Consider the following 115,343-nt stretch of genomic DNA (forward strand, 5'->3'; position numbering starts at 1 on the left):
CAAAAAATAGCTTGTGGCGTGACGAAGGAACTCCTTATTGCAGCTTATGGGCAAAGCATTTTTGATGCGCCCATAATAACTTGCCGACCGAAGGAAGTCACTTGGCTATTTACCTATGAAAACAAAAAGCCCGAACGTATCGGTTCGGGATTGTTAATGATCTGTATGTATTTTTTTAGCTTTTTAATTTTTTTGAAGCTATTAAAATTTATTAAAAGCTTTTAAAGCATGAGTGCGCTCTATCTTTTTAGTTTTTAAGTTATTTGATTATTTTTTATAGCCAATTTTCTTTCTCTCATCCAATTCAGGTGTATCTAATTTTTTGTTGAGTTCATCAAGATAATCAAAGACCAGTTCTATGTTTTTACTATGATTGGTAAGCTTCTTTTTGATTTCTTCGATTTCTAGTTTTACACTTAGGTTATCGGTTAGCATTTCTCTTATCTTGGTAAACACCCTAATAATCTGGATATTGACTTTTATAGCAGTAGGGCTATTGAGTACGCTGGATAACATTGCAACACCTTGTTCTGTAAATGCCATCGGCATATATCTTGTTCCTCCCCAATTTGAGGTGCCAAATTGGCTCCTCAAGTTTTCGAACTCCTCTTTGGTCAGTTCAAACATAAAATCTTCTGGAAAACGCTCAATATTCCTTCTTACTTGTCTTTTTAATTGTTTAGTCTCTACTTGATAAAGTTCTGATAGATCACTGTCTAAGATTACTTTTTGATCTCTAATTAGGTATATTTTACTAGTGATTATCTCGTTTGGAATAATAATATCGTTACTCATTCTTTATATTTTCTTTTACTGATAAATCGTTATTGTAGCTTCGTTATTTCTGCTTTACTTAATCCTGTAAAGCGCATAATGGTTTCTATATCAACATTTTCTTTTCTCATTACTTTTGCCATTTCTTTAGCTTTTTCTTGTTGTCCTTGTTCTTTAATCTTATAAGCAGGAACATACTCAAGGCTCTTTTCTAATTCTTCGAGTAAACCACTTTGTGCAAAGCTGTAAAAGGATTCTTCGGTAATGATGATGTGATCTAAAACTTCTATATGTAATATTCTCCCTGCTTGTATCAGTCTATTGGTAATGTCTTTATCTGATTTGGATGGTTTTAATGTGCCAGCAGGATGGTTGTGTACTAAAATAATCCGTGTAGCCCTTTTTTGTAAAGGTATGCTGTAGACTTCCATCGGTTCTATGATCGTAGTGTTTACACTACCCATACTGACGAGTTCTATATTAAGTACGGTGTTGGCATTGTTTAGGCTGATTGTCCAGAAGTGTTCCCGATCACGGTCTGTTTTTTGCTCCCGTTTTAGGATGCGTTGCATAATTTCGTACAGTTCTTCGGGACTTTCTATTTTGGTATTTGGTTTCACTCGGATGTTCATTGTGTAAGGGTATAAAGTTATGGTTTTATATGGTTTCTGGTTTACTCTATTGGATGATAATTATTTACAATTTCATGTAGGTTTTCAAGATCGTCTTGCAAGTATCTTTCTGTAGAACTGATGTAGCGGTGTCCTGCCAGATATTGAGTTTTTCTAAGATTGTACTGACTTAACCAATTGGTGATTACACTTGCTCTGATCTGTTTGGCGTTCTGTACTTTTTGGTTATACTTTCTGATCTTTTTTATAATAGCATTGACAATGATAAACCGATCTCCAGAAGGGAAGAGTTGATCTGTATCAGTTTGTAACCGTTCTAATAGTTTACTTCTAATTTCACCTATATATTCCATAAAATCCATCATCTGCCAAGGTTTGAGTTCGATTTCTCTGGCATTACTCTTTTTCGTTCCTGGGATATAGATTTTACCTTTGTTTAATTGTACATGTTCTGTTTTTAGATTTTTCAGGTCTTTGGTGTCTAATCCTTGGTACACCAGTAATCCAACAATAATTTTATTACGTTTTGAGGTGTATTTGTGATATTCTTCTTGGTACGTATCGGTTTGGTAACTATAATATAAATCTTCTAATTCTTCGGGTTCGAGCAAGTTATGGTTGAGCGTCCTTCTTACTCCTTTTATATTAGTATCTTCTATTGGGTTGTCTAGTCGGTAGGATTCACTTATCAGATATTTGAAGTAGTTTTTTAAGCTTCCCAGTTTATGATTGATCGTTCTTTTACTATTGCCTTTTCGGGTTAAATGTTTGATGTATTTTAAACAGGTTTTATAATCTATTTCAATAGGTGTAGTATGATTTCGTTTGCACCATTTTGTAAAATCTGCAACTTGCCTTTCATTACTTTTGATGGTAGTTGTTGCATATCCTTCTTTCTTTAAATGCGTAGTATAATCATTCATTTTCTATGGTTTTTACGATGTGAGTATAAATCTGTGTGGATTCTAAGCTGCTATGCCCTAAAAAGTGTTTGATACTTTCGAGTGGTACTTCTTTTTGTAGTAAATGAGTGGCTATGGAGTGTCGTAACGTATGCAGAGTGATATCTTTTTCTATGATCTTTGTATTTTCTGTAGCTGTTACTATAGCTTTTAGACGATTGGCAAAAGACATGCCTTGCAGTCGTGTACCGAACTGACTTATAAATAAAGCTTCGCTTTTTATATGATTAGTAAACTCTGGTCTGGCTTCGTAGATATAATCTTCTAATATTTGTAGGTTGTATTTGTTGATCGGCACAAAGCGTTCTTTGTAATTCTTGCCTTTGCGTACATAGATTCGTTCTTTATCAAAAAGGATATCTTTAATATCAAGGTGTACAGCTTCATTTCTACGTAATCCACAACTGTAGAATATCGTTAGGATAGCTTTGTCACGTATTCTGATACATTTACGTTTATTACTATAGCTGCAAGCGGTAAAGAGTTCTTTGATTTCAGGTTGGATTAGTATATTTAATTTTTCTTCTGTAGGGTTATTTTCTGCTTTTAGATGTACTCGCAAAGGTGTTTTGGCATCATGTTGTATCAGATAATCCCTAAACTTCTTTAATGCCTGTTGGTGTTTATTGAGATAGGATTTACTAAGCCCACCATACCTAGTTTCATTGGCTCTTTGTGTAAGCTGCTGGTAATATTCTTTTACCAATTGGGTAGTGATGGTATCTACATCAGTATGTCCGTGACACTCTAGCCAGTAGAAGAACTCTTTTAGATGACTGGGTAAGTAATACACCGTTGTTTCTGCGTACCCTAAGATATCTAACCATTCGGTAAATGAAGGCAATAGTATTCTATAGCTAGGACTTTCTAACTTTAATTTTTTCATCGGTATGTGTTTTTTAGAGTTTGGTGAACTACTTGTGTAATCCTCTGTTTGCCAGTAATGCTTATGGTTCATTTGACCTTGTGAACCACTATGAACTACTTTGAACTTCTAATTGTTTTATGGTGTTAGTAAATAGTTGTTCTATCTGTGTATGGGTAGTATTGTAATCCTCGTAAGTAGTAACTTCGTATTGATATCCGTTCCTTTTATCTCCTTTAGCTTTTTGTATTAATCCTGCTTCTTGTAATTGTAACATATAACGTTTTTGATTACTCGGATTGATCCGTAGGATATGACGGATTTCTTTATTGGTAAAAATAGTTTGAGTATGGGTTTTTAGGTAAGTTTTGAGCATTTCAAAAAAGTTACGACACGCACCGCTTAATACATCACTCTTGCGTAATAATACTTCATGTAGCAGGATATTAGCTGCTTGTATATCTTCGATCGTGGTTTCTATATATTCCTCTCCTGTCTGCTTATCATATTTTTTTGGACGTTGATACTGACAGTAAAAGGTAACGACTTCTATAAGTTGCAAATAATGTGAGTTGGTTCTTCTTGGTTTAAATACTGACTGTGGTAATTCTAAGTATTCTGCATAGGGATTGATAATTTTAATAGGTTGTAACAACATTTGTACGCTCTGTAAGATGTTTTTTGCTTTGAGTTCTGCATCGATATTTACTTTTCCTGCGCTAATCAATCGTTGATACTGCATGATCTTTTGATCTTGTTCTTTTGATTCATCAATATATAACAGGAAGCTCCTGTTGCTGTTATCTTCGTAAATAGATTCTTGTGTGGTACACCCTGCTACAGATACAGGACCTTCTACCGTTAGGTGTATGGTTTTAGTAGTTCCTTTTCTATCTTTATGTACTACGGTTTTTGTAATTCTTCGTTTGGATTGTAATTCTCGTAATGGATAAAGTACACTTTCTGCTCCGTCTAAGTCTTCTATCAAGATTAATTTGTTCCGTAATTCTGTACGATTGAAGTAGTAAAAAGCATTTTCTGATAATACGGTAATTTCTACTTTTTCATGATCAGGTATGAGTTCGGCTACTTTGGATTGTAAATGTGTTTTACCTGATCCAGAAGTTCCTAAACTGATACAATGTAAAGGGTTATGGCTTTTACGACTGGTAAAGATTAGGTACATTAATAATCTGTTGGTTTCTTCTCCTATGACTCCACTTTGTTCTATCAGCTCATTGGTTTTCTCTAACAAGTTTTTAGATTTTAAAAATGCCTCTGCGGCTCGCAGTTCTGTACTTGATAGTTCTTTGATGGGGATTTCGTTTTCATCAATATCCAATTGGCTTAATCGGTATTGCTCTAGTTCATTGGTTAATTCTTGGAGGCATTGCCTCACTATTGATGTACCTATTTCTATACGTTCTGCTACTTTTCTAACAAGTTTCTCTACTTGGTTATCATTGTATAAATCTACATTGTGACGTAGTTTGGTTTCAGATTTTACTTTATTAATTCCTAATGTAACCCGTAACGCTTCTAAATGATTGAGTTTGATACCGCCTAAGATTGATATTTCTAAGTACTTTGTTGTGTATTCGTAATTATTCGGGTTAGTAGTATTTAACATTGTTGATAAGTTTAAATTCTGACATATATATCACAAAACTAAAACATTTATCAGATTTAAACAAGGTTTATATATCTTTGTTATGATATTTATATCGCTTATTTTCGCTAAAACCTTATTATATATAGCATTTTAACTACTTTTAAGTATGAATTTAGGGCAACAAATAACTAAGTTACGTAAGCAAAAAAAACTTTCTCAAAATGATTTGGGTAAAAAAGTAGGTACTTCAGGAGATATTATCGGTCGGTATGAACGTGATGAAGTAAAACCATCTATAGAGGTAGCTGCTAAAATAGCTGATATACTAGAAGTATCTTTAGATTTCTTAATAGGTAAGGTAACTGTAGAAGTAGATAATAAACTCCTTAAACGTGTTATTGAAGTACAACAGATGAATGATAATGATAAAGAACATATACTATATACTCTTGATGCTCTTATCAAAAATGTAAAACTTAAATCTATTACATAAACAATATCAACATTTCTACTTACTGTAATTTATACTATATATAATCATCATGCATTTTTAACCTTAAAAATGTAGTCATATCACACAACTAACTATAAAACAGTTTATTACAGCAATTTTTTAATGCTTTTTTGAACCCTTTTTCTGATCAAATTACATTTTTGCACCTAAAAATGTAGTACTTTTAAGACTATGTTTAATTATAAAGCAAAGATTGTTAGGTGGATTGATGGTGATACCTTGCAAGTAGAGATCGATTTAGGGTTCTATGTACAGACCACACAAAAAATAAGATTGGCTCGTATTGATGCCCCAGAGATGAGTAATACTGTAGCGTATAGAGAAAGACAAGCAAAACATGCCAGAGCAGTAGCCAGAAAATTTTGCCCAGAAGGGGCTACCGTTACCATTACTACAACCAAACAAAACAAAGACCAATATGCACGATATATTGCAGAAGTGATCTATAACGACACTAATATATCTGATTACCTGATTGATAAAAATGTAGCTAAATTATACAAAGAATAAATCTGACCGATTTCTAAAACATAAAAAAACAGCTACAAACTTAATGCCTGTAACTGCTTCTTATATTTATTACTTACCGTACCACTACGAAGTCAGGAGACATTCGAAGAATAGGGTATTACCAGTCGTGATTACTTTCATTCACTTGTAAATCATCTTTATATACGCTACTTAATTTTTTCCCACAGAAAGGACAATATTCTATAAAAAGCAACTTAGATTCATCAGATGATAATTTATTAGAGTAACCATCACTAAAAACATATCTATATTTATTTGATGGAGTAGGAATACCTCTTTTTATTCCTTTTTCAATAAAACTTTCAGAAATTTTAATGACTCTAAAATTTATTCCTAATTGAGAATCTACATCGTATAAACCTTTCATTTTTACACAACAGGTTTGTTCTTTTTTTTTCTTAAACATTTTACTTAGCTAATTGATTTATTGCGTTTACAAGTTCTTTTCCTATGAATTGATATTCAGTACTTATCTGTCCTGTTCTATTATGAATACCTTTTAATAAATTCAAAGTTCCTGATTGTTCTAATTGTTTTATAGCAAATTGACTGATTCTATATGAAGCTACTTGTCCTCCATTTTTAATGTATGTTGCAGCTACAGCAGCATTATCCGTTAAAAATATTGATGCAGAACTTGCTTCTGATCCTGTAGTACCTCTGAAAAGAGTAACTGCTTCATCAAACTCATCAAGAGGTTTAAGTAATTTTAAAAAATTAGATGATGATTTAGCAGTAACAGTAGTAGTTCCTCTTGCAGCCCAAGCTGCCCAAGCTCCTTTAATCCCTCTAAGAGTCCAAGCAAATACCGCTTCACTTGAAAGAATTAAAATAGAATTATCAACAGCTCCCATGCCTACACCTTCTATATCTCTAATAGAATATCCTTCAGATTCTAAACGTGATCTTGTTTTTCCATTAGGAGAATAACTTATTTCACCATCTGTCTCTATAGTATCATAATCATTATCATCTGCAAAAACTTCTGCTTTTTTAGTTTTAGTATTGATTTTTATATGATCATTTGGACCGCTAACACTTGCTAAAGCTGTTTCAAAAGAAACCTCATTACCTTGGTCATCTTCATATCTTTTAGTGTCCCAATTATAATGTTCTCCATCCGCTCCAGAAGGATCTGCCCAAACAACAGGATTATTATCAAAAGCAGTATATGTAGATTGAGAAAAGTGAGTCACTGGATCAATACCTGTCCATCTAGCAATGGCAGGGTCGTACTTTCGTAAATCCATCTCATAAAGGTCTAATCCTAAACTTTCATTATGCTCAACACCGTTAAACCCATAGTTATGTTTTCTACCATTTACAGCAAAGTTGTAACCTCTATGTTGCAGCCCAAAAGGATAATAATTCTTCTCTTCCTGTACGATGATCCCTTCTTCGGTTTCTTGTACCACACTAATATCATCAAGGTAAATCTCTTCTTCTGCAGCTATACTACTGGTTAATCCCAGTTTGATATTTAGCTTAGAAGCATCTTGTTTGATCTGATAAGTAGCTTCAAAATTACCTTCGCCAGCATCTCCTGCAGAATACCATCCTGTACTCTTGTTGGTAGCATCAATCTCATTGACCAGTACACGCATCTTATACCCTTTGCCATTGGCATCCAGTTTCAGTCGTATCTTCACAGTTTCACCAGCACTAAAAGATTGTGTAATCTTTTTATTCGTACCACTGTACATATATCTTACTTTAACACCTAAACGACCATTGGTTGCAGATACGCCTCCGCCACCCCAGCCATCGGTACTACTATCAAAAGTATCATTTAAAAAAGTCTTGTTACCGCCTTTATTATAGCTTAAACGTATATTGCCTAAATGATCTTTATATTGATAGATGTACTTAAAGCCATCTGAGTGTTGTTCTACATACCCTTCTGAGGTATTAAAAAACTCCAGATTACCATTCTTATACACATAATTACCGGCATACTCAGTCTCTATTAAAGAACTTCCCTCTGTTGCAATCTTTTTTAATTTTGCTCCAGTGGCGTCGTAAATATAATTAATATTTCCATTATGATCTGTATTATTTACAGTAACTGTTTGGGGTAGGTTTAAATGATTATAGGTAATCCCTGTAATCCCCTTGTTTTGATCCTCAGTCATATTACCATTAGTGTCGTAGACATAATCATTAGAAGTATCAGCAGTAGTATTCACCGCATCATCTTTAAAGCCAAACTGATCTATAGGGGCAGCATCACTAACTTTCATGAGCTTATTGCCGCTGTCATACGTATAAGAGAGTATATCCATATCCCCAAAATCTGTGGCTGCTGCATTAATATGTCCTTTTCTATTTAAAGAAAGAATGTTCCCAACCTTATCATACGTGATATTACTTATCGAATAGTTACCAGTATTATCTGTTGCACTTACAATTCTATTAAGGGCATCATAACTATACACATATGAAGTGCTTACCGGATTGTTCGGAGGGTTAGGGTTTACACTTTGAGTTTTCCAATGGGTCTCTGCTATATTACCATTAAACAGCGGTGTAGCTCCAAGTTGTGGGGTATTGTAATTGATGCCAAAAGCAAACAGATCATTCCCCAAGTTGTTTACATCATTGATCCCTTTTAACCAGCCTCTTACATTGTATTTGTAGTGAATATCCTGTAATCCATTACCCACTTTTTTAGACACTAACTGCCCTAAAGCATCATAGGTATTGGCTGCGATAACTTCTGGATCCTGAGTATTGATCTTTTGGGTTTGGTTGAGTACTCTACCCATATGGTCATACATAAAACTATCTATCGTTACAATCGCTGCATGACTATCTTTGATATGCGTGGTTGTGGTTTCTTCTACCTTACCCACAAAATCCAGCTTGGTTTCTATAATATCTGTAGTGTTTAGATACTCATTCTTACTGGCTACATAGATCGGTCTTGATTTGGTATCATAATAAGTAACCGTAGTGATCCAATCCAGAGTTTCTAACACCCGTACTTTACTAACTACCGGTAAGGATTTGGTTTGCGCTCTAGGGGTTACACCATATATGGTGGCTGGTGCATTAAAAAAGGTATCTTCACTGCCTAAAACAGTATAGTCCCCATAATAATTGATGGTGAGTAGTGTAGCATTGGTCACTTTGGGATAGCCCCCATCATTATAGTACAATTGTACCCCATCTACTAGTACAGGAGCAATACGGTCTACCCACAATGCATCACTATAGGCGGTAGCCTCGGTTTGTAGGGCTGCGCGATCCTTGGGATCGGTGATTTTACCGGTGTAGGCTACCCGACCAAAGGCATCGTATTTGGTATAGAGCCATGCATTGGTTGCTTTTAAGTTGGTATCCTGGGTCATAATCGGCTGATCGAGTTTGTTATACACAATATACTCCTTGCCTTTGCCAGGGATCTTCTTCTCGATCAATCGGTTTCTATAATCATATTTATATTGGTAGCACAATTCGGTAAGCTCAATAGCAGAGATACTTGTAGTACTCGTATCTACTTTAGGTGGTATTACATAGGTTAAATTCCCAAATCTATCATATACATAATGGGTATCATGCGCTGATCCTGCATTAAAGGTTCGTTTTAAAACAATTCTACCTTGTTTATCCTTGTACTCTTTAGTAGTATGATTATTACCAGCTGCCGGAGTCCAGTTTTCATCTTGAGTAATGGTTATGTACAATTGATTTGCACCATAAAAACCATCCTTTACCAAGCTAGGAGCTTCAGTATCGTTTGGATTGGCAAAGTCTACTTTAAAATAGATTACTTCATTAACTTTATTAGTATACCAATCTGTCTTAATAGCGTGATCTGCATCACTATTAGGGTTAGCTTTCCAAGCTGTACCAGGCGCACCTATTTTTATTACTCGATTAAGAGGAGATTTATCAAAAATACTCTCTGAGTAGGCATTAACCTCTCCCAGATTAGTATTAGTAATCCCGGGAAAATCATCTGTATAGTTGTCTTTGTAATATTGGTTAATATCTTGATTTACATTAATATCTTTATAACTCCCCACCGTATTACTTGCCTCAAAAGGCAGGTATTGTTTGTCTTGTCTGCCATACACATCATACTCGATATGGGTTACAATATCCTTACCATCTTTAGAGGCTTTGATTGCTCGTTGTTGTATCGGTCTACCCAGTCCATCAAAATAGGTAACACTCTCTATCGTCTTATCAACATCATTGATATTAGTACAATTTACAGCCTCTATCTGCGCAATAGTCATGGCTGTTTGAGGAACTGTCGAATGTATATAATTCTTATCCGATAACACCACCTGGGCCTGAAGCTTCAACCCCATTAGTAGTATCGCGATGCTATATATTATTTGTTTTTTCATCTTACTATATTGTTTATGAGATTAATGTTGCTCTCCTGTACCATTACCACCTCCTCCGGAGGATTTACTAACAATCACTGGCATGGTTTTTAGTACCGATTGGTTTGTCCTGGTATCTGTCACGGTAGCTTGAATCTCATACTCGCCGTTGTCTGTGGTCCCATAAGAGAATGAAGTCCCTGTCCTATTCGAGGTATAAGTAGACGAAGGACTTGATAATCGCCATACTTTCCAGGTAACAGTACTGTAATGCCCTGATCCTGCACTTTTTGTTAAATTAAAAGTTACACTAGGATTAGCATTGGTAAGAGTGGCATTATCAGGGGTTACATTGATCACCATAGGGTTATACGAATATATCGTAACACTCTTTTCTTTAAAATGTCCTGAAACCGTGTTATCTATAACACGAAACTTAACAGTATATTCACCTGCAGTTGGGAAATTATTAGAGTAACTGGTGCCTGTAGCACTTTGTTTTACGTTATTAACATACCACTCATAGCCACGAGAGCCTGATCCTCCGCCAATTCCATGAGCACTAAAAGATATGTTTGTACCTTTTACAATGTATGTTTTACTAGCAATTACAGAAGGAACATTTAGTGGATTATACACGTGCAATGATCGAACTTCGCTATCAGTAGATTTACCACTTCTGTTATCGATCACTTTAAAATATACCGTATAGGTTGCTGCTGTATTGGTGGTATAGGTAAAAGTAGTTGCAGTGCTGGCTTGTTTTATAGTATTTACATACCACTCATAACGAAAGTCACCGGTTCCTCCCCCAATACCCGAAGCACTAAAATTAACATTAGTACCTGTGATTACATGCGAATAATTTGCACTTACTACGGGGATAGTAATAGGAGGATACGCTACCACTACATTCAATGTTTTACTGACCCTATGTTTGGTTTGCGTATTATAGATCAGTACTGATACTGTATACGTGCCTTCACTAGCAAAGGTTTTGGTAAAACTGGTGGTGCTATCACATTGCTCTTGTGTACCATTTACAGACCAGGTATAAAGGTTTGCACCCCCGTTTCCTGAGGTATTGGCAGTAAACGTAACTGCTTGATTGGGTTGAACAGATCCAGAAACCGAGAGCTGGATAGTCACATCTCCTAAAACATCGGATTGCTGACCCTGGTAATTATAGCGTAGCTGCTGAGCTATATACTGTTCCTGATCCAGGGTATACTGTAAGCGGTTCATCTCATCATACTGGTAATACATAGTATATCCCTCTGGATCTGTCATACTAGTCACCCCAACAAGAGGGTCATAGGTATAGCCGCTTATTTCTGCATTTTTAAAATAGGTATGCTCTCGTAAATCCTTAAACAGGTTACGCATAGTAAGTTCTTCGCCAGCAGTATTCTCTGTATTAGAAGCTGTTTGCAATTGTGTAATTAGTGTTATTGCGGTAGCTGGGATACCGATATAACTGGCATTATCGATCTTAGCAATAGGCAGGGTATTGTTATATCCCCAGACATACATAATATGACGCCCATCGACTTGTGAAACTTCTAGAGGGTTTCCCTGGGTATCGTATTGAAGATAAGTAAGGCGAGCTTCTGGAGTATCACTGCCTTTGGCAATCTTAGTAATCTCTGGTAATACTATGCCATTACCCCAATTTTTAAATTCCAGAATTTGGGTGGTCATTAGAGTAGTGCCTTCAGTATTTTTTGTCTCTATAGGAGTCGTAATCCTGTTTTGAGCCACCAGAGCATCATTAACAACACTACTCTTATCATAGGGATACGTGTACTCTGTAATCATGTTTTTATCATCACTATCTGTATGGGTTTGTGTTTTTAGTTGCCCATATGGATTGTCATACGTATAGGTAATATCCCGAGTAATGGTTTTTCCTGCATGAACCTCTATTTGTTTAGACGATGTTACCGGAAATATCTCTGAGTAGTTGACATATTCTTTTACTCCAAAATAATTAGGGACATCTGTGTAATTATATTCTGTTACAGATTCTGGGTCATAAAAAAAGACGATTTGACCTACTTTTAAATTATACGAGTTTAAATGCTGTAAAGCTCCAAAATTCATATCTATGATACTATCTTTATTGATAATACTAGCAATTGAAGAATATACGTTGCCATTCTTTTTCAATAGGTCTTGTTTGAGTACTTTCCCTCTTCTCCAGTTGTTTTTTTCGGTTGGAGCAAAAGGAAAAATTTCTTCTTTATCGGGACCTCCAGAAAAGAAACGTTGTGTTCGTTGGTCTTCTCCATTATCTCCTAATTTAATTTCTTGAACAGATTTGTATAAGACCGGACTCCCAATATAGCTACTTAACGGGATAGTACTTGATGATCTGTTTTTTATTACGGCACACTCGTTTTGAGCAACATATCCATGTATTTCACCAGTTTTGTATATAGGTTTAGAAAGATTGATCCCTGTAGATTTTCCTGCTTCATCGTCATAAGAATACGCTTTAGTAATACAATTTCCTTCTCCATCACAAGATTTTACCTGTGCTACCCGAATACCTCCAAAAGGGATATTAGCATATGTTGGTGTAGGGGTATTATCATTGGGCTTATAATATTTTATGTTTACGCTGGCTTTAGCATAAGAAGGATTGATAGGCTCTATGGGCCTATTGATATATACTTCTAGTTCATATTCTCCCGGATCCAACTTAAATATGGTTGTATTCATATATTTTGGATCTTTTGGATCAGGGTCAATTACAAGCTGATCATATAGGTAATTACATATGCTACCTGGGGTAACACAACTAACTGTTGATGCTACATTTTTCTTTTTAAGTTTAACCAAGGCTTCTGCCCCTCCACCTGTGGCTTGTAAATCATATGAGATTGAAATATAAGTTCCTTGCCCGGGGATTTCCCCTGGAGTGAAAGTGATTGATTTGGTTTCGGTAACAAATTGACTATCTGGATAATCAGTTGATTTTAAAAGTAATTCATCCGGAGTATTTAATCTATCTTCTATACCAATTTCTCCTGTATCTAATGCCCCATATACTTGATTTTGAGCATAGGTAATTTCAGAATATCCTTTGGTGGGGTAATATATCCTTTTCAACGCTCCTAATCTGGTGCTATTAAAATCAGGAGATCGATTTGAGTTTGAAGAAATCAGACTTCCAGAAGTATTTGTGTTCCCATTGTAATATCCCCAATAATCTTGCTTATAGTACGGAATCTCTAAATGTGAACTGCCAAAATACTCGAATGTGTAATAATTTCTTTGGGTATCAGGCGTGTGTTTACCTCTGTGAATTGCTGTAAGTAATTTTCGTTTTACGGTCTTATCATCATAAGTAAACGCATATTGCATAATATCCTGCCCTACTGTATTCTTGATCTTAATACCCTCAAGTGTTACCGGGTTTTGTCCTTCGAGAGCAGGGTTTAGTATCGTATAATCAAAAGTTACGGTTTCTGATGGGGTAGTAATCGTACTAATACTTAATCCCTGGGTATTCGAAAGTGTTTCACTTTTAAACAGCCCTATTAGATTTGGTTTAGCCTGGCAATAGTTTGTCTCATATGTAGGAGCCGCAGTTACCCAGGTGTCTGAATGTACTTTTTGAAGTGTATGTTGATTTACATAGGTAAATGTAATTTCTTTGGTATTAGGTAATACAATTTTGTTAATCACCCAGGCCGATGTATATGGCTGGATATGATCTCCGTTCTCTGTGGTGGTCTCTTCTATATCATTAAAATAATATTTGATCCCAGAATCATCGATAAGTTCGAAACCACCATTATTGGGTAAACGTGTAAGCTTGTAATTCTTATATGGTGCAAAAACAGCTTCGTCATTATGGTTTAGATAAAAGGTAGCCGATAAAGATCCTACATTAATCATATATTTATCAGATTCGGTATCCCATTTTCCGGACACAGACCCTCTAACAAGTGCATTTTTATCTGCATTTGACATCCCGTCTTTATTGGTATGAAATTGATATACTTTTTGACCAATAGTATTGGGACCAACATACCCAAGTGGTGATTCATCAGGAAGACCTCGAATCTGACGAGTAATCATACCTTTTCCTATAAAATCCCAGCCTAACCCAACGGCTCCGGGGATAGCTTCTACTTGCAGACCCGCATAGTTATAGGATAATGAAATCGGTAAACTAAAGCCTGATTCATTAATAGTATGCAATGGGATGCTGTGATTGATCCTTCCTGTAGAAAGATTAACAGGAATTTCTCCATATTTTCCCAGACTAGCAGCCTCGGGAGAGGTTGGAAAAATCTGCGGTGGTTGTGCGGGTAATGGCTCTGCCTGACCAAGAACTGTAAGTCCCAGAAGCAAGAATGCCACCGTAGTAATAAGATGTTTCATATAAAAGTAATTAGTGACTAATTTTGTTTTTTTAATCGTATTCTCAATACAATATTAAATCATCCCAGTTTCATTTTTCGGGACTGAGAAAAAAAAATGAAAGTTTTTTTAGAAATGAGTTGGAAGAGTTTCAGGCTTCTGGGTAACTGCTCTTTTAACTACCCTATAAAAGGATTAATAATATTCGTTTTTCGATCTTTTGTATAGAATCCAAAAGTAAAATCCACCGGTTCGGCATACACAAAACTTTGTACGGTGATGTCATACTCAACAGGAGCATCTAAACTTTTCATCGTATTAATGATGCGATATAGTTTTGTTTTTGAGATTCCTAATTTAGAGATCAGTTCTTCTGGTGATCCTGTAGCTTGCAATCGAATAAGCTGATCAATACGTTCTATAAGTTTGATCTGTTTGATAATACTATTCATAATGAGTTGCAGATTAAACCTTAATAATGTAGTAGAGCATTATCTAAGGTAAAATAATGAGAATATTAATCATTGTTTAATGCAATTATGGGGTAGTTTACATCTGGTATTTAATGGAGCAAAAAAAGGTATTTTTGTTTTATAACATCTGCTATGAATTTGTTTCTTCTGGTATCCCTGTGATAGTTCATCTTACTATTTTTTTGTTTCCTCAAATGTAAGGTTGCAGTGTAGTCAAAAACAAGAAAAGTAAGTCGGTATTTATCAAATACGACCTGTTTTTCAATAATCAAATTATTGATTTTCAAACAATTAAATACATGCCGTGTTTAAAAACTGATATTTCAAAAAAAAGTATAAGCTCGAGAGATTTTCGCAATGAAATAAAAAAATTTATGTTAGTCAGAGTGATTTTCGGTAGAAAATTGTATCGAAGACAAGTAAATTTTCAAACAAAAGCCTTGTCATCCTGAGCTTCGTCGAAGGGTCAATACAATTTTTCTCCACGTCATCTCGAGCGCAGTTGAGAGGTCACTATGAAAAATCACTCAATTTGACGGCTTTTTTAAACGAAATCCTTACATCGAATTCACGTTAAGTAGAAAGAATATCAGAAATTCGGAGTAATTCTTTATTAATTTCGTGACCTTCTCTTAGGCCAACATCAAAACTTGTTGCTGTAATCTCATTATTAATAATGCCCACCATTACGTTTTTCTTTCCATCAAGAAGTAATTCTACTGCTTTAACACATAATCGACTAGCCAGTGTTCTATCAAAACATGATGGGGACCCACCACGTTGCATATGTCCCAAAACAGTTACTCTCACCTCATAATCTGGTAGATTTTCTGTTACATAGTCTGCCAGTTCATATACATTTTTTCCTGTTTTGTCACCTTCACTTACCACAACTATACTCGAAGATTTACCTGATCGCTTACTGCGTTTTAGTGATTCTAACAATCGATCAAGGCCTAAATCTTCTTCTGGAATTAAAATTTCTTCTGCTCCTGCACCTACTCCACTATTAAGAGCAATAAATCCTGCATCACGCCCCATTACCTCAACAAAAAATAATCGGTTATGTGAGCTGGCCGTATCTCGTATTTTATCTATTGCATTGATCACTGTATTTAATGCAGTATCATAGCCTATTGTATAATTCGTACCCGCTATATCATTATCTATGGTACCAGGAACACCGATTACAGGAATATCATATTCTTCACTAAAAATCTGTCCTCCTCTAAACGTCCCATCACCACCAATAAGGATCATAGCGTCTATTCCTATTTTTTTAAGGTGATCTGCCGCTTTTTTTCTACCCTCGGGAGTTTTAAAATCCACAGATCGGGCAGATTTAAGTATCGTTCCTCCTCTACTAATAATATTACGAACACTTCTGGCATTCATTACCGTATAATCTCCTTCTATCATCCCCTGATATCCTCGATAAAACCCTATACATTTCACATTATAGTAAGCGCATGCTCTTGCTACAGCACGTATTGCAGCATTCATTCCCGGAGCATCTCCTCCCGAAGTCATAACACCAATGGTTCTTATCTCTTTTGCCATAATTAAATATTTAACAGGATGATAAAAATAACCAGAATTAGTTATTTTTCTCGGTAAAGTTAATAAAATTCGGAGTTTCTATTTTGGTAGTATCCTTGGGTTTTGCAATAGAGTCTTTTACTTTTTTACTTTTAAAGATCTTAGTCCACAACTCATTAAAATTATCAAAATCGACCGAATATGAAAGTCCTATCCCTTGTTCATACCCCTGATTTCCTGAACCGACAAATTGAATTGTATTTTGTCGATTAAAAATCTTTCCTCTCAGTGATCCTTCTTCATTAAAAAGGTATTCTACTTCGACATCCCCAACTACATTAGATTCGTTAACTCCCCCAATAGGGACTCCTACTCGTCCGTTAATCAGAATTCTGTTACTAATCTGAGTAGAAAGCGTTAACCCAAATTGATCTGCATCTTCCTGATCCAAGCTTTTAACACCTTGAACATAATTTAATCCTACCTGAAATTTATCATCTTCGTCAGAAAATATTCCATTAAAAAGGCTAGATGCTCGTTCTGCAACCAAACCACCAGTAAGTGCATTGGCATCAAGAGTTCCGTTATAAAACTGTCCAGAAGACACCAAAGAGAGTGCTTGTAATTCTTTATTAGACTGATCGCTTAGTTTATAATCCAACTCACTTTTTATCACAGAGCTTAAGTTTGGAAATTCTATATTAAAATTAACATTAGGTTGAATTAATTCTCCCTGAAGGTCTATAACTACTTCTACTGGGATTTTACGATTTATCGAAGAGTTCTCTAACAATATTGCAGGATTTGCTTCTGTTTTATATACTGCACTAAGATCCAAAACTGCTCGTGTAGGACTCCCATCCCAGTTAATTGTTCCTCCTTCTCTAACGGTAAACAGCTTTTCTACAAAGGCTCCATATCTAAAATTATATGTTCCTTCATAAGCTACAAAATCGCCCCACATATTAAATTTACCATTGGTATTAATCTCAATAAGTAATGTTCCGGCTCCGCGTCCTTTTAATGAACTTCCTGTACTTTTATCCACGACCACCTCTACTTCGGCATTATCATTTACATCAAGTTCAAAATTAAGTTCTAGTCCCTTTATATCATCTAATATAATTTCTTTTCCTTCTAACCGAGCTCGTTTCTCCTCAGGGCTTAAAAAGTGTATATATGAATTATCTCCTATAGATTCTGTTTCGTTTAACGGGATTTTGAAAATAGTCCCTCTTTCGGTCGTTGCATTAACATCAATAACCAGTTCATCGGTTGGCCCTTTGATAGTTGCTTCGCCGCTTATAAAACCGGTACCATAGTATAGGGACTCTTCATCTTCTTCGGTATCCAAAACAAGGAGTCTTTCATTTGCTAATATTTCTAATCCAAGTTCCCATTTAGAAAACCTACGATGTGCAATATATCCACCAAGAATACCTCTGGTTTTATATTTTGTATCTGTAATATCAACATCATCAAAATTAAAACGTTGTTGTTTTAAACTTACCTTTGAGTTATCATCAAAATCGAGGTCAATATTAAGATAGGGTACAGTAAGTCCAACTCCATCTAATGTCAATACCCCATCCATAGAAGGATTTTTATAGCTACCAGATATTTTTGCTTCTCCCGAAACGAATCCTCGTATATTGGTAATCACTATTCCTCCAAGTGCACTAAACTCTGAAATATCGAAATTATCTAATTCCAGATCCACATCTATTGCTGGATTCTTTTTTGAAACATTGATCCCTCCTATTGCTGATAATGTTTTTTGCTTTTCGCTATTAATCAACCGTGTATTTATGTTATATTGAGTAAGGTCCTCGTTTCCGGAAACATTAAACCTCAATTCCCCCAGTAGTGTCTTATTAACCTCTAAATCCCGAATCACTACAGTAGAGGTCGGAAGGTAATTCCCATTTTCCTGAAGAACAGATAATTCTCCATCTACTCTTCCCTTAAAATTTAAACTATCAATCCTGGGTGTAATTTTATTAAGATCTACATTTTCAAAGGTTGCTTTTAGGTCTTTATAATCTTTACCCCTGGTAATACCATTAAGTTTGATCTCTTCATCCAGATAACTAAAGATTACCGATCGTATATCTATATTTTTAAAATCATTATCAAAGATGATCTTATTGTTTGTTCTACTCTTTTCTCTATTGGCATACCAGGTATGGCCTTTGTATGTGAAATCAGATTTTTTTATCCCTACTACAGAATTATTTTCTTCGTTTATAGTATGATAGAACTCCAGGTTAAAGTTGTCTTTATTATTCTCTCCTCCCTTAAATTCTGAGTGCATAAATAAGGTATCCTTTAAGGTTACATTAATCAGACTAAACTCGGAAACATCATAATATTTTGAGTCTATACTATCAATAGCGATGTAGGTATTAAATAATGGGTTTTTATTATCAATCTGGATATCTACATCCTCCATAAAATTATCAAAGGCTTGAATCGAAGGTGATTTAAACGTAAGTTTAAACTCTGATTCATTACTCTCTACTTTTCCTTTAATACTAGTATTAGGTGCAAATTGAACTTCTGGGAAGAATACATCAACTATTTTATTATAAATATTGAAATCAAACTCCATAAACTCATCATCTGTAATTTCGGTAGCTTCAAAATTGGTATACAAGCTTCCTATAGAATTTCTAAACAGGTCGTATACATTTTCAAACCTAAACACTCCTTTTACATTACCCTCTACAATATCCGGACTATTGATTGTAATGGTACGTATGTTCTTATCATCAAAGCTTGATGTGATCTCAAAATCTTCAAAATAAAATCCAGCATCCTGGTTGGTGTACAATGTTTTTTCAAAAGCAATAGTTCCGAAAGCATCATTGATACCTGTTCCTTTCATGTTCATGTATACATCACCATTAAAAACAGAAATACTATCTCTGGTAAATAAGTTTAGTTTATTAAGATCCATATGATCTACATAGGCCTTAAAATTATAGTTATGTATTTCTTGTGATAAATCAGCTACCCCATTAAAACTAAACCTCACATTAGGATCTTTAGAATTAAGATTACCATCAAATACACGGTCTTTAAGGTTCCCTTGTGCTTTTAAATCTGTATACGTATATCCATTAAAATCAAGCTTGCTAATATCACCTTCTATCTTGGTATCTAAACTTTTTAAAGTAAAACCTGTTCCGTCTACATGAATATCAAAAACAGAATTCCCTATTGATTTTCTACCTAATAGTTGACCAACATTAAAATTATTAGAAATAATATTTCCGTTATACGATGCGCGTTCTATGTCATTAAGGTTCTCAAGTAAAACAAAGGCATTGATCTTTCCTAATTGCGAAAACAGGTCCATATCAATATCTACAGTTTTTGTAGTTACAATAGCATTACCTACTGCACGTACACTACCAAATTGATATAATTGTCTTGGTAAAGAGTTCCCTAGTACTCTTGGCAACAAATTCACCAAATCGTAATAGTTACTTGTTAAATTTGTAAAATCTCCTTCGAGCTCAAATTTTGAGGCATCACTTACTGCATTTTTAATTCTTATATCTCCTTGTATTGTAGATCTATCTAATCCCGAAATGTTCGCATTAACTATTTTAAAATCATTAAGTACTCCTCTAACCGATGTATTTTGCATTCTCAGCATTTGATTTTTTCCAAATTCTCTATAAAAAGGAATCAAATCATTGGTAGAAATAGTTGCTTTATCAAAATCTGCAGTGATATTTACTTTATTTTCAAAGTCGTCTAATCCTCCAACATCATAAGAAAATAGGATTTCACCCTTGATCTTAGAATCCTTGGTTTCTATAACTAGTTCCTGAAACCTCATATCTGTCGCAGTTATCGTAAAACAGGTTTGAAGTTTGGAGACATCTAATCCTCTAAAATCTTTAAATGATAACGCATCTATAGTAATATACACATCATCGCCATCTACTATCAGGCTCTCTGCATCAAGAACAATATCGGTGTATTCTACGGCTTTTGGGTTTCTTAAATTCTCATTAGTAAAACTATATTTTCCTCGTTGCAGATTAATATTTTTTGTTGAAAGGATAAATTTTTCTCCAGAAGGTGGTTTTTTCCCTGTATTAAATTTTCTAACAAACGTCATCAGGTTATCACTACTTTCATCTTTATATATTTTCATATCAAAGATCAGGTCTTCTATAGAAACTTGCCCTAATTCGGGTCTGCCTTGAGTAACTTGTGTTATACTTCCTATAGAAGTTTTGATACTACTGGCATATATCAATGTATCCTGATGATGGTCTCTAACTAAGATTTCTTCAAGATATACATTACCAGCATAGGTTAATCCAATTCGGTCAATATGAATATCAACACCATAGGTTTCATTAAGGTAATTGGTAACTTTTTCTGCAAAATATGTTTGGACCGCAGGAATAGAAAATAGCACTACCAAAAATGCAAATAGCGATAAAAGGACAAGAAATGTCCTTAACAATATTTTCCTAAATTTCCTGATACGTTTTATTGTTTTAACTTTGTTGACAATATTAACAATTTCTATGCCCTTTTCCTCATAATGAATCCACAAAAAATATACATCCTCGGTATTGAGTCTTCATGCGATGATACTTCTGCTGCTGTATTATGTAATGGACAGGTTTTATCCAATGTTGTTGCATCGCAAAAAATACATGAGTTATATGGTGGTGTTGTACCCGAATTAGCTTCTAGAGCACATCAGCAAAATATTGTTCCTGTAATCGATCAGGCAATTAAACAAGCAAATATAAAGAAAGAAGATTTACATGCTATTGCCTTTACCCGAGGCCCTGGATTAATGGGATCTTTATTAGTAGGAACTTCTTTTGCTAAGTCATTAGCTTTGGCTCTGGATATTCCATTAATAGATGTTAATCATATGCAAGCGCATATTTTGGCTCATTTTATTGAAGAGGATGAGTTTGAGACCCCAGAATTTCCTTTTTTGGCAATGACAATAAGTGGTGGACATACCCAGATTGTTAAGGTTAATACACATTTTGATATGGAAATTATTGGTGAAACTATCGATGATGCTGTTGGAGAAGCTTTTGACAAAAGTGCAAAGATATTTGGTTTACCCTATCCGGGTGGGCCATTAATTGATAAACATGCGCAGATGGGTAATCCAAAAGCATTTCCTTTTCCTAAGCCAAAAGTTGGCGAACTCAATTTCAGTTTTAGTGGACTTAAGACTTCTGTCCTCTATTTTGTTCAGAAAAAAGTAAAAGAGAACCCTAATTTTGTAGCCGAAAATCTTAATGATATATGTGCTTCTTTACAGTATACAATCATTAATATTCTGATAGATAAACTAAAAAAAGCTTCGAAACAAACCGGTATTAAAAGTATTGCAATTGGTGGCGGTGTTTCTGCAAATTCGGGAATTAGAAAAGCATTAAAAGAAGGAGAACAAAAGTATGGATGGAAAACTTATATTCCCAAGTTTGAATACACCACAGATAATGCTGCAATGATTGGGATTGTAGGGTATTTAAAATATCTGGAAAAAGATTTTACTGATATGAGTGTTGTAGCCAAAGCCCGAATGAAATTCTAGTCCCGGGAATTATATAAATGTATAACCTGACTTTTGACAATAAAAATGTAAAATGCAATTATTCTATAACCATACCTTAACAGCATCCAGTAGCGAAATAAAATTTTCGAGAGAAGAAAGTAAGCACATTGCCAAAGTATTAAGAAAAAAAGAGGGTGATCAATTGCATATTACCAATGGTTATGGAGTTTTATTTATTGCGCGTATCACGTTTTCTAACCCATCCCAATGTATTGCAAAAATTGAAAACCATGAGCAACAATATCATAAAAAATATAGACTGCATCTGGCTGTTGCTCCTACCAAGATGAATGATCGATATGAATGGTTCTTAGAAAAAGCTACTGAAATTGGTATCGATGAAATTACTCCTGTTATTTGTGATCATAGTGAGAGAAAAATCATTAAAGCAGAACGATTCGAGCGTATCCTGCAAAGTGCGATGAAACAATCGCTGCAATGTTATTTACCTAAACTAAACCCTGCTATTACATTTTCGGAGTTTATAAAACAAGAAAATAAAGACCATTTATTAATCGCTCATTGCGAAGAAACCAAAAAGCAATCTTTAAAAAGTGTTCTTCTGCAAGAAGTAAACACTACTATTCTTATTGGTCCCGAAGGAGATTTTTCGACAAAAGAAATTGATACAGCACTACGTTCGGGATATACCCCTGTTACATTAGGAGAAACCCGATTGCGAACTGAGACTGCAGCAATTGTTGCTGCGCATAGTGTAGCTTTTATAAATACATAAAAATGAGCTACCTCAAAATAACTGAAGCAGCTCAATTTTAATTATCTAGTTACAATACTAAATATTTTTATTTCTTAAGGAATTTCATCATACGAGTTTCTCCATTTTGAGTCCTTAGTTTAACTATGTACATTCCTGGCTGTAAGTTTTCTGTAGATAGCACTATTTTTTCTTTTTGGCCTATCTCTGCATTTTTAATAACCATCTTACCATGCACATCAAAAACCTCAACCTTTGTGATTGCAGATGTTTTTTCGATATTTATAGTAAGTAAATTATTTACCGGGTTAGGATATAGTAATCCATCTTTTTCTAATGTTTTATTTTCTTCTGTCTTAGAACCAACAACATTTTCACACCTACCTTCCTTATACTCTACTCTAATTACTTTAGGTTGTATTCTTTCATAGTCTTTTACAAAAATCTGTTGCGCACTTCTGGTAACGCATGGTTCATGCTTTATTACTTTCAAATCTATCTCTTTCTCGCAATCTGTACCCGTTTTTCCTGTTCCAGTTGTTTCTACAAGATAGATATCTCTCGAACCCGTTACTCCTATAGAGTCGGTAAATCCAACAAAAGCAAAACCTTTATTAAAAACATCAATTACAAGTTCATCTGAGCTCTCTCGGCCTGTTTTTCCGTAATTACGTACCCACTGAAGGTTACCTCCAGTATCCGTTTGAAATAACATTGCTTGATATGTTGAAAATATGGTATTACTACCTACTACTGTATATTGCTGATTTCCAGTAGTATCAAAGGTTTCTTCAAGACCATGACCATATTCATCTCTTCGGGTTCCATAGGTTTTCATTCCCTGAAAATTTCCGGTGCTACTCATGTATAATAAAAAGGCATCATTAGAATTGTTAATTCCAAAACTATTGGTGTATCCAGTAAGTACAAAGTCTCCTTGTCTATTTTGTTTTACACAAGTTGCCAGATTGGTATAATTTATTGCTCCGTCCAATTCTTTAGGATAACCTAATATTCTATTCCATTCTATCGTAAGATCAGGCTTTAACTTGATGACAAATATATCTTCGGGTGGATTCGTTAGGGTAGCACTCCCGCATCTATAATTCGTACTATATCCCGAGATAATATAACCCCCATCTTTGGTTTGTTCTATCCAGGTACCTATCTGATCTCCTCTGCCTCCAATCACAGTAGCATTTGTAATATTACCCATAAGATCTGTTCGTACTACATAAACATTAGACCCAGGAAAAGCATTACTATAACTAAATGTATTACCTACCATGATATATCCGGGTTTACCATTTTCATCTTTTATGTTTTGTGCACATCGAAATGTATCAAACTCCTTACCCCCATAAACTGCTGAAAAAACTGGAGAACCATTACTATCCACTCCCATAAGAAATGCATCGCCTGATCCAAAACCAAAACTTTTGGTATGTCCTGCAGCAATATAAGCAACTTTGTTGTTTGGGCTAAAATATTCTGATTGTCGTACCGAACTAAAATATTCTTGTCTGGTACCACCATACACACGAGACCAAATTTGGTTTCCGTCTAGATCGGTTTTCATCAAAGTAGCTTCTATATCTCCTATAAAGCTTTTTGAAGTATACCCACCGATTAAATACCCTTTTTCTACTTTCTGAAGTTGATCAAGGGCCCAACCTAACTCCGATTTTTCTGTTCCATAAGAACGTTGAAATTGTGAAAAGCCCATACTTGTAATAAAGCAAAGGGCTACACTACATAAAATTGTTTTCATGATGATTTATATTTAAATTGGTTAAAAATATATTCCTCTATAATGAACAGCATAGCAAAGGTTCAAACAATCAGCCTCCTTTCGCTATTGATTTTTATGAGTACCTGATGAGGAGAAATCAAAGATCTGTTCTAACGTTTTCCCACTCAGACTCTCTTGTACTAATTTACAAAACAACACAATGACTATCAAGTGGTTACACCCCATAAATACAGGGGTAAAAGCCTGTTTTATTTTAAATATTTACTAGTAGATTACAAGACAGTATTTGTGAATTTATAGAGAGTATCTTTCGTTACAAATTGATATCTTTATCCCTTAATGCAATTCATTATGATACAGGCAGCGAAGAAAGTTTTTTTGATCGTTTTGGTATGTTGGTGTTGTTCTTCAAATACGAGTGATACAGAAACAGTGACAGATGATGAACCTACACCAATACTCCCTGTAAATGAGCAAAATACAATTAGTGCTCTTGAGTATATTGATGAATCTGTACTTGCAGACCAGGAAATTGATGGTGTCCCTATAGGGGGCTTTTCGGGAATTGATTATCAAAATGGTAAGTGGTATATCATCTGCGATACTTCTACACCACCTATACGATACTATGAAGCAGATATAACATATACCAAAGATGGATTTACTTCTGTTGGGATTACCACTATGGTAGAAATTAAAGATGAGGCAGATGCTCCTTTAGCACAAGGAGTTGTTGATCCAGAAGCTATACGCTTTGATTCTGGTACAGGTACCATTGTATATACCAGTGAAGGTTCTATTACTAATGGTGTGGATCCGGCTTTGATCGAAATAGCTCCCGAAGGAAATCAAATTAAACGTTTTACACTACCTGATAATTTTAAGGCCAACATAGTGAATAACTCTTCTGGGCCAAGGCACAACGGAGTCTTAGAAGGTCTTTCATTAGATTTTGAGAATAAAGGATATTGGATCTCTTTTGAGTTACCTCTTATCGAAGACGGTCCAGAACCTATCACTACAGATACACAATCTCCTGTGAGAGTCACTTATATAAACAAGACATCAGGTATTGCAGAACGACAATTTGCTTATGAGCTGGACCCTGTAGCACGTGAGGCAATGCTAGGCACCACTTTTGAAGTGAATGGTTTGGTAGAAATCCTAGAATACGACACCAATAAATTTCTGGCGTTAGAACGTTCTTTCTCTTCTGGGTATATAGATGGAGGAAATACAGTAAAGATTTATAAGGTAGATGCTACAAATGCTACAAATACGCTGTCTATAGAAACATTGGTTTCTACATCCTATACTGCGGCAACAAAAACTTTGCTCTTTACTTTTGACAGTATTCGAAGTCAACTCACTAATAACACTGTAGACAATCTTGAAGGTTTTTCGTTTGGACCAAAATTAAAAGATGGTAGTCGAACGATCGTCGTGATTTCTGATAATAATTTTAATTCCTTTTTTCCGCAACTTAATCAATTCGTTGTTTTAAAAGTAGTGCCGTAATGGTGTTCTGTTTTTACTATGTTAAGTACTTAGTTTTATCAAAAACCTTTCGATTTGTCTTCTGTGTCTTAAAATATGTACAATAGCATGTTCTAACAACTGCTCAATATTATACCGCTGCCCCCACGCTACTACTATTTTTTTATCGGGATCTTTTTCTTCTAGATGTAAATCAGGGTAATCTTCAAACAATTGTTCATTATAAATAAACATTTCTTGTAATCCAGTTTGATATTCTTTTACACTATTCAATGTTTTACGTTCTACAAAATCGATTTGTTCTCCTAATGATTTTCTTATTTCAATACCATAACAATATCCAGCTCTTATCACATGGGTTAAAATTGTCTGTATTGACCTACAATCCGGATCTTTGGTTTTATCATCTACAATAGCAATCAATTCCTGGTTACTAACACCTGACAAAACAGTAACAACTTCTGTCAATGCTTTTTCATATTCATCTAACAAAGCACCTACTGCTCCTTGATCTCGATATTGCTGCATTTTTTTTATTTGTTTGGGTAAATTGTATGTTATCCAAATTTTGGATTGTATTCTTTTTGTTGATTTTCGATACTACTTCTTAGTAATTAGAATAGTGCCGTTTCTATATAAATCTAATGCCTGATTCAAAATTAAATTGATTGTAGATATGGGTAGATCTTTGTTTGGATCTATTTTGAAAATTTTCATTCTTGCCCGATCACCTGTTTCTAATTGCGGGTGATCAAGATGTTTTCCTTCTACCATAAGGAAATAAGGCTCATGAGTCTTTTTATCTACCCATAGGTAACAGAACATTTTTCCCTTATAACAAAAACACGGCATCCCATATTTACGTGTTTCGGTAATATCTTCATCTTGATTAAGAATAATACTACGCATGGTCAACAAACAGCTTTTGTTGGGTTCATGCTTATCAAAATAAAATTGATCGTTAGTACTCATTATTTTCTTATTGATTATTTCAGAAAGAACCATCCATGACTACCTGCCACTGCTCCTGCAGTGGTAAGTAAGCTTAATAAAAGTAAAATCCAATGCATACGGTGCATAAATCTAAATGTTTTTGCAGGATTTTCCTCTGCATATTTTTTAAACAATTTATGCAATACAAGTGGTTCTAAAACATACAGAATTAGTGAGAATAATATCCAAACCAGTGTCATTGCATGAATCCACCAAAATCTATAATCAAAATATCTATCCCACGCATCAAGTACATACAGCATATAAAATCCTGTTATACCTGTTATTAGTGTTGTAATTTTGGCTTGCAAGGCAAATTTACCTTCTATCTGTTCGAAGGTTTTTATCTGGTCTTCCTTCGATTTTAGTTTTTTAACAGCAGGAATGATTACAGTTGTTACCATAGCCACTCCGCCTATCCACAAAATCACAGCTAGAACATGTAGTACCCTGGCCAATGTGAAGTATTCCATTTTCTTTTATTTATTGTGTGATTTTGCAATTTGATCTAAATGATGTTCCATATGATCTACATAGTCTTCAATTAAAAATTTAAAGTCAGATTTTTCTCCTTCACTAATTTCAATTTGATATGCTAAAGTATATTCATCCTGCAATTCGATTACTTTAATAATTCGCTCATTAATAGCTAACCAAAAACTTAATATTTCATCTGTATTAGCTTCGTTATAATGATTGGTATTAACGAGTTCATTTTGATTATATTTTCGAATTTTATAAGGTTTCTTTTCAAATTGGATTTCTGTAAATCTTTGCAGGTTATTTATTCCAGAATCTATCAGGTGACCTAAAATTTCTTTTTTCGACCATTTATTTGGTGAAGGTTTGGATTTAAGTTCGTTTTCACTGCTATCACGTATTAGCTTTGCTCCCTTTTCTAATAGATGACTAAGTTTCTGTGCTATTTCGGATATTTGCATTTTTGACTATTGTATATGATCAGACTGTTGTATAAAGTTACAAAAGGCAATTGTACTTATATACATTTACAAATGTATATATTGTAATCATTTTTGAATTAAATAATAGTAGTCACTTTACTTGACAACATTCCTTAAAAACTCGCTTAAATGGAAATAATAACTGTTGGAGGTAGTTTTTCTGTTTCGGGTATAAAATATGGTTTTCTATGACCCCTACATCGTCTACTTCTCCTATACGATTATAATACGTTCCAAAAACCAAATCCCAAAACGGTATGATATTCCCGTAATTTTTAGCTTCGTGTAGTAGTTTACTATGGTGAAAATGGTGTATTTGCGGAGTTACGATCAAATAATCCAAAAAACCTGTTTTCGTTTTGATATTGGCATGTGAAATATATGCTATCACCACATGTGTTACTCCTACCAAAAAGATAACTTCTTCATGAAATCCTAAAAGTAAAAGAGGCACCATTTTAAACACTGTATTTAAGAAGATATTAATTGGATGTATCCAATTTGTTTTAAACCAGTTTAGTGAAGTTGGTAAATGATGAATAGAATGTATTTTCCACAGCAATAAACTTAGTATCGAATTACGATTTCCAACATGACTAATCCTATGGTAGAAATAAGGCAAAAATTCGCCTATTATATTTGCAATCACAAATGTAAATATAAGCGGAAAACCGCCCCATACCTCTAACGGTTTAAAGAAAAGCTGTTGTAGGTATAGTACAAATGTTAATGAAATCGTTTTTCCTAACGCATCAAAAAGTGCAGCCGAAAATAAAAAATGCTTTACGTCTGACCAAAGGTTACTTTTTTTGGTTTTCCATTTGGTTTTTAATGGGATTATTTGCTCTAGTACCAAAATATAAATTGCTGTAAAGAGAAAGATTATATATGATGATATTTCAAAACTCCAACTCTTACTTATCGTTAAGGATGCAATTACACCAGTTATTAATAGTAAAACGGGAACGACTAAAAGGGGTAAAACTTTATTTTGCTTCATTATTCTATTTTAACTTGTAGTCGTGCAAATAGAACAAAAAGATGCAAGTTTATAGAATTAAGTTTATTTTTTCTATCTCGGTGATCAGCTCTGGTGGTAATTCACAATCATTTTTGAGTAGAAACCCTGTTATCTGCCCTTTTTTATTGTATGATATATCTACACAATCTGTCACTAATTCTTTTAGTTTTTTTCGTCCTCTTTGTATTCTTGACTTAGTAGCAGTTAAACTCAGGTCTAAAATTTTGGAAATCTCTTTTTGAGGTTTTTGTTCTATATCACTTAGATAGAGTGCTTCTCCATATTGTTGTGGAACGTAATTTTGAATAACAAAACCCGATAAATCACACACACAAACATTAGGTATTGATGTTTCAGGGATCTCTGGTTGGTATTCTATAATTGTGGTTGGTATTTTATTTTTCCTATAATAATCTGCAATCGTATTTCTTGTTACTTGAAAAAGCCAGGATTTATGATTATTAATTTTCTCACTTTTGCGTAATGCAGTATATAGCTTTATACCTACATCTTGTAATATATCTTCGCCTATATCTTTATCGCCAATTTTTGTCTTAATGAAATTTAACAACGGCTTTTTATATTCTTCCCAGATACTCTCGAATTGCATAAGGTTATTTTTTTCTTCTAGTTTACAGTATCAGAAATAGATAGTTGTCATAATACCTGTTATTCTTTATCATCACTTGATCCTTTTAATTCAAAATCAGGATTCAATTGCGCCTCATTGGCATTCATAGATTTTTGAAGATCACGTAGTTTTTCTTTTAAAGATATAACTTTATCCGGGTATTTTAATGAGAGATCTCTTGTCTCAGAAATATCATCTGACAAATTATATAATTCATAGGAGTCAAATTCATAAAACCTTATTAATTTCCAATCTCCTTGGCGAATAGCTGCTCCGGGAGTCCATGCACTACCATGATAGTGTGGATAATGCCAATATAACTCTTTTCTGGATAAATGCTCTCCTCCTTTTAACAATGGTGTTAAGTCAACACCATCAATATCTTGTTTTTTACTTGGTATTACACCAGCTTGAGAAAGTACTGTGGGGTAAAAGTCATGTCCGATTACAGGTTCAGAACTTACTCTTTTTTTACCCGTGTAGTTTGCTGGTTTGATTAGTAAAGGTACCCGAATTCCTCCTTCGTACAACCAGCCTTTGCCTGCTCTCAAAGGTATAACAGATGTAGGAGCAACACTATTATATTCTTTTTTTAGTGTTGAAAGACCTCCGTTATCCGATGTAAAAATAAGAGTTGTATTCTCATAAAGCCCTTCTTTTTTTAGCTTTGCAATCAAACGGCCTATATTTTCATCCAGCGTATATACCATAGAAGCATATTCTGGATTTCGTTGATCTAATCTAGTTAACCCTTCTCCTTCAATTCTTTGAGAAACTTCTTTAGTTTTAAGATTATATAGCTTTTGATTAAATTTATCAATATGACGTTTACTAGGTTGAATAGGCGTATGAACAGAGTAATATGTCAGGAATAGAAAAAATGGTTCTTTATCTACTTTATCCAAGAAATGTATAGATTCATCAGTAAGTCTATCTGTAAGGTATTCTCCTTCGGGGCCGTCGGTAAGCTTGGGGTTTTTATATGGCGAATAATATCCTCCTGGTGGTTGGCCTTTTTCATGTCCTCCTATATTGGTTTCAAACCCTTGATCTTCTGGAAAAAAACCTTCATCACCCAAATGCCATTTTCCGGCAAAAAAAGTTTTATATCCATTATCTTTTAAAACCTCGGCAAGTGTGATTTCTTGAAGTGGCAATTCATTTAGATCTACAGGACCTATTAGTTTTTTATTTTTGGGATTAGATCCTGGTATCCAATCTGTAATATTTACTCTGGCAGGGTGTTTTCCAGTTAGTATAGAAGCTCGAGAAGGAGAACATACAGATCCCGAAGAGTAAGCATTGGTAAATTGAATACTTACATTACTTAATGAGTCAATATTTGGCGTTTCATAAAAAGTACTTCCTGTATAACCTAAATCTGTCCACCCCAAATCATCCACGAGTATGACTACAAAGTTTTGTTTTTTTTCAGAACAAGAAATACAAACTAAAATTATGAATAGAAAATAAAATTTTTTTTGCATAGAACTTTTGTCTTTTAATTTACTGTTCTTTTTTCTTTTTTTGATTTGCCTTCGTTTTAATCGGTATATCAATTAGCAAGTTTTTGACAGAAGCTTCATTTTTATTTAAATACTCTAGTCCATATTCAATTGATTTATAATCTTTTCTTGTCTTATATGTCCCAAAGATCCTATCCCAAATTGAAAATATATTACTATAATTACTATCGGTTTCTGGTTGATAATTAGAATGATGTACTTTATGCATATTTGGGGTAACATAAAAGTATTGTAAAAACCGATCAAGCTTTATAGAGATATGAATATTAGCATGTTCAATTTGCGCATTAAAAGCTGATATACTTAAATATGTGAGTAATACTATTAGAGGAATACCCAAAATAATCATACCTGATAAATGAAACGCAATCCTTAAAGCAGTTTCTAATGGATGTTGTCTAAAAGCGGTTGTTACATCTACCATAGTATCAGAATGATGTACAGAATGAAACCTCCAAAGTAAAGGTATTTTATGCATTAACCTATGCGGAAGGTATGCTGCCCAAAAGTCCAAAAAGATCACCCCAATACTAAGTTTTAAATACATATTAGAAATATCTGTTTGATATAATAGTCCGATTTGGTTTATCTCTACCCAATCAGAAATAAGTAATGTGATTGAGGCAAAGATAAAATTGGTCACTACCAGCAGAATTGTCATGATAACATTAGGTACTGTTTTAAATATAGATGAACGATATGTTTTGACTAAAGGAATTATAAACTCGATCGCACACATTATAAATAACCACCCAAAAATAAGAGCTAATCTTACTTTTTTGTCTAGTAAGTATTCCATATCACGAAGTTACTACAATGAATCTTAATTTATATAAAAGCTGTACATCTTAATAGTATACCTTAAAGCTCTTGTGAAGTTTTTATATTTTACTTTTTTGTATCACTTCTTCTGAGGTTAATCCAAATATAGGTGGAGTCTTTATATCCAATAGTGCCAGATACGTGTATAGCACTCCCCTGTGATGAATTTCATGTTCTACCATAGCTCTTAGTAATTTCCATATTGTTATTTTATGGCCTCCTGGTGTTTCACATTTTTCATGCAAATCTTCTGGTTTAAGTTGTGAAAGAATTTCTGTTGATTCAAGATGTAGTTCATTATACAAGTTAATTGTATTTTGATATCCTTTAGCATAACTTTCTCCACAGCCAGTATATAAACTAGGTCTTAGTTGAACATTTTCGACATACATAAACCTTTCTGTAAGTGCCAGATGTCGTATAATATCACCAATAGTAAATTTTCCTTTGCTAGTGGTCCATTCTATTTTTTCTGTTGGAATACATTCAAATAATCTCCTGGTACGATCTTTTATCCTAGAGTAATACGTAAGAAAACTATGTATATCGTTTATTTCCATAACTTCATTGATCTATGTATAATCCTCACTTAAAGCTAAGATTAAAACGCATTCATTCAAAGTTACTATAATGATTTTGAATAGTACAGGATCTGTCCTATAAAACTATAAGGGATTCAAGAATATGCTATGTCCCAGAAATCATTTAGGAAGGGCCAACTTTGTAGCTCCTGTAGTTTTTAAAATTTTATCTTGTGTATATGCGATTACAGATAGTTCATCATTTTCTGAAACCCAATCAGGAATAGTCAGCGATACACTACCGGATTCTTCTTTTTTAACTATACGATTCGCTACGATATTCGTATTTTTTAATGTCCTATTTCGATTTTCGCCTTTGGATATATTAGTAATACGCTCAGAAACTACCAAAGCTAATGTTATCGTATTGAATGACTCCCCATTTACTCTATAATTAAAAACAATATGAGAAGACTCTTGTCGTATCTCTTTTATCAAAATAGTAGAGTTGGCACTAGCTTTTGAATATTTTTTTAAAGCCATATCCGCCTTATAACGATCCGACCCCGTAAAATGCTCACTCCCATTCACTACCAATTGCGGAGTATATATTGATCTGCTTCTAAATTGTTGTGCATAACTTCTTTGATAATCACTAAACATTGATGTGCTAAATGGATCTTTCCACCCCAATCTATTCCAATAATCTACATGATATGATAGCACAACTACATTTTGATCTTTATGTTTTTTCTTAATATCCTCTAGTAATTCATCTGCCGGCGGACAGCTACTACAGCCTTGAGAGGTAAACAATTCTAATACTATTGCTGATTTATCACTTTCCTGAGCATTAACAGGTATCAGAACAATAAGCGTTAATAGCATCATAAGCTTCTGTAACATGTGCATAATTTTAGTACTTTTAGGCTTTATTTTAGACGAGTATGATGATAAAACTTACTGGATATATCTTCTTTTTTTTGACTACCATATCAATTTATGGGCAAGATATTGCCATTTTACAATATAAAGGAGGTGGTGATTGGTATAGTAATCCTACTGCTCTTCCTAATCTTATTACATTTTGCAATCAAAATATTAATACTGCAATATCTGCCAAACCAAAAACAGTAAAACCAGAGAGTGTTGATATATTTCAGTATCCATATATTCATATGACAGGACATGGTAACGTCTTTTTTACAGATGTAGATGCCGAAAATCTAAGGAATTACCTATTAAGCGGTGGTTTTTTACATATTGATGATAATTATGGTATGGAACCTTATATCCGAAAAGAACTCATTAAAGTTTTTCCTGATAAGGAACTAGTAGAATTACCTGTGACACACCCTCTCTTTTCTTCAAAATATAATTTTCCGGAAGGATTACCCAAAATCCATGAGCATGATGGAAAACAACCACAAGCACTTGGGATTATCCATGAGAATCGCTTAGTACTGCTCTTTTCTTTCGAAAGTGACCTTGGCGATGGTTGGGAAAATCCAGAAGTACATAACGATCCAGAAGAAGTAAGATCCAAAGCACTAAAAATGGGAGCTAATATTATTAAATACGCTTTTGAGAATTAATGTCAGAGCAATTACATCATCATAATAATCAGTTTATAAAAAATCAATTTCCGATAACTCTTGTATGTGATCGGGTGAATTCGCCAGCGAATATTGGAAGTATATTTAGAATTGCAGATAGTTTTGGTATCGAACAAATCTATTTTTGCGGAGAAGGTATTACCGTGGTTAGTAAGCGTATGCAACGTACAGCAAGAGCTACACACGAGAGTATACCTCATCATCAAGCAGAAGATATTATACATACCATACAACAATTTAAATCCGATGGGTATACGATCCTGGCATTAGAAATTACCGATACAAGTATACCTGTTTCTGATTATATCCCATCACCGCAGGAAAAAATAGTGCTCGTGATCGGTGAAGAAAATTTTGGAGTATCTAATGAAGTTTTGGCATTAGTAAAACACAGTGTACATATTAATATGTATGGTAATAATAGTAGTATGAATGTTGCAACAGCAACAGGAATTGCTCTATATGAAATTACAAAACAAGTAATGAATAGTGAAAAATAATACTCTAGAGTTTATATAAAAAAGCACAAATCAAAACTTTGTAACTTTGAACCTTTGATGCCTTGAAATTTTAAAATATGAATTCAAAAACAATTGCATACGGAATCTTAAGAGCAGTAGTTATTATTATTGGTGTTCTGGGATTACTGTGGTTTCTCTATAAAATACAATCTGTCCTTATATACATTGCCTTTGCTTCTGTAATTTCTTTAATGGGTAGGCCATTAGTGTTGTTTCTTAAAAAGAAACTGAAATTTAAAAACTCATTGGCCGTAATCACCACACTACTAATTGTTATAGGATTATTTATGAGTATTTTTATGTTGTTTGTTCCTATCGTTAGTGAACAAGGGCAACTAATTGGCGAAATTGATATCAATAAATTGGGTGATGATATAAATAGACTTAATCAGGAGGTTAGTACTTATTTCAAAATAGAAAAACTAAATTTTGTAGAACTGATCAAACAAACTGATCTGATGCAATTTTTTGATTTAAAAGTTATCCCTAATGCTATAAACTCGTTTTTAAGCGGTTTCGGAGCTGTTCTAATTGGGTTATTCTCGGTCTTATTTATTTCTTTCTTTTTGTTGAAAGATAGTCTTCTTCTTGAAAATAGCTTATTAGTACTTGCAAAAAAAGAAGATGAAAACAGATTTATGAGAGCATTTACCAAAATTAAAGATTTACTCTCGCGTTACTTTGTTGGTCTACTGTTACAGGTAATCATTCTCTTTATTTTATATACTATCCTCTTATTGATATTTGGAGTTCATAATGCAATTGCAGTCGCTTTAATTGCTGCTATTTGTAATCTAATCCCATACGTAGGCCCTCTATTTGGCGGGATATTTATGATTATACTGGCGATTACCAGTAATTTAGGATTTGATTTCCAAACTGTGATTTTGCCTAAACTAACTTACATTTTGATTGGTTATCTGGCAATTCAACTAATTGATAATTTCTTGAATCAGCCCTTGATTTTTGGGAACAGTGTAAAATCCCATCCGTTAGAAATCTTTTTGGCCATCCTTATTTTTGGATTGCTTTTTGGTATCGGAGGACTTATCGTTGCAGTACCTTTTTATACTGCGATCAAAGTAATTTCTAAAGAATTTCTTTCGGAATATAAAATTGTAAAAACACTTACCAAAGATCTCTAATTGAATCCTTTACTACTACATAAAGAGGTCCAGGAATTTATTACTGAAAAATCTAATAGTACACTCGATATAAGTACTCTGATTTTAAGCGGAAGCCCTTTTGAAGGAATCTCTGGTAAAGAACTAGCTCAACAAATCCAGGGAAAACGTAAGGCAAAAAGAAAACTACCCTCCTGGTATGCTAAAAATAGAATCTATTACCCACCAACACTTAACCTAGAGCAAACTTCTTCTGAAATAACTGCTTTGTATAAAAGCAAGCTTGTTTCGGGAGCTTCTTTAATCGACTTAACTGGTGGTTTTGGGATTGATGATTATTTTTTTGCCAAACGGATCACATCAGTAATTCATTGTGAACTAAATGCAACGCTAAGCAAAATTGCTGCGCATAACTTTGAAATACTCGGTCAGAAAAACATCCAAACCAGTATTGGAGATGGATTAGATATTATGAAAAATCACAATACCCTGGATTGGATTTACATCGACCCTTCCAGAAGACATGATAGTAAAGGAAAAGTATTCTTTCTAGAAGACTGTTTACCCGATGTACCTTCGAATTTAGATATTCTCTTTAGCAAAAGTAAAAACATTCTGGTCAAAACTTCTCCTCTACTGGATATTCAAATTGGAAGTAAAGCATTACAAAACATAAAAGAAATTCATGTCGTTGCTGTAGAAAATGAAGTTAAAGAATTGATATGGGTTCTTGATAAAACCTATGTTGGAGATATTAAAATCATAACTGCCAATATTCAAAAAACAACACTTCAGGAATTTTCTTTTTTATTAAAAGATGAAGCTAGACAATCTGCCAATTTGGGGTTACCTATGACTTATCTTTATGAACCTAATGCTGCCATTCTAAAAAGCGGAAGTTTCCAAAGTATTGCCACTGCTTTTGAGTTAAAAAAGCTTCATGTTAATTCGCATTTATATACTTCTGATCATAAAACTGATTTCCCTGGGAGAAGATTTGAAATTATAGCAGTGTATCCATATCAAAAAAAGGTATTGTCTAAAACAGGAATTACCAAAGCAAACATTACAATACGTAACTTTCCGGAATCTGTTGCTACCCTTCGAAAAAAGTTTAAAATCAAGGACGGAGGTGATGATTATCTCTTTTTCACAACAGATTACAACAACAAAAAGAAGGTAATTCATTGTAAAAAAATTACTTCTTAAAACAATGACCTCGTTTAATTAGCTACTCAGAAAAAATCGAAGAATGTGCTATAAAATTTTCTATATATAATTTTAACTCCTTATCATCCTCTTTATCTATATTATTAAATATATAATCTTTATCTTCTTCTAAATTTTTATAATAACCAGCAATTTTAGGGGCATTGTTTTGAATACTTAGTCTAACCATTCTCACTTCTATATTATCTGGTTCAGACAATATAGCTGCATCTATCATCTTCTTTGCCTTGTTGAAATACGATATTTTGCTAAAAAGATTCCAGGAAAACGATGCTTTTAATGCAAGTGCTGCACCATGATAAGCTTGATAAATTGCTCCATCATTTTGCAATCCTTTTTGTGTAAGTTCATAGAACTGCTCAGTCTTTTCTTTAGATTCACTACATGTTTTATAAGCATCTCGTATATCTTCAATACGAACAGTATCACCTATGGAAAAGATAAAAAATACTATGATCAATAAAATCTTCATTACTTTTTTATCGTAAAAAAAGCCGATTTATTATTTGGCCAGTGATATTTTAAGTAATAGATTACTCTTTTTACCATCATAAGCTTCCATAATCATGCTTTTATTGGGTAGCATTGCAGCTTTAGTAAGTTCTATCACATCTAATCGGGAATTTCTGATATCACTTCCGGTAAGAATTGCCTCTTTAGTAACCTCTCCTGTAGCATCATCAATGACATAGGATGTAAGGTAAATAAATTCTTTTTTACCATCAAAATATCGTGTAGGCGTTTCATCGAATGATCGTTTTAGGTTAGTAAAGTCATCAACATAAAACAAATATAGTTTACCATCATTTTTAAAATTTAAAAAAGACATACTACGCTTACTATTTGTTCCCATCTGATACTTTGGTAGTTTATGCATCCATATCATTCTATTATCTGACCCTAGTTTTAGAACAAAAATATCTCTGTAATAATATCTATATGTTGTTCTGGAACCCGAGGAACTGGATGTTGTAAATGATTCTACAAAACGTTGTTCTCCCAGAAAGGTTGTACTACCATCACTATTAAATACGATATCATTTATTCTAAGTTTTTCAAGATCTTTTAGATCATTTTCTTTTTGCGTTCCTTCATTAACCCGCTCTTCTCTCTTTAAAGCAAATCCTTCTAACGTTTCTAAAGGAATATCACTTTTTATTACAGAACCTACTGTACCGCTTTCAGACAAAGTAGCAGAAAAAACTCCAGAAACCTCTTCTTTATTATTTGAATTAGCATAAAAGCCAGATACTTTTACTTTTCCCGCTCCGTCAACTTCAATAACAGCATCGGTAATTGATCTGCCAGCTACATCGATCTTACTTTTTATGATTTCACTACCACTTTCTTGGGTAATCCTAAAAACTTCAGTATAGTATGCGTTTTCTAATTTATTTTTATCCTTTGATTCTGAATTAAAAATAGAAGCAGTCATATAAAAATGTCCATCATTGCCAATAGCAAAATCTTCATTTTGAATTCTATCAGAAGAATACGGTAATGTTACTTTTCTTTTCCACAGGAGACTTAGATCATCATTATAGACAGCCATTCCTATTTTATCTCCTTTTCCTGCACTTGTTTCTATACGATATAAAATCAATAATTTTTTTTCATCCGCAGATTTTTTAAAAACAAATTTGTTAATTCTTCCGCCAGCATCAAATCCATAGGTGCTCTTAAAACCAAAATCTCTATTGACATTTTCTCTGTCATTAACAAGTTGAATAGGTTTCTCTACCACTATACCTGTAAGAGATACTTTTTGTGCATATGCTTTATCATTTATAGAATAAAACACTACAGCTTTTCCTCCTAGCTTCATAACAGTTTCAAAATTTCCTTTATCATCTACAACTTGTCGTTTCTTTACATCTTCTTTAAGGTTATCCAGAGAATATCGCTGTATGGTCATAGTGTTACGGCCTTTCTTAATAGAAACGAATCGATTTCCTGAAGCTACGTGATAGGTGTTTACACTTCTTATTCGTTTATATTTTTCTCCAATTTTAAAAGAAAAATCTTCTAGTAGAATAGGTTTTTGTGCAAATGTATAGCTAGAGATAAGTAAGGCAAAAACTAAAAGGTATTTACTTTTCATTTTTATATTGTTTTTATAACTCTTCATAACATAATATATAGGTCAATAGTATACAAATATATAAAAGAAGTATTTAAGGTTTCTGTAGCTTGTTATTCAAAATTCAAGCCATTTTTTTTTTGAAGAAAAAACTGATTTTCAAGTTTTTAAAAAGAAGGTTGAGCTAAATAAAAAATAATGGCAAAAAAATGTTGCATCATAGACTCATAAAACCTACATTTGCATCCGCATTTGAAATATTAAATGCGACGTTCATAACAAAAAATTTATAGGAGAGGTGCCAGAGTGGTAATGGAGCAGATTGCTAATCTGTCAACGCGCAAGTGTTGCCTGGGTTCGAATCCCAGTCTCTCCGCTTTATTTTTTATGATTCGGGGTGTAGCGTAGCCCGGTTATCGCGCCGCGTTTGGGACGCGGAGGTCGCAGGTTCGAATCCTGCCACCCCGACTTTTTAGAGTTACGGGCTCGTAGCTCAGCTGGATAGAGCACCTCCCTTCTAAGGAGGCGGTCATAGGTTCGAATCCTATCGGGCTCACAAAAAGCCATACTTTTATTAGTATGGCTTTTTTGTTTTTATAAACTTCTAGATATCTTAGAATATGTTTTTCTACAAATATTTAGAAAGTAATCATCAATATATTCTTATCATAATTCACTTCTCCTTTTTCTAAATGGATCTATCTTCTATCTAAGACTCCAGTACATCACAAAAAGATGACACTTCGTACCAATTCCCTTTCTATAAGCGGTGTATAAAGATTTCAAAAATACTTTTGCTGTCATTAGAAATTTAAAAAACAAGAATCATTATGAAAAAAATCATTCAGAACTCTATAGGTTTTCTGTGTTTAATCATTGGCATATTGGGCCTAAACAGTTGTGAGAAAGAAAACCTTTCTTCAATAAAAAACAATCACCCTTTTTCTATTACATCAAAGTACACAAATACAACATACAGTATACATGTTTTGTATCCCCAGGCTTATGCCCCTTCAAATAGCTATCATACAATCTATATGCTAGATGGTGATGATTATTTTAAAGAAGCTGCAGATATCGTTGTAGAATCAAGTAGAGACGATATCATTCTTATAGGAATAGGATATGCCAATAAAAATCGAAGGGGAACAGATTACTCGTATCCCGAAGACAGTAATTTTTCGGGAGCTTCTGGAGGTGCAAAAGAATTTATCAATTTTATAAATAACGAACTTATTATTCATATTGAAAATGAGCTTGAGATTGAAAGTATCGATAAGACACTATTTGGCCATTCTTTAGGTGGATATCTTGCTTTGTATACATTATTTCAACAAGATCAACCCAACCCTTTTGATAATATTATTGCAGCAAGCTCAAATCTTATGTGGTATAATGCATATTTACTCCATTTAGAACAGCACTACTTTGACACCCATGATTCACTAAATAAAAATCTTTATATAACTGTTGGAGATTTAGAAGGAGCTTCGATCAATCTTTTTTTTAACGCCTTTAAGGAAAAAATAAGTAAACGGTATTATACTGGTTTAATGCTACATCATGAGAAATTAAAAAATATTTCTCATAGAAACAGTCCTATGGTCACTTTCAAAAAAGGATTATCCATCATTTTATAAATACAACATCATGAAAAACTATTTAGTATTCCTTTCGTTTATTCTTTCCTTACCAGTTTTAGCTCAGGGACAAAAAGAAAACATAGAATCAAATCAAAAACGATGGAAATTAGAACTTTTATATACTCAAGATATATTAAATACCAGTTATGGAAAAAACTATGGTTATATATTTAAAGGAAAATTAATGTGCTTGGATAGCAAACATTTTACGTTATCATATGGTGCAGCTCATCAAAATAGTTACATAAATGAAACAGACAATTCATTTACTGATTACGTAGATGGATATACAAGAGATATAGGGTTGTATTCTATTTTTGACATCACTTATTACCCTTTTAATAAGAAAAAGCTATTCCTATCACTAGAACCTTTTATAGGAGTAACACATTTGAAGTCTAAAGGAACTTTAAAAATACCGCAGTATTCGGTATATGAAAAATACAAAAATGAATATGTATATTTTAATTATGGATTTTCTCAATCTCTTGGCTATAACATTAATAAGTTTAGTGTTAGTGCATTTGCATGGGCCTCTTTAAAAGGAATTTTGGATAAAGGAAGAAACAGGCCCGCGGACTTCGATTCTCGATTTTTTGTAGGGTTAGGTATCGGATACGCCTTGTAGGTAATATATTAAATAATCACAATTTTTAAAAGTGTAATCTCATCAAAGGTTACACTTTTTTAATAGTAAAGGCATCTTTGAAAGTTTGAAATTTATTTCTTGACACAGGAACTTCATGAAGAACTCCTTCAAAACTAATACGATAATTCCTGGCGTTGCCCGAAGTAGTACTAATGTTTCTTATATTAATAACGTAGGATCTATGAGTACTAATAATAAATGGGTAATTAATAAGTACTTCTTCAAGTTTTTGAATCGTAAGCCGGTATGGTTTACATTTTACTTCACTAGATGTTTTTGTAAAAACATCTACATAATTACCTTCTGATTTAGCGAATAAAAAGGCATTAATATCAAGCTCAATGATTTCATTTTTATTACTGGTTTGTATATTAACAATATCGGATACTCCATTCTCTGTATGTATAATTCTAGATTCGAGTTGTTCATTGTATAAGGAGACTTTTTTTAAGTTTTCTTTTAAAAGAATGGTATAATTAAGCCAGACAAGAAGAAAAGCCGGTACAATACCTAGGAGAATAACATATAGCGATGAGTTTAAAAAATGTAGTATTATACTGTTAGAAGGCTCCTTACTGATCATAAGAGACAGTATATTATTAAATATAGCAATTACAAAAAGAAGTGAAACGATTAAAAGACATTCTTTTCCTACTGTCCAGTTTTCCTTTAAATCAGGCTTAAAAAATATCCGAGGTATAATTTCGAGTACTAAGAGAATACTAAAAAAGGTCACTAATCCTGCTAGTGTACAAAGCAGAGGTTTTGAGAGCACAAAGTTTATGTCTACATAACTTTTGTCTACTGCTAGTACATTAATAATATAAATCAATATCCCAAGTACAAAAGCAATTATCAAATTTCTTTTGAGATGAAATAGGTAAGGATAAGGCTTATGTATGATTTTAGAAATATAATATCGGGACATTAAGAACTATATTTTTTTAATCAAAAGTAATATTTTTAAAGGGTATGAAGCGTTTTTTTAGTCCATATAATCTTTCCTTTTCTTAATTTCTTCCAGAAATTTTTCTTTATCCTGTTTATTAAATTTCTTTACAATTTTCTTGATAAAGAAAGGCCAAATAAAATATTTATCAGATGACTGGTTCATATAGCAAATCTGGAAATTAGTATGTTTTGATATCTGTTTATGTAGTTTCTTTAACTCGACAAGAATTTGGTCAGCTTATTTTTTATTTCTCAATGCAAGTACGTTTCCAAAAATAATAAGCACAATCCCTACAAAAGCATACACATCCGGTTTATATCCTTCAAAAATGGTAGAAATAGTCAAAGCAATTACTGGTATCACTACAATAACGTAAGCTGCTTTACTTGCTCCAATTTTGCCTATTAAGGTAAGGTAAGAGGTAAACGCAATGATAGATCCAAAAATTGTCAAATATGCTAGTGACGAAATATAAGAAAATGAAGTATCAAAACTTATCGATTTCCCACTAAACAAGGCAATTAATAACATAGCTATTGCACCATATAACATTCCAAAACCATTGGTTTGAATAACAGGGAGTTTAAATTTGCGTTGATTATTTGAAGAAGTAATATTTCCTAAAGAAGCAAAAATGATTGAGCAAATACAAAATATCAATCCCCTGATTTGATCATTAGTTAAATCCACCTTTCTAAACTCGGTCTGGTATATCAAAACTGTTCCTAAAAGCCCGAAGACAGCCCCTATTATTATTTGTTTTTTTATTTTATCTCCTAAAAATAGTGCACCAAAAACTATGTTCATAAAAATTAATGTAGAAAATGCTACAGCCACTAATCCACTACTTAGATATTGTTCTGATAAGTATACTAACCAATAATTTGTTCCAAATAGTAGAATCCCTTGTAAAGCAATAAAAAAATGTTGCTGCTTTGTAAATGATAATGGAAGTTTTCTAATCTTAGAATACCCCAATAATATAATACCACCTAATCCAAATCGATAGGCAACAGAAACTATAGGATCTACAGTTCCTAATTGATATTTAATGATATACCAAGTAGATCCCCATATTAATGCCGGAATTATAAATAATAAGTAATTAGATTTTAGCATATTAAATAAATTTATTCTTTAAAATTAGATTATGACCTTCTCTAAGAAATCTCTTTTGTTAATTTATATGTATTGGTATACCGCCTGGCACATATTATAAATAATAGTAATGAAAAAAGAATGAATCCTATTAAAGTAAAAATAAAATTAGACCACCCCCATTTTGATACTATATACCCAGTTGAACTTCCTATACCGCCTGCTCCCATGTACTGGCATATTAAGTATAAGCAATTTGCAGTGCTTTTTCCTTCAACTGCATATTGAGATATTATCTTGTTTACCACAGTCTGAATCCCTAATAAACTAAAAGTAAGCAAACTTAAACCTAATACTAATAACCACAATTCTTCTACTAATAAACCTAATGTTCCTATTAGAAATAACACTAATAAGATTTTAAGCATACGAAAAGAGTGAATTCGATGTGTCAATGCTCCAATTGTTATTGTTCCTCCTACTCCTGTAATATAGATTAGAAATAATAAAGAAATAACATAATGAGGAAGTGAAAAAGGAGGCATTTCCAGTCTAAAACTCAAATAATTATAGATACTTACAAAAGTGCCCATCATTAGGATCATTAAAATAAAAACTCCCAAAAACAATGGATTCTTAAGAAAGCTCTTCATATACATCAGCTTCTGAAATGTTTGAACTTTTTGTAGATTAAAGTTTAGGGATTGTGGTAAAAGTCTCATGAAAAAGATACTTAATATCACTCCTATACCTCCTATAAACAATGTCGCTATTCTCCAATCATACCAACTAGAAATTAAACCAGCTACTACGCGACCCCACATGCCACCTAATACATTTCCGGCTAAATATATCCCAATGATAATCCCTACATCTCTTACCTCAACTTCTTCAGAAATATAAACAATAGCAACCGCTATTACTCCCGACAATAAAAACCCTTTTATAAAACCAAAAACAACCAGCACATTAAAATTCCATGAGACTGCCGAGAGTATCGTAATTAATGAAGATAGAAATAAAGCAATTAGCATTAGTTTTTTACGATGTAATATATCTGCATAAAAAGCAAACATAAAAAGCCCTAAAGCAATACCTATCATAGAAGACGAGACAACCAAGCTACTGATAGCCGGAGACACCAAAAAACTTTCGCTTAATGACGGTAATAATGGCTGAAACATATAAAACTGTGAAAAAGCAGCCAAACCAGGAATAAAGATCGCTTTTCGAATCTCTTTATAACGTCTTGTATTTCTTCCTGCTTTTGTTTTCATTTCCTTATTTATCTCCTCTTTCTTATAAGTTATAAAAGATTTGAAGTACAAAGTTCAAAATTATTTTTACATTAGTAAAACGTTATTTTCTTATCATATACATTAGTAAAACTTATTAATAATGGAATTACGCCAGTTAAACTATTTTGTTAAAGCGGCAGAGTGTTTAAATTTTACAGAAGCCTCTCATAAAGTATTCATTACACAAAGTGCACTTTCGCAGCAAATAAAGCTTTTAGAACAGGAATTAGGAGTTCCTCTTTTTGATAGAATAGGAAAAAGAATACAACTTACTGAAGCTGGTTCATTATTTTTAACCCGTGCCCGACATACTCTTAAAAACGCTGAAAATGCCAAACAATTAATAGAAGATTTACAAAACCTACAATCAGGAACTTTACATATCGGGGTAACCTATGGTTTAACTAATTTGTTTACAGAAACACTGATATCCTTTTCTACAAAATTCCCTTTAATACAGGTTAAGGCTTTTTTTGGCACATCAGATGAATTAATGGAAAAGCTCAAATCGGGCATGTTGGATTTTATTTTATCCTTTAATAAAGCAACAGATGATCAGATGATTACTACTATTCCATTATTTCAATCCTATTTAATGTTGGTAGTACACGAATCACATCGGTTAGCTAATAAGAAACAAATCAGTATCGAAGAGCTTAACACTATGGAACTAGCTGTGCCTGCAGAGGGGTTTACGACCAGAAAAGTCCTGGATAAGGCATTTAGAACAAACGAATTTCCATATCAATATCAAATAGAATTAAACCATATCCCTACTTTAATTCGACTTATTGAAACCGGAAAATGGGCAACTGTTCTTACAAAATCGACTACACAATATTTACCTACCCTCAAAAGTATCCCTATAAACAAAAAGAAACTTAAATTACGATCTGCAATACGGTATCTTAAGGGCAACTATCAAAAAAAAGCTTCTAAAATTTTCTTCCAAATGATTTTGGAACACTATGAACAGAATACAGATTTAAATTAGCACATTGTGAAAATAACAGATCTAAAAAAATAAATTATAACCAAAATTATAATGGAAAAACCTGAAATACATATTCGACCTGCAAATAAAAAAGATCTAGAAAGAATTTGGAGCCTGTGGAAAGTAGTTGTAAATCAAAAAATCTATTTTCCATATGATGATAGTTTTTCCCGAGAACACATTGAAAACAGTTGGATAAATCTAAATAATAATTGTTTTATTGCAGAAGTAGAAAAAGAAATCATAGGTGCATATATTTTAAAATCTAATCAACCTGGTTATGGAGATCATATTGCAAACGCTTCATATATGGTTGACAATCAAAAAAGAGGAATGGGTCTTGGTCATAAGCTTTGTGCTCACTCTATTGATTCAGCAAAAAAACTAGGGTATTATGCTATGCAGTTTAATCTGGTAGTTAGCACCAATAAACCTGCAATAAAAGTATGGTTAGCCAATGGGTTTGAGATTATAGGAACAATCCCTGATGGGTTTAGGCATTTTGAAAAAGGATATGTAGATGCTCATATTTTTTATAGAAAATTGTGATCTGCATACATTTTAGCAAAAATGGCATATCGGTTTCATATAGTAAAATAATTACAAACCTACACAAGTTCCTTCCTATACCTTGTGGGGCTAATCCCTTTATTCTTCTTAAAAAATTTATTAAGATGGCTAACATCTGTAAAGCCTAGTTCATCAGTAATTTCAGTTATGCGCATATCACTATATTGAAGTCTGTTTTCTATTAATCGAACCCGGTAATTAGTAATATATTGCTGTAGCGTTTCCTTAGTATGTTTTTTAAAATAACGGCCAAGATATGTTTTAGAAATACCAAACTGATGACAAATTTCTTCTGTTCTCAATTTGGTAGGATCATATATATTCTCTTGTATATATTGTAATATATTCATTGCTTTTTCTTCTGTTCCTGCATCTATCACATCAGGAAGATATTTTGCAATATTTCTCGCAACAATGACAATTAATGTGTTCACTAACTGCTGTATGATTTCTTTGTTATATAAGTCCCTGTTAACATATTCTCGTATCATAGCCTCGACCATAGGTTTAACCAGTGTTTTGTCTGTAAGGTTTCTTAAAATACAACCTGGTTGATGATTTGCATTTTTTAAAATAAACTCTAATCGTTGAATATTATCAGCACTTATCTTTCCCGATTTAATATAAATATCATTAAATCTCAAAAAGAAAAATTGTGTAGTTGTATTGATTTCTATAGAAGATATGTCCGTTGGAGTTAATAAAAGCATATGCCCCGGATGATATAGAAATTCGTTCTTATTTACGCGTTGAGTTCCTGTACCAGATAAAATATAAACCAATTCAAAAAAACTGTTTTTGTGCTCGTGCACTGGAGATTGATCTAATGTCTCAAAAGCTATCGAAAAAGGTTCATATAAATTATTTTTATCCATAATCATGCATTTTTACATTTAAAACGAAAAAATATACTACTAAACAATCTATACAAAGGTATAAATTTGCTATAAATTATTAAAACATACATAACATGAATGCAATAGGAATCAAAAAATCATTACCAATAAGCGAGGAAAATAGCCTAATTCAGTTCGAAACAGAACGACCTGTACCAAAAGGCCAAGATCTATTAATAAAAATTAAAGTAATAGGAATGAATCCTGTGGATTATAAAGTTCGTCAAAGAAGTGTACAAAATCAAGAATTAGACTCTCCAAAAATATTAGGCTGGGATGCTGTAGGTATTGTTGAAGCGGTGGGTGATAAAGTAACCTTATTCAAAACTGGTGATGAAGTGTTTTATGCAGGAGATATTACACGTCCTGGATCTAATGCCGAATATCAATTAGTAGATGAGCGTATAGTAGGCAAAAAACCGAATACTATTTCTGATGCTGAAGCCGCAGTCATGCCTTTAACTTCATTAACTGCCTGGGAGGTATTGTTCGACAGACTAAAATTAACTCCAGGAGAAGGAAAAGGAAAAACTATACTAATCATTAGCGGTGCAGGTGGTGTTGGCTCTATTGCAACTCAATTAGCCAAAAAATTAACCAATTTAACCGTTATAGCTACCGCCTCTCGCCCTGAGAGTCGTTTATGGTGCCAAAACATGGGAGCCGATCATGTTGTTAATCATCATAACCTCATTGAAGAAGTACATGCATTAGGAATCAATACCGTAAACTACATCTTAAATTTTTCGGGAACTTCTGACCACTGGAAAAACATAATCGAATTAATTGACCCACAAGGACACATATGTACTATTGCAGAATCTCCTGACAATCATATCAACATAGGGTCTTTTAAATCTAAGAGTATAACCTTATCATATGAGTTAATGTATACACGATCCATGTATCAAACAAAAGATATGATTGAACAACATCATATCTTAAACAAAATAGCTACAATGCTTGAAAACAATGAAATTAAATCAACACTCAATAGCACCCTTACTGGTTTTACAACTGCAAACCTCAAAGAAGCTCATCAAAAATTAGAATCAGGAAAAACTATTGGGAAAATTGCAATTACATTTTAGCACCACTGTTTAATCTTAATGAAATAATGAGTTGATAATCATCAAATAAAACCAAAACTCTTAATTACTTAAGGATTGATTGAACTTGTAGTTTTAATCGAGGTATAACCTCTTTTTTATACCATTCATTTTTTGCCTGCCAAATATTATTTCTTGGTGAAGGATGTGGTAATACAAAATAATATGGCAAATATTCTTTGTAATTCTTTACCGTATCTGTTAGTGTTCTTTTTAATCGATCACCCAGATAATATTCTTGAGCATATTTGCCAATGAGTAGTACAAGCTCTACATTTTCTATTTTGGTCAAGAGTTGTTGATGCCACAGGGGAGCACATTTTTTTGTAGGGGGGAGATCTCCGGATTTCCCTTTTCCCGGGTAACAAAACCCCATAGGTACAAGTGCAATTTTTTGTGGATTATAGAACGTCTCATCATCAATTCCCATCCAGGCTCTTAAATTTTCCCCGCTTTTATCATCCCATGGAATTCCCGATTTATGAACAATACTCCCGGGAGCTTGCCCTATGATTACTATTTTACTCTGAGTATGTGCTGAAACTATTGGTCTTGGCCCTAATTCTAATTGCGCTGCACATTCATTACATTTTGAAATTAAAGACAATAATTTTTGCATAATTGATATTACGTTTTATAAATTGATTAGTAAATTATAAAATAATATGGTTTCACTTAACTTATTTAAGATTTGTTTGATGTTTTATCTCATTTATAAAAGAACACCCTAACGAATTAGCCAAGGTGTTCTCCAAAAGAAAAACTAATCACACCGGTTAGAACTTTTCTACTAGACTAAAGAAAAGTATCAAAACCTCTAATTATATGTATTACGAAGCTTCTCCCAATTACCATTAGCTTTTGTAACTAATTTTTTATGATTGTTTTCTGCAAGCCATAATTGTTGTGCGTCTAGCTCTATGTTGTACAAAAACAAAAAGTATTTTCCATCTTTTACCACAAACTTATTTGGGTCTGGCCTAAACTTAGCACCAGCATATATTCCAAATGCACAGAATCCCCCATACTCTGGCAAGTAGTGTTTAGGGTTTTTATCAAATTTGGACTTTTGTTCTTTAGATGTAAAATAATACACAACCTTCTCATGTTCAGATTTATATTCTTTGTTTCCTCGTTGTGCAATACCGAGATCCAGATATGATACAGGACTATACCCTTGCAAAGCTATATTACTGTTATCAATATTATTTCCTTTCTTATCCTGCGCAGTAGTAGTCATGGTCGCTATTATCATTACTACTATTGCTATTCTTATATTTTTTAAAGTTTTCATATATATATAATTTTAAAATTGTTATTCGATTTCACTTAAAGAGACTACCAGAAAAATTACTGCAGCATTTACCCAATAGTAATACCCATCTATTCCATTTAGATCAAACAAAAAGGGAAGTATCATAAATGTGATCGCTACCAAAAGATCTATTGCCAGATGTCCTTGATATGGAATTGTTCTTGCAATCCCTAATCTGTAATTTGTAAGTATACTAACCACAATTACCGCAAGCCCAGTTATAATCGAAAACCAAAATGCTATTCCTGAAGAATTTCCTAGATTTAATAACATTGGCAATATTATAAGGCCTACTGCTGCCGAATAATCGGCTACACCATGTAACGTAGGTGTAATAATTCTTAGTTTCATATTTTCATCTTAAGCATTAAAATATTCTTCTTGTACAACTTGTCCGTCATTGTTCCATATTCGTCTAATGATTTCATGCCAATAAATTGTACTATTATCGGTCATCTCGAAATCAAATGTGAATTCTGAAGCTGAAACATTACCGTCTACTATCGTATGGTGATGAGTAATACCATTTACTTTTTTAATAGAATTGGCAAAACCTTCCATTTTTTCTACCATTTGTGCTTTGTTTTTGGTGGTAAGATTATTGTAATCAGAGGTTGTAGCATCCTCAGCAAAAAATTGTTTTACTGCATCTACTATTGCTCCTTGTGCAACAATACTATCCATTTCTGTAGCTAATGCTTTAATATCCATTGTTTTTATTTTTAAATGATTAAACAAATATTGTTTTGTAATTACACTACAAATTTCTGGATATATCAAGGAAAGAGGGCTACAAAAAAAGGACTAGTTCTTGTACTTTTTATTCTTGAAATGTGATGGAGATTCTCCTGTATAATGCTTAAAGAAGTTAGAGAAATGATTAGGCTCTTCAAAACCTAACTCCAGTGAAATTTCCTTAATAGTAAGGCTTTTGGATAAAAGAGACTTTGATGTATTAATCATCTCACACCTAATAAGTTTTCCCAGAGAAGTTTGCATTTTATCTTTCACTTTCCTGGAAAGTACTTTTGGAGAAAGATTCATTTTTGAAGCATAAAAGTTGAGGGTTCTCTCTTTGGTATGATATTGCTGAAGAAGTTCGATTATACTCTGAGAGAAAAGATCTCTATTTTGATAATCAAAATTCTCCCTAAATTCTTGAGGGTTCCTACCAACATTATTTTTAAAAACTCTGGTAAAATATGCCGGATCATTGTACCCTAAATCATAAGATATTTCTTTAATACTTTTATCAGTAAAAGCAATCTCTTTTTTACTTTCTAATAGTTTTTTACCCGATAAGAGAGATTTTAAAGAAATTCCTATTTTATTTTTTATCAAAGACTGAATATTATATCCGTTTTCATCAATCAAAGCCGTGAGTTCTCTATTATTAATATTACTAGAATATTGCGTATCAATAACATCCTTTGTATCAAAAATAACACGGTACTCCTCTTTATTTGCCTGAAATGGATTTTGATAATACCATTGTTCTGCAGAAACATCTATGATACGATCTACTGCTCTATCATAGTCAATTTGATTTGTAATTTTTTGGAAATCATTGGATTCATCAAAATTTATGTACCCTAAAGAAATAAGATGTTTAAATAACACTCTAAACTCTTTATTTCTAAAAACCGTTTCATCAGGAAATTCAATTTTTTGAATCAAGAAGTCGTCTGAGAGAAATTTTATGTATTGTCCTTTTTCGAGATAAATGGCTTTATTTTGCCAATCGAAGTAATTCTTAAAATCAACTTGAATACCACCACTACCAGATAAAATCTGGAAAAAAGTATATTGATTTATAAAGTATACTTTATTTATTTCTGGTGTAAATTCTATAAACACGATAATCGTTTGATTGGTGTATTATAAGTCGAGATTTTTATCGAAAAATAACATCTTAACAGTCTAATTAATTACCAAAACCAATAGGAGTTTTTCTTAAAGAGTTTAAAAACGTGTTTTTTAGAATATATTAAGCAAAGTGGTGGTGTGCGGTATACTTTCTAAAGTATAGAAAGTATACTGGGCATAATACCAAATTACACCCAGTTGTTATTTACTTTTTAATACGGTTTTATTTTCTTTACTTCTTTTTATTATTATAGAATCTCTATAGATTTTTTTTACGGAAATATCTTCTAGCATCTCCCCTTCTCTAATCTTATAAAATTTATTATTCATTCTAATTAAGATTAATTCTGAAGTACTTTTGACTCCTTTAACAAAACCATGATAGCTTAATTTAGGCCATGGTTTTTTGATATTATTTTTAGGAGCACTATTTGTTTTCTTAGGTCTAGGCACTAATTTCGTGTTTGTCTTACGTTTTTTTGCTCTAGAAGTCATATACTTTCCTAAGAAAGGATCTCTTTCAATTTTTCTAAGATTAAAAGTATCTTTTGAAAAATTCATTCTAGGATCTACAATGGTAATTGGATTGACCGACATGCTATCTTCTTCTATATTGTTTCCAAAAAAGTTGAAAATTTTATTAAAAACAATTGCCCAGATGATAAGCATAAAAAAAATCAAAACGCTATTTAAAATCTTCTTATTCACTAGCCTAAAAATTATAATTAATACCATCTTAACTTTGAAATAGCACTAATAAATTGTTTCTTTTTCTTTTATTCTTCGTTAAAAAATAAATTCAATTTCTATACTCACGATTTCAAAGTTAAAATGATATAAGTAGATTCTATTTACTCAACCGTTATTTTTCTAACTTCACTATACGTACTTTTATTACCTGCTTGATCCACTATTCTCACTCTCCAATAGTAATCTCCTAAATTAGAAAATGTTATTCCCTGAGAGTTCGAACTCGTCGGTACGGTTTCAATTATGGTTGCAAAACCACTATCTGTTGCTACTTCTATAACGCTGGATAATGTAGATTGTATTTCTCCAGTATCACTAGGTATATTCCAGGTAAAAGTAATAGGAGATGACCCTTTTGCATCGTTATTAGGTGATGCCAATGTAGGTTGATTAGGTGCCTGGGTATCTAAAAAAATCTTTCTCGTTGAAAATTCGGTTTCACTATTATCATTTATGGCTTTTACTTTCCAGGTATAAATTGCATCTTCGCTTAAAACTGTAGAATTAAGTGTAAAATTATTATTGGTTAAATCAGGAGTTTGGATTTCGGTAGCCGTATTTCCCTGAATTGTTTTATCTACTATTACAGTATATGAAGTTGCTGCCTGAATTCTATCCCAAGTTAATATTAAAGCATCTTTATTCGTGTAAAAATTCTCTGATGGTGACGTTAAAAATACAGTTTGGTTTGTTAAATCGTCTGATACAGAAAGTGTAAAAGAAATAGGGAAACTATAGGCTGTGCTATACGCAAAATTTTCTCCTCGTATCCTCCAGCTATATTCGCCGGGATTAAGCCCATATGTAAAGTTATTACCCTTAACTAATGAGTCTAACACATTTCTTTGTGTGGCTTCTTCTACTACTTGTATTCTATAATCATCTGCATCTCCTAATTCATCCCATCTAAACTGAACCGAATTACCATCCAGATTACTTTTATCCTTTGGTGCTACGGTTGTTACCAAATCATCTGTAATATCTTCTTCGAGAACATCATCGCACGCTATCAACAGAAACAAACTGCTAAAAACTATGCCTATACTAACTATTTTTTTCATAATTCTGAAATATTATCTTTACTCTTAATTTATTTTTCCGTGTTTGGAATTCTTTTTCTTTTGTAAATGAAATGCTAACAATATTTGAAAACTTAAATTCTTTTTCAAATGCATACACAATTTCTAACAGCGCATTAAAATCTCCTTCTAGTGTTAACTGGTTACTAATTACACTAAAACCATTACTTTCTGCTATATGAATTTCATCTAAGTTAAAAACATATACATTATCATAAGATGATGTAAAATCAAGTATTTGTTGTTGTATTTCTTCGGGTTCTATACCCTGTTTACCTATTATTTTATCATAAAATTTTAATTCTACCTGTGTTTGAGTAACATCGGTCGTTGAAGAATTTACATACTCTAATTTGTCTTCTAATTGTTGAACCTGATCATAAGCCTGTCGAGTAATTTTAAAAGATCTTTTATTCGCTGCCATGAATAGCAATATTCCTATTGCTATAAGTCCAATTAATTTTTGTTTATATGTTAGGTTTGCAAACACTATTTCATCTGTTTATTTTATTGTTTTTTACAGGTCATATGGAATTCACCAATAACCATTTAGATCGGCATTAACTAAGTTATTATGGCTCATTTCACAACGATTTTTAAAGTAAACTCACTTTTTTTATTTCTACTCTTACTAAAATCCAAAATCTCTATTTTGGAAATCCATTTTTCTTTCTTTAATTCTTTTACCCAAGAATTAATTGGCATACTCGAACTAGAATTACCATTAATAATAATGGTATTTGTTTCAAATACTATTTTTTCAAAATTCTTAATCTTTTTCTGTGTAGGGTTTACCTTTAGACTATTAAGTCCCACATTATTAGGAATAGAATTCACAATACGATACATATAAAAAGAGAGAAAATTCTGGCTTAAAATACCTGATTCCTGAAGTATTTTTGTTTTGTTTTGCTTTTCGTTTTCTAGCTTTTTAACCTGATTATAAGTATCATTAAGGTTGTATAACTGAGATTCGTAACTTACATATTTATCGTTATAGTAATTCAATAACAAGTAACTAATCAATAAGGCTGATAGGAAAAAAATCCCCAGTACCGTAGCTACGGTATTAAATGTCTTTTTAAGTAGATTTTCCTTTTTATTCTGTTTTAAAAACTCTGCTTCATAGCTAAAATCATCTGAAGGATACAAATAATGAAGTAGTGTAGAAAACAAAGGAACCTGAGTATTGCTAATCCTCTCTTCTCCCAAGACATATTCCTTGGTAATAGCATCTAGTTTCTGAGTTCCAATCAAATAATTTTCATCAAAACTCAATTCGTAATCGGCAGAAATAATCGATGACTCATTAGACAACCCTTTAAATAGTACTCCAACAAAAGGGCCAATACTATAATCTACAACCAAATACTTATTTTCTAAAAACAGTGCAAAGAATTTTTCTAAGACATCTTTTCTTACAATTGAAATAAAATTTTGTTGACTTTGATGTAGCTCATAAATATAGAAATCATCAATAGAAGCATTAAACAATACCTCTTTTAAATAGTTTCCTTTTGCAGAAACTTGTTTGTTTATAATACCTTTTCCATAAAAATTAAGAAGTAAGGGAACCGATGTATTCACTTTATCTTTAACAACATTAAAGTCCTCAGTAGAAAACGAAGTTTCTATCGATAAGGCATCAGATTTCTTATCTATAATAAGCACATTGTACATAGGGATATCCCCCAATACTACACCTACAATAGCATATTGTTTTTCCTGAAAAGGCTTAAGAATAATATTTTTTATCTGCTCTAACATTAGTAAACAACAGTCGGTTTTATAAATACATGTAGTTTTGACTTCTTCTTTTTCTTGGTTTTACTACTAAAAAACCATTTTATTATTGGTATTCTAGATAATAATGGTGTTCCTGTTCCAGAGTTTTCTTTTTCTAATTCATCTAATCCTCCAAGAAGTATCATTTCACCATTTCGTACTCGAACCAGAGACTCAAACTGCTGGGTCGATTTTCCTGGTGGAGCGTTCTCTCCTGCTCTTCCTAAAAAAGCACTCTTTTCTACAACAATAGTTAGTGTTATTTGTTCATCTTTAGAAACAAAAGGTTTTATATTAACACTTAAATTAGCATCTGTAGCTTTCCATTGACCTGACTGCAAAATATCACTACCTACTCCATTATTAATTAACCTATTATTTTGTTCGAAGTAATAATTAGTTTCTCCGATAGAAATTTTTGCTTCATGACCGCTTAGTGTAGAAATCTTGGGAGTCGATTGTAATCGGATTATAGAATTATTTTCTAGCGCTCTTAAATTAAGATAAAAGTCTTTTGCTACTTTACCAAGGTTAAAAATACCAAACCCATTAAAGGCATCAATCAATTTATTTACAGAAGATGAATTTAAATTAACTTCAGCTTGTGGAAATAAAACTCCAGAAGTAACTCTCTCTTTTTTATCAATTCCTGCTTTAATCCCGGTTTGAATATCATACCCTTTTTGATATTGTACTATGAGTACCTCTATAAGGATCATGGGTACCACTTTATCAATTTGTTTTATATACTCTTTTAACTCCAATATTCTTGGTCTCGAGCCAGAAACTACGAATCCATTAAGTTCTATAAACTCCTTAAGTTCTACATTTTCTATTAAGTCCTTGGGCAATGTTTCTAAAACAGTTTCTATTGTTCTATTCTCTAGTTGTATAAGCTCAGTACTTCTGAGACCTTCTCCATTTTGATCTCCAATAAGGTAAAAATCATCTGTTTTTTTGTACGTACTGTTTTTACCCATAAAAACATGATCCAAAAGCTCATCAAAAGTAATTTCGTTTACCACCAATGTTGTTGTAGCTCCTGCAGGTTTATCATACATAAAATAGTTTACATTGAGTTTTTCTGCTGCTTCTAATATTAACGAAGTAATATCGGCATCAAATGCCTGAACACTCAAAAATCCACTTGGTAGAACCGTTATTTCTGCAGATGACTCTGGAGTTCTGGTTTTTTTACCTTTCCTAGATGATCCAGTAGTGGTACCTGCCGGTAGTACTTGATCTTTTTCTATATAGTAAAACCCATTATCATCTTTAGTGATTATTAATCTATTAGATTTAGCCATCATCTCCATTACCTGATCAAATGGTCTATTTAAGATATAAGCAGAAATTTTTTCGTTTTTCACATTAGGGCCTAAGATTACATTTTTGCCTGATACATCAGTAATCTTTTGAGCTACGCGAGGTAAAGAATCATTTTTAAGTTTTATAGCTAAAAAATCATTTTGGCTATTGTAAGTGACGTCAATTTCTTTAAGCACTTTTGGTTTAGGAAGTTCTTTTGGTTTTATAGTTTTCTTAAAAACAATGATCTTGTTTATAAACTCTATACTTAGATTATATTTTTTAATCACAAAAAGAAACACATCCTTAACAGGAACATTAAAAAAACTACTGGAAACAATCTGATTAAGATCTGGATCTGCACTTATATTTAGCTTGTGCTCTATAGCAACAGATGTTAGAAAATCATATAGTGTAAGCCCCGAAACATCAATCTGTATAGTTTCATTAAGTTCGGGAGTATCTTCTGCATATGCATTAATTTGTTCCTCAATCTTTTGCATGTCCTGTTGTCCATACGAAAGTGGGATTATACAAATTAATACTATATAATATAAAAGTTTCTTCATAATTAAGCTTTGATTAGCAGCGAATAAATTTCTTCGAGAGAAGTTTCCCCTTCTTCTAATAAATTAAAAGCTTTATCCGCGAGGCTTTGGTATTTATAACTTATATTTTGTTCTAGATTATGGCTATTATTTTTAATAGCATTAACTACATCATCTGTGATCGATACAATTTCATAGATTGCTCTTCTGCCTTTATATCCTGTATAATAACATTCTGTACACCCTACTGGCATATGATGTGTTGATATGGCCCTAGGAAGTTTATAATTTCTAGGGAGTTCCTCTTCATTAAAAGGAGTTTCTTTTTTGCAATGTGAACAGAGTTTTCTAACTAATCGCTGAGCAACAGATAGATTTAAGGTTTCTGCAATATAAAATGCAGGAACTCCCATATCGACTAATCTGGATATTGTTCCCAGTGCAGAATTAGTATGTATTGTAGATAATACTAAATGCCCTGTTAATGATGCTCTAATGGCCATTTTAGCTGTCTCGGCATCCCTGATTTCTCCAAGCATAATTATATCCGGATCTTGTCGTAAAAATGATCGTAATGCCGAAGAAAAAGTAAGTCCGATGTCTTCTTTAAGTTGAACTTGGTTAATTCCTTTTAACGTATATTCGATCGGATCTTCTACGGTTACAATATTTCTTTTTACATCATTGAGAAGTTTTAGCGTAGCATATAGTGTTGTTGTTTTACCAGATCCAGTGGGTCCGCTAATCAATACAATACCGTTATTCTTTTTTACAGCTTCAAGATATTTTTCTTTTTCATCAGACTCCAATCCCAGGTCTTCTAATCTAATATTAGAAGCATCTTTTCCTAACAGACGCATCACCACTTTTTCACCATGTAATGTGGGTAATATAGAAACTCTAATATCAAAATCTTTATAATCTATCCTTCCGTCTTGTGGTAATCTTTTTTCTGTGATATCAAGATTAGATTCTATTTTGATCTTATTTACCAATTCTAAATAACTCTCTTTAGGAATTTTATATTTTTCAACTAGAACACCATCAATACGTAATCTTGCTCTTGCTTCTTCTTCATATACTTCGAAATGAATATCACTACTACCAATAGATTTGGCTTCAAAAATCAAATTATCCAAAAAACTACTTTCTACAGTAGAGATACTTTGCGTTACTTCCTGATCCCTGTTATTCTTCCTGTAATAAACAAAGAGTGCCTTATTTAACCGTTCTGATGAAATCTCATCAAACTTCAATGGTTTCCCCAAATACAGTTCTAGCTCTTCCTTGATCTGAGAATTTACTTTGTCTTCATCAATATAGAGTTCCATCACATCTTCGGTATTGTTCTTTGGAATAATACTATAATGATGTGCTAAATCAGCATTAATAAGCTGTTTTAGTTCTACAGATATTTGTATGTTGGTATCAGTGCTCAAATGAAAAAGTCGTAAAAAATATTAGTTGATAAAAATAGATTTGGAATCATTACTATAATGATATAAAGTGACAAGTATCCTGCCAGTGGTATTGTGTTTTGCTCGCTTTTATTCTGAAATATAGCATACAATATTAAAGACAATATCATCCCCGAAATAAAGAACAACATATAATTTCTAAATGAAAAGAGAGGAATTACAGCAATTAAAAACACTAAGTCTCCTATACCAATATATTGTTTAAATGGGTTTTGAATTTTTGATTGTTTAATGGAAAAATATGCCGCAATAGAAATAAAATTAATGCCAATAAACAGTAATGATTTCAGGCTATCAAAAAGAACTATTACATCCTTATTCATATACATACTCACCGCGAACACCAAAATAGGTAGCCCGATGTGTATATGCCTATATTTGACATCCTGATATAGCATTATCCCAAAAGAGATAAATAAAATAGATACTAATATGTATATCATTAGTCCTTTACCGTTTCTTTTAATAACTTATTATGATCGATCTCCCAGGTATTAAAACTCCCATCGCCATCAAAATCTGATAAAGAAACTGCTCTGGCTCTAAACGAATTAGTAGATGCCTCTGTTATTTCAATTCTATACACAGCCTGTCCTCCTTCACTAATAGATAATGCTGGCTCAAAACCCAAGGCTTCAAAATCGGTTGTATATTTAGAATTTCTATAAAAATAGCTTTTCTCTAATCCATACAAATGGTTTAGCATACTCTGAGCTTCAATAGCTTTTGCTTGTGATACTACTGCAGTTTGATTCGGTAATACTAATAGTATCAAAATTCCAATAATACACAATACAATTACCAATTCTGACATCGAATATGCCTTTACATACCTCTTTTTACAGGTGTTCATTTTTATTTTCATTTTCCTTTTTTAAGAAGGTTGAATAATTTTACTTAAATCAAACATCGGTGAATACATTGCAATTAATACTGTACCCACAACCAAACCTATAATTACAATTATTAATGGTTCCATAATAACACCAATCATCTTAGTTTGATGTTGCACTTCTTCATCATATTGCTTAGCCAATCGCTCAAACATATCATCTAATTTATTTACTTGCTCAGCTACACTAACAAGTGAAACCAATTTAAAATCATATATAGAATGTTTGGCTAATGCTTTTGAAAAAAGAGTTCCTTTTGTCACCTCTTTTTTGATCATATCTAAACTTGATTCTAATGGATAAAAAGATATCATACGCTGCACTAAATCCAAAGAAGTTACTAATGGAGTTTTTGCAGATAACAATAAGCTTAGTGATTGACAAAAACGAGTGATGTATATTTTTCTTACCAGTTTACCAAAAAACGGAAGGCGTATAATTACATTAGATATTGCTTTTCTGTAAAAAGTATGGTTTTTAAAGTAAAAATGAAAAGCAATTATCGAGACTAATACAATACCAAAAACTATACTTATGGTCGAAAAATGCTCTGAAACGTAAATAATCTTTTTAGTCAAATCTGGTAAATCTTTTCCAAACTGTTTAAATACAGTAGCGAACATAGGCACGACATACTTCATCATAAAATACAGCACTCCAAAAGTTAGCAGCAATACAAACGAAGGGTATGTAAAAACAGATAACAACTGCCTTCTCATTTTTACTTTTCTATCAAAGTATTGATATAACTCTAATAATACTTCGTCCAATTTTCTGGTTTCTTCTCCAATTTTAACACTGAAGTATTCATACGGAGAGAATTTTCCAGAATCTCGTAACGCCTCGAATAAGGCTTTACCTTGTACTACTTCTTTTGTTATCGCTTGTATCAGATCTTTATGTTTCTCTTTCTTTTGCTGGTCTTTTAATATTTCGAGTGCCTTTCTAAAATCTACACCAGAGTTTAATAAAACAGAAAGTTCTTTATACAAATCCATTTTATCTTTATCAGAAAAACGATTACCAAAGCTCACTTCCTTAGAGAAAAAGCTATTGCTTTTCTTCTTTGTCTTAGTGACATTTTTTGTTTTATATGTTGAAATATTAATACTCATCCAGCAAATAATTATTCATTCTCGATGCAAGAGAAATTTCTTTTGATTCAAAAAAATCAAAACTTTTTCCTAGTATCTCAATCTTAAGTTTTATGAGTTGATATTTTTCTTCAATTTTTTCATTTTGGTTAAGTTTAACCTCCAGAACTTTTATATTAAAAGTATCTACAGCTTCTGCTTTTCTGATTATGTTTTCTGTTTTGAAAAAATAATGAACCTCTTTATTAGATACCTCTAGTACAATATGTTTATCATCATCTATATCTATAGACTTACTAAGTTGAACATCTTTTGAAAAAAGGTTTTGAAACTGGTTATACGCCATCAAATCATCTTGCTGATCTGCATAAACCACTACTTGCCTTGATAAATTATCATAAATAACATATACCATTGTAATTACCAATGACGATATCACCATGCCAATGACTAGTTCCAGCATCGTAAATGCTTGTAATCGTATATGTTTTTTACTCTTTAACAATGTATTGATACGTTTCTTTTTTTGACTGTACTTTTATTGTAAACACAACCTTATATCCTGTATTATTTTCTAATTCCTCTACTTTCTTTACTATGGTAAAAGATTCAAAATCATAATCTTCATCTATAAATTGTTTTTCGGTTTTTGTTTCCCAAAACAATTCTTTTACCTTTTGCCGAGCCTGGTAATGAGCAATACTATGATCAGAACCTAATACTCTACTATAAATTATAAGCGCCATAGACAAACAAATCGCAATGATGGTCATGGCAATTACTGATTCTATAACAGACCCTGCTTTTACATTATATTTGTTTAATAATTGCATAGGGTTTAAAGTATTCACTTTTATTTTTAAAGAGTGGTATCCTTACAAATTCATCAGGAAGGCTTTTCCTATCAATTGTTCCGTTCAAAATATAATTATCATAAGCAGAAGCTTCTGTTCTAAGGTAAAAGTTACTGGTATAAACCGTACCTATTACATTTCCTTTAAGCTGTAACTTACCACTACAGTAGATATCACCTATTACTTCTGCATCCTCTTCTACGGTAACTATCTTATCTAATCCTCTATTTATATCATTTATCACAATTCCTCCCAGAATCTTACTTTTCTTTCCTACAATAACCTCTCTTTTATCCACATTACCTGTATTCATCAAAATACCTGATGGGTATTTTAAAACTACATTTTCTTCAAGTCCCACCACCTTTTCTGCTAACACCTGAACATTACCAATGAAACCAGATTCAAAAGCTACCTTCGGAGCATCTATAATAATATCTTCTAATACATTGTTTTTCTTGATATAAACAGAATCTTTGGATTTTATAACAATATTTCCCGAAAGCCTTTTGTTATTTATAATTATAGTATCACTTTCTATAACTAGTGTCTGCTTACTAAAACTATTATATAAAAGAACATCATCTTTTATATCATTTAGCCTAACCTGGCGTATAGTATTAACATCATAAGCAAAATCTATATGATCAATCTTTGGTAAACTTGTTTTTGAGTTACGCTTTGTGCCTAACAAAAATTTTGTGTCTCGGTATGCATTAGAAGTTATATATCCAGCTTTTATACCAGATTTTGGCAAAAACACATTACCTGTTATTTTAGCTTTCTCTACCATAAACAAAGGTTTCGAAGCATCTGAGAGATACAATGCCAAATTATCTTCTTTCTGCCATTGCCCTATCAGAGCAGCTCTTTTTATAGTATCTTTCTTAAAAACCGAAGTGGTTAGCAATACTTTATAAAATCCCCATGGTTTTATACTACCCGATGAAACCATGCCATTATCAAAAACATCTATGGTAATTCCCTTCTCTTCGATATCCTCTATTTTTGCAAGAAAATACTCTTGTGCTGATTCATTGTTAGACAATAGTTCGGCATGGGCATCAAGCATCCCCTGATGTATTTTAGAGTATCCACTCATCAATAACAGCGAATAACAAAATATCCCTACTACAATACAAATTAGTATCGCATATGCTATAGAACCAGCTTTTATCACGTATTATCTTTTTCTTTTTTACCAAATAATCGTTGAAAGAAATTTGGTTTATCGTTAGGTGTCTTTTTTTGTTTTGTTTTTTTAGCTCCCTTTTTAGTATTCCCTTTTACCTTTGTTTTATTATTTTTTGTCTTTTTGGAAGTTGCTCTATTTTTATCTTTTTTAGAAAAAAGTCTTTTAAAGAAACCTGATTTTTTCTGCTGAGGAGCTACTGAATCTTTAGCTTTCTTTTTAAACAGTCTAGCAAAGAATCCAGATTGTAGTGTATCTTTTTCTTTTCGTACTTTTTTACTATAATCTATAGTATCACCTTTTTGCACAAAAACCCATTTCCCCGATCGTTTACCACTAGTATATTTCCCCTTTGATATAACATTACCAATACTATCATAGAATACACATTTTCCATTTAGTATCCCGCTATTCCAATTTTCTGTCGTTGCTAATTGGCCATTTTTATACCACGATTTCCAGATACCAATCTTTTTTCCTTTATTAAAATTACCTTTCTCAGCTAATTCATTAGAGTAATAATATTTGGTATATAACCCATCCAATAACTCTCCTGCATAATCACTTTGTGTAGCCTGTATTTTTCTGGATTTAAACCAATAATACTTTACTCCAGCTTTTGGTTTTGGTTCATCATCTGTAATATGAAAACTTTCTTTATACTCGGTAGTACTAATATTTTTCTTATTAAACAGTTCCTGTGAAGTTTTACAGCTCAACAGGCAGATGAATACGATACTTATATATATTATTTTTTGCATTCCTTTATAATACTTTCGAACCATTGTGGTTCTTAAAACGTTATTTATTCTATACTGCACCAGACTTAGTAGGTTACATCAACGACTACTATAAAAAACCTAAAAACTCATGTTGTATACACATTTTCAACATACTAATATCAGTATTTCAAATTCATTTTAATAAAACATATACAGATACTACACCTTGTATACTTGTAAAAAATGAAGTCGCAAATATATTCATTTTTAAGTTGTTAAAAAGTTAAGATTTAACTTACTTTAAGAGATTTGTTTTTCCTAAAAAAAAGCTAGCTCTTTATACATTTTTCATACCTTTTATTAGGTTAATTATACACATCAAATCACTCTACATCAGGCTTTTACATTAATCTAAACCTCATGAAAATCACACTTAATCTTACATTACATCATTTTTCACAGTACAAGAATACGAGCCCTGAGTTTCATTTTTCGGAACTGAGGAATATATTTTTTTATTTTTTTTTAAGATGGTCTTAATTAAAACATAAAAACCGTAGTATACAGTGAGTTTTACAGCGCAGTTCTTCTTAAAATTATTTTTAATAATCGTAAAAAACATGTAGCTCTATCTTTTAAGAAAACCACAAGATGATTATCAAAATATCATAGAAATGAATTTTGGAGATTTTAGAAATAAAGATTATAATTATTTTTCTGTAGAAATTATTTTTTTAGTTTTCTTATAGTGCACCTTGTTTCTCCAATATGAAACAGCTCCAAAGACAGCTAAGAAAGCAACAGAATAGTAGACGGCATTAGGGGTAATCACCTTATCCCCACTAGCATACGAATGTAATCCTTTTAGGTAAAAATTAACTCCAAAATATGTCATTAGAATACTATAGACAGCAATAACAGAAGCCAGATTAAACCACCATCTTCCTCGTAATCCTGGAACTAATCTCATATGAATTATAAAAGCATATACCATAATACTTATCAAAGCCCAAGTTTCTTTTGGGTCCCAACCCCAGTAACGTCCCCAACTCTCATTGGCCCACATTCCGCCCAGGAAATTACCTATAGTAAGCATCACTAATCCAATAGTAAGAGCCATCTCATTGATAATAGTTATCTCTTTAATATTAAGATCCATTCGTTTCTTATTCGATTCTGTTGTCAATATCATTAATAACAACGATAGAATTCCTAAAATTGCTCCTACAAAGAATGGACCATAGCTACCTACGATAATAGATACATGAATCAATACCCAATATGAATCTAATACAGGTTGTAAGTTTGCGATAGCTGGATCTGTCCAGTTTTCATGCGCAAAAAACAAGATGATCGCAGCAACAAAGGTTGTAGCTGCAATAGTTAGATTACTTCTTTTACCAAAAGCAAGGCCTATTGCCAGAGTCATCCAGCCCACATAAATCATAGATTCGTATGCATCACTCCATGGAGCATGCCCAGAAACATACCAGCGTATAATCAATCCTGCCGTATGCAGAATAAAAAGAAGAATAACGATCCCTATCGAACCATTAATTAATCCTCTAACAATTTTATAATCTTTAAATATTCTTACAATTACAAAAATCATTAGCAGTAAACCTATCACCCCGTAGTATTTATATAATGTTCTAAAAACATCATATTTATTCAATGCAATTTCTGCTTTGATTTTTTCATCAGTTGGCAATACTTCACTCCCAAATTTTTTCTGAAAGCTTTTAATACTTGATATATATTGATCTGGCTTACTATAATCTCCTGTTTTTCTGGCTTCTCGTAAAGACTGGCGATAAATCGGAATAATCTGTTTAGTATATACAGAATCCATCCCAGTAAATTTAAATTCATTTAATTCGGGAACAGAAACCCATTTGTTACCTTCATCACCTGGAACTGGAAAAATTCTTAAAATTCCTCCTCCTAAAGCCTGATTTAGTAAATAAAATTTCTCGTGAGTCTTAAGGAAATCTTTTTCAAAACTACTAGGCGTATTGGTACTACTAGCTTTTTCTAAATAAGGAGTTAATTTATAAGACCCATCTGGTTCTACAAGATCTATTAAAGATACTCTTCTTTCAGTTTTTGGAACTCCTAATATTTTACGTATACTATCATTTTCTTTTTGGATTTCTATAATCGGAATACTATACCAGATAAATGGATTCTCTACCATAGACACAAAGACCTGATCTGCATTTAATCCTTCATAAGTATCCTTTTTGCTAAGTTTACGTAATAATTCTGAAGAAAATGTATTTACAGGTTTCATTCTTCCTCTTTCATCCTGAATCACAATACTACCAAATTTAGCCGCATGAACAGCAGGAACAACATTAGCCAAAATAACCGAATCCAATTGTGCTTTGCTAGGCAACGATGGTAAATGATTTGTATGATCAGGTTGAGATTGATCTTGTGCGAAAGAAAAAGTAGATATTATTAATGCCAAAAATATGGTTAATGCTTTTTTCTTTTTCTTCACTTTACTCAATTTATATTCTATTTCCTTAAAACGTGATCCTTTAGTAAAAAGAATTAGCATTAATCCTAAGTATAACAACATATAGCCTATGTAGGTAATCCATGTACCCCAACGATCATGATTTACAGAAAGTACAGTTCCTTTTTCATCCTGATCAAAAGAAGCTTGAAAAAACCGATACCCTTTATGATCCAGTACATGATTCATATAAATATCATACGGGCGAGAAGAATTTCCTTCTACAATATCAACTTTACTCTTAAAAGATTTATAAACACTCTCTGTACCAGGGAATTTTTCGGCTATAAAGTCATTCAATTTTAATGCAAAAGGTAATTCCATTTGTTTAGAACCATAACTAAAATACATATCCAAACCTCCTAATGAGATTTTGCTCATGTCATTATTATATCCTTTTCCTCCCAATAATTTAACTTCTTTGGTTTCTCCATTAGTAGAAACATTTATTACCAAAGCATCTTCTTGTCCTTTACCTTTAACTTCTATAGGAACTACATCATATTTACCGGTAATTACAGGATCGGGGATTACAAATTGCATTCCGGCAGTTTGATATAGAGATCTAAGCATCAAAGGCTGAAGACTGTCCTTAAATACTAATCCTTGCATCTGATCTGCCATTCTCATAAATGATCCATCAAAAGGAGATTCTATAAAGTAATCATCATTTTTATATGTGATATTTATTGCTCCTTTGGTTGGCTTATTAAAACTAACCAATATATTATGAATATTAGAAACCTCTCCTTCTCTTAAAAAATGATCATGACGATTACCATCTCCTGCTTCTACTACTTTAAGATAGTTTTCTCCATCTTCTGTCTCAACTAATCCCATCTCTGCTCCCTGGATATAGTTTTGATATGTTATCGTAACGGGTTGCTTATTATAATCTGTATTAATCGTAAAATCATTATTGGTCGCTTCGGCTAGTTCTAAGGCTTCCGCAATTATACGTCTGCGAGGTTCTCCATTAATTTCTCCATCCAGAAAAACGGATAAGTATGTTTTTTCAGAAAGAAAAGTGGATGTAGTTTCACCTTCTCTAATAGGCATAACTCCTTCATAGCTTATATATCGGGTAACAAAAGCTCCTATGATAATTAAAATAAAAGATAAATGGAGTAGTAATGTTGCCCATTTACCTTTCTTATATAATTTGTAACGTACAATATTTCCACAGAAATTAATAACGAAAAACACCATTATAGCCTCAAACCACCATGTGTTATACACCCAAATTCTAGCGGCTGTAGTTCCATGTGCATCTTCTAAAAACGTTCCTACTCCCATAGAAAACGCAAAAACAATAAATAAAACTGCCATTAATCGTGTGGAGAACAAAATACTCGCTAGCTTATCTTGCATAGTAACCTTTCTTTTTTTGCTGGGCAAATTTACTATTTTTGGCAGGATAATATACCATGATCGCCTTTTGATTTTATGGTTTTAACAGAAGTATAAGTATAACCGGTATTACTTTTTCGTTTTTCGCAAAAACATGTCGCATTAGATATACTTCTAATTCTAACTATTTCTGAAAAAAATATCAAAAAAGTAAGGCCAAAACTCATTATAAATTATAGAATTTGGCCTTTTTTTTCTTCTATAGTGCTTTTAGATATTCGACCAGATCATCTTGTTCCTGATTTGTTAACTCCAAACCAAAATGATCATTATAGTGTATAACCACATCATTAAGGGTAGTAAATCGCCCGTCATGAAAGAAACCATTGCCATCAGATTTAACAAATATTCCTCTTAGCGGAGGTGTTCTATACATTTCTGTCGGAGATCTCTTTGCTTCAAAATCATCGATCCCGATTTCTTCTGGAGTATGTAATACATTATCTGCAAAAGCGCGCCCCGAGTGGCAAGAAATACAATTTGCTTTGCCATCAAACAATATTTTACCCCGAATTGCCGAAGTCTTATCGTAACTATCTGGATCTGGATTTGGGGCTAATATTGATAATTGGTATTCTCGTAAACTTTCCAGTTTCGAATCTACCATATCTACAGGAGCACTAACATCAAATAATCCTCTTTCTACTGCAAGTGGAAATTTTTCGGGATCGTTTAATCTTTGATCAGAAAAATTTCCTTGTCCTCCCATGACCAAAACTCCAATAAATCTATTCCAATAGGATACTTCTCCCCAACCGGTATATGTTTCATGCGTTATCCCTTGCAATCCATAGGCCGGTGGTATTACCAATGTTGCCAGCTCCCCATTTGGCTTAGTTACTTTTCCGTCCATTAATAATGTAGGTGCAAACCTTCCTGGTCCCCATGCATTAACAACGCTATTAAAAGTCTCAACATCAACATTTAGAATATCTGCGAGAGGAGCATTTTTAACAAATCCCAAAATAGCTCCCACATTAAGATCAGTATTTGCCCAACCATCTTTTCTATTTCCTATTCCTGAAGTAAATGAATCATCAACTGTAGAGTGACATAAGGCACATGTGATTCCAACAGATGTTAATTTTTTGTTTTCATTAAAGCTTCCTTTTACACCAACAACAGCACCCAAATCTAACAAAGCTACTGTGGTCATTGGATCGGTTAAATCAATACTTCCATCTGTAATACCATCTACCACGGTTTGCGGTAATACTTCGGCATCTACTTTAAGTCCTATTGTTAAAGCTGTAGTTGGATCAAGGCCAGGTCCAAATCCGCCATTTGATTCTCCCAAAATAGCTTTATCCAACTCTAATAAATCTGTCCATTGCGCTTCGCTTCCAAAAGTATCGTGTCTAAATACTTCTTTTCCTTGAGCAACCAAAGCCGGGTCTAAATTAAATTCAATCGGAGGTGGTATTACCAGTTCATCTGGTATTGGAATCAAATCATCATCCTTACACTGAATAAAAATTGTACTAATGCCAAATAGCATCAGAAAGAACATTGTTTTTCTTAGTTTCATAGCGGTCATTTTTATGAATTATGTAAAAGTTTTAATTGTTGATTTACTATTGATTTTTAAGAGTTGTACTATTTTGTATAAACTAAATGAGGATCTATTGTAAATCTTAGATAAATGGGCTTGAAAAAGGTTACAAAATTTTGCTTCTTTTTAAATCAGGATTAATTTTGGTAAACATTATCATTTCAACATTTTATTCTGAATTAACCTGAGCACCCCCCTTTTATCTTAGAACTCATTTAAAATAAAAATGAAAAAATGTATTGCTCTGCTTTTTAAGGGAACTTCCTTATTTTAGCCAAATGATTAGAGTTATAATTCTTGGTGCCGGTAATGTGGCCAAACACTTGTATACTGCTTTTTACAATCAAAAATCGGTAGAAGTTGTGCAGTGCTATAATCGTAAAGGGTTGTCCTTACATTCTGATCAGAGAGAAAATACTATTACACAAGATTTTAGCTCACTAAAAGAAGCTGATATTTATATTTTGGCAGTAAGCGATGATGCAATTGAGGAGGTTTCTAATCTATTACCGTTTACAAATAAACTTATCGTTCATACCTCTGGCAGTGTTCCTATGAATGTCCTTACGGATACGAATAAAAGAGGTGTTTTTTACCCATTACAAACATTTAGTAGAGATAAAGCCGTTGATTTCACCACTATTCCTTTTTGTTTGGAAGCTGAAAATGATGCGGATCTTACCTTATTAAAAAAGCTAAGCTCTACTCTTTCTAAAAAAGTATATGAAGTTTCTTCAGAACAACGTAATGTGCTTCATGTTTCTGCTGTATTCGTAAATAATTTTACTAATTATTTATTTTCAACAGCAAACGACATTTGTAATGAGCATGATGTTCCTTTTGAAATTTTGTATCCTTTGATTATGGAAACCGCCAAAAAAATCACAAAAATGAATCCTGACCTGGCCCAAACAGGACCTGGGATACGTAATGATTCTAAAACTATAAATCGGCATTTAAAAATTTTAACTGATACTACGCAACAAGAACTATATAAAACCCTTACCAAAGCAATTCAATCTAAATATGGAAAAAAGTTATAAAGAATACCTGCAGCACATTAGCACCTTTATTTTTGATGTAGATGGTGTACTTACAGATGGTACTGTTATTATCAATACAGATGGCCAATTACTAAGAACAATGAACATTAAAGATGGATACGCTTTAAAAACTGCAATACAACAGGGTTTTAAAGTTTGTATTATTTCTGGAGGTACAAATGAAGGTGTTCGCCAACGCTTAAAAGGGTTAGGAATAACCGATATATATCTTGGAGCACATCAAAAAGTAGAACAACTAAATGAGTATCTCAATACTAATAATATCAATATTAAAAATGTATTATACATGGGAGATGATATTCCTGATTTGCCGGTCATGAAAATGGTAGGATTACCAACTTGCCCTCAGGATGCAGTTGCAGAAGTAAAAGAAGCCTCTAAATACGTATCCTATAAAAAAGGAGGTAAAGGATGTGTAAGAGATGTTATTGAACAAGTACTCAAAGTTCAGGAGAAATGGGTATTAGATTTTGATGCAAAAGCATAAAAGATCATTTTTTTCAAAAACTAGAAACCACTTATTTAAATGAAGATCGTATTTGCTACCAACAATCTTAATAAAATAAAAGAAGTACAGGCTTTAATGCCTTCTGCTATTCAAATAGTAGGGCTTAACGATATAGGTTGTATAGAAGACATTCCTGAAACTTCTTCTACTATAGAAGGTAATGCAATACAAAAGGTTAATTATATCAAAGAGCATTATGGGTTTGATTGCTTTGCCGATGATACGGGTCTTGAGGTCGAATCACTGCATGGTGCTCCCGGGGTATACTCGGCGAGATATGCTGGTGAAGCCAAAGATTCGAATGCTAATATGGATAAGCTTTTAAAAGAGTTAAAAGGAAAAGAAAATCGTAAAGCACAGTTTAAAACTGTAATCGCTTTGGTATTAAATGGAAAATTAGAAACATTTACAGGAGTCTGTTCTGGTCTTATTACCGAAGATAAGAGAGGTAAAGGAGGTTTTGGATATGATCCCGTTTTTTTACCAGATGGATATCCCGAAACATTTGCCGAACTTTCTTTATCAGAAAAAAATAAGATTGGTCATCGTGGAAAAGCAGTACGACAGCTTATAGAGTATTTTTTGTGATTTATCCTGGACCAGGAAAGGCTAACATCTCTCCCATACCAACAGTAAATAACCAATTACCGTAAATAGCATGTTCTATAGAAACCAATGTAGTTGATTTTGTTTTTTGATAGGTATAGGCAAATAATAAGCCACCTACAAAAGTTAGTACTTGTACTAAAAAGCTACCTAAAAAAAGATGAGCCAAAGAAAAAAGAATTGCGTTTATAAAAATAAATAACCACTTATTATTGATTAGTCTCTCATAACGTTCATAAAAAAAAGTTCTATATATAACTTCCTGTGGCCAAACAGACAAAAATGTATATACAAAAAGAATAATTATCCATAACCCTGGTCTTTTTATCAATACAGAAAACAACTTATCCGGAGCTATTAAAAAGACATATACTCCTGTTATCATCGCAATAACACCAAACTTAATTATAATTTCTTTCCAAAAAGGTTTCCAATATTCTTTAACAGGAAATTTCAACCTCAACAGTCCTTTCTTTTTAAGAAGGACTAGAATATAAACAAATCCCAAAACAGTAGGTATAACTTTAAAAAGAAAGTGAGAATCTAACAAAAAACTTACCGGTAGTAGTATAAAAAAACAAAATAACTCTAAGCCTTTATACATATTAGTTTCCATTCAATTAGTTTTTGACTAATTTCAGTATAAAAAATGAAACTTACACTACTAAAATCGTATTGAAACGAGAATAATGAATATTTAGCTATAATAATATGTTATGGTATACCTATAATAAAAAAAAAGCCTCTGGGGTATGAGGCTTATTAGGGCTTGGGGCGAAATTAATTTGGGTAAAAAAGACTAATTCTAGTTCAATGGGCTAATCAATATTTTAATTTCTTTATGTTTCTTTATTTGTATACATCAAAAGTATGTTGTTATCATTAAAATCTTACAAAACAGCCTCATCAAAAATAACAAAATATCGATAAAATACCAAAAAACAAGACGAAACACATAAATAGTTTAACATATAATTATGATTGTATCATAATTAGCTCATTGAATATTGCATGTAAATTAAAATGAAGGTTAAAAAATTCAAAGAAACAAGTACATCCATATGATCAAATAGGAACCATAAATATCTTACATACATATGTCTAAAAAGCAAAAAGCCTCTGGGTATGAGGCTTATTAGGTTTAGTGGTTAAAATAATTCTGAAGAATTATTTTACTGGGACAAAAAAAGTCATAAAACAATCAAAAAATTCCAATTTTTCTCTTACTCTTCTCCTTTCGCACTCCAAAAATAGAACGTATCATAAAATTTATCATAAAACAGTTATGTAATAAAATTAAAAATACCGACAAAAAGCATAAAAGATCGATTAAAGTATATCTTTCGTCATTATAAATCAACATTCTACCCTTTTACATCTTTTTTATTTAGGTTTGAAAGTAATTAAACTCAATGTAGACGTTGCATAGCTTTTATTAATATCGTAACATTACATCCATAAAATTTCGAATTTAGCATATGGAAAGTCAAAACATCACACCTACTGATCCCCAAAACGAAGATATCATTGAAAATAAAGAATTAAACATCTGGGAAGCATTAATCCCAATTATAGCATTGGTTATTATGTTATTCTTTAATGTCTACTATGTTTATGGAAATGAAGCAATTGATGGAAGTAATCAATTTGTTCTGCTCATGGGAGCTGCAGTAGCTGCTATAGTAGGGTTTTATAATAAGGTATCCTATAAGCAAATGATGGAAGAGGTTGCCAAAAATATAAAATCAACCTCTAGTGCACTAATTATACTGTTATTAGTGGGATCATTAGCAGGAACCTGGTTGATTAGCGGAATTATCCCTACAATGATTTATTATGGTTTACAAATCCTTAATCCAACTATATTTCTGGCTGCCTGTGTGATTATTTGCGCCATTATATCTATCTCAACGGGCAGTTCCTGGACTACTTCTGCAACTGTAGGTATTGCACTTATTGGTATTGGTGATACCTTAGGAATCTCTCTCGGAATGACAGCAGGTGCTGTAATATCCGGAGCTTATTTTGGAGATAAAATGTCTCCCCTATCCGACACTACTAATTTAGCCCCGGCAATGGCTGGTGGAGAATTATTTTCTCATATAAAATATATGGCGTACACAACTATTCCAACTATAGTAATCACGCTACTGGTTTTTATTGTTATAGGATTTTCTATTGATACATCTGGAACTCCAGAAATTAGTGAACAGTTAAATGCTATAGATAGTGCTTTTAATATTTCTCCCTGGTTATTTATTGTTCCAGTTTTGATAATCGGTTTAATTATTAAAAAAACACCTCCTGTAGTTGCCTTATTTATAGGTACATTGCTTGGGGCTATAGCAGCAATTATTGCTCAGCCAGAAATTGTAACGACTGTTGCTGGTAGTGACGAATTCACCTTTAATTCTGCATATAAAGGAGTGATGAATGCAATGACAACAAAAACATCAGTACAGACATCCAATGAAGATCTTACTAAACTCTTTACTTCTAAAGGAATGGTTGGAATGTTAAATACTATTTGGTTAATATTATGCGCTATGGTATTTGGTGGTGTGATGGATGCCATTGGAGCATTAGCCAGAATTAGTAAAGCATTATTGAATTTATTTGATTCTGTATTCGGGCTTTTTGCCAGCACAGTAGTAAGTTGCCTTGCATTAAATATAACGGCTTCTGATCAATATTTAGCAATTGTTGTACCGGGAAGGATGTATGCCAAAGCATACAAAGACAAAGGACTGGCTCCAGAAAACCTTAGTCGTACCTTAGAAGATTCAGGAACTGTTACTTCAGTTTTAATTCCTTGGAACACTTGTGGAGCATATCAAAGTGGAGTACTTGGTGTACCCGTAGTAGATTATTTCTTTTTTGCCATTTTTAACTGGCTTAGCCCATTTATGACATTACTTTTTGCTGCTTTCAGAATTAAAATAAAACAATTAGCTCAAAACTAACCTGTCAAATAAAATATAAAGCAAAAGCACATTGAGATCAATGTGCTTTTTTTTATTTCCGAATGTTTTAAAAATATACTTATTCATAACAAACTCGAAACAATAAAAACAGTAACAACCTACTAAACAACACATTACTTCTACCTACTTGCTTACGAAGTACTAATAAAATTCGAATACAGCGTCAAAAAACCCACTTTTTCAGAATTCTTTTCAGTTTTTAACAAAAAAATTAATAATACGATTGATAAGCATATGTATTTGTAGATTTTTGAAAACTTAACATAAACTTAATATCATGAAAACAATTCAAAAAATTATTCGTATTGAAATGATTCTAATTATGGTTGGAATCGCATTTTTTTTAAATTCTTGTTCTAAAGAAGAAGTATCTGAGGAGTTATCCACAGAAAGTCCTTCTACAGATATTAGCGCTGCTCAAGCGGTTCCTAATAGCTATATTATTGTTTTTAAAGAAGATGAAAAATTAAAAAAGAACAAACAAAAAGTAACTCAAAAAGCATCTGGTATTTTATCTAAGTACAAAATTTCTTCAAAAAAAATGAAATTTGTTTATGAAACTGCGATACAAGGATTTAACCTTGACGATATTTCTACAAAAGAAGCCGAGTTACTTAAAAATGATCCTGACATTCTTGCTGTAGAACCAAATTACATTGAAAAGTTAGACGTTACTGTAGAACAAGGGGTAATGCCTTCTGTAACAACAGGAAAAGCGAACAAAAAAGTTACCAATGGTTATTTTGAAACCGGAGGAGATTATGTAGACTGGGGAGTTGCAAGAGTTGGAGGATACACCTACTCTACCGGAAAAACGGCTTGGATTCTGGATAGCGGTGTTTATGCACATCCTGACCTTAACATCGATTACAATCGTAGTACTACTTTTGTAGATAACAATTGGGGAGACAGAAATGGACATGGTACTCACGTAGCAGGAACCATTGGTGCGATGCATAATGGAGATGGTGTTGTTGGAGTTGCTCCAGGAGCTACAATTGTTGCGGTAAAAGTATTAAGTGATAGTGGAATTGGAACACAAGCGCAAATCATTGCAGGAATCAATTATGTTGCCAATAATGCTAGCTATGGTGATGTATGGAACTATAGCATAGGGTTTACTAGTAGAACAATTAGTGTAGCTTACGAAACCGCTTTCAGAAATTTAGCCAAAACTACATTTGGTGCTATGGCTGCAGGAAACAATAATGATGATGTACAATATTACTCACCACAAAGAGCATATATCCAAGGATGCTGGGTAGTTGGAAATATGACCAATACAGATGCTGCTGCAGGTGGTTCTAGCTACGGAAATAATGTACATGCATGGGCTCCGGGAACAGGGATCTGGTCTTGTGGTATAGGCGGTAATGAATTTGCACAAAAGTCGGGTACTTCAATGGCTTCTCCTCATTTGGCGGGTATATTACTTGTTAACGGAAATGGTAAGATTTTTACTGATGGTAATGTTACTAAAAGAGGGTATACTGCATCAATAGCAGTAGCAAAGCAATAAAACATTCTAATTCTAGTGACATTTTTATTTCAGAAATTGGTTAATTGTAAATAAGCAAACTTGGTTGTTTGTGTATTCTGTAAAAGGCTGTTTGAAATTTCAAACAGCCTTTTTTATCACTACACACATGTAATAGGAATTTTATAAATTCATCTTTTAATTTACCGCTTATATCTAATTTACGCAATATAGAGATGCGTTGATTTGTCATTCTATTGAAGGATGGGACTTACTAATTAATAGCACTATACAAAATGGATTCCAGCCAATGTGCAATGACAAAAAAACATACACTTAACTCAATAAACAAGAATTATTCACACTCCAACAAAGGCTTTTTCATCATGTACTTAAGTTCTATATATTAAAAGGCTGCATGAAAAATATCATACAGCCTTTCTTATTTACCACCAAATGGGTAAATTCAAACTAAACTAACTAGTTTTTTACCATAGTAGGATTTACTACCAAGCTAGAAATCATTTTCACTTTATTTGCTACAGTAGCATAGTTTGGTGAAAATTGGATAACCTGATCTGCAATTTCTTTAAAATCCTGCTCTGTACCGTTTCCTTCAACAGTAAAACAATATTCTACGGTATCAAACCCTACAGGAGAAGTTTCATTTATACCTAGGAATCCTTGCAAGTCCAAGCTTGATTTTATCTCTAAAGAAACTCCTTCTAATTCGATTCCTTTTATTGAAGACATAGCAACAAAAGTTACCATCATACAACCTGAAAGCCCTCCTAATAAATAATCCTGAGGTGTTGGAGAAGAATGTTCTCCTAATAATTGTTCTGGCTCATCAATAACAAAAGAAAAACTATGAGGTATTTTTTCATCTCCAAGCTGCAATGCATTGGTTTCAACCCCTACTTTTGTACCACCTAACCAGGTTGCTTTAATGCCACCAGAATACATTCCATTCTTAGGATCCTGCTCAACTGTATTTTTGTAAGCCCCTAAAGCCTCTAAATTAATTCCGTTAATCATAATGTTTAAAGTTTTAAAATTGTTAATGTATTTAATTTAAGTATCCGTGATCTATTAACTGTTGTTGTACTTCCATATATGTACCTGCATATAATTTATCTACTTCACTTTGAGATAAGAAAGAACTAGAGAATCCTGGTTTTTCTGGATCTATCATTAGTTTTACAGATTGCATAAAGTGTTGAATCAATTCTTTTGGGTTCTCATTACCAACAGATACTCTCATTGTCGTTTTGTGAATACCTGCCTCTAGCAAAGCATCTTTATTTAATTCTGAGTGAGATGTAAATGCTGGACATAAAAGTGTAGTGTTAATCTGTCCTAAACTTACCTGAAGACCAAATGCAGGAGCCAAAGTATCAAAGAACATTTTAAATGCCTTATCTGATACTTTTGCTTTTTCAAAATCAATAGTAAATAAAGGCGAAGCTAATTGATACTTACTAATCTTCTTCATAATGCCATGATTATGATTGTTTTCTAATCCATTGCAGTGTACGGTTATACCAGGGTTAGAGTCAAAGAACTTAGCCAGTACCAAAGTATTTACGCATTTTTGAGCCATTCTCATACTTAGTGTTTTCATACCCGATAACACCTCGAATGCTGTATCAGAATCTAAGAAAGCACCTTTGATGTAGTATACATTCCAGAATAAAGTTTCATCCCATTTTATCCCATCTACTTCGTCTCCTTTTGGTAAAAACATTAAGTTATTTTTACCTATAATACCTCCTGCTATTGCATTACCAGATCCGGTAATATCTTTGGTATAACTATGGAATAAGAAATCTGGTCTACATTCTTCATCTTCATGTTGTAATGGTTTGATCAAAAACGGTGTTGCTACCGTCCCATCCAACATTACTGTTGCTCCATTTTGCTTAGAAAGTTTACAGATTGCAGGCACATCCAGCATATAACCATGAGGATTACATGGAGACTCCATATATACATGTAATTTGTTACCAGAAGAAAGAATATCCTGATAATCTTCTTTCGCTTTTTCTAATACTGGTTTAAAATCTTCTATAGAATATCCATCAAACCAAACTACATTAATTGCGAACTTATTCTTTTTAGCAAAAAAATCTTCGATTAGCTGGTAAACTCCTCCATAGATATTTCTAGAAAGTATAAGAACATCATTATGATTTAATACATTACTCAATAGCGCATCTACAGCAGCCATACCACTATTAAAATTCCATGCGGTATACTCATCTGCATATTTACCTGCTTCTATATGTACCATATGGGTAGCCAGAGCCATAGAAGTAGGGTTTAATAATCTGGAGTATATATGATGTATCGATTCTTTACCATTAAAAGCATCGTCAACCCATTCTGTACAAGAGTAATCATATGTAGAAGTACGTGCAATCACTGGAGTCGCAGAAAATAAAGCTGCAATATTATTAAACAAAGGATGAGGTCCTTTGGCTTGTAAAGACTCATCTGATTGCCCTAAAGACTGATAAGTTTTACTTAATGGACTTTGTAATGTTTCTAATACTTTTGCTATTTGGAAAGATAAAAAACGCTTAGCATTAAAATATGCTACTTTTTCTCCCTGATCTAATTTTGCAATGGTATTATTTGTTATTTCCTGTAATTTAGAAATATCTGATTGTGCATTGTAAATATCCATAGCAGCACCTTTCAGGGCTTCTCCATATGCACTATCAACATCTATTTGAAAATGTTCTAACTGTTCGATTGCCAACTCTTCTATAGTTGTACTTGCTGTAGATTTTCTTCTAGGTGATAATACTTTAGCTATATCTATGTTTTCATTTTTTGCTATAGCTTCGTCTGATAACATCTCTACGTTTTCTATACTATTCATATCTATAATTTATTTAAAGGTTAAAACATGCGATTTTAGTTGTGGTCATTTCCCGTATAGCAGATTTTACTCCTTCCCGGCCAATACCACTTTGTTTAATTCCGCCAAAAGGCATCATATCTATTCGGTAATCTGAAGAATCATTAACCATAACCCCACCACACTGTAATTCGTTAACCGCTTTAAATGCGGCTTCGATTGAATTTGTAAAAATCCCTGCATGCAATCCGTAAGGAGAATCATTACTTGCGTTGATACCTTCTTCTAATGAACTAATTCTGGAAATTGTTGCTACTGGCCCAAAGATTTCTTGTTTACCATTTAATGGGTGATCATGATTTCCTTCTATAAGCGTTGCTTCAAAAGCATTGCCTACCCGGTTTCCTCCACATAAAACTTCGTAACCAGATTTTTCTAAATCAGAAATCGAATGCTCTATAACATCAATTGCATCTTGAGTAATAATAGGTCCCATGTCGGTATTAGCATCATTAGGATCTCCAAGTTGTATTGATTTAGAAAGAGTAACTACTTTTTTCTTGAACGCATCGTAGATCGTATCATGAACATACATACGTTTTACGCCCACACAGTTTTGGCCTGCAGCCCATACCATACCTCCTACACAGTTTTCTGCGACAGCATCTATATCAACATCATCCATGACTATTACCGGAGAGCTTGAACCAAGCTCCATTGCCACTTTTTTAATTCCTGCAGCTTTTATGATTGCCTCTCCGGATTTTGTTCCCCCAGTAAAACTTACCATATTAACACGCGAGTCTGTAATTAATGCATTTCCAAAATTACTTACTGGCCCGGTTATGATATTTAGAATATGATAAGGTAAACCAGCTTCTAGGAATAACTCACCTAGTTTTATTGCAGAAATAGGAGTGAAATCTGAAGGTTTAAGTATAACTGCATTACCAGAGGCTATTGCAGGGCCTAATTTATGTGCCACCAAATTAAGAGGGTCATTAAATGGTGTGATTGCTGTAATGATACCTATTGGATCATATACATAATAACCTGTTCGGGAAGCAGCACCAGCGAATGCATTAAAAGGCACAGTTTCTCCCGTAAGCCTTTTAGCTTCTTCACTACAAAGGGTTAATGTATTGATACATCTATCCACTTCTTTAGCCGCCTCAATTTTAGTTTTAACTCCCTCGTTTACTATAGTTTGGGTAAACTCTTCTTTTCTTTCTTTTAAGAAAACAACTACCCTGGCTATAATTTCACTTCTATCATATGGTGATAAATTTCTGGATATCTCTTTTCCTAACTCTGCAGATTTCAAAGCTTTTTGTATGTGATCAGCATCAGCACAGGAAACAGAATACACCTCTTTTCCTGAATAAGGATTTAATACCGATAATTTTGTTGAACTTTCTACCCAATCTTCTCCAATTAACATTTTCATGGAATCAATCTTGTCTAAAGTGCTTATCATACCTCAACTATTTTTAATTATTGATAATACATCTGAGAATACAGAATAGCCTGTTTCAAGTTTTCCGGCTCCAGGTCCTGTAACCATAAGTTTTCCTAAGTATGCAGTAGAGACTTCTATCGCATTAGTAACACCTCCTATATTTGATAGCGCATCTTCGTTATCCAAAGCTTCTGGCTGTACTCTTGCTTTTATAGTCTTACCAGTTTTTGTTAGACTCCCTATAAGACGAATGTTTTTTCCTTCCTTTTTAGCAGCATCCAGTTCTTCTATAGAAATAGCATCAATACCAACAGTAGGTATATTTTCTAATCCCAGATCAACACCAAAGACTTTATGAGAAAGTATAGCTACTTTTCCTCTTGCATCATACCCTTTAACATCATTAGTAGGATCTGCTTCTGCATATCCCTTTTCTTGAGCAACTCCTAATGCATTTTCAAAAGAGTCTCCCTGGGACATTTTTGATAGTATATAATTACTTGTCCCATTGAGAATTCCTCGTATACTTACAATATCATCTCCAGCAAGGCATTCTTCTATTAATGAAAATGTAGGAGTACCACTTAATACTGTACCTTCATATCGTAACATCGCTTTATTATCATTTGCTAACTTGTTTAGTTCTGTATAATGCAATGCGACTGGACCTTTATTTGTAGTAACCACATGTTTACCATTAGTAAGAGCGTCCTTAATGAAGGTATATGCAGGATCTCCTGTTGTATAATCACTATAAGTTGCCTCTACAATAAGATCTACACTATCTATTTTAGAAAGAGAATCCCCATCTTTTAATGAAGTATCACTGATTTTTTCTCCATTATTAAGTTTTTTTAAAAGCTCACTAATATCTATCCCCTGTGGATTATATATGTTTCCTCTTGCAATATCTTTGACAGCTACTACCTTGATATCACTTCCAAATTTTTGAGAAATCCAATCTGTTTTTTGCTCCAGAATTTCTAAAAAACCTCTACTTACGGTACCCAATCCTATTATACCTATATTCATTTTTGAATTTAATTTTATAAGTTCACGAACAAAATTCACTATATTTACAAATTATATGAATTATATTCATATTAATTTTAGTAAAACCGAAATAAATTCTAAATAGATAGTAGATATGAAGTTAGATCAGAAGGATATTCAGATTTTGAACTTATTACAAAATAATGCTCGGCTTTCAAATAAAGAGTTAGCTGCAGAGCTAGATATTGCGCCCTCTACCTGCCATGAGCGATTAAAAAGATTAACAAGAGAAGGATTTTTTAAAGCTTTTAATGCTGATCTTAATTTAAAAAAATTAGGAATCAATGTACAAGTAATAGTCGCTATACGTTTAAAAAAGCATGAAAGAGAAATTATAAATTCTTTTATTAAAAGAATACGAACACTTAAAGGAGTTATTAAATTTTATCATATGGCCGGTGATACCGATTTTATGATCCACATTGGAGTAAAAGATTCTGATGATCTTAGATCCTTTATTCTTGATAAATTAGCAAACTTTAGTTACATAGACCATATAGAAACGGCTATGATTTTTTATGATGAATGTGTATGTAACCTTTCTATTTTCGAATCTGAAAACTAAAAACAGCTAATTCACAAAGAACTACTTGTTAACTATAGGAATTGGATTTTTATTATTATCTATGGCAACAAACTTGAAGTGCCCAGAAACTGCAAGTTCTCTATCATTGCTATACATATCTTCTTTGTAAATATCAACTTTTACCAAACAACTAGTTCTTCCTACTTCTGCAATTCTTGCTACGAGTTCTATAATGGTTCCTTCGGGTATTGGTTTCCCAAAATCAATTTTATCTGTAGATATGGTAACTACTTTCTTTCTGCTAAAACGAGTAGCACATATAAAAGACACTTCATCCATAAGCTGTAATGCTGTACCACCAAATAAAGTTTCGTAATGATTGGTAGTATTAGGGAATACAGCTTTAAAGATTCTTGTTTCAGATTTATTAATCAATTCTTCTATAGCATTCATACAATTGTGATATAGTTTTTTCTTATCATTTTACCTGTCAAAGGTAAATCTTATCATACTATCTTTGCCATATACTTAAAAAAACTTCGAATGAATATTATAGAAAGTTTACATTGGCGTTATGCCACCAAAAAATTCGATAATAAAAAAATCCTTTCTCAGGAAAAAATAGATATATTAACAGAAGCTTTTAACCTTACTGCCACTTCATATGGCTTGCAACCCTTAAAATTAGTGGTAATCAAGAATAAAGACCTGCAAAAAGAACTTACTCCACACTCCTGGAACCAACAGCAAGTTGCCGATGCATCTCACGTGCTGGTATTTTGTATCGAAAAGACAATAGGAGAACAATACATATCTAAATATTTTGATAATGTAAAAGAGATAAGAGATACTCCCGAAGAAATATTAAAACCTTTTAAAGAGCATCTTGTAGATTCTTTTACTTATAAATCCCCTGAAGAGATATCCAATTGGGCAGCAAAACAAGCATATTTGGCCTTGGGAAATATACTTACCGTATGCGCTATCGAAAAAATAGATTCCTGTCCTATGGAAGGTTTTATACCAGAAAAATATGATGAGGTCCTTAATCTTAATGATTTAGGATTAACATCAGTACTGGTACTACCTATTGGGTATAGAGCAGAAGATGATATGTTTTCTGAGTTCAAAAAAGTAAGACGCCCAATTAAAGACACTATCATTACTATCTAAATTTTGGTTTCTTAAATTTTTATTCATTCTATAAAAATTATTCTATATCATCGTAATTAAAAAAATCTAGTATATCCACTGTAAAATCAAAACTCTTTTCGGTATTTTTGCCGGAAAGAGTTTTTAATTTAACACTATACCTATGCCAGGATTTGAGTTATTTGGTGCTGAAGAGCAAAAAGAAGTTCAAGATGTTTTAGATAATGGAGTTTTAATGCGATATGGATTTGATCCTATGAGAAATGGTCATCATAAAGCGTTAGAATTAGAAAGAGATTTAGCAAACAGAATGCAATCCAAATACGCTCAGGTAGTATCCAGTGGAACTGCAGCTTTAACAGTTGCATTGACATGTGCTGGTATCGGATCCGGAGATGAAGTAATTATGCCTACATTTACTTTTGTAGCAAGTTTTGAAGCTATATTATCTGTTGGAGCCACCCCAATACTATGTGATATAGACGATACACTTACTTTGGACCCTAAAGCTGTTGAAGCATCTATAACTTCAAAGACAAAAGCAATCATGCCCGTGCATATGTGTGGATCTATGGCAGATCTTAGTGCATTAAAAGTAATTTGTGATACGCACGATCTTATTTTATTAGAAGATGCTTGTCAGGCTATCGGAGCCACTTACGATGGAAAACCATTAGGAAGTTATGGAGATCTGGGTTGTTTTTCTTTTGATTATGTTAAAACAATTACTTGTGGTGAAGGTGGGGGTATAATTACTAATTCTGAAACCTATGCAGATCGGGCACACAAATACCAAGATCATGGTCATGACCATGTTGGTAATGATCGCGGTGCAGAGACACATCCATTTTTAGGATATAATTATAGATTATCCGAACTAAATGCGGCAGTGGGAATTGCACAGCTAAGAAAATTAGATCACACACTAACAATCCAGGAAAAAAACTATACTATACTTCGCAATGCTTTAGCAACAGTTCCCGAAGTTTCTTTTAGAAGAGTTCCAGAAACAGGAGTAGAAAATTATTCATTTTTAAATATATTTTTACCTACAGAAGATATTGCCAGAAAAGCACATAAAGCTTTAGGAGAAAACGGTGTAGATGCTTGTTTTTATTGGTTTGATAATAACTGGCATTACTATAAAAAATGGGAACATCTTTTAGAACAAAAATCTCTTAGTAAACTATCTCAGGAAATACAATTAGGGTTACAAAAAAACAATCGGTCATTTGATGCCAGTGATCTATGGATGGGGCGTACTATTTCTTGCCTTATCAAATTAAACTGGACTGAAACAGAAGTAGCAGATAGAGCTTCAAAAATGGTTGAAGCTTTAAAAGGTGTCCTTGTAAAAAGTGTACTATAAGATAAATATCAGATTTTAATACTCAACATAGTCTACGATTTCTAAACCGTATCCAATCATTCCAACGCGTTTTTGTTGTACTGTATTAGATACTAATCGTAGTTTATGAATATTAATATCATGTAGAATCTGTGCTCCTATACCAAAGTCTTTAGTATCCATAGCAATTTTTGGTGCTTTTACTACATCTTTTCCATTTTGAATTTCTTTTAAGGCACTTAAACGTCCTAAAAGATTAAGGGATTGACTTTCTTGATTAATAAAAATTATCGCTCCTTTACCTTCAGCATTAATACGTTGAAACATAGCATCCAGTCGCTTATCAGCGTTATTGGTTAGCGTTCCCAGAATATCATTATTAAACAAGGTAGAATTAATTCTTGTAAGCACAGGTTCGTTTTCTTTCCAAGAACCCAATGTCAAGGCAATATGCACTTGATCATTGGTTGTTTGCTTATAAGCTCTAAGTCTATAACTCCCAAAACGTGTGGTAATATCAAAGTCTTCTTTTTTCTCGATCAGAGAATCATGTTGCATACGATAAGCTACAAGGTCTTCAATCGATATTAATTTAAGGTCGAATTTCTTAGCAACCTCTACCAATTGAGGTAAACGCGCCATAGTACCATCTTCGTTTAAAATTTCGACCAAAATCCCTGCTGGTTTAAATCCTGCAAGTCTTGCAAGGTCTACAGCTGCTTCGGTATGCCCTGTACGCCTTAATACTCCTCCATTTTTCGCTTTAAGCGGAAAAATATGCCCCGGTCTTCCCAAGTCATCAGGTTTTGTATCTTCCTGGATCAATGCATTTATAGTCTTGGCTCTATCATGTACAGAAATCCCTGTTGTACATCCATGCCCAATTAAATCTACCGATACGGTAAATTGGGTTTCGTGCAAAACGGTATTGTTCTGAACCATCATATTAAGATTTAACTCCTCACAACGATCTCTTGTGAGTGGAGCACAAATCAATCCACGTCCATGGGTTGCCATAAAATTGATCATCTCTGGAGTTACTTTCTCTGCAGCAGCAATAAAATCTCCTTCATTTTCACGATCTTCATCATCTACCACAATAATCACCTTTCCTTGCCGAATATCTTCAATGGCTTCTTGAATGGTGTTCAGTTTCATTTTGTTTGTGGTATTAGTTGCTTGTGACATAATCATACTCTTAAATTTATTACCGGCAAAGATATTTAAAAAGAAATCTATTTTTTGGATTTAGAAGATCGTTTTGCAAAGAAATTCTTTATTGGCTGGATAAAAGTATCCATATTAAAGATTCCTTGATCCGTAGTTGCTCTATATGTTAGGAATATACTTAGCGGAAATATAATACATGTAGAAAGCCATGAGCCTACATATGGAGGAATCCCACCTTCTTCTGCGCTATTTTTAGCAAAAATTCCTATAAAATGGTATGTCAAAAACAATACTACTCCAATAACTATAGGTAATCCTAACCCTCCTTTACGAATTATAGCCCCCAAAGGAGCTCCAACAAAGAACAATAAAATGCACGAAATCCCTAAAGCATATTTATCATGCAATGACATTTCATATTTATTTAGAGCTCTTTTCTTAAAACTTAGATTTTTTTGCGTCGAATTTAGTTTTCTTAATACTCCATCTACAGTAGATGAAGCAATCTGGTATATCTGTATTTTTTTAAGTGTATTAAAATGATCTTTTACATGCAATGTATCATTACTTGTTTTTGAAAGAGAATCGATTATTTTTATATTTTTATTTAATCCTTCAAACCCAATCATTCTATCAATTTCAACCGTCATATTCTTCACATTTTTATTAACTTCAATAGATATTGTGTCTATCTGATCCTTTAGTTCATTAACATTAAGCATATTATACCCTTTACTATATTGTTGTTCATCCATATCTACATTATCCAGAGATGACAAATCTATATTAAGAACATATTTTTTAAAATGCGTTTTGACAAAAGGTAATCTATTTCTTTTTTGAGGAGAGTTTTGCTGAACCTCCTTATAATAATTACCATCATTGAGGGCCAAAGTAATTAAATCAGAATTGATATTACCTTTCAACTCTCCTCCTACTGCTTTTATAACCGTAAAATTACCAGGTCTTGCAGCTTTCTTATGAATGATAACGTCTCTAAGAAACTCATCATTATCACCATATTTTTCTGCTACTTTTATATTTATATCCCCTAGATCATTAAACTGATTAGGGGTTATTACCATTGCTGGTTTTACTTTAACTATATTTTTACGAAGATTTATAAACCTTTTCTCTGAGGACGGGATTACTGTATTCGAAAATAGAAAGGCTCCTATTCCTACAAAAAAGATAAAAACAGATAATGTTCTCATAGCTCGTTGCAGGGATATCCCAGAAGATTTCATCGCGGCAAATTCATAATTCTCGGCAAAATTCCCAAAAATCATAATAGACGTTAGCAAGATGGTAAGCGGCAAAACCATAGGGATTAATCTAGGTGTTGCAAACGTCAAAAACTTTAATATTACTGAAAAATCCAAGTCTTTTCCTGCCAATTCTGATATAAACAACCAGATGGTTTGCAATAAAAGGATAAACATAATAATTACAAAGAGCGGAAAAAATGTCTTCACAAAAGTTGTTAAAATATACCTATCTAGAATCTTCACTCGTTTTCTGTTTTCTAATCGCTAAAAATATACATTAATTAAAAACTAAAGAACGTGTGTAAATTTTTACACCCGTTCTTTTCTATACTTTTGTATTTTCTTATGTCTTATTGTTTCTAATCTAAGCGATTGATATAATAATTTTCATATTTTGATTTATCAAACACAAATAATGTTTTTGAAAGCGGTTGATTAGTTTTGAAACTATTAACCGTAATTGTAACATTAGTACCATTATTTTGTTTCTGAATCATTTTGTAAATATGCTTTGTTTGCTTATCAATACCAAGCAATATTTCTTTTAAATCACTTTTTGAGTCAATAGGTATTAATTTTACATATTGAATTTTTCTACCTTTTATATCCTGAACAATATCCATTTTATAGGTATAACCATCTTCATAAAAAGTTAACATTTTTGAAGGAGTCACACTGGTACCATCATCTTCATCTTGTGAAGAAATATTGATTTCTTCATCTTCTGGGACAATTACATGTAACTTTTTACCATCATACATGCGTTTGGTTCCCATGATATTAAGCAGATACTTGTTTCCTTGTAATGCTACATCTCCTCTGGTTTCCTGAGCAACATTCTCTGCCTGATTATTAATAGAATATTTAAAGTCAATAACAATATTGGTGTAGCTATTTACTTTTTTGGAAACCTCATCCAAAAGATCTTTGGCACTTTGAGCTTGTGCAGTACTTATGCCTAATACAAATAGTAAAAATATAGCCTTTTTTATCATTTTATTTATTCTTCTTTAATTACTAATTATCATTACCATATTATTAATCAGCTCATTACTCATTATCCAGTAACTGCTGAAGCGAAATTAAATCGGGTACTAAAACCTGTCTTGCTTTACTTCCTTCAAAGGGACCAACAATTCCGGCAGCTTCTAATTGATCAATTAATCTACCTGCCCGATTGTACCCTAATTTTAATTTCCTTTGTAATAAAGACGCCGATCCTTGTTGAGCTGTTACAATTACCTCTGCAGCTTCAGCAAAAAGTTTATCTCTATCCTTTTTATCTATATCAAGACTTGTGCCACTTTCTTCACCTACATATTCTGGTAACAGATGTGCATCGGGGTATGCTTTTTGGCTACCAATATAATCTGTTATTCGTTCTACTTCTGGAGTATCTACAAAGGCACATTGTATTCTTACAATATCATTTCCTTGTGTATACAACATATCCCCTCTACCAATTAATTGATCGGCTCCTCCTGTATCCAAAATTGTACGAGAATCTATTTTAGAAGTTACCCTAAATGCTATTCTGGCAGGGAAATTAGCTTTAATCATACCTGTTATTACATTTACAGATGGTCGTTGCGTAGCTATAATAAGATGTATACCTATTGCGCGGGCCAATTGAGCCAATCTAGCTATAGGGGTTTCTACCTCTTTTCCTGCAGTCATAATTAGGTCTGCAAACTCATCTACTACAAGTACAATATATGGTAAAAATTTATGTCCGTTCTCGGGATTTAACTTTCTTGCTTTAAACTTTACATTATACTCTTTAATATTTCTAACCATTGCCTGTTTTAACAGGTCATATCGGGCATCCATCTCAATACACAAAGAATTAAGTGTATTAATCACTTTAGTATTATCTGTAATAATTGCTTCTTCTGTATCGGGTAATTTGGCCAGGTAATGTCGTTCGATTTTATTAAACAATGTAAGTTCTACCTTTTTAGGGTCTACCAAAACAAATTTCACTTCTGCGGGATGCTTTTTATAAAGCAACGACGTAAGTATCGCATTAAGTCCAACAGATTTTCCTTGTCCCGTAGCCCCTGCCATAAGAAGGTGAGGCATTTTGGCAAGATCAACCACAAACGTTTCGTTCGAAATCGTTTTACCCAAAGATAATGGTAATTCCATTTCTGCATTTTGAAACTTAGAAGACGAAATTGCAGATCGCATTGATACAATAGTAGCTTTCTTATTTGGTACTTCTATACCAATGGTTCCTTTACCAGGTATAGGAGCAATTATACGAATCCCTAACGCTGCTAATGATAATGCGATATCATCTTCTAGGTTTTTAATTTTAGAAATTCGAATTCCAGCTTCGGGTACAATTTCGTATAATGTTACTGTAGGACCAACTGTAGCTTTAATTTGAGCTATTTCAATTTTATAATTCTTAAGCGTCTCTACAATACGGTTTTTATTTTCTTCTAACTCTCCTTGATCAATTGTAATTCCTCCCGATTGCGTAGTATAATCTTTTAATAAGCTAATTGCAGGAAACTTATAGTTCCCTAACTCTAGTTTTGGATCAAATTCGCCAAAATCTTTAACCAGCTTAGCACTTAGATCTCCAACTACTTCTTCTTCTACTGTTGTTTCGACCTCCATTGCAATATCCTCTGGATTATCTTCTGATTTTATAATTAGTTTCTCGGGAACCTCGTTATCTTGATTATTCGGATCTCCATAAAAATCATTAATTGTAGGATTTAATGTAACCTCTTTGGTATTACTATCTTTTTTGATTGCTTCTTCTTTCTCCTTTTGCTTTTTCTCGTCATACTTTTTATTAAAGTCTTTGGATTTAGCAATAATAGAATCTATTTTTTCTTTAATACTAGAACTAGAGTTATCAGTATCGGATGAAGGAGTTGATACTACTTGTCCATTATTTGTTTCTGGTGTTACTTCAAAATCCTTTGCAATAGCTTTTTGAGTATTTTTTAAAGAATCAGATATTTTCTCTGGAGTATATCTTAGACGTACTACAATATATACTATTGCAAAAAAGGCAAGTACAAGAACAGTCCCTATAAAACCTATATAGTCTCTTAAAAAGTCATTAGTTTCATATCCTATAATACCAGCTAATAATCCCCCATCTTTTTCTACAAAGCCCAAAACAATAGATATCCATAGCATGACTAGTCCACCCCAAAACCAAAATCCAAATAGCTTTTTTTTGTTGAGGTCAAAGAACAAATACACTCCTGTTAATGAGGTTAGCACAGGGATAATCAATGCAGAAATTCCAAATCCTTTAAAAATAAAGAAATGACTTACTGTAGCTCCAAATTTACTTAACCAGTTCTTTGGAGATGATGTTCTATTATAAAATTGTGATATTTCACTTTGATCAATTTTCCAATTAAAGAAAAACGAAACAAAAGCAAAAAATAATCCTATCCCTAAAAAGAACAAGAAGCTACCCAAAACAACTTTCTGCTGTCTCGATAGCGTAAATTTTTCTTTTAGTGATGTTTTAGGTTTTTTTGTTGTTTTCCTTTTTGTACTTACCTTTCTTTTGGCCATTTTTTGGGTATCTTATCGCAAAAATACGAATATCTATATTGGAACGTAAAAATGACTAAAAAATTTTCTAAACTAAATATGGGATATAAATTAATAATCCAATTATTATAGCTGTAATTGCAGCAATAAAAACGGCTCCCGCGGCTATATCTTTTATAATACCTATCTTATTATGAAAATCCGGGTGAATAAAATCTGCAATTGCTTCGATTGTGGTATTTAGCCCTTCGATACTCATTACCAAACCAATAGCAAAAATTTGTAAAATCCACTCGATCGAAGTAATCTCGAAATAAAAACCTAATATCGTCATTAATATTGCAATACCAACCTGTACTTGTATACTTGGTTCTGTCTTTATCAATAACAAAGCTCCTTTAAAAGCATAACCACAACCCCGCAATCTGCCAACCACAAATTTTATTACTTTACTCATAGGGCATTAAGACAATATTTCTAGTGCCGCAGAATAATCTGGTTCCTGTACAATTTCTGGCACTTGTTCTGTATACAATACGGTTCCTTTCTCATCCAAAACGATAACTGCTCTAGAATGTAACCCTTGTAATGGCCCATCTACAATTTCTAATCCATAGTTTTTTCCAAACTCTCCGGTTTTAAAATCAGAATGATTGATTACATTTTCTAATCCTTCTGCTCCACAAAAACGACCTTGAGCAAAGGGTAAATCACGTGATATACACAATACTTTAGTGTTTGATAAATTGCTTGCTTCCTTATTAAATGCTCTTACTGAAGCTGCGCAAATTCCGGTATCTATAGAAGGAAAAACATTTAAAACTACTCTATTTCCTTTATAATCAGATAATTTTGCAGTAGATAAATCAGCATTCACCATCTCAAAATCTGGTGCGTTTTGTCCTACTTCTGGTAAATTTCCACTAGTGTGGATTGTATTTCCTTTTAATGTTATTGAAGCCATAATAAATGATTGTTGTTTTAAGAGTTATAAAATTAGTAAGATTATATTGTAATATTAATAAAGTTTTTAGAAAATAAAAAAACCTACTATTTAGTAATAGTAGGTTTTTTTATTTCTCAGGTATCTATAGATCCAAGGACTCTTTTCATGAAGCTGTTTAGGGCTTCTTTTTTTGGAGTACCTTCTTTAATCATTTTATCCACCTCTAGAGCTCCATACATATTCGAGATTAGTTCTCCTATAACATCCAACTCTTCATCTTTTAATGAAGGCACTTCTGTTAAAGCCTCTAGGGTTTCAATAGTTTCTACGATAAAATCTTCATCGTTTTCTTCGATAAAGCCTGTAAGGTGTTTAATTACTGGTAACTTCATCTACCAAATTTTTTAGAATATCAAATTTATTAGTTTGAACCTGATTTACAAAAGCTCCACCTTTGAATGTAGCAAATGTTGGAAGATTATCTACCGTAGCAAGTTTTCTGGATTCAGGATATTTCTCAGCATCAACAATAACAAAAGTTGTATCCCTATTTTCTGAGGCCAGTTTTTTGAATTTTGGTTTCATAATCCGACAATTACCACACCAAGTGGCAGAATACTGCACAATCACAGTATCACTATCCTGTATTAGCTGTGAAAGATTGTCTGTTGCTAGTTCTTGTACCATACTATTTGAATTAAAGTTTAGAAAAAATTTCTCTGGGTAAAAATCCCAGAGAAATTTTTAATTCGGATTGTCAATTAATGAGCTGCCAGGTAAGAAGCCACTCCTTTTCTATCCGCGTTCATTGCATCTTTTCCTTCTTCCCAGTTTGCCGGGCATACTTCTCCATTTTTTTGTACATGCGCATATGCATCGATCAATCTTAAAAACTCAGCTACATTTCGACCAACAGGCATATGGTTTATTCCTTCATGAAAAACTGTACCTTCTTCATCGATTAAATAAGTCGCTCTATACGTTACATTATCACCTTCTACAGTTACAACTCCAGTTTCTTCATTATAAGTTTCATTTGTAATATCAAGGATACCTAATGTACTAGAAAGATTACGATTAGAATCTGCAAGAATTGGATATGTAACTCCTTCTATACCACCATTATCTTTAGAAGTATTTAACCATGCAAAATGAACTTCTGGAGTATCACAAGAAGCTCCAATCACAATCGTATTTCTTTTTTCAAATTCATTTAAAGCCTCTTGAAAAGCATGCAGTTCTGTTGGGCAAACAAATGTAAAATCCTTAGGGTACCAAAAAAGCAGTACTTTTTTATTTTTATTTTTAGCTTCTTCTAAAACATTAAGCTTAAAAGTATCTCCCATATCGTTCATTGCATCAACGTCCAGATTTGGGAATTTTTTACCTACAAATGCCATTTTTTTACTTTTTAAAATTTATAATTGATTAATTTTTTGACAATGCAAATATACACCTACTTATAGAACAATAATTACTGTATAATTTTAATTATTTATATTTAAATAGTTTTTTCTAATCATAGAAAGATTTCTTATAAAACGAATCAAATTCCTACACAAACATCTAATTACCTACAAAAATTACGGATAAATAGCACTTTTTTTACGGTGAATTACACTATGTTAAATCTATTTTTGTATTTTCGTCAACGTAAATAAACCAAGAATTATTGAACGTTGAAAAATTTTATTCAACATATAATAGTAATATTTTTAGTAAGCTTTAGTCTTACTGTACAATCTCAATCTTCTATAACTTCTGATAGTATTCAAAGTTATATTGAAAAGGCTGAAAAATTACAGGAAGAATACAAGTACGAGCAATCATTGGAAATAGCTCAAGCTGCACTTCATTATGCGCAATACAATAATGATGACAAAAGTCTTGGGTATATCAATAATATTATTGCCAAAAATTACGAAACTAGCGAAGATGATAATGAAGCAAGAAGATATTACAGAAGGGCATTAACCTATGCCCGAAGTTCAAAGAGCGAAGTATTAGAGACAGATCTTTATAATAACCTTGCACGAGTATACACCAAACACAACCTTACACGTAAACAAGGAGTTGGTTATTACAAAAAATCTTATGAGTTTGCAGTACGATTAAAAGATACCATAAGAATGATACGCCCATTATTAAATCTTGGAGAATATTATATTTCCAGAAATGATTTTGACAGTTCTTATGAATACCTCGCACCTGCAAGAAAATTGATTCATCAAAAGTCTTCTAACCTTGATAAAACCAAATTAAATAGTCTTTTAGGAAAATACTTCCTAAGTGTACGAAAATTTAAAAAATCAGAAGAATATACAGATAAGGCAATATCATATGCCATTGGCGAGACTAAAAATAAGAAAAATAATGATGAACTTATTTCTAGATATTATGAAGAGTTAGCCTCGGCCTATGAAACCAAATCTGGTCTATATGTTAAACAAGATGATTATCAAAAAGCATACAGTTATCAGAAAAAACAATTTCAAAATATATTACAAGCTAATAACCATAAGAAACTAAAAGAGCTGAGACGTGCTAATATTAAGTACGAGGTTGATATTTTTGAAAAAAGAGCAAAAAAGGCAGAATCAGAAAAAAAAGAAAGTGAATCAGAAGTTGTAAAATGGAGAATCAGTATTATCCTAGGCATCATCTTGATTCTAATATCATTAGCTTTCTTAATTAGTTCCTATAAAAATAATATACAAAAGAAAAGGCTTAACAATGATCTTATTGACAAAAACAAGGAATTAATAGGAGCCAAAGAGACTGCAGAGCAAGTATCTACTTTAAAATCCCAGTTTATCTCTACTGTAAGTCATGAACTTAGAACACCTCTATACGGTGTAATTGGGCTTACCTCTTTATTGATGGAAGACCCTGACAAAAAGAAGACCAATGAATATCTAGAATCTTTAAAATTTTCTGGTGATTACCTTTTGGCTTTAATTAATGATGTTTTACAATTAAGTAAAATAGAAACTAATGAAGTTAAACTCGAAAAGGTTTCTTTTGATATCAAAACACTAATCGAAGGAATTGTTAATTCTCTTCATACCAAACAAAAGAGCAACAACAATACTGTTCATATTGATATAGACAAAAAAATAACCGCTACTTTACTTGGAGACTCGGTAAGATTATCACAAATACTAATTAACCTGATCGGTAACGCGCTTAAATTCACCAAAGACGGAAACATCTGGGTTAGTGTAAAATGTATCGATGATAAGGATGATAACTATGCTTTACGCTTTATTGTTAGAGATGATGGAATAGGAATACCTAAAAATAAGCAACAGACAATTTTTGACAATTTTGCTCAGGTAAAGAACGAAAATCAAGAATATGAAGGTACAGGATTAGGATTGGCAATTGTTAAGAAACTAATTCATCTTCATAATAGTGAAATTCATATAAAGAGTAAAGAAAATCAGGGATCTGAATTCTATTTTGATCTATTTTATGAAAAAGCTGTAAAAGAACAAGAGATTTCATTAAAAACAGGAGAGAATCTAAGTATCGGAACAAGCAATTTCTATGTTCTTATTGTAGATGACAATAAAATAAATCAAATTGTTACTCAAAATATCCTAAAAAAGAAAGGATACACTTGTAGTATTGCAAACAATGGTATGGATGCAATCGAAATGTTAAAAAATGAAAAGTTTGATTTGGTATTAATGGATATAAATATGCCCGAAATGAATGGCCTTGAAGCCACCAAAGTAGTACGAACTTTTAATACCACTATTCCAATTATAGCATTAACAGCTGTTGAAGAAGGAGAAATAAGAAATCAAGCTTTATCAGTAGGCATGAATGATGTAATCATTAAACCCTATGATACTCAACAATTCTTCCAGACAATAATGAGAAACATCTCAAAAGTAAAAATGATATAGCCAAGTTAAAAAAGGCGAAACGAAATCTGTAATATCTATCATTTAATCTGTTAAATCTTATTTGATTTCTTCTGAAAATCTTAATTTAGATGCCATAACTATAAGATTTACCGCATTCATTATGGACACAAAAAACATGGGATTTAATACCATCTGCACTCACCTTGGCGAAATCAAAGATGAACAATTTAAAGGAGCTATATCACCGATATATATGTCTACCTCTTATGCTTTTGAAGATGTAGATGTAAAACGTTATCCGAGATATTTTAATACTCCCAATCAAGAAGCATTATGCAAAAAAATAGCTAAGCTCGAAAAAGGAGAATCTTCTCTGATTTTTGGTAGCGGTATGGCAGCAATAAGTACTACACTATTTGCATTTTTACAGAAAGGAGATCATATTGTTTTGCAACGTACACTCTATGGAGGAACTGCTAATCTCATCAATGAAGAGTTTGAAAAACACGGTATAGAATTTTCTTATGTAGATTCTCATACCACAGAAGGTTTTAAACAAAAAATACAACCCAACACCAAGGTAATTTATATAGAAACTCCTTCTAATCCTTTGCTCACAATTATTGACATTAAACCTATTGCAGAGTTAGCAAAGGAAAATGATATTGTTACTATTATAGACAATACCTTTGCATCTCCTGTAAATCAAAATCCAATTCTATTAGGTATAGATATTGTTATTCACTCTGCTACCAAATACCTGGGAGGCCATAGTGATATCCTTGCAGGAGCTGTCATTTCTACCGAAAAAAATATAGATCAGGTATTTCAGGTTGCTAAGAACTTTGGCGGTAGTTTAAGTGACTTTACAGTATGGATGTTAGAGAGAAGTATAAAAACACAGAATAAGAATGCCCTAAAGCTTGCTAAATGGCTTAAAAAGCATGAAGACATCGCTACAGTCTATTATCCCGGGTTAAAATCACACCCCGACCATGAAATTGCAAAAAAACAAATGACTGGTTATGGTGGCATGTTATCTTTTGAATTAAAAGAAGGGTTGGATGCCAGTAAGTTTCAAAAAGAATTAAAATTAATTAAAAGCTCTATGAGTCTTGCCGGAGTCGAAAGCACCATGCTATCCCCTACTCTTACCTCACATGCTTTACTTACCGAAGAAGAACGAAATTTACAAGGAATTAAAGATGGATTAGTGCGATTTAGCGTAGGTATAGAAGAAAAAGAAGATTTAATGCAAGATATACAACAAGCCATAGAAAAAGTAAAAGTCCCAGAATTAGAACATTAAAATATGAAGTTAGATATTCTAGCCATAGGAGCTCATCCTGATGATGTAGAACTAAGTTGCTCAGGAACCATAGCCAAAGAAGTTAGTAGAGGTAAAAAAGTTGGAATACTCGATCTTACCCGCGGAGAGTTAGGAACAAGAGGTACTCCCGAAATTAGAGATCAGGAAGCAAAAAATGCTTCTGAAATCTTAGGAGTTGTCACTCGTGAAAATCTAGGTTTTAAAGATGGGTTTTTCACAAATGATCAGGATCATCAATTAGAGGTCATAAAAAAGATAAGAAAATATAAACCTGAGATTGTACTTTGTAATGCAATTATAGATCGCCATATAGATCATGGTAAAGGAAGTAAGCTAGCTAGTGACGCTTGTTTTCTGTCGGGATTAAAAAAAATTGAAACTACTCTTGATGGCGAGAATCAAGATCCCTGGAGGCCAAAACAAGTGTATCATTATATCCAATGGGCTAATATTGAACCAGATTTTGTAGTTGACATTAGTAACTATATTGATAAAAAGATAGAAAGTGTAATGGCATATACCTCTCAATTTTATGATGCAGGTAGTAAAGAGCCTGTTACTCCTATATCAAGTAAGAATTTTATAGAAAGCGTAAAGTATCGTGCTGCCGATTTAGGGCGAATAGTAGGTGTACACCATGCCGAAGGCTATACCGTAGAACGCTATGTAGCAGTCGATTCTATTTTTGATTTAATTTAATTCAAAAAAATGTTTGTAGAAAGGTAGAAATACTTTATTTTTGCACCCGAAATTAAATGGTGGTTGTAGCTCAGTTGGTTAGAGCATTGGTTTGTGGTACCAAGGGTCGCGGGTTCGAATCCCGTCTTCCACCCCTAAAATTTAAAAAGCCCTTTAAAAAGGGCTTTTTTATTTTATCACAATGGTGTTTTTTATCTTAACATCTGGTTATTCACCTTCTTTAGCACCATCAACTATAATTCTTTCTGCTCTATTAGCTACCTCCCAGGCAGTATAAAACACCAACTTTGCTCTTTTAGTCATAAGTTCATATTCTATTTTATCTGGCGTATCTGTTGGTTTATGATAATCCTCGTGCACTCCATTAAAATAAAATATGATCGGAATATTATGTTTTGCAAAATTGTAATGATCACTTCTAAAATAAAATCGATTTGGATCATTTTCGGCATTATACGTATAATCCAAATCCAATTTGGTATGCTCTGTATTTGCTTTTTCGCTAATATCATGTAATTCTGTACTTAATCGGTCACTACCTATCAAGTATATATAGTTACTTTTATCCTCTCCCTCATGTTTCTTATCAATTCTTCCTATCATATCAATATTAAGGTCTGTTACCGTATTTTCTAAAGGAAAAACAGGGTTTTCTGTATAAAATTTTGAACCATATAGTCCTTTTTCTTCACCTGTAACATGCAGAAACAGGATAGATCTCTTTGGTCCAACCCCATCTTTCTTTGCTTTCATAAATGCATCTGCTATTTCTAATAAACTTACGGTTCCAGAACCATCATCATCGGCACCATTATGAATATTACCCTTTTCATCGGTTCCTACATGATCATAATGAGCAGAAATCACGACAATCTCATCAGGTTTTTCTGTACCTTCAATAAACGCCAATACATTCTCTGAAGATTTAATGCCTCCTCTAAAATAACTTTCGGGTATTTCCTGGTAGTAATCATCTCCACCTAAAGGAGAAGGAATACCCATTCTTTGATATTGTTTTTTTAAATATTCTGCAGCTTTTTTCTGACCTGGTTCTCCTGTATCACGCCCTTCGAAATCATCACTAGCAAAAACGTATAAATATTCTTTTAATTCTTTGGCAGTAATGCTTTCAGCATAAGTAACAGCAGTTAATTCTGTATTCACACTAGTATGTGAATCTATCTTTGGATTAGTAGGTGTAGAATTTTGAGAGGTTCCACAACAACAGACTATAAATGAGCTGACTAGTATTATAGTATTTTTCATGAAATTATTTAATTAAAGATGTACAATATACTCAATTCATCCCATATGAATATGCGAATGTTTTCTTAAAAGAAAATAACTCTTAAAATTTTTTAAAATTTTTCTTTTTAGAATTAAAAAAGGTTTTATATTTGCACCCGCATTCAGGGAATACCTGATGAGACTAAACACTGGAGAATTGGCAGAGTGGTCGAATGCGGCAGTCTTGAAAACTGTTGAGGGTCACACCTCCGGGGGTTCGAATCCCTCATTCTCCGCAAGGAATTTACTAAATTCCATAAAAGCCCATAACATAATGTTATGGGCTTTTTTAATTTTTACACTTTTAAAAGAAAGCCATCCGAATCAAAAACATTAAAATATATGTTGTAATTGCTCTTTTCACTTCTTTTAATATTCAATATCAAGAGGTAACATTTCTGCACATTCTACAAGCATTTTCATATCATTTAAACCAATATGAGCTGGATAAAACTTTCTTTCTGCATTCAATGTTGTTATTTTCTTGTATAATAGATCTGGATTAGTATTTGTTATTTTTTCTACTGCATCATACCCAGCTTCGTACAGGACATAAGCAAAAGTATGATTCACCCATCGAATTCTAGATAGATCAGTTAATTTGGCTAATCTCAAAATTTCTTCATCATTTATATTTATTTGTTTAGAAAGTAAAGTTCTGTCACCTATGGTTATAATTTTATCAAATAAATGACGTGTGTGTTTAATCCCAATTTTTTCTAATTTTAATACAACATCTGCAGAAGTTTCAGGAAAATCTTTAATCCTATTGGGTTTTCGAAGATACCCATTGATCATTCTTCGAAGTACATTAAGATACTGTTCTGATAAACCACTTTGTTTTGAAAACTCAAGAAGTTGATCCTTTTTCTTCAGTCTTTGCTGCAGTTCTTTCAGATTACAAATACCATGTTTTTTAATCGTATTAAGATAATCTATATTCTCTTTCAGCACTTTCCAACTAGGAATAAGATGTGTAGATTCTAAAATCTTCTTATAATCATCTATGCTAATTTTTGATAAATCAATATCATATCCCATTGTATAGAATTATTAATGTTCTTTCTGTTTTTATACCTCTGCAAAGAATACCATATAATTATGACCAGCCTCTTCACTTTGATCAGCTAGATAAGTATTGATTTCTTTTTAATAATTAGACATTTCATTAGGAGAGGCATCAATTATCTTAGATATAATTTTTCCTAATATCCCCATAATATCTATTCTTTTAGGCTGCTAATTACTCTTATCAATTTTTCTCTAACCTTTTCGGCTGTTTCAATCAAGTCCTTATTCTCTACTGCTATCATAGAAGCGGCAGGATCTACCCCAGATACTTCTATCATTCCTTTATGTTTTTCCTGAACGATTACATTACAAGGAAGCATGGTTCCTATTTTGTCTTCTGCCTGTAATGCTTTATAGGCAAAAGAAGGATTACAAGCTCCTAAAATTTTGTAGTTATAGAAATCTACATTCAACTTCTTCTTTAAAGTAGCTTTCATATCTATTTCTGTTAATATCCCGAAACCTTCATTTTTTAATTCATGAATCACTTTTTCAGTAGCTTCATCAAAAGAGACATTTTTTAATATAGTGGTGATATGATAATTCATTTTTTTTGTTTTTATAATGTTTATACAGTTTCTTTTTTGGCTACATATGTTTCTAAAAATTTATGGTACGCCTCTTCTTTTTTTAGCTTCTGTACATCTTCTTTAGTTAATTTATAAGCTCCTTTACTCTCTTGTTCTGAGGTAATGAATGTTCTGGTTTCTAATTCTATAACAACTTTAGGCTCATAGCTTGCCAACTTTTTTAATTGAGCTGCTATCTTTTCTTTTTGTGTATCACGCCCCGAACAAAGTGTTATAAATGAATAGTTTTTTAGATGTTCTTTATTTTTTTTGATAAAGGTTTTCATTGGGTGAGCTATGATATAGTTCCAGATTGGGGCTATCAAAACGATATGATGGTAGTCACTCCATAAGATATCCAGTTCATTGATCTTGGGAAAACGATTAAATAACATGTCCAATATAACCTTGAACATCCCTCGTTTTTTGGACTCGGTGATCTGCAATAGATCGGCTTCCAGGTCTTTGGTTAGATCTTTGGCCAGTAATTCATTATTTCCAGAAAAGGAAAAGTAAACGATAAGAGTTTTCATTACAGCACTATTTTGTATAAGAATTATTTAAAAAGCAACTTAAATTTCGGTAACTGTAAAAACAAAAAAAAAGACAGCTAACCAATTATAGATCAAATAGTAAAAACCATAAATATTTTGGATTATTTTTTAATTCTTTCAGCTACTTCTTTTCCAAAATTATTTGCTTTTTCTACAGCGATTTTACTATTCGATCTTTTTGTTTTTGATTCAGTGTTAGGTTTCATTAACCAAAATGTTCTTGAATCAATAAGTATAGCGTCTTTTTGTTTGATCAGATCTTCAAGCAAACGTTGGGATCTTTTTGTAGAGCCACTACCTAAGGTAATAGCAACTACATGCTCTCCTTGTAAGTAATCATTATTTTTTATATGATTGCGAATTGCTCTGTCAGGAGCCCAATTATAAGTATTCGCACAGAACACATATAAGTCAAAAAACTCCTTTTCAAAATTTTTAGCAGCAGCAACTGTCACTACTTTTGAGACCCAACCTTTCTCGGATAAGCCTTCTGCAAACGATTTACTTATCTTTTCATCAAGGTTATAAATCGGATCAGGATCATATACGATCAGCGCCTTGTGACCGGCGTTAGGCATCCCTATAACAGCAACTTTCTCAGGTCCTTTTTTACCCACAACAACAGTAAGCACTATCCAAACAATCAACGTTGATCCTAATATCACCAGAATATTCGTCATCATCCTTTTTCCTCTTTTCATTATCAGTAACTATGTTTTTTTTATTGAAACAGAGTTTTTTAATCAGCGATAGTGGTTATATATGACTTTACTTTGTTAATGTTTTTTATTTCTTTCTTCAAAGTAACAGTAAACTCACTAGCCTCTTACTCCTTCAATCTTTTTAAAAGATTAATACGGAACTATCTCATACCCTGCATTTAACAAGAGAATCCCTGTTAAAAATAGTAGTACGTATAACACTTGTACCAATTTTATATTAATAAACTCTAACCATTTAGCGGTTCCTTTCGGAAAGATAAATAACAGCAAACCTATACCTAATGAAATCCAACCTATAGCAGTGACGATAAATTTCCAGTTTGGTTCCCATATATTATGAAAAAGGATATTGAGTAATCCTACTATAATCGCTACAAACGAAGTTACAATTACAAATTTTTGGTCCTTCAGGTCCTCAAAAATCTGTTTAATCCTGTTGGGATTAAAGCTCAATATGAAAAAAAATATAATTAAATACCAGCCCCAAAATTTTGCTAAAAACATAGATGTGTCCATAATAAATTTTTATATGATCTATATCTCAAATATAAGGACTACACTTCTTTTTTAATATGACCAATATCATAAGAACAATCTATAAAATTGAAGTTTAATTTTTAAAATTCGCTCATAAGTCAGATGCTATACTATTTTTTTAAAGATTACAAAACCTGATAATTATCATAGTGAGATAATCTATATGCGATTATTTTTATTTCTCTTGAAAATCACCATGATGAAAACAGGAATAGTAAAAAAAGAAACTAATTATTTTCAGCAGCTAACATCTGTAGAAATCAACAATCAAATCTGGTTTATAGTTGATGAGGTAGTGGATGTACTGGAGTTAGGAAATCCAAATGAAGTGTGGAGTACACTGGACATAGAAGAACGTTTTGCTACCGAAATATTTCATAATGGAGTTCAAAAAAATGCGAACCTGATTTCTGAAAGCGGTTTGTATTCTTTAATTTTTAAGAGTACTACAGGCAGTGCCAAAAAATTTAGGAAATGGGTTACTAATCAGGTATTACCACTAATACGAATTAGAGGGTATTACACTACAAAACGGCTAGAAATACCCAATTTTGTAATCCGGTTTAATGACAATTGGGATCGTATATCTTCTGGGTATTTTTCAATATTAAGCGAGCTTTTTATTAGATTATATGGGCGGTTTGAACAAGAAGGTTATATTCTACCCAACAAAGCTTTAGACGGTAAAGAAATAAGACCCGATATTAGTGTTTCTCTTCATTTCGAAAAACATCTTGAAGAAAAGTTCCCACAATATAATCGTGAATTTAAAACATACCTTCATCGATTACCAAATGGTAAAGAAATAGAAGTAAAACAATACAGAAATCATTTGCTACCCATATTTATAGATTTTATTGACAAATATTGGTTACCTGAACATGCATATGTATATTTTGAAAGACGAGATAAAGAAGCCTTAAAATACTTATCAAAATTGATTAAATAAGAAATTTGATATTACACTAGCTATTCCGATTCCCAAAATAAGAAAAAGTACAAATTTTCTAAATTGTTCTTGAGATATTTTATTAAGAATCTTTTTTCCAATCCATGTGCCTACAACACTTACAACAATCAAAATAGGAACTAAATACAGATCATGTGAATGCATATAGCCATTATAGTAGTAAACAATTGTTCTACTAAAATCTACACCAAGATCAATTATCGCTGATGTTGCAATAAATTTTTCTTTATCCATCTTGAAAGCTGCCAAAGTTATCCCTCTTATTGCTCCACCTGTTCCTAAAAGCCCTGCGCTTAATCCAGATAGAGAACCTCCCAACATTGCGTTTCCTGTTTTAGGTTTTATTCTAAGTTGTTTAAATAGTAAAAACAATAAGCTTAGGGAAATCAGGAAAATCCCAAGGAAGTATGTTAGCATTTTGGGATCCAGATATTTACTAAAATGTGCTCCTACTGAAACAAAAAGGATTGCCGGAATACCTAAAGTCAATACTATTTTTTTATCAAAACCTTTTTTGAATAAAGCAATTTTTGAAACATTACTCGATAAATGAAATAAAGCAGTAATACCTAAAACAGATTGAAAATCAAGAAAGAAATTTGCAATTGGAACAAAATATACTGAGGAACCAAAACCGCCAACGGTTCCCAGTATTTCTGAAAGGATCGCTAAGATTACAAAAACGGGAAGGTATTTACTTAACATAAGCTTCAATTAAATATTTTAAATGTATTTTAAACTATAATTAGAGACTATGTATTTGTACAGCTATTTAACTGAATATATGCATCATTTATATAGCCTTTATTTGTCCCTTATTTACGTTTGCCATAATCAAATATACAATACCAAAATTTGGGGTTTTTAGCATTCACAAACTTTAATCTAATATTTCGAAACTGAATACCATATATCAATATTGTCTTTCTTTACTGCTATATACTGTTCAAATATTTTAGAAGGCGAAGTGGTTCGAGCATCAAAAATAGGTACTGTTGAAGTTTTCCCCTTTATGTAAACACGATCTCTAAAATTTAATCTTCCGCTAATAGTATAAGTATCAGCTTCAACTTCAACCGTATCTCCGCTACTTCCCAAAGCCAATACAGCATTTAATTCTGAAAACGTCATTCAGTTAGTAATGGTGTAAGTAGTTCCTCTTTTTTGTGATGTTTCTAGCTGTTGTTTGTCTTCATTAATTCATTTTGTAATTCTTTAAATTGTAATTCTTCATCTTCAGAATTACATGAAATAACTGTAATGAAACTAAATAAAATAACTGGAAAAATAAGAGTGTCCTAATAAGTTTTATACCCCATAAAAAAGATGAAAAATTATCTCAGATATCATTTTTAATAAGCAAAGGATTAACTATAGCACTGTATCCTTTAATTTTTTTCCATAATAATAGTAGTGCTACAGCAATTACACATATAAATAGAAATAGCAAACTTCCTTCTGGTCCAAAAACTCCACCAGTTAAAGCATTGTTAGACACATCCACACTAATTATGGATACTTTTGTACTATTGCCGCTAACTGCAAAACCAAAAAAGACTCCTTGCACCAGATTCCATGAAAAATGCATTCCGGTTGACATCCCTAATCGGCCAGTTATCAAAAACGGAAGGCATAATATAATTCCGTAAAGACCTAAATTGATAGTCGAAACAAAAGTTGCTCCTTCATTATCCATATGAGCAATACCAAATACTATAGAAATAATAAAAAGAACGAGTATAGCTCTTTTTGCAGGGTCTTTTTTTACGTTACGTAAAACTTCATATAGTATATAGAACAGAAAAGCTCGAAAAAATATCTCTTCAACAGAAGTCCCAATAATCAGACTAAACACTTCAGAAAGGAAACCTTCAATAAATGTGAAGTCAGATGATTGAGTTGTAAAATAATCAACAATCTTTAAATTACCCGTTAGATACATTATCAGAAAAAACAGAGATAGTTGAAGCAATGAAAAGGCACAACCAACAAAGAACTCTTGCACCCATTTTTTACTAAGTTTTAATCCATATTTTTCAAAAGATGATTTGTCAAGGTATTTTATTTGAACAAATAAACTCAAAAGAACAGATACAAAATATATTGAACCAGATATATATCCACGAAAAAGGCTTTGATCTAGGATTTTTTGTAACCCAATTTGTAACGGGATATTAATTGCAAAAGTTATGAATAGAAAAAGTAGTAAACGCCATATTGGCCGTATCTTATTTTTAGAATTGAAGATAATTTTGTTCATATGTAAGACTTAATTTAAAATAACTCTTAAAAGGAATTATTTTAGTTATTTAATTAACCGCAAATTAAGTCTGATAATGCTAAAAAAATAGAATGGTATTAGTCAAATAGAAATTTTAGAATTGACGAATCTTTTTAGGATTAAAACCAACATAAATTCTAAATACTCTTATCATATGGCTATGATCAGAAAAGCCACAAGTAAAAGCTATTTCTGTAATCGACATATCTGTATAAAGTAAAAAGTGTAATGCTTTTTTAACTTTAATTTTCCTCATATAATCCCCCAAAGTACCATTGTAATATTTTTTAAAGTATTTTGAAATTGTAACAGGGTGAACATTAAGTTCTAGCGCTAATTCGCTCAAAGAGATAAACTCGTCCCAACGGTCCTCGATTATTTCTCTTAGTCGTTTTATCCAAGAAGGCATAAACGAAGATTCATTGTTCATAGCAAACAATGATTTTAAGGAAAGGTCGATAGAATCGCTTGTATAGTAATCATTAATACACAACTCATGATAGATTTTTATAAAATCTAAATATGCACCACTGTTTTTTGTTAGGGACAAATTCAAATTAATAAATTCTAAATCATTAACAGAGAAGAATTCTTTTTGTAGTTCTAGATTAAGATTTTTTGATGGAAATGCAGTAAATCGATTGCGATGCAACTCTCCTTCATTATAAACCATTATTTTTCCCTCAGACACCTGGATATCTTCTTTTTTTCTAGACTCTAGATTACCTCCCTGGAGAATTAATGACATATGAATATTCTCATGAGAATGCCAATCTTCTGAAACGGGCTTTGTATAGTTTACTAATGATACAGTACAATATTTTGAATGAAATTTATCCGACGATGTTCCTAAAAAGTTATTGTATTTCAATTTCATTTAAAGTAAAGTTTTAATTATCACTTGCAGATAAAAAAGGGTGTTCTTTCTATAATAAATGACGATTTAAGGTCAATTATGTTACTTTAAACTACACAAACTTTGTTTCTTTTTAATTTCAAATTCTTATCCCGAAAAAAACAGAACCTCCTTGTAGTACCTCTTAGGAGTATCATATTATATTCATTGTATCTTATTAAAACTCTTTTCTCGACTTCATTTTATAAAGATGTAGGTTTTTTTCCCAATAATGCTCTTCAATATGGTATGTTTCTAATCCAAATTTGGCATAAAATTGATAGGCATGTTGTGAAGTCCAAACCTCAATATTATGTATATCTGGATCTTTTCTTATCTCTTCAATACAATGTGAAATCATTTTTCTCCCTATGCCTTTACCTTTGAACTCTGGGTGAATAAAATCCCACGAAAGCCTTGCTGTATCTGGAGTACTTTTATGATATCCACCGCAACCAATCATTTTATTTTCATTCTTTGCAAGAAAATATGTAGTACTATGCAATTTTAAATACTCTGTAAAATCGTCCCACTCTTTTTTTGCAAAATACTTAGGAACATTTAGAAAAAATATGCTCTTGATTTCGGGCAACTGCTCTTCTGTATATCTAATAATTTGCTCTTCAAGCATTTTAAAGGGTATTGAAAATTCTTATTCTTTGTGGCTCCCATTGCTCTATTAATGGGGTATTCTTTTTATCATAAAAAGGCCATTGACTATTCGAAATATAAAGATACCCCATTTCTTTATAGAATTTACCATTAGTAGGCTCTCCTTTATACGGTAATGCATTATCCAAAATTTCTACTTTAGTTACCTTATTAGAATCTATACTAAGCTTTATTACCTTTTTTGGGTTCGAATTATTTTGAATGGCTATCAATGTTTTATCATTAATATAACTTAAACCATCTATTCCTTTTAATAAATACTCTTTGGATTCATACCACTTTCTATTTGAAAAATCAGCTAAACTTAATTTCATGATTCCTTTTATATAATCGGCTATAAACACATATTCATGTGTATTATCAAGTGTTATCCCTTGTAGGTTAAAAGCTTCTTCAATTTCAAAAGAATTTTCGAGTATTGCTTTATAGGTATCTATTACAAATATTTTTGGTGATACCGAATTAGTCGCATAGATTTTATTATTCTTAGCTAACACCATACTCCCAATAACAGCTTCTTCCGGTATTTCTATTTTAGCAATCACATTCCCATTTTTGGTGTTTATCTTATAAACAAATGACTTATTATTTTGCTCTTTATCGTATTTACTATAGTTCGGAAACATAGATGATGATACCCATATAGAGTTCTTATCTGCTCCTTTTATAATTGCAAAAGCCGAGCCTGTTACAGACAGAAGTTCTTCAGATTTTTTAGTTTTCAGGTTATATTTAATAACAAACCCATTTCTAACATCGGTTAGGTAAGCAATATCATCTATCATCACTACATCTTCGATATGATATTTACCAGGTACTTCAAAAAAAACAGAGCTTGATTCTTTTTGAGTTGAAAAAAAGGAGGCTTTTTTCTTTAAATCGTTTGTAAACTTCTCCTCTTCTAAAAGGTGTTTAAAATCTTCATCCTCAAATTTTAGTTTGGCATTCCAACTCAATAAAGTACTCAAAAGCTCAAAAGATTGCTTATTCTTACTATTAAGAGCATAAGAAGCTGCTAAATTAAACAATATTGTAGGCTGTGAAGGATGTAATTCCAAGGCTTCTAAATTAAGTTTTTCGAATGCTTCATAATTTTTATTTTTATAAGCTTCTACACTCTTCTTGTAGAGTTCATTTAAGCTTTGCGTATAGCCAGTTACGGTCGAAAAAAATATGATTGCTACTATTTTAAGTTTCATGGTCTTTATACTTTTTGTAAAAACATCTTCTAATATTTCTAGAGGTTATTTTTTGATAATTTATAGATCAAATATGATAAATTACTGTGTAAATAATTAGGTGAAAATATCATGAAATGGTTTGTAAATATCATTTTTTTGACAATTTGATAAACGTTTCGTTTACTTACAGTCAATTTTATACTTCGGTCTGTATAAAAAATGATTTGATACTATGAATTAAAAGTTTAAATTATGAACGGCATAAAAAACGATATACTTATCTAGATTCATTATTATGAAAATACTTATTGTTGATGATGAGGCTTTGGCTAGAAAAAGGATTTTAAAATTAATTACAGAAGCCGAAGTAACAGATTCTATTATTGAAGCATCTTCTGGTAAGGAAGCAATACAATTTATTCTTAAGTTAGAACCTGATCTTGTTTTCTTAGATATACAAATGACAGATATGACTGGTTTTGATGTGCTAAAAGAGGTACATACAGAATATATCCCTAATATTATTTTTGTGACTGCTTTTGATAGTTTTGCAGTAAAAGCATTTGAAGTACAGGCCATTGATTTTTTATTAAAGCCTTTTAAAAAAGATCGATTTTTTGAAGCTTTACATAGAGGAATCGATCGTATTAAATTAAATGAAAAAGAAATTTTTACCTCAAAGATGAGTGGCTTGATTCAATTTCTAAAAAACGAAGAAACAAGTATCTTAGAAGAGCGTAACACATACTTAGAGCGAATTGTTTTAAAACTTGGTAAGAAGTATTATTTTGTTGAGACCAGTACTGTAAAATATATCATTTCATCTGCATATTATGCCGAAATCTTTACGTATTCGGATCAAAAACATGTGTATCGAATTTCTATGAGTGAGTTTATTAAAAAATTGGACCCAAAAGAATTTATTCGTGTAAACAGGTCAACTATCCTAAGATTAAAAGAAATTAAAGAGGTTATCGGAGAAGGTATGGGAGATTATAGCATTACTATGAATGATGGAAAGTCATTCTCTTTAACAAAAACATATAAAGCCTCTTTTTTAAAGAAAATTGATATTAAGAATTCTTAAGATGCTAGATAAAAAACTTTTTAGATTTATAGTTCTCTTTTATATTTTGGCATGCCTTTTTGCTCTTGTCAATGCTCTCTTTCAAAAAATAAGTGGAGTTTCATTTAAATCATTTACCTGGACTGGACTCATCATGAATTATTTATTTAATTATGGCACCAAGTTCATATTTATTATAGCTTCAATCATATTTACGAGAGTCTATATTATGCGCAAATTCTCTCTACCCATTAGTATTATTCTTCATACTTTAATTTCTGTTTTATTATCGCTCTACAGTTCGATTCTATTATTAGGGTATGAGAAATATATTTTGGGGTATACCGATGTTATAGATATCAAAGTAATTTTATCGAGATTAGCCTATAGTTCGAATTTTAACTTTTTTGTCTATTTTACATTAATCACCATTCTGTATGCCTATTACTATTTTCAAAAACAAAAAGATCAGGAGATAAAAGAATCCAATTTAAAAGCACAATTACTGGATTCAAAAATTAAAGTCTTACAGTCACAGCTTCAACCACATTTTCTATTTAACGCATTAAACGATATCTCTTCCTTAATGGATATTGATATTGAAAAATCGCAAGATGCAATAGCCGATTTAAGTGAAATGTTAAGAAAGACACTTAGCATTAAAGATGTAAAATATATTACTTTAAAAGAAGAGTTATCAATTTTAAACAAATATTTAGGGATCGAAAAATTGCGGTTTGGCGATAAGTTAAATTTTGATATTGATACGACCAACTCCATGTTGTCTGAAAAAATCCCACCACTTATTTTACAACCTATTGTAGAAAACTCTATAAAACATGGTTTTTCGTATACTCATGATACTGTCACTATTGGTATAAAAATTTTTATTCACCATGATGATATCGTTTTTGAAATAACTAATAATGGGCTACAATTGCAACAAGAGAAGATTATTTTTGGTAATGGTATCAGTAATGTTTTAGAACGAATAGACACCCTGTATCAGGGTAATTATTCATTTGACATTAGAAATAATGGAGATTCAGGAGTAATCAATATCATAAAAATACCAAGGATTTCTGAAGAAAATGCATAACCAAAATTAGTAGCTTGTTTAAGTATTTAGTTAGAGAATAAAGAAGCAACTATTACCCTAGCAGCAACTTGACTACCAGATAAGGAAGGATGAAACTGATCAGGACTGTAATATGAAAAGTCTTTAGTTTTATCAAAATGTTGTTTCCAAATTTTCCCTACCGGGCATAGTATTGCATTATTCTTGATAGCTGCATCGGTATAGTTTTTAATAACACCTTCAAAAGTATGATAATATACCCTTGATGGCCATACCATAAAATAGGCCAGTTTGGCATCATTTGCATTACATAAGTTACTATACCCTTTTCCTGAGTTAAGAAGCATTTCTCTTCCATCAGCCTGGGAAGAAGGGCCTTGCTGTATAATCACAAAATCGAATTTCTTTGTTTTAATCAGACGTTGAACCTCTCTGTCTGCCCAATGATCTATGATAGCATAATTAGGCTTAGCCAACATTGTAGTGGTAACAATTATCCCTTTATTTTTAGCTTCTTCTCTTACTAGTTTGGGTAAATCATTACTATAAGTCAAACTATTACCCACAAACAAGAGGCTATATTCTTTATTCGATATATCACGTTCATCTCCTTGCTGGTCAAAACTTTCGATTTCTGATTCTTGAGTAACATGAGTTGATGAACAAGATATGCACACTATGAATAATCCAATAAATTTTACAACCGTTCTCTTAATCATCATTTTTTATTATGCTTTATTTATTAAATAAACCTATCATCTTGTTTTACATTAATAAGTACATAAGTTTACGTAAATATTCCGATCCCAGAGATAAATGATATTGATGAACCATTTTTTGCTAACAATACACTAAAAGTTGATATCTATTATACCAAAAACTTTCAATATTTTAATCAACCACTAATGGATTATAACATAATATAATACCCCATAACAAATTGCAATAGCCTATTTACATACGAGATTTATACATTTGAACTTTAACTCAAAACTGCATTCTAAGAAACAAATTTGTAGTAATTTTAAATGTTCTTTAAGCGCTTCTTTTTTAAAAAACAATTCTTATCCATTGTTAGGAATGTATCATACTAAAATTATGAAGTTATTTTTCACTACTTTAAAGTCAAATTGGCATACCTGGTAGGGAATACACAAGGTAAAACGTTATAATTAATACTATCAATAAAGAGGCTTTAATATATTGAAATCAAAATTTACTTTTTCAATATATCTTTTTACTGAAAGAAAAACCGCTTAAGTATAGTCTAATGATCTACAGATTAAAAGTTTTCAAAAAAGTTGCAGATTTTCTAAGTTTTACCAAAGCTGCCAAAATACTTTTTATTACCCAACCTGCGATAACAAAACATATCAACGAATTAGAAAAACATTTTGGTAAAGCATTATTTAACAGGCATGGCAACAAAATAAGTTTAACTTCCGAAGGAAAATTATTACTACAATACACCAATAAAATACTAAGTCTATATAATCAATTAGAAGATGATTTTTTGGCTTTGAACAGTAAATTCCCCGATAAGATCACTATTGGAGCAAGTACTACAATTTCTCAATACATTTTACCTAAAATATTATCAAAATTTAAAGCAAAATACAGCACTACCAATATCACTCTTCTCAATAATAATTCTGAACATATAGAAGCATCAATTATTAATAAACAAGTAGATATTGGTTTTACCGAAGGAAACACTTCTAATCCATTATTGCACTACGAAACATTTGTTTTAGATGAAATCGTTTTGGTAACCAGTGCCGATAACACTTCACTAAAAAAACAAGAAATTACTTTAGAAGAACTCAAAAAATTACCATTAATACTAAGAGAGAAAGGTTCTGGTACCAGAAACGTGATAAAAGATACTTTAGGAAATTCTGGTATAGATATTAAACAATTATCTATAGAGATGACTCTGGGAAGTACAGAAAGTATCAAAACCTATTTAATGCACTCGGGTTCTTACTCTTTTCTATCTATTCATTGCATTACAGATGAACTAATGAATAATAAATTAAAAATTATTGACATTACTTCTTTTACTATTAAGCGTGTTTTTCATATGGTGAATTTACATGGCGAATACTCCAATACAGTAGAAAAAACAAAGCATTTCTTTGCTGCCCACTATAACCAAATGGAATAAGGGATTACAAATTGTAATAAAACTTATTCTATAAAAATATTCAAATTTGCATCTGCAATACAATATTAACAAGATGTAGACGAATATTTTGATGAAAGAAAAAGCTACTCAACTTACCAGAATAATTATATTTTCTCTAATTATTATAGCATGTTTATGTTCGATTATAAATAGCTCTGTAGCATTATTATTAGGTTTTTTATATGCCAATTTATTCGGAAATCAATTTCTTGCATTTAACAACAAGGTCATTAGTTTTTTACTGAAACTTGCCATTATCGGAATTGGTTTTAATCTCGATATTCAGGAAACATGGGGTATTGGGCAAAATGGTTTTATATATACTATGATTTTTGTAGCTTTTGCTTTATGCATTGGGATTTTATTAGGAAAAACCTTTAAAGTAGAACAAAAAACAGCTCATCTAATTTCATCGGGAACGGCCATTTGTGGCGGAAGCGCAATTGCTGCAATTGCATCTACAATTAACGCCCCAAAAGAAGATATTTCTATTGCCTTAAGTATAGTTTTTATTCTTAATGCTATAGCACTATTAGTTTTCCCCACTCTAGGACACATATTTAATTTATCTGAATATCAATTTGGTCTATGGAGTGCGATTGCTATTCATGATACCAGTTCTGTAGTTGGTGCTGCACAAATTTACGGAGAAGAAGCTTTAAAAATAGCTACAGTCATTAAGTTGGTTAAGACGTTATGGATTATTCCCGTAGCTATTTTTTCTTCTTTGTTATTTAAAGGCGAATTCGATTCAAAAAAAATACCATGGTTTATAGCAATTTTTGCTTTGGTAATTATCATAAATAGCTATTGGTCTATCTCAAGTACAATTACAAATTCGGTATATACGATTTCAAAATCAATATTCGTAGTTGTTCTCTTCCTGATAGGAACGAATTTATCTATTTCTAAAATAAAAGCGGTTGGGTGGAAACCTGCAGTTCTAGGAATATCAACATGGTTTATTATATCAACAATCTCATTAATTATAATACTTAATTTATAGTCTAATTCTATAATATAATGATCATAAAAATAAAACATAAAATAATCAGAGAATACGTAGGTATAGTACATCTGATATTTTTATTAAAGCCCCTTTTTAGATTCCCCTTTCCAAATGTATCCGGGTTACATTATATATACATCTGGGAAGATATAGTAATAGTACCTAAATCTGTCTAAAAATAAGTCGGTTGTTTTACGGTTAGGTAGTATTTACTATTTTATGTTAAGCCCTCTAAAGCTAGCTTTAGAGGGCTTTTCTTTATTTCATTACAAAGTTTAATATTTTATTTTTAAGATCAAATTTCCAATACTTTTGCTTTGTATACTTCAAAATAAAATATTGTCCTTATAAATTATAAAAACATTAATATTCACATTATCAGAAACATCTGTAACCATTCCTATAGTTCATTGAGAAAATAATACGAGCAAGGTTTGAGGTTTCTCAACTATGATAAAAAGAAAATTATTTTATTGAAGCTAATTCCAAACAGAGAATTACAAATCATTTTGTAACTTTAAGTAGAATTAACCAGTACGTATGTCTTTAACTTTAGAAAAATTTGGAATCTCATCAGAAAAAACATTACTATTTCTTTTTATTCTAAAAAAAAATGGAGAAATAATTTCTTTCAATAATAGGTGTGAACTATTATTTCCTCTGGATAAAAATAAAATCGAAGGAAAGCTCATTACCGATTTTATAATTGATAATGATGTATCAGTGTTTTTAAATTCGGTATCTGGTTTATCTGATGACAACCCACTCATCAATATATCTTTAAACTTCCCTACCGAAAAACTAGGAGTTATCTCAATAAAATTTGATTTCAAACTACATAATAATTTAATTTATGCAACAGGAATAGATACTACAGAAGAATATAAAGAACATAGAGCGTTATTAACTATTTCAAAGCTTGCCAAAACAGGTGCCTGGTATTTTAATCCCAAGAATAATGAAATGTACTGGTCTGATGGTTGTTACTTAATAAACGAACTAAGTTCCTGTACTCCTATAACAAGGGAAAAGGAAATTAGCTTTTACCCCAAAGATGCCAGAGTAAGAATAAAAAGTTTCCTTGATAACCTCATCAAAGACAAAGAAACTTATGAGTATACAGAAAAAATTATTACTGAAAAAGGAAATGAAAAATGGGTTAAAGTTGTAGGACAACCCGTTATTTATAAAGATGAGGTTGTATATGTAAACGGAACTATTACGGATGTTACAGATCGGTACAATTATATTGAAAAGCTAAAATATAGCGAAGAAACCAAACATTTGGCTTTAAAAGGCATACAATCTGGATTGTTTGATTATCATGTTAAAAGGAATGAAGTTTTTTATAGTTCAGATTTTAAAAAAATGCTGGGATTACCTCTGGATCAGGATTTTGTAGCAGAAGAAGAGTTTAGAAAAATGATACACCCAGATGATGTAGAAAAAATGCTTACTAGGCGATATGATAACTTTAATCAAGATGATAATTACTATTATAATTACTATCGACTTAAGCATATTAATGAAGGGTACCGACATTATGAAGTGTACGGTTTCAAAAGAAAAAATTCAAAAGGAGAAACAACCCGAATGATTGGTAATTTGATCGATGTTCATCAAAAAAAGATCAATGAAAAAACTATTGTAGAAAGTAAAAATCGATTGCAGGCAATCGTTAACAATGGATTTGCATATACAATTTTGTTAGACACCAAAGGGACAATTCTAATGACTGATGAGAAATCTGTAAAAATTATAAATAGAGATTTTAATGTAAATCCAAACGAAGTGTCTTGCCGTTTTATAGATGTTATGCCTCTTAATTTCAAAAATTCCTTTGCTCATGAATTTAATGAAGCTCTAAAAGGAAATATTGTAAAAAAAGAAATAGAACGCATTACTTACAAAGGTGATTTGCAATGGCTTGAAGCCAAATACACTCCTGTTTTTGACCAAGGAAAAACGGTAAACTCTGTTCTTGTTAGTTTTCTGGATATCACAGAACGAAAATTAGCAGAAATCGCAATTAAAGAATCACATATTAAAGAACAAGAGTTAAATAGCCTTAAATCAAATATATTATCCAATTTTAGTCATGAAATAAGAACTCCGCTAAATGGTATAATGACTGTGAGTAAACTATTACTGGACGAGGAAAAACCCGACGAAAGAGAAAAACTCCTGGAATATTTGGAAGAAAGTAAAAACAGACTTCTGAATACAATCAACAACTTATCTAATTTTAGCGAAATAGAAGCTATAAAAAAGAACATAAACGTACAAAAATTAGACATTAACTATACTATAGAAACTTCGCATAGAGAATATAAACATATGGCAGAAGCAAAGGAATTAACCTATCAATTAGAACTTGATAAGACCAGTCCCCAGGTTAGAATTGATAAAGATTTATTTAGAGCTGCAATAAACAATATTATCCATAACGCCATTAAATACACTAACAAGGGAAGTATAATTATTAAAGTTAATTCTAAAAATTCAAAAAATAATGTTTATATTTCAATAACTGATACTGGAATTGGAATAGACAACGAAAATCTTAAGAAAATTTTTGATCCT

108 protein-coding genes and 5 tRNA genes (1 of these 113 running past the window's edge) are annotated in these 115,343 nt (G+C 32.3%); 37 read left to right on the top strand and 76 right to left on the bottom strand.

Annotated elements, in window-relative coordinates:
- Nucleotides 1-225, top strand: a 225-nt coding sequence (locus Z054_RS32330) for a hypothetical protein (protein ID WP_035092281.1), incomplete at its 5' end; no start/stop codon positions are given.
- Nucleotides 226-267: 42 nt separating this feature from the next.
- On the opposite strand, the gene Z054_RS0115935 is transcribed toward Z054_RS32330, so the two are convergent.
- The 5 genes from Z054_RS0115935 to Z054_RS0115955 form a co-directional block, all read right to left on the bottom strand.
- Complete coding sequence (locus Z054_RS0115935; protein WP_024771044.1) at nucleotides 268-795, bottom strand: ORF6N domain-containing protein; 528 nt, start codon at nucleotides 793-795, stop codon at nucleotides 268-270.
- 29 nt (nucleotides 796-824) lie between these two features.
- Nucleotides 825-1,406, bottom strand: coding sequence for a JAB domain-containing protein (locus Z054_RS0115940; RefSeq protein ID WP_024771045.1), 582 nt, complete (start codon nucleotides 1,404-1,406; stop codon nucleotides 825-827).
- Between the two features lie 41 nt (nucleotides 1,407-1,447).
- On the bottom strand, nucleotides 1,448-2,329 hold the full coding sequence (locus Z054_RS0115945) for a tyrosine-type recombinase/integrase (RefSeq protein ID WP_024771046.1): 882 nt from the start codon (nucleotides 2,327-2,329) through the stop codon (nucleotides 1,448-1,450).
- Nucleotides 2,322-3,254, bottom strand: coding sequence for a tyrosine-type recombinase/integrase (locus Z054_RS30350; RefSeq protein ID WP_161635299.1), 933 nt, complete (start codon nucleotides 3,252-3,254; stop codon nucleotides 2,322-2,324). The genes Z054_RS0115945 and Z054_RS30350 overlap by 8 nt, the downstream gene beginning before the upstream one ends.
- Before the next feature lie 88 nt (nucleotides 3,255-3,342).
- Complete coding sequence (locus Z054_RS0115955; protein ID WP_024771048.1) at nucleotides 3,343-4,863, bottom strand: hypothetical protein; 1,521 nt, start codon at nucleotides 4,861-4,863, stop codon at nucleotides 3,343-3,345.
- A 148-nt stretch (nucleotides 4,864-5,011) separates the two neighbouring features.
- On the opposite strand from Z054_RS0115955, the gene Z054_RS0115960 reads away from it, so the two are divergent.
- Both Z054_RS0115960 and Z054_RS30355 read left to right on the top strand, forming a co-directional pair.
- Nucleotides 5,012-5,338 (top strand): helix-turn-helix domain-containing protein, encoded by a 327-nt coding sequence (locus Z054_RS0115960; RefSeq protein ID WP_024771049.1) that lies wholly within the window; start codon nucleotides 5,012-5,014, stop codon nucleotides 5,336-5,338.
- A 192-nt stretch (nucleotides 5,339-5,530) separates the two neighbouring features.
- Nucleotides 5,531-5,869 carry a thermonuclease family protein gene (locus Z054_RS30355; protein WP_024771050.1) on the top strand — a complete coding sequence of 113 codons (339 nt, stop codon included), beginning with the start codon at nucleotides 5,531-5,533 and terminating at the stop codon, nucleotides 5,867-5,869.
- A 118-nt stretch (nucleotides 5,870-5,987) separates the two neighbouring features.
- Here the strand turns inward: Z054_RS30355 and Z054_RS0115970 are convergent, their stop codons facing one another.
- The 6 genes from Z054_RS0115970 to Z054_RS0115995 form a co-directional block, all read right to left on the bottom strand.
- A complete protein-coding gene (locus Z054_RS0115970) occupies nucleotides 5,988-6,257 on the bottom strand; it encodes a hypothetical protein (protein WP_152538581.1) in 270 nt (89 codons plus the stop codon).
- Nucleotides 6,258-6,297: 40 nt separating this feature from the next.
- Nucleotides 6,298-10,248 carry a DUF6443 domain-containing protein gene (locus Z054_RS32490; RefSeq protein ID WP_084050395.1) on the bottom strand — a complete coding sequence of 1,317 codons (3,951 nt, stop codon included), beginning with the start codon at nucleotides 10,246-10,248 and terminating at the stop codon, nucleotides 6,298-6,300.
- Between the two features lie 21 nt (nucleotides 10,249-10,269).
- Entirely contained in the window at nucleotides 10,270-14,622 is a 4,353-nt protein-coding gene (locus Z054_RS0115980; RefSeq protein ID WP_024771053.1) for a PKD domain-containing protein, read from the bottom strand.
- Nucleotides 14,623-14,780: 158 nt separating this feature from the next.
- A complete protein-coding gene (locus Z054_RS28695) occupies nucleotides 14,781-15,053 on the bottom strand; it encodes a hypothetical protein (protein ID WP_024771054.1) in 273 nt (90 codons plus the stop codon).
- A 594-nt stretch (nucleotides 15,054-15,647) separates the two neighbouring features.
- Nucleotides 15,648-16,634 (bottom strand): 6-phosphofructokinase, encoded by a 987-nt coding sequence (gene pfkA / locus Z054_RS0115990; RefSeq protein WP_024771055.1) that lies wholly within the window; start codon nucleotides 16,632-16,634, stop codon nucleotides 15,648-15,650.
- Between the two features lie 37 nt (nucleotides 16,635-16,671).
- Entirely contained in the window at nucleotides 16,672-21,102 is a 4,431-nt protein-coding gene (locus Z054_RS0115995; RefSeq protein ID WP_051473786.1) for a translocation/assembly module TamB domain-containing protein, read from the bottom strand.
- 81 nt (nucleotides 21,103-21,183) lie between these two features.
- Here Z054_RS0115995 and tsaD point away from each other — a divergent pair, with 81 nt between their 5' ends.
- Nucleotides 21,184-22,206, top strand: coding sequence for a tRNA (adenosine(37)-N6)-threonylcarbamoyltransferase complex transferase subunit TsaD (gene tsaD, locus Z054_RS0116000; protein ID WP_024771057.1), 1,023 nt, complete (start codon nucleotides 21,184-21,186; stop codon nucleotides 22,204-22,206).
- Between the two features lie 52 nt (nucleotides 22,207-22,258).
- Entirely contained in the window at nucleotides 22,259-22,963 is a 705-nt protein-coding gene (locus Z054_RS0116005) for a 16S rRNA (uracil(1498)-N(3))-methyltransferase (RefSeq protein WP_024771058.1), read from the top strand.
- A gap of 67 nt (nucleotides 22,964-23,030) precedes the next feature.
- Here Z054_RS0116005 and Z054_RS0116010 read toward each other — a convergent pair whose 3' ends face one another.
- On the bottom strand, nucleotides 23,031-24,713 hold the full coding sequence (locus tag Z054_RS0116010; RefSeq protein WP_084050398.1) for a T9SS type A sorting domain-containing protein: 1,683 nt from the start codon (nucleotides 24,711-24,713) through the stop codon (nucleotides 23,031-23,033).
- A gap of 333 nt (nucleotides 24,714-25,046) precedes the next feature.
- Here Z054_RS0116010 and Z054_RS0116015 point away from each other — a divergent pair, with 333 nt between their 5' ends.
- Nucleotides 25,047-26,213 carry an esterase-like activity of phytase family protein gene (locus tag Z054_RS0116015; RefSeq protein ID WP_024771060.1) on the top strand — a complete coding sequence of 389 codons (1,167 nt, stop codon included), beginning with the start codon at nucleotides 25,047-25,049 and terminating at the stop codon, nucleotides 26,211-26,213.
- 21 nt (nucleotides 26,214-26,234) lie between these two features.
- On the opposite strand, the gene Z054_RS0116020 is transcribed toward Z054_RS0116015, so the two are convergent.
- The 10 genes from Z054_RS0116020 to Z054_RS0116065 form a co-directional block, all read right to left on the bottom strand.
- Nucleotides 26,235-26,720: a hypothetical protein gene (locus Z054_RS0116020; protein WP_035092285.1), complete on the bottom strand. Its 486-nt coding sequence runs from the start codon at nucleotides 26,718-26,720 to the stop codon at nucleotides 26,235-26,237.
- Nucleotides 26,721-26,792: 72 nt separating this feature from the next.
- Complete coding sequence (locus Z054_RS0116025; protein ID WP_024771062.1) at nucleotides 26,793-27,164, bottom strand: DUF1801 domain-containing protein; 372 nt, start codon at nucleotides 27,162-27,164, stop codon at nucleotides 26,793-26,795.
- Nucleotides 27,165-27,178: 14 nt separating this feature from the next.
- Nucleotides 27,179-27,658, bottom strand: a complete 480-nt coding sequence (locus Z054_RS0116030; RefSeq protein WP_024771063.1) for a membrane protein — start codon at nucleotides 27,656-27,658, stop codon at nucleotides 27,179-27,181.
- Between the two features lie 6 nt (nucleotides 27,659-27,664).
- The gene (locus tag Z054_RS0116035; RefSeq protein ID WP_051473780.1) at nucleotides 27,665-28,126 is read right to left on the bottom strand and encodes a DinB family protein; all 462 of its coding nucleotides are present in this window, start codon (nucleotides 28,124-28,126) and stop codon (nucleotides 27,665-27,667) included.
- A gap of 112 nt (nucleotides 28,127-28,238) precedes the next feature.
- Complete coding sequence (locus Z054_RS0116040) at nucleotides 28,239-29,147, bottom strand: sterol desaturase family protein (protein ID WP_024771065.1); 909 nt, start codon at nucleotides 29,145-29,147, stop codon at nucleotides 28,239-28,241.
- Nucleotides 29,148-29,196: 49 nt separating this feature from the next.
- Nucleotides 29,197-29,778, bottom strand: a complete 582-nt coding sequence (locus Z054_RS0116045; protein WP_024771066.1) for a sigma-70 family RNA polymerase sigma factor — start codon at nucleotides 29,776-29,778, stop codon at nucleotides 29,197-29,199.
- A 59-nt stretch (nucleotides 29,779-29,837) separates the two neighbouring features.
- Entirely contained in the window at nucleotides 29,838-31,286 is a 1,449-nt protein-coding gene (locus Z054_RS0116050; RefSeq protein WP_024771067.1) for a sulfatase, read from the bottom strand.
- Nucleotides 31,287-31,305: 19 nt separating this feature from the next.
- Nucleotides 31,306-32,124 carry a sterol desaturase family protein gene (locus Z054_RS28700; RefSeq protein ID WP_024771068.1) on the bottom strand — a complete coding sequence of 273 codons (819 nt, stop codon included), beginning with the start codon at nucleotides 32,122-32,124 and terminating at the stop codon, nucleotides 31,306-31,308.
- An 82-nt stretch (nucleotides 32,125-32,206) separates the two neighbouring features.
- A complete protein-coding gene (locus Z054_RS0116060) occupies nucleotides 32,207-32,707 on the bottom strand; it encodes a DinB family protein (RefSeq protein WP_024771069.1) in 501 nt (166 codons plus the stop codon).
- 141 nt (nucleotides 32,708-32,848) lie between these two features.
- Nucleotides 32,849-33,574: a DUF1223 domain-containing protein gene (locus Z054_RS0116065; RefSeq protein ID WP_035092287.1), complete on the bottom strand. Its 726-nt coding sequence runs from the start codon at nucleotides 33,572-33,574 to the stop codon at nucleotides 32,849-32,851.
- A gap of 44 nt (nucleotides 33,575-33,618) precedes the next feature.
- On the opposite strand from Z054_RS0116065, the gene Z054_RS0116070 reads away from it, so the two are divergent.
- The 4 genes from Z054_RS0116070 to Z054_RS0116085 all read left to right on the top strand — a co-directional run bounded on the left by Z054_RS0116070 (nucleotide 33,619) and on the right by Z054_RS0116085 (nucleotide 37,138).
- Nucleotides 33,619-34,263, top strand: a complete 645-nt coding sequence (locus tag Z054_RS0116070; RefSeq protein WP_024771071.1) for a DUF4159 domain-containing protein — start codon at nucleotides 33,619-33,621, stop codon at nucleotides 34,261-34,263.
- Entirely contained in the window at nucleotides 34,263-34,784 is a 522-nt protein-coding gene (locus Z054_RS0116075; protein WP_024771072.1) for a TrmH family RNA methyltransferase, read from the top strand. The genes Z054_RS0116070 and Z054_RS0116075 overlap by 1 nt, the downstream gene beginning before the upstream one ends.
- Before the next feature lie 77 nt (nucleotides 34,785-34,861).
- Nucleotides 34,862-35,950 (top strand): AI-2E family transporter, encoded by a 1,089-nt coding sequence (locus Z054_RS0116080; protein WP_024771073.1) that lies wholly within the window; start codon nucleotides 34,862-34,864, stop codon nucleotides 35,948-35,950.
- Nucleotides 35,951-37,138 (top strand): THUMP-like domain-containing protein, encoded by a 1,188-nt coding sequence (locus tag Z054_RS0116085; protein WP_024771074.1) that lies wholly within the window; start codon nucleotides 35,951-35,953, stop codon nucleotides 37,136-37,138.
- A 22-nt stretch (nucleotides 37,139-37,160) separates the two neighbouring features.
- Here the strand turns inward: Z054_RS0116085 and Z054_RS0116090 are convergent, their stop codons facing one another.
- Complete coding sequence (locus Z054_RS0116090) at nucleotides 37,161-37,631, bottom strand: hypothetical protein (protein ID WP_024771075.1); 471 nt, start codon at nucleotides 37,629-37,631, stop codon at nucleotides 37,161-37,163.
- A 30-nt stretch (nucleotides 37,632-37,661) separates the two neighbouring features.
- On the bottom strand, nucleotides 37,662-39,260 hold the full coding sequence (locus tag Z054_RS0116095) for a hypothetical protein (RefSeq protein ID WP_152538582.1): 1,599 nt from the start codon (nucleotides 39,258-39,260) through the stop codon (nucleotides 37,662-37,664).
- A 271-nt stretch (nucleotides 39,261-39,531) separates the two neighbouring features.
- Here Z054_RS0116095 and Z054_RS0116100 point away from each other — a divergent pair.
- The 5 genes from Z054_RS0116100 (at nucleotide 39,532) to Z054_RS0116120 (ending at nucleotide 41,510) form a co-directional block, all read left to right on the top strand.
- Nucleotides 39,532-39,615 (top strand) — tRNA-Ser (locus Z054_RS0116100).
- Nucleotides 39,616-39,632: 17 nt separating this feature from the next.
- Nucleotides 39,633-39,707 (top strand) — tRNA-Pro (locus tag Z054_RS0116105).
- 14 nt (nucleotides 39,708-39,721) lie between these two features.
- Nucleotides 39,722-39,795, top strand: a tRNA-Arg gene (locus tag Z054_RS0116110).
- 274 nt (nucleotides 39,796-40,069) lie between these two features.
- On the top strand, nucleotides 40,070-40,879 hold the full coding sequence (locus Z054_RS30360) for an alpha/beta hydrolase (RefSeq protein ID WP_024771077.1): 810 nt from the start codon (nucleotides 40,070-40,072) through the stop codon (nucleotides 40,877-40,879).
- A gap of 10 nt (nucleotides 40,880-40,889) precedes the next feature.
- Complete coding sequence (locus Z054_RS0116120) at nucleotides 40,890-41,510, top strand: hypothetical protein (protein ID WP_024771078.1); 621 nt, start codon at nucleotides 40,890-40,892, stop codon at nucleotides 41,508-41,510.
- Nucleotides 41,511-41,559: 49 nt separating this feature from the next.
- Here Z054_RS0116120 and Z054_RS0116125 read toward each other — a convergent pair whose 3' ends face one another.
- From Z054_RS0116125 to Z054_RS0116140, 3 genes are all read right to left on the bottom strand, one after another.
- Entirely contained in the window at nucleotides 41,560-42,459 is a 900-nt protein-coding gene (locus Z054_RS0116125; RefSeq protein WP_024771079.1) for a LytTR family DNA-binding domain-containing protein, read from the bottom strand.
- A gap of 261 nt (nucleotides 42,460-42,720) precedes the next feature.
- Entirely contained in the window at nucleotides 42,721-43,602 is an 882-nt protein-coding gene (locus Z054_RS0116135) for a DMT family transporter (protein ID WP_024771080.1), read from the bottom strand.
- A gap of 41 nt (nucleotides 43,603-43,643) precedes the next feature.
- The gene (locus Z054_RS0116140; RefSeq protein WP_024771081.1) at nucleotides 43,644-44,858 is read right to left on the bottom strand and encodes an MFS transporter; all 1,215 of its coding nucleotides are present in this window, start codon (nucleotides 44,856-44,858) and stop codon (nucleotides 43,644-43,646) included.
- Between the two features lie 121 nt (nucleotides 44,859-44,979).
- Between Z054_RS0116140 and Z054_RS0116145 the strand changes: the two genes are divergently transcribed.
- Nucleotides 44,980-45,873, top strand: a complete 894-nt coding sequence (locus Z054_RS0116145; RefSeq protein ID WP_024771082.1) for a LysR family transcriptional regulator — start codon at nucleotides 44,980-44,982, stop codon at nucleotides 45,871-45,873.
- Nucleotides 45,874-45,924: 51 nt separating this feature from the next.
- Nucleotides 45,925-46,422, top strand: coding sequence for a GNAT family N-acetyltransferase (locus Z054_RS0116150; RefSeq protein ID WP_024771083.1), 498 nt, complete (start codon nucleotides 45,925-45,927; stop codon nucleotides 46,420-46,422).
- 59 nt (nucleotides 46,423-46,481) lie between these two features.
- Here Z054_RS0116150 and Z054_RS0116155 read toward each other — a convergent pair whose 3' ends face one another.
- The gene (locus Z054_RS0116155; protein WP_024771084.1) at nucleotides 46,482-47,318 is read right to left on the bottom strand and encodes an AraC family transcriptional regulator; all 837 of its coding nucleotides are present in this window, start codon (nucleotides 47,316-47,318) and stop codon (nucleotides 46,482-46,484) included.
- A 95-nt stretch (nucleotides 47,319-47,413) separates the two neighbouring features.
- On the opposite strand from Z054_RS0116155, the gene Z054_RS0116160 reads away from it, so the two are divergent.
- Entirely contained in the window at nucleotides 47,414-48,430 is a 1,017-nt protein-coding gene (locus tag Z054_RS0116160) for a zinc-binding alcohol dehydrogenase family protein (RefSeq protein ID WP_024771085.1), read from the top strand.
- A gap of 64 nt (nucleotides 48,431-48,494) precedes the next feature.
- Here Z054_RS0116160 and Z054_RS0116165 read toward each other — a convergent pair whose 3' ends face one another.
- From Z054_RS0116165 to Z054_RS0116260, 20 genes are all read right to left on the bottom strand, one after another.
- On the bottom strand, nucleotides 48,495-49,067 hold the full coding sequence (locus Z054_RS0116165) for a uracil-DNA glycosylase family protein (protein ID WP_024771086.1): 573 nt from the start codon (nucleotides 49,065-49,067) through the stop codon (nucleotides 48,495-48,497).
- A 198-nt stretch (nucleotides 49,068-49,265) separates the two neighbouring features.
- Nucleotides 49,266-49,742, bottom strand: coding sequence for a YHS domain-containing (seleno)protein (locus Z054_RS0116170; RefSeq protein ID WP_024771087.1), 477 nt, complete (start codon nucleotides 49,740-49,742; stop codon nucleotides 49,266-49,268).
- 21 nt (nucleotides 49,743-49,763) lie between these two features.
- Nucleotides 49,764-50,114, bottom strand: coding sequence for a hypothetical protein (locus Z054_RS0116175; protein ID WP_024771088.1), 351 nt, complete (start codon nucleotides 50,112-50,114; stop codon nucleotides 49,764-49,766).
- A 9-nt stretch (nucleotides 50,115-50,123) separates the two neighbouring features.
- The gene (locus Z054_RS0116180) at nucleotides 50,124-50,474 is read right to left on the bottom strand and encodes a hypothetical protein (RefSeq protein ID WP_024771089.1); all 351 of its coding nucleotides are present in this window, start codon (nucleotides 50,472-50,474) and stop codon (nucleotides 50,124-50,126) included.
- A 93-nt stretch (nucleotides 50,475-50,567) separates the two neighbouring features.
- Nucleotides 50,568-51,620: a helix-turn-helix domain-containing protein gene (locus Z054_RS0116185; protein WP_024771090.1), complete on the bottom strand. Its 1,053-nt coding sequence runs from the start codon at nucleotides 51,618-51,620 to the stop codon at nucleotides 50,568-50,570.
- 210 nt (nucleotides 51,621-51,830) lie between these two features.
- On the bottom strand, nucleotides 51,831-52,364 hold the full coding sequence (locus Z054_RS0116190; protein ID WP_152538583.1) for a hypothetical protein: 534 nt from the start codon (nucleotides 52,362-52,364) through the stop codon (nucleotides 51,831-51,833).
- Nucleotides 52,365-52,480: 116 nt separating this feature from the next.
- Nucleotides 52,481-53,440: a phage tail protein gene (locus Z054_RS0116195; RefSeq protein WP_024771092.1), complete on the bottom strand. Its 960-nt coding sequence runs from the start codon at nucleotides 53,438-53,440 to the stop codon at nucleotides 52,481-52,483.
- The gene (locus Z054_RS0116200; protein ID WP_152538584.1) at nucleotides 53,424-53,948 is read right to left on the bottom strand and encodes a hypothetical protein; all 525 of its coding nucleotides are present in this window, start codon (nucleotides 53,946-53,948) and stop codon (nucleotides 53,424-53,426) included. The genes Z054_RS0116195 and Z054_RS0116200 overlap by 17 nt, the downstream gene beginning before the upstream one ends.
- A gap of 89 nt (nucleotides 53,949-54,037) precedes the next feature.
- Nucleotides 54,038-55,225: a PilN domain-containing protein gene (locus Z054_RS0116205; protein ID WP_024771094.1), complete on the bottom strand. Its 1,188-nt coding sequence runs from the start codon at nucleotides 55,223-55,225 to the stop codon at nucleotides 54,038-54,040.
- Nucleotides 55,225-57,120: a type II secretion system protein GspD gene (locus tag Z054_RS0116210; RefSeq protein ID WP_152538585.1), complete on the bottom strand. Its 1,896-nt coding sequence runs from the start codon at nucleotides 57,118-57,120 to the stop codon at nucleotides 55,225-55,227. Before Z054_RS0116210 ends, Z054_RS0116205 begins: the two co-directional genes overlap by 1 nt.
- 2 nt (nucleotides 57,121-57,122) lie before the next feature.
- Nucleotides 57,123-58,538: a GspE/PulE family protein gene (locus Z054_RS0116215; protein WP_024771096.1), complete on the bottom strand. Its 1,416-nt coding sequence runs from the start codon at nucleotides 58,536-58,538 to the stop codon at nucleotides 57,123-57,125.
- Nucleotides 58,535-59,020 carry a hypothetical protein gene (locus Z054_RS0116220; protein WP_152538586.1) on the bottom strand — a complete coding sequence of 162 codons (486 nt, stop codon included), beginning with the start codon at nucleotides 59,018-59,020 and terminating at the stop codon, nucleotides 58,535-58,537. The genes Z054_RS0116215 and Z054_RS0116220 overlap by 4 nt, the downstream gene beginning before the upstream one ends.
- Nucleotides 59,020-59,442: a type II secretion system protein gene (locus Z054_RS0116225; protein ID WP_206538797.1), complete on the bottom strand. Its 423-nt coding sequence runs from the start codon at nucleotides 59,440-59,442 to the stop codon at nucleotides 59,020-59,022. Before Z054_RS0116225 ends, Z054_RS0116220 begins: the two co-directional genes overlap by 1 nt.
- A 9-nt stretch (nucleotides 59,443-59,451) precedes the next feature.
- On the bottom strand, nucleotides 59,452-60,585 hold the full coding sequence (locus Z054_RS0116230; RefSeq protein ID WP_024771099.1) for a type II secretion system F family protein: 1,134 nt from the start codon (nucleotides 60,583-60,585) through the stop codon (nucleotides 59,452-59,454).
- On the bottom strand, nucleotides 60,575-61,069 hold the full coding sequence (locus Z054_RS0116235; RefSeq protein WP_161635300.1) for a PulJ/GspJ family protein: 495 nt from the start codon (nucleotides 61,067-61,069) through the stop codon (nucleotides 60,575-60,577). The genes Z054_RS0116230 and Z054_RS0116235 overlap by 11 nt, the downstream gene beginning before the upstream one ends.
- A complete protein-coding gene (locus Z054_RS30365) occupies nucleotides 61,056-61,397 on the bottom strand; it encodes a hypothetical protein (RefSeq protein WP_024771101.1) in 342 nt (113 codons plus the stop codon). Before Z054_RS30365 ends, Z054_RS0116235 begins: the two co-directional genes overlap by 14 nt.
- Nucleotides 61,375-62,598: a bactofilin family protein gene (locus Z054_RS0116245; protein WP_152538588.1), complete on the bottom strand. Its 1,224-nt coding sequence runs from the start codon at nucleotides 62,596-62,598 to the stop codon at nucleotides 61,375-61,377. Before Z054_RS0116245 ends, Z054_RS30365 begins: the two co-directional genes overlap by 23 nt.
- Nucleotides 62,595-63,371 (bottom strand): toxin-antitoxin system YwqK family antitoxin, encoded by a 777-nt coding sequence (locus tag Z054_RS30370; protein WP_152538589.1) that lies wholly within the window; start codon nucleotides 63,369-63,371, stop codon nucleotides 62,595-62,597. The genes Z054_RS0116245 and Z054_RS30370 overlap by 4 nt, the downstream gene beginning before the upstream one ends.
- 670 nt (nucleotides 63,372-64,041) lie before the next feature.
- Nucleotides 64,042-67,227 carry a cytochrome c biogenesis protein CcsA gene (ccsA, locus tag Z054_RS0116255; RefSeq protein WP_024771104.1) on the bottom strand — a complete coding sequence of 1,062 codons (3,186 nt, stop codon included), beginning with the start codon at nucleotides 67,225-67,227 and terminating at the stop codon, nucleotides 64,042-64,044.
- Between the two features lie 238 nt (nucleotides 67,228-67,465).
- Nucleotides 67,466-68,794 (bottom strand): hypothetical protein, encoded by a 1,329-nt coding sequence (locus Z054_RS0116260; RefSeq protein ID WP_024771105.1) that lies wholly within the window; start codon nucleotides 68,792-68,794, stop codon nucleotides 67,466-67,468.
- 302 nt (nucleotides 68,795-69,096) lie between these two features.
- Here Z054_RS0116260 and Z054_RS0116265 point away from each other — a divergent pair, with 302 nt between their 5' ends.
- The 3 genes from Z054_RS0116265 to Z054_RS0116275 are packed head-to-tail and all read left to right on the top strand — an operon-like array spanning nucleotide 69,097 to nucleotide 70,978.
- Nucleotides 69,097-69,861, top strand: coding sequence for a Rossmann-like and DUF2520 domain-containing protein (locus Z054_RS0116265; protein WP_024771106.1), 765 nt, complete (start codon nucleotides 69,097-69,099; stop codon nucleotides 69,859-69,861).
- Nucleotides 69,845-70,369 (top strand): KdsC family phosphatase, encoded by a 525-nt coding sequence (locus Z054_RS0116270; RefSeq protein WP_024771107.1) that lies wholly within the window; start codon nucleotides 69,845-69,847, stop codon nucleotides 70,367-70,369. Before Z054_RS0116265 ends, Z054_RS0116270 begins: the two co-directional genes overlap by 17 nt.
- A 39-nt stretch (nucleotides 70,370-70,408) precedes the next feature.
- Nucleotides 70,409-70,978: a non-canonical purine NTP diphosphatase gene (locus Z054_RS0116275; RefSeq protein WP_024771108.1), complete on the top strand. Its 570-nt coding sequence runs from the start codon at nucleotides 70,409-70,411 to the stop codon at nucleotides 70,976-70,978.
- A 1-nt stretch (nucleotide 70,979) separates the two neighbouring features.
- Here Z054_RS0116275 and Z054_RS0116280 read toward each other — a convergent pair whose 3' ends face one another.
- Nucleotides 70,980-71,612: a CPBP family intramembrane glutamic endopeptidase gene (locus Z054_RS0116280; protein ID WP_024771109.1), complete on the bottom strand. Its 633-nt coding sequence runs from the start codon at nucleotides 71,610-71,612 to the stop codon at nucleotides 70,980-70,982.
- Nucleotides 71,613-72,474: 862 nt separating this feature from the next.
- On the opposite strand from Z054_RS0116280, the gene nhaC reads away from it, so the two are divergent.
- Together nhaC and Z054_RS30375 are read left to right on the top strand one after the other, a co-directional pair.
- Nucleotides 72,475-73,959 carry a Na+/H+ antiporter NhaC gene (nhaC, locus tag Z054_RS0116285; protein ID WP_024771110.1) on the top strand — a complete coding sequence of 495 codons (1,485 nt, stop codon included), beginning with the start codon at nucleotides 72,475-72,477 and terminating at the stop codon, nucleotides 73,957-73,959.
- Between the two features lie 298 nt (nucleotides 73,960-74,257).
- Entirely contained in the window at nucleotides 74,258-75,499 is a 1,242-nt protein-coding gene (locus tag Z054_RS30375; protein ID WP_024771111.1) for a S8 family serine peptidase, read from the top strand.
- A gap of 438 nt (nucleotides 75,500-75,937) precedes the next feature.
- On the opposite strand, the gene Z054_RS0116295 is transcribed toward Z054_RS30375, so the two are convergent.
- From Z054_RS0116295 to Z054_RS0116310, 4 genes are read right to left on the bottom strand one after another with little or no spacing between them, the layout of a single operon-like run.
- Entirely contained in the window at nucleotides 75,938-76,495 is a 558-nt protein-coding gene (locus Z054_RS0116295; RefSeq protein WP_024771112.1) for an OsmC family protein, read from the bottom strand.
- Nucleotides 76,496-76,526: 31 nt separating this feature from the next.
- Complete coding sequence (locus Z054_RS0116300) at nucleotides 76,527-78,344, bottom strand: trans-sulfuration enzyme family protein (RefSeq protein WP_206538798.1); 1,818 nt, start codon at nucleotides 78,342-78,344, stop codon at nucleotides 76,527-76,529.
- Between the two features lie 13 nt (nucleotides 78,345-78,357).
- A complete protein-coding gene (locus Z054_RS0116305) occupies nucleotides 78,358-79,800 on the bottom strand; it encodes an aldehyde dehydrogenase family protein (RefSeq protein WP_206538799.1) in 1,443 nt (480 codons plus the stop codon).
- Nucleotides 79,801-79,803: 3 nt separating this feature from the next.
- Nucleotides 79,804-80,814 carry a homoserine dehydrogenase gene (locus Z054_RS0116310; RefSeq protein ID WP_024771115.1) on the bottom strand — a complete coding sequence of 337 codons (1,011 nt, stop codon included), beginning with the start codon at nucleotides 80,812-80,814 and terminating at the stop codon, nucleotides 79,804-79,806.
- A 115-nt stretch (nucleotides 80,815-80,929) separates the two neighbouring features.
- Here Z054_RS0116310 and Z054_RS0116315 point away from each other — a divergent pair, with 115 nt between their 5' ends.
- A complete protein-coding gene (locus Z054_RS0116315) occupies nucleotides 80,930-81,400 on the top strand; it encodes an Lrp/AsnC family transcriptional regulator (protein WP_024771116.1) in 471 nt (156 codons plus the stop codon).
- Between the two features lie 21 nt (nucleotides 81,401-81,421).
- On the opposite strand, the gene Z054_RS0116320 is transcribed toward Z054_RS0116315, so the two are convergent.
- Entirely contained in the window at nucleotides 81,422-81,814 is a 393-nt protein-coding gene (locus Z054_RS0116320) for an acyl-CoA thioesterase (RefSeq protein WP_024771117.1), read from the bottom strand.
- A gap of 90 nt (nucleotides 81,815-81,904) precedes the next feature.
- Between Z054_RS0116320 and Z054_RS0116325 the strand changes: the two genes are divergently transcribed.
- Together Z054_RS0116325 and Z054_RS0116330 are read left to right on the top strand one after the other, a co-directional pair.
- Nucleotides 81,905-82,534 carry an NAD(P)H-dependent oxidoreductase gene (locus tag Z054_RS0116325; protein ID WP_024771118.1) on the top strand — a complete coding sequence of 210 codons (630 nt, stop codon included), beginning with the start codon at nucleotides 81,905-81,907 and terminating at the stop codon, nucleotides 82,532-82,534.
- A 142-nt stretch (nucleotides 82,535-82,676) separates the two neighbouring features.
- Nucleotides 82,677-83,882: a DegT/DnrJ/EryC1/StrS family aminotransferase gene (locus Z054_RS0116330; protein WP_024771119.1), complete on the top strand. Its 1,206-nt coding sequence runs from the start codon at nucleotides 82,677-82,679 to the stop codon at nucleotides 83,880-83,882.
- Between the two features lie 15 nt (nucleotides 83,883-83,897).
- Here Z054_RS0116330 and ribB read toward each other — a convergent pair whose 3' ends face one another.
- The 9 genes from ribB to Z054_RS0116375 all read right to left on the bottom strand — a co-directional run bounded on the left by ribB (nucleotide 83,898) and on the right by Z054_RS0116375 (nucleotide 92,176).
- Entirely contained in the window at nucleotides 83,898-85,019 is a 1,122-nt protein-coding gene (gene ribB / locus Z054_RS0116335; protein WP_241461420.1) for a 3,4-dihydroxy-2-butanone-4-phosphate synthase, read from the bottom strand.
- A gap of 77 nt (nucleotides 85,020-85,096) precedes the next feature.
- Nucleotides 85,097-86,542, bottom strand: a complete 1,446-nt coding sequence (locus Z054_RS0116340; protein ID WP_051473782.1) for an LptF/LptG family permease — start codon at nucleotides 86,540-86,542, stop codon at nucleotides 85,097-85,099.
- A 116-nt stretch (nucleotides 86,543-86,658) separates the two neighbouring features.
- Nucleotides 86,659-87,294: a LolA family protein gene (locus Z054_RS0116345; protein ID WP_084050407.1), complete on the bottom strand. Its 636-nt coding sequence runs from the start codon at nucleotides 87,292-87,294 to the stop codon at nucleotides 86,659-86,661.
- A 55-nt stretch (nucleotides 87,295-87,349) separates the two neighbouring features.
- Nucleotides 87,350-89,851, bottom strand: coding sequence for an FtsK/SpoIIIE family DNA translocase (locus Z054_RS0116350; protein ID WP_024771123.1), 2,502 nt, complete (start codon nucleotides 89,849-89,851; stop codon nucleotides 87,350-87,352).
- A gap of 67 nt (nucleotides 89,852-89,918) precedes the next feature.
- On the bottom strand, nucleotides 89,919-90,287 hold the full coding sequence (locus Z054_RS0116355; RefSeq protein WP_024771124.1) for a diacylglycerol kinase: 369 nt from the start codon (nucleotides 90,285-90,287) through the stop codon (nucleotides 89,919-89,921).
- A gap of 6 nt (nucleotides 90,288-90,293) precedes the next feature.
- Nucleotides 90,294-90,794, bottom strand: coding sequence for a thiol peroxidase (tpx, locus tag Z054_RS0116360; protein WP_024771125.1), 501 nt, complete (start codon nucleotides 90,792-90,794; stop codon nucleotides 90,294-90,296).
- A gap of 116 nt (nucleotides 90,795-90,910) precedes the next feature.
- Entirely contained in the window at nucleotides 90,911-91,168 is a 258-nt protein-coding gene (locus Z054_RS0116365) for a DUF6952 family protein (RefSeq protein WP_024771126.1), read from the bottom strand.
- Nucleotides 91,149-91,463 carry a thioredoxin family protein gene (locus tag Z054_RS0116370; RefSeq protein WP_024771127.1) on the bottom strand — a complete coding sequence of 105 codons (315 nt, stop codon included), beginning with the start codon at nucleotides 91,461-91,463 and terminating at the stop codon, nucleotides 91,149-91,151. The genes Z054_RS0116365 and Z054_RS0116370 overlap by 20 nt, the downstream gene beginning before the upstream one ends.
- Nucleotides 91,464-91,537: 74 nt before the next feature.
- A complete protein-coding gene (locus Z054_RS0116375; protein WP_024771128.1) occupies nucleotides 91,538-92,176 on the bottom strand; it encodes a peroxiredoxin in 639 nt (212 codons plus the stop codon).
- A gap of 279 nt (nucleotides 92,177-92,455) precedes the next feature.
- Here Z054_RS0116375 and Z054_RS0116380 point away from each other — a divergent pair, with 279 nt between their 5' ends.
- The 4 genes from Z054_RS0116380 (at nucleotide 92,456) to Z054_RS0116395 (ending at nucleotide 96,814) form a co-directional block, all read left to right on the top strand.
- Nucleotides 92,456-94,690 (top strand): tetratricopeptide repeat-containing hybrid sensor histidine kinase/response regulator, encoded by a 2,235-nt coding sequence (locus Z054_RS0116380; protein ID WP_024771129.1) that lies wholly within the window; start codon nucleotides 92,456-92,458, stop codon nucleotides 94,688-94,690.
- A 121-nt stretch (nucleotides 94,691-94,811) separates the two neighbouring features.
- Nucleotides 94,812-95,960 (top strand): trans-sulfuration enzyme family protein, encoded by a 1,149-nt coding sequence (locus Z054_RS0116385; RefSeq protein ID WP_024771130.1) that lies wholly within the window; start codon nucleotides 94,812-94,814, stop codon nucleotides 95,958-95,960.
- A gap of 3 nt (nucleotides 95,961-95,963) precedes the next feature.
- Nucleotides 95,964-96,680, top strand: coding sequence for a bacillithiol biosynthesis deacetylase BshB1 (bshB1, locus tag Z054_RS0116390; RefSeq protein ID WP_024771131.1), 717 nt, complete (start codon nucleotides 95,964-95,966; stop codon nucleotides 96,678-96,680).
- A gap of 58 nt (nucleotides 96,681-96,738) precedes the next feature.
- Nucleotides 96,739-96,814, top strand: a tRNA-His gene (locus Z054_RS0116395).
- 73 nt (nucleotides 96,815-96,887) lie between these two features.
- Here the strand turns inward: Z054_RS0116395 and Z054_RS0116400 are convergent.
- A complete protein-coding gene (locus tag Z054_RS0116400; RefSeq protein ID WP_024771132.1) occupies nucleotides 96,888-97,946 on the bottom strand; it encodes a M28 family metallopeptidase in 1,059 nt (352 codons plus the stop codon).
- Nucleotides 97,947-98,118: 172 nt separating this feature from the next.
- On the opposite strand from Z054_RS0116400, the gene Z054_RS0116405 reads away from it, so the two are divergent.
- Nucleotides 98,119-98,203, top strand: a tRNA-Ser gene (locus Z054_RS0116405).
- A gap of 133 nt (nucleotides 98,204-98,336) precedes the next feature.
- Here Z054_RS0116405 and Z054_RS0116410 read toward each other — a convergent pair.
- The 5 genes from Z054_RS0116410 to Z054_RS0116430 all read right to left on the bottom strand — a co-directional run bounded on the left by Z054_RS0116410 (nucleotide 98,337) and on the right by Z054_RS0116430 (nucleotide 101,399).
- A complete protein-coding gene (locus tag Z054_RS0116410) occupies nucleotides 98,337-99,008 on the bottom strand; it encodes a DUF4332 domain-containing protein (protein WP_024771133.1) in 672 nt (223 codons plus the stop codon).
- A 182-nt stretch (nucleotides 99,009-99,190) separates the two neighbouring features.
- Entirely contained in the window at nucleotides 99,191-99,586 is a 396-nt protein-coding gene (locus Z054_RS0116415; protein WP_024771134.1) for a DUF302 domain-containing protein, read from the bottom strand.
- 20 nt (nucleotides 99,587-99,606) lie between these two features.
- Complete coding sequence (locus tag Z054_RS0116420; protein WP_024771135.1) at nucleotides 99,607-100,140, bottom strand: flavodoxin family protein; 534 nt, start codon at nucleotides 100,138-100,140, stop codon at nucleotides 99,607-99,609.
- Between the two features lie 122 nt (nucleotides 100,141-100,262).
- The gene (locus tag Z054_RS0116425) at nucleotides 100,263-100,862 is read right to left on the bottom strand and encodes a hypothetical protein (protein WP_024771136.1); all 600 of its coding nucleotides are present in this window, start codon (nucleotides 100,860-100,862) and stop codon (nucleotides 100,263-100,265) included.
- A 150-nt stretch (nucleotides 100,863-101,012) separates the two neighbouring features.
- Nucleotides 101,013-101,399, bottom strand: a complete 387-nt coding sequence (locus Z054_RS0116430; RefSeq protein WP_024771137.1) for a hypothetical protein — start codon at nucleotides 101,397-101,399, stop codon at nucleotides 101,013-101,015.
- A gap of 220 nt (nucleotides 101,400-101,619) precedes the next feature.
- Between Z054_RS0116430 and Z054_RS28725 the strand changes: the two genes are divergently transcribed.
- Nucleotides 101,620-102,369 (top strand): BRO-N domain-containing protein, encoded by a 750-nt coding sequence (locus Z054_RS28725; protein ID WP_024771138.1) that lies wholly within the window; start codon nucleotides 101,620-101,622, stop codon nucleotides 102,367-102,369.
- Here Z054_RS28725 and Z054_RS0116440 read toward each other — a convergent pair.
- The 6 genes from Z054_RS0116440 to Z054_RS0116465 all read right to left on the bottom strand — a co-directional run bounded on the left by Z054_RS0116440 (nucleotide 102,352) and on the right by Z054_RS0116465 (nucleotide 107,437).
- On the bottom strand, nucleotides 102,352-103,095 hold the full coding sequence (locus tag Z054_RS0116440) for a sulfite exporter TauE/SafE family protein (RefSeq protein ID WP_024771139.1): 744 nt from the start codon (nucleotides 103,093-103,095) through the stop codon (nucleotides 102,352-102,354). The two genes, Z054_RS28725 and Z054_RS0116440, sit on opposite strands and share 18 nt — an antisense overlap.
- A gap of 180 nt (nucleotides 103,096-103,275) precedes the next feature.
- Nucleotides 103,276-103,521 (bottom strand): hypothetical protein, encoded by a 246-nt coding sequence (locus Z054_RS0116445; RefSeq protein WP_024771140.1) that lies wholly within the window; start codon nucleotides 103,519-103,521, stop codon nucleotides 103,276-103,278.
- Between the two features lie 208 nt (nucleotides 103,522-103,729).
- On the bottom strand, nucleotides 103,730-104,650 hold the full coding sequence (locus Z054_RS0116450) for a CPBP family intramembrane glutamic endopeptidase (protein WP_024771141.1): 921 nt from the start codon (nucleotides 104,648-104,650) through the stop codon (nucleotides 103,730-103,732).
- A 115-nt stretch (nucleotides 104,651-104,765) separates the two neighbouring features.
- Nucleotides 104,766-105,548: a helix-turn-helix domain-containing protein gene (locus tag Z054_RS0116455; protein WP_024771142.1), complete on the bottom strand. Its 783-nt coding sequence runs from the start codon at nucleotides 105,546-105,548 to the stop codon at nucleotides 104,766-104,768.
- 196 nt (nucleotides 105,549-105,744) lie between these two features.
- Nucleotides 105,745-106,197, bottom strand: coding sequence for a GNAT family N-acetyltransferase (locus Z054_RS0116460; protein ID WP_024771143.1), 453 nt, complete (start codon nucleotides 106,195-106,197; stop codon nucleotides 105,745-105,747).
- Between the two features lies 1 nt (nucleotide 106,198).
- Nucleotides 106,199-107,437, bottom strand: a complete 1,239-nt coding sequence (locus Z054_RS0116465; RefSeq protein WP_024771144.1) for a YncE family protein — start codon at nucleotides 107,435-107,437, stop codon at nucleotides 106,199-106,201.
- 277 nt (nucleotides 107,438-107,714) lie between these two features.
- Between Z054_RS0116465 and Z054_RS0116470 the strand changes: the two genes are divergently transcribed.
- Together Z054_RS0116470 and Z054_RS0116475 are read left to right on the top strand one after the other, a co-directional pair.
- Complete coding sequence (locus tag Z054_RS0116470; RefSeq protein ID WP_024771145.1) at nucleotides 107,715-108,506, top strand: LytR/AlgR family response regulator transcription factor; 792 nt, start codon at nucleotides 107,715-107,717, stop codon at nucleotides 108,504-108,506.
- A gap of 1 nt (nucleotide 108,507) precedes the next feature.
- The gene (locus Z054_RS0116475; RefSeq protein ID WP_024771146.1) at nucleotides 108,508-109,584 is read left to right on the top strand and encodes a sensor histidine kinase; all 1,077 of its coding nucleotides are present in this window, start codon (nucleotides 108,508-108,510) and stop codon (nucleotides 109,582-109,584) included.
- A 26-nt stretch (nucleotides 109,585-109,610) separates the two neighbouring features.
- Here the strand turns inward: Z054_RS0116475 and Z054_RS0116480 are convergent, their stop codons facing one another.
- Nucleotides 109,611-110,285, bottom strand: coding sequence for a hypothetical protein (locus Z054_RS0116480; protein ID WP_024771147.1), 675 nt, complete (start codon nucleotides 110,283-110,285; stop codon nucleotides 109,611-109,613).
- Nucleotides 110,286-110,833: 548 nt separating this feature from the next.
- On the opposite strand from Z054_RS0116480, the gene Z054_RS0116485 reads away from it, so the two are divergent.
- The 3 genes from Z054_RS0116485 to Z054_RS0116495 all read left to right on the top strand — a co-directional run.
- On the top strand, nucleotides 110,834-111,730 hold the full coding sequence (locus tag Z054_RS0116485) for a LysR family transcriptional regulator (RefSeq protein WP_024771148.1): 897 nt from the start codon (nucleotides 110,834-110,836) through the stop codon (nucleotides 111,728-111,730).
- Nucleotides 111,731-111,821: 91 nt separating this feature from the next.
- Entirely contained in the window at nucleotides 111,822-112,757 is a 936-nt protein-coding gene (locus tag Z054_RS0116490) for a YeiH family protein (RefSeq protein ID WP_024771149.1), read from the top strand.
- 543 nt (nucleotides 112,758-113,300) lie between these two features.
- A protein-coding gene (locus Z054_RS0116495) for a PAS domain-containing sensor histidine kinase (protein WP_024771150.1) crosses the window boundary here: on the top strand, nucleotides 113,301-115,343 show its 5' portion. It continues 162 nt past the right edge of the window; the window shows 2,043 of its 2,205 coding nt (coding positions 1-2,043); its start codon is at nucleotides 113,301-113,303; its stop codon lies beyond the right edge, outside the window.

Origin of the sequence: Aquimarina macrocephali JAMB N27 (genome assembly GCF_000520995.1) — a bacterium.
In the GTDB taxonomy this organism is placed as follows: domain Bacteria; phylum Bacteroidota; class Bacteroidia; order Flavobacteriales; family Flavobacteriaceae; genus Aquimarina; species Aquimarina macrocephali.

Excerpts from the sequence above, each read along its gene's own strand:
- Z054_RS32490 (WP_084050395.1), bottom strand. The coding sequence starts at position 10,248 with ATGAAAAAACAAATAATATATAGCATCGCGATACTACTAATGGGGTTG.
- Z054_RS0115970 (WP_152538581.1), bottom strand. The coding sequence starts at position 6,257 with ATGAAAGGTTTATACGATGTAGATTCTCAATTAGGAATAAATTTTAGA.
- ccsA (WP_024771104.1), bottom strand. The coding sequence starts at position 67,227 with ATGCAAGATAAGCTAGCGAGTATTTTGTTCTCCACACGATTAATGGCA.
- Z054_RS0116125 (WP_024771079.1), bottom strand. The coding sequence starts at position 42,459 with ATGTCCCGATATTATATTTCTAAAATCATACATAAGCCTTATCCTTAC.
- Z054_RS0116470 (WP_024771145.1), top strand. The coding sequence starts at position 107,715 with ATGAAAATACTTATTGTTGATGATGAGGCTTTGGCTAGAAAAAGGATT.
- ribB (WP_241461420.1), bottom strand. The coding sequence starts at position 85,019 with ATGAAACTGAACACCATTCAAGAAGCCATTGAAGATATTCGGCAAGGA.
- Z054_RS0116425 (WP_024771136.1), bottom strand. The coding sequence starts at position 100,862 with ATGAAAAGAGGAAAAAGGATGATGACGAATATTCTGGTGATATTAGGA.
- Z054_RS0116305 (WP_206538799.1), bottom strand. The coding sequence starts at position 79,800 with ATGATAAGCACTTTAGACAAGATTGATTCCATGAAAATGTTAATTGGA.
- Z054_RS0116350 (WP_024771123.1), bottom strand. The coding sequence starts at position 89,851 with ATGGCCAAAAGAAAGGTAAGTACAAAAAGGAAAACAACAAAAAAACCT.
- Z054_RS0116070 (WP_024771071.1), top strand. The coding sequence starts at position 33,619 with ATGATAAAACTTACTGGATATATCTTCTTTTTTTTGACTACCATATCA.
- Z054_RS0116220 (WP_152538586.1), bottom strand. The coding sequence starts at position 59,020 with ATGATATACATATTAGTATCTATTTTATTTATCTCTTTTGGGATAATG.
- Z054_RS0116320 (WP_024771117.1), bottom strand. The coding sequence starts at position 81,814 with ATGAATGCTATAGAAGAATTGATTAATAAATCTGAAACAAGAATCTTT.
- Z054_RS0116440 (WP_024771139.1), bottom strand. The coding sequence starts at position 103,095 with ATGTTAAGTAAATACCTTCCCGTTTTTGTAATCTTAGCGATCCTTTCA.
- Z054_RS0116270 (WP_024771107.1), top strand. The coding sequence starts at position 69,845 with ATGGAAAAAAGTTATAAAGAATACCTGCAGCACATTAGCACCTTTATT.
- Z054_RS0116325 (WP_024771118.1), top strand. The coding sequence starts at position 81,905 with ATGAATATTATAGAAAGTTTACATTGGCGTTATGCCACCAAAAAATTC.
- Z054_RS0116225 (WP_206538797.1), bottom strand. The coding sequence starts at position 59,442 with ATGAAAATAAAAATGAACACCTGTAAAAAGAGGTATGTAAAGGCATAT.
- Z054_RS0116040 (WP_024771065.1), bottom strand. The coding sequence starts at position 29,147 with ATGAAGCAAAATAAAGTTTTACCCCTTTTAGTCGTTCCCGTTTTACTA.
- Z054_RS0116120 (WP_024771078.1), top strand. The coding sequence starts at position 40,890 with ATGAAAAACTATTTAGTATTCCTTTCGTTTATTCTTTCCTTACCAGTT.
- Z054_RS0116275 (WP_024771108.1), top strand. The coding sequence starts at position 70,409 with ATGAAGATCGTATTTGCTACCAACAATCTTAATAAAATAAAAGAAGTA.
- Z054_RS0115935 (WP_024771044.1), bottom strand. The coding sequence starts at position 795 with ATGAGTAACGATATTATTATTCCAAACGAGATAATCACTAGTAAAATA.
- Z054_RS0116065 (WP_035092287.1), bottom strand. The coding sequence starts at position 33,574 with ATGTTACAGAAGCTTATGATGCTATTAACGCTTATTGTTCTGATACCT.
- Z054_RS0116295 (WP_024771112.1), bottom strand. The coding sequence starts at position 76,495 with ATGATTAACGGAATTAATTTAGAGGCTTTAGGGGCTTACAAAAATACA.
- Z054_RS0116080 (WP_024771073.1), top strand. The coding sequence starts at position 34,862 with ATGAATTCAAAAACAATTGCATACGGAATCTTAAGAGCAGTAGTTATT.
- Z054_RS30360 (WP_024771077.1), top strand. The coding sequence starts at position 40,070 with ATGAAAAAAATCATTCAGAACTCTATAGGTTTTCTGTGTTTAATCATT.
- Z054_RS0116485 (WP_024771148.1), top strand. The coding sequence starts at position 110,834 with ATGATCTACAGATTAAAAGTTTTCAAAAAAGTTGCAGATTTTCTAAGT.
- Z054_RS0116170 (WP_024771087.1), bottom strand. The coding sequence starts at position 49,742 with ATGAAAACTTTAAAAAATATAAGAATAGCAATAGTAGTAATGATAATA.
- Z054_RS0116490 (WP_024771149.1), top strand. The coding sequence starts at position 111,822 with ATGAAAGAAAAAGCTACTCAACTTACCAGAATAATTATATTTTCTCTA.
- Z054_RS0116135 (WP_024771080.1), bottom strand. The coding sequence starts at position 43,602 with ATGCTAAAATCTAATTACTTATTATTTATAATTCCGGCATTAATATGG.
- Z054_RS0116210 (WP_152538585.1), bottom strand. The coding sequence starts at position 57,120 with ATGAAGAAACTTTTATATTATATAGTATTAATTTGTATAATCCCACTT.
- Z054_RS0116075 (WP_024771072.1), top strand. The coding sequence starts at position 34,263 with ATGTCAGAGCAATTACATCATCATAATAATCAGTTTATAAAAAATCAA.
- Z054_RS0115955 (WP_024771048.1), bottom strand. The coding sequence starts at position 4,863 with ATGTTAAATACTACTAACCCGAATAATTACGAATACACAACAAAGTAC.
- Z054_RS30350 (WP_161635299.1), bottom strand. The coding sequence starts at position 3,254 with ATGAAAAAATTAAAGTTAGAAAGTCCTAGCTATAGAATACTATTGCCT.
- Z054_RS0116475 (WP_024771146.1), top strand. The coding sequence starts at position 108,508 with ATGCTAGATAAAAAACTTTTTAGATTTATAGTTCTCTTTTATATTTTG.
- Z054_RS0116420 (WP_024771135.1), bottom strand. The coding sequence starts at position 100,140 with ATGAAAACTCTTATCGTTTACTTTTCCTTTTCTGGAAATAATGAATTA.
- Z054_RS0116415 (WP_024771134.1), bottom strand. The coding sequence starts at position 99,586 with ATGAATTATCATATCACCACTATATTAAAAAATGTCTCTTTTGATGAA.
- Z054_RS0116090 (WP_024771075.1), bottom strand. The coding sequence starts at position 37,631 with ATGAAGATTTTATTGATCATAGTATTTTTTATCTTTTCCATAGGTGAT.
- Z054_RS0116410 (WP_024771133.1), bottom strand. The coding sequence starts at position 99,008 with ATGGGATATGATATTGATTTATCAAAAATTAGCATAGATGATTATAAG.
- Z054_RS0116480 (WP_024771147.1), bottom strand. The coding sequence starts at position 110,285 with ATGATGATTAAGAGAACGGTTGTAAAATTTATTGGATTATTCATAGTG.
- bshB1 (WP_024771131.1), top strand. The coding sequence starts at position 95,964 with ATGAAGTTAGATATTCTAGCCATAGGAGCTCATCCTGATGATGTAGAA.
- Z054_RS28700 (WP_024771068.1), bottom strand. The coding sequence starts at position 32,124 with ATGGAATACTTACTAGACAAAAAAGTAAGATTAGCTCTTATTTTTGGG.
- Z054_RS0116365 (WP_024771126.1), bottom strand. The coding sequence starts at position 91,168 with ATGAAGTTACCAGTAATTAAACACCTTACAGGCTTTATCGAAGAAAAC.
- Z054_RS0116190 (WP_152538583.1), bottom strand. The coding sequence starts at position 52,364 with ATGGTATTAATTATAATTTTTAGGCTAGTGAATAAGAAGATTTTAAAT.
- Z054_RS0116370 (WP_024771127.1), bottom strand. The coding sequence starts at position 91,463 with ATGGTACAAGAACTAGCAACAGACAATCTTTCACAGCTAATACAGGAT.
- Z054_RS0116205 (WP_024771094.1), bottom strand. The coding sequence starts at position 55,225 with ATGTTAGAGCAGATAAAAAATATTATTCTTAAGCCTTTTCAGGAAAAA.
- nhaC (WP_024771110.1), top strand. The coding sequence starts at position 72,475 with ATGGAAAGTCAAAACATCACACCTACTGATCCCCAAAACGAAGATATC.
- Z054_RS0116005 (WP_024771058.1), top strand. The coding sequence starts at position 22,259 with ATGCAATTATTCTATAACCATACCTTAACAGCATCCAGTAGCGAAATA.
- Z054_RS28725 (WP_024771138.1), top strand. The coding sequence starts at position 101,620 with ATGAAAACAGGAATAGTAAAAAAAGAAACTAATTATTTTCAGCAGCTA.
- Z054_RS0116300 (WP_206538798.1), bottom strand. The coding sequence starts at position 78,344 with ATGAATAGTATAGAAAACGTAGAGATGTTATCAGACGAAGCTATAGCA.
- Z054_RS0116400 (WP_024771132.1), bottom strand. The coding sequence starts at position 97,946 with ATGAAAAATACTATAATACTAGTCAGCTCATTTATAGTCTGTTGTTGT.
- Z054_RS0116330 (WP_024771119.1), top strand. The coding sequence starts at position 82,677 with ATGCCAGGATTTGAGTTATTTGGTGCTGAAGAGCAAAAAGAAGTTCAA.
- Z054_RS0116230 (WP_024771099.1), bottom strand. The coding sequence starts at position 60,585 with ATGAGTATTAATATTTCAACATATAAAACAAAAAATGTCACTAAGACA.
- Z054_RS0116035 (WP_051473780.1), bottom strand. The coding sequence starts at position 28,126 with ATGCAAATATCCGAAATAGCACAGAAACTTAGTCATCTATTAGAAAAG.
- Z054_RS0116345 (WP_084050407.1), bottom strand. The coding sequence starts at position 87,294 with ATGATAAAAAAGGCTATATTTTTACTATTTGTATTAGGCATAAGTACT.
- Z054_RS0116430 (WP_024771137.1), bottom strand. The coding sequence starts at position 101,399 with ATGGACACATCTATGTTTTTAGCAAAATTTTGGGGCTGGTATTTAATT.
- Z054_RS0116260 (WP_024771105.1), bottom strand. The coding sequence starts at position 68,794 with ATGAAACTAAGAAAAACAATGTTCTTTCTGATGCTATTTGGCATTAGT.
- Z054_RS0116165 (WP_024771086.1), bottom strand. The coding sequence starts at position 49,067 with ATGCAAAAATTATTGTCTTTAATTTCAAAATGTAATGAATGTGCAGCG.
- Z054_RS0116375 (WP_024771128.1), bottom strand. The coding sequence starts at position 92,176 with ATGGCATTTGTAGGTAAAAAATTCCCAAATCTGGACGTTGATGCAATG.
- Z054_RS0116025 (WP_024771062.1), bottom strand. The coding sequence starts at position 27,164 with ATGAGTACTAACGATCAATTTTATTTTGATAAGCATGAACCCAACAAA.
- Z054_RS0116450 (WP_024771141.1), bottom strand. The coding sequence starts at position 104,650 with ATGAACAAAATTATCTTCAATTCTAAAAATAAGATACGGCCAATATGG.
- Z054_RS0116460 (WP_024771143.1), bottom strand. The coding sequence starts at position 106,197 with ATGCTTGAAGAGCAAATTATTAGATATACAGAAGAGCAGTTGCCCGAA.
- Z054_RS0116020 (WP_035092285.1), bottom strand. The coding sequence starts at position 26,720 with ATGCAGCAATATCGAGATCAAGGAGCAGTAGGTGCTTTGTTAGATGAA.
- Z054_RS0116385 (WP_024771130.1), top strand. The coding sequence starts at position 94,812 with ATGGACACAAAAAACATGGGATTTAATACCATCTGCACTCACCTTGGC.
- Z054_RS0116455 (WP_024771142.1), bottom strand. The coding sequence starts at position 105,548 with ATGAAATTGAAATACAATAACTTTTTAGGAACATCGTCGGATAAATTT.
- Z054_RS0116310 (WP_024771115.1), bottom strand. The coding sequence starts at position 80,814 with ATGAATATAGGTATAATAGGATTGGGTACCGTAAGTAGAGGTTTTTTA.
- Z054_RS0116355 (WP_024771124.1), bottom strand. The coding sequence starts at position 90,287 with ATGAGTAAAGTAATAAAATTTGTGGTTGGCAGATTGCGGGGTTGTGGT.
- Z054_RS0116265 (WP_024771106.1), top strand. The coding sequence starts at position 69,097 with ATGATTAGAGTTATAATTCTTGGTGCCGGTAATGTGGCCAAACACTTG.
- pfkA (WP_024771055.1), bottom strand. The coding sequence starts at position 16,634 with ATGGCAAAAGAGATAAGAACCATTGGTGTTATGACTTCGGGAGGAGAT.
- Z054_RS0116175 (WP_024771088.1), bottom strand. The coding sequence starts at position 50,114 with ATGAAACTAAGAATTATTACACCTACGTTACATGGTGTAGCCGATTAT.
- Z054_RS0116445 (WP_024771140.1), bottom strand. The coding sequence starts at position 103,521 with ATGACGTTTTCAGAATTAAATGCTGTATTGGCTTTGGGAAGTAGCGGA.
- Z054_RS0116160 (WP_024771085.1), top strand. The coding sequence starts at position 47,414 with ATGAATGCAATAGGAATCAAAAAATCATTACCAATAAGCGAGGAAAAT.
- Z054_RS0116315 (WP_024771116.1), top strand. The coding sequence starts at position 80,930 with ATGAAGTTAGATCAGAAGGATATTCAGATTTTGAACTTATTACAAAAT.
- Z054_RS0116155 (WP_024771084.1), bottom strand. The coding sequence starts at position 47,318 with ATGGATAAAAATAATTTATATGAACCTTTTTCGATAGCTTTTGAGACA.
- Z054_RS0115980 (WP_024771053.1), bottom strand. The coding sequence starts at position 14,622 with ATGAAACATCTTATTACTACGGTGGCATTCTTGCTTCTGGGACTTACA.
- Z054_RS30370 (WP_152538589.1), bottom strand. The coding sequence starts at position 63,371 with ATGCAAAAAATAATATATATAAGTATCGTATTCATCTGCCTGTTGAGC.
- Z054_RS0116015 (WP_024771060.1), top strand. The coding sequence starts at position 25,047 with ATGATACAGGCAGCGAAGAAAGTTTTTTTGATCGTTTTGGTATGTTGG.
- Z054_RS0115940 (WP_024771045.1), bottom strand. The coding sequence starts at position 1,406 with ATGAACATCCGAGTGAAACCAAATACCAAAATAGAAAGTCCCGAAGAA.
- Z054_RS0116150 (WP_024771083.1), top strand. The coding sequence starts at position 45,925 with ATGGAAAAACCTGAAATACATATTCGACCTGCAAATAAAAAAGATCTA.
- Z054_RS0115945 (WP_024771046.1), bottom strand. The coding sequence starts at position 2,329 with ATGAATGATTATACTACGCATTTAAAGAAAGAAGGATATGCAACAACT.
- Z054_RS0115960 (WP_024771049.1), top strand. The coding sequence starts at position 5,012 with ATGAATTTAGGGCAACAAATAACTAAGTTACGTAAGCAAAAAAAACTT.
- Z054_RS0116465 (WP_024771144.1), bottom strand. The coding sequence starts at position 107,437 with ATGAAACTTAAAATAGTAGCAATCATATTTTTTTCGACCGTAACTGGC.
- Z054_RS0116030 (WP_024771063.1), bottom strand. The coding sequence starts at position 27,658 with ATGGAATACTTCACATTGGCCAGGGTACTACATGTTCTAGCTGTGATT.
- Z054_RS0116095 (WP_152538582.1), bottom strand. The coding sequence starts at position 39,260 with ATGAAAAGTAAATACCTTTTAGTTTTTGCCTTACTTATCTCTAGCTAT.
- Z054_RS0116045 (WP_024771066.1), bottom strand. The coding sequence starts at position 29,778 with ATGCAATTCGAGAGTATCTGGGAAGAATATAAAAAGCCGTTGTTAAAT.
- Z054_RS28695 (WP_024771054.1), bottom strand. The coding sequence starts at position 15,053 with ATGAATAGTATTATCAAACAGATCAAACTTATAGAACGTATTGATCAG.
- Z054_RS0116060 (WP_024771069.1), bottom strand. The coding sequence starts at position 32,707 with ATGGAAATAAACGATATACATAGTTTTCTTACGTATTACTCTAGGATA.
- tpx (WP_024771125.1), bottom strand. The coding sequence starts at position 90,794 with ATGGCTTCAATAACATTAAAAGGAAATACAATCCACACTAGTGGAAAT.
- Z054_RS30375 (WP_024771111.1), top strand. The coding sequence starts at position 74,258 with ATGAAAACAATTCAAAAAATTATTCGTATTGAAATGATTCTAATTATG.
- Z054_RS30355 (WP_024771050.1), top strand. The coding sequence starts at position 5,531 with ATGTTTAATTATAAAGCAAAGATTGTTAGGTGGATTGATGGTGATACC.
- Z054_RS0116180 (WP_024771089.1), bottom strand. The coding sequence starts at position 50,474 with ATGGATATTAAAGCATTAGCTACAGAAATGGATAGTATTGTTGCACAA.
- Z054_RS0116050 (WP_024771067.1), bottom strand. The coding sequence starts at position 31,286 with ATGCAAAAAAAATTTTATTTTCTATTCATAATTTTAGTTTGTATTTCT.
- Z054_RS30365 (WP_024771101.1), bottom strand. The coding sequence starts at position 61,397 with ATGCAATTATTAAACAAATATAATGTAAAAGCAGGGTCTGTTATAGAA.
- Z054_RS0116010 (WP_084050398.1), bottom strand. The coding sequence starts at position 24,713 with ATGAAAACAATTTTATGTAGTGTAGCCCTTTGCTTTATTACAAGTATG.
- Z054_RS0116145 (WP_024771082.1), top strand. The coding sequence starts at position 44,980 with ATGGAATTACGCCAGTTAAACTATTTTGTTAAAGCGGCAGAGTGTTTA.
- Z054_RS0116280 (WP_024771109.1), bottom strand. The coding sequence starts at position 71,612 with ATGGAAACTAATATGTATAAAGGCTTAGAGTTATTTTGTTTTTTTATA.
- Z054_RS0116195 (WP_024771092.1), bottom strand. The coding sequence starts at position 53,440 with ATGAAAAAAATAGTTAGTATAGGCATAGTTTTTAGCAGTTTGTTTCTG.
- tsaD (WP_024771057.1), top strand. The coding sequence starts at position 21,184 with ATGAATCCACAAAAAATATACATCCTCGGTATTGAGTCTTCATGCGAT.
- Z054_RS0116140 (WP_024771081.1), bottom strand. The coding sequence starts at position 44,858 with ATGAAAACAAAAGCAGGAAGAAATACAAGACGTTATAAAGAGATTCGA.